The following is a 103,329-nucleotide window of genomic DNA, read 5'->3' as shown; positions in this document are numbered from 1 at the left end:
GGAGGCTACTTGGCGCGCTGGCCGCGCTCATGCTCGGTGTCGCCAGGTGGTGCGGAGGGTCTCTGCGCCATCATCGCGGCGGGCAACTCGGCCGCGAGTTCCTTGTCCTTGACAGCGCTCCGTGCGGAGTTGACGACGATCCGCATGCCGTCGGGCGACGGCCGCGCGGATGCCGGACGACGGTCCGCTGGCGAGTGCCACGCGACTGGCGCTCATCGAAGAATCGTGATGCGGGGCCCCGGACCTCGGCGGCCGGTTCGCGCCGTTTCAGGGTGTTCGCCGGACGTGCCTCCGGGGCCGCGGTTAGCGTGTGGCGCGCCGTCCGCGAAGGTGCGGGCGGTGCCTCACGACGTCATGAGGGGGTTTCTCCATGGAGTTACTGCGCAGATCGCGGGCGCGGCTGGTCATCGCGCTGCTGATGGCGGCCGGGCTGGTGCTGGCCGGTTCGGGAGCGGCGAGCGCTACGGCGCGTGCCGAGATTCCGGCGCCCGGCGGGAGCGGGATCTCGGCCACTGTGCTGTTCCACGGCCAGGTCGTCCCGCAGCCGTACCACCCGGATCCCGACGCCGCCTTCGGCGACCGCAAGTGTCGGCAGATCTACCACGACTACGACCCGACGCCCGGCTGCGGAGGGTTTAAGCTCGACTTCACCCTGCATAACGTCCGCAGCCGACCCGGCTACCAGGCGGGTCTCTACAGCACCGACTACTACTTCAACTCCTACGCCGACACCGCCCGCACCTTCGGCTGCCTGCGCCCCGACGGCACCTTCGACCACCGCACCGCCTTCGTCGTCCGAAGCGAGCATGAGCAACTGATGCGGACCTACTACTTCACCGAGGCCAACTGGGTGATATCTGACCTGCGTTCGAACCCGACTCAGGACTCGGGGCCGCAGTTCTACGTGAACTTCCCCGCGGTGCAGGTCAACTGCCCCGACGGGATGACCCCCACCCAGTTCGGGCTGAAGGTCACCAACGTCAGCCTCACCATCGCCGACGACAACGTCTTCGGCCACACCACCTGGACCACCCCCGGCCCGTTCTACGCATAGCCCGCGAGACGGTCGGCCCATGGTGCCGACGACGGCGTAATTCGCCGTCGTCGGTACCACTTCACCATCCTCCCGAACGCGCTGCTGCGGGACGACCGGCCGACGTAACTGGCGCCGGGCCTGCTGGCCGAGCCGCTGAGCCGGACGTCCGGCTGGGAGACGCACGCTGACGCGCCATCGGACCCACGCCCGCCGCCACAGCGGCAATGTATTCGGCGAAGGACGTCGCGGTATCCGCGCAGCGCTCGCGGAACTGGAACCAACGGGCAACACGATCCGGCGGAAAGAAGAGGCGGAGCGGGGCTGCTTCGTCACGGTTGGTGTTCGTCGTCGCGGTCACTCAGGTGGCCAGCCTCCTGCATGCCGACCACCGCCGGCCTGGGGGCGGGCGGGCCGCGGTGGTGCTCATCCCGATCATCTGGACATGGGGCGGCACCACGATGCACGCCAACACGCATGACCTGGAGCGGGCCTTCGAACGTCTGGGCGCGTTCGCGGTCGGGCTGTGCGGCCTGTTCATGGCGCTGGCCCTACCGTAGGCATACGGCTCTCGCGGGCTGCTGTTCGGCGCCAGCTACCGGGCGGCACACCTGGCGCTGCTCTTCCTTGCACAGCGCAGCTACCGCGCCGTCGTGTTCACCCCCTACACCGCCGGCGCCCTCATCACCGGACCCCTGCTTCTGGCCGGCTGGCTGGTCCACGGCACCGCGCGGGTCGCGTCTGTTCCGGGCTCCACCGTAGGTCCAGGTGGTCCTGGATGAAGGCGCGCAGCTGCGGGTTCTGGCCGATCCACCCGGCCTTGGGGCGGGCCGGGACGGCGTACGGACCATAGGCCCAGCGGGATGCATCTGCGCGCATCGGCAGGCCGTTGCGGCGAATCTCGCGGCAGATCGCAGAGGGGCTGCGTCACAGCTCAACGGCAATCTGCCGGATCGTGGGCTTCTCCCCCAGCGGTCGGCGATGTCGGTCCGGCGGTCTTGGCGCAGGTAACCGGGACGAACCCAACGGGGACGCCGGCCGCTGAGCCGGGCGGCGCCCCCTTGGTCCTTCGGGTGGCGACGATTCCGCCATCGCTTTCCAGTGCGGTAGTTGATCCCGACGCGTCTACACGCTTCCCGGCTGCTCAGGCCCTGATTGCCCCGGTCTTCCCGGATCCCGAAGTCCACCCCACCCCTTGAGCTGGGATGTTGCAACGGCGCCTAGAACCTGAGGGGGTGCCAGGGGCGCGCAGCCCGTGTGACGAAACCCAGACATCGTGGGTGGTGAAGTCAGCGGAGGGCGACCGTGAACACGGGGGACACCGCACCACCGCCTACCACGCGGAATTGCTTCTTGCCCTTGACGCCCAGATCATCCCGCATTGTGTATGACGTTGCGTATGAACCGTCCTGGGCGACGGCGGCAGCGGCGGGCAAGCTGACCCACTTGGCACCCTGCTTGTTCTGGAGCATCACCTTGGTGGCGGGCTTGAGGCCGGTCGACGTGCCAGTGATCCTGAACGCCTCCCTTGCCTGGACGCTGCTGACGCTGGCCTTGGCGGTCAGTGTCGCCCTTTGCGCTACGGCACTGGCCGTCTGCGTGGTGGTCAGGGGGGCTCCCACTGCGGCGGTGGCACCGTCCGTCAGGAGAATGACGCCGAGAGCGCTTGCAGCGGCAAGACGGAACGCGTGGTTCATCGTGATTTCCTATCCATTGCTTGGCGTTGAGGCTTTCCTCGATGACAACAACGCCGGGCACGGCCGGTCAGTAGCTGCGCCGTACGAATGGTTCCCACACAATGCCGTCGACGGGGCGAACGCTGCCTATCGGTGGTTTGTTGACGGCGGGTTTGTCCGGGAGTAGGCCGTGTGATGGAGGCGTCAACTACGGTCTGGGGAGCCCGAGATGACGAAGAGGCTGCCGTGCCCGCCGGCACCTGGTCTACTGGAAGCGTACGCTGTCCGGTTCGATGACCTCTTCTCCACGCTGGCTCAGCGCCGGGGGTTTCGCGAGTACCTGGCCGGGCTGCTGCTGCCGCGGGACCGGAACAAGACCCTGACCTGCCTGGCAGGTACGGAACCCGTGGTCGGCGCCCAGCATGCGGCAGTCCAGCGGCTGCAGTTCTTCCTCTCCGAGTCGACCTGGGACCAGGACGCGGTCAACGCTCGACGGCTGGAACTACTACTGGCCGACCCGGCCACTGCCCCGCACCCGGGCGGGGTGCTGGTCGTCGACGACTCCGGAGACCGCAAGGACGGCAGCGCGACCGCGCACGTGGGCAAGCAGTACCTCGGCTCGGTCGGCAAGATCGACCGCGGCGTGGTCACCGTGACCACGTGCTGGGCGGACGAGCGCGTCTACTACCCACTGCACGCCGTCCCCTACACCCCCGCCCACCACTTCCCGCACGGCAAGAGTGATCCCCAGTTCCGTACGAAGCTGCAGATCGGGGCAGTCCTGGCCCGTCAGGCTGCAGAGGCAGGGGTGTCTTTCAGGGCGGTGGCAGCCGACTGTGCCTACGGCGACCACGACAGCTTCCGCCGCGACCTGTCCGCCGCCCACCTGCCGTTCGTGATGGCTCTCAAACGAGGCCACGGCAGCTGGCAGTACCAAGACGCCTTCCGGCCGGTGGATGCGGCCCGCGAACTGGCCTGGCAGGGTCCTGAGCAGCAGTACAGGACGGTCACCTGATACCGGTCCAGGAAGTCGGCGAGCTCGGACCCGAGCCGTCCCGGTCCCGTGGGTCCTGCGACCAGGGTGGCGCCGGCCGCCCAGGTAGGCCAGATCTCCTCGATCGAGAAGTCGAAGGAGATGGTCATGCCCTGGTACACGCGGTCCGAGGGCCGGATTCCGTAGACCGGGGAGACGACGCGCACGAAGTTGCCGATGCTCGACCGGGCGACCTCCACTCCTTTGGGTCTGCCGCTGGACCCCGAGGTGTACATCACGTAGGCCAACGGGTCCGCCACTTTCCTCGGCCCTTCGTACGGACGTGTGGTGGGCAGCGTCGCGAGGTCCCGGGCCCGGAGTCCGCCTCGATGACCGCGCATGTCCTGGGCGGCATCGCCCGGACCGCGTCGGCCGTGCGGGCGGAGGCGGTGAGCAGGGCATCGGCACCGGCATCCTGAAGGATGAAGGTCACCCGGTCCGCGGGCGCAGCGGGATCGACCGGCACGAACGCCGCGCCCGCCTTGCACACGCCGAGCAGGCTCGCGTACATCTCCGCGGACCTCGGCAGGAGCAACCCGACACGGCTGTCCGGTCCGATGCCGAGACGCCGCAGCCGATGGGCGACCTGGTTGGCCCGGGCGTCCAGTTCGGCGTAGCTCAACCGCTGAGCGCCGATTTCGAGCGCCACGGCGTGCGGGGTGCTGTCACAGGCGTCCTCGAAGAACCGGTTCAGTCCGGTGACGCTCCCGACGGCCGGGGCCGTGCGGTGCCGGGCCGGGGCGACGGGCGGAGTGACGGTATCGGAAGTCATGGCGGTTCCCGTGGGATCCGACGGCGAATCGGTACGGTGGAGCCGACTGCGGCACGGGGATGCGCAGCCTCCCAGGCACCCTCCAGCCTGCACGCCATGAGCTGAGAGGACGCTGAAAGGACGCCCATGGGGCGGCTGTCGCGGGCGGTCGGCCAACGTCGGGAGGGTGGATGCCGCGGGACGGGCCCGGCGAGGGGGCTGATAGGGACTGCGGGGCAATTGCTGGCCGGCCTGTGATGCGGCGGTGTTCCTGCGGCGTCGGGCGGCCGTTGCTCGGCGCAGCGGCCCGGGTCGCCGATAGAGGCCAGCTGGAATTCGGTGGGTGGTCATGGCTCGCCTAAGGACCCCGTTGCTCTTGTTGCGTCGATATGCAAATTGAGCGTGTCGGCCTAGTGGCGGCCTGTGTCTGAGCAGCACCTAGAGCGCTTCTGACGGCTCTTGAAGCGGTCTCTTGCCCGAAACGGATGCGCCTGGCGAGGCAACCGCTGCCTCATGAGGCGCCCCACGCCAAGGCAATCGATCAGCCGGCAGCAGACCAAGAGCCGTCAGAAACGACCTAGTGGTCACGCCCAGGGCGATGGCCAGTCGTACCGCGCGGGTCTTCGCACCGCGCCTGGATCGGAAGAGGGCGGACCTGGGCAGCAGTTGCAGTCCCGGTCATAGCCCGGCTCACGCCGGGATTCTGTCCTGCTTGCCTGACCGCCGTACCCATTCCGTCGCCCGGCGCTCGGTTTACCGCGGGGGCGAGGGAGATCGCTTCCCGAGACGCCGGGCGGGCACCTTACTGTCTGACGATCTGCCTCGACTCGAAGCGTCGATCTGTGGTCATACCCGCCGCGGGTTCGCTTGCGGGTGCCGATCAGGCGGAGGTGCGCCATGACGATCACCATCACGCTGCTGTGTTGATGGCGGCGTCTCCCGAGGCTGCCGAGGCCGGGGGGCCGACGCGTGCGGAGGAACTGCGACGGGTCGTACTCGTCGCATGGCATGAGCTGCTTCAGCCGTTCCTGGGTGTCGGTGCCCGGACGGGGGTTGTGCAGGATCAGGTGGTGGCCGGGCAGCTCGGGCAGCGACAGCAAGGTGGCGTCGAAGATCAGCATACCGGCGTCGGGGTGGTCCACCGCCTTGACCGTCTGCGGGCCAGCCGGCCATACGAGTGACACAGCTGGCCATCACGTGCCGCGATCCGCCAGCGTCGCATGCCGCCTCAGGGTCTCAACCCTCTGGTCACGCTGGGGAATTTGGCATCCGCCGATGTCGAATCGCACACCGTCACGAGTTCGCATCCGATGCAATTGGCGGTGGCTGGACCATCGATACAGCCATTAACGCCAAGCACTTGATCTTGGTCTCGGAGCGGTGAGCTCTGGGGGCGGTGTCGTGTCGCTGACCAGCCGCAGAGTGGGGCGCGGTGGAGCGAGCTCGCGGAGTTCGAGTGCCGCCTCACGCCAGTTGCCGGTCAGCTGGAGCAGGCGCTCGCTGTCGTGGCGGCAGCCGGGCGGTGGGGTGTTCGGGACGGTCGGCCACAGGATGGTGACGGTGAACCGTGGTTCGGCGGCATCATGGAGTGCTGAGCCGATAGGTCCACATCTCGGCCATCTGACCGTCGAGGAGTCGAATCAGCCAGATGAGACGGCTGTCTATGGTGTCTGGGCGACTTTCGTGGCCGACACCACCGACCACAAACAGCGAGTCGTTGTTGCCGAGAATCGTGTCGATGTAGAAGCGGAGTCCTGGCCGGGTGGCATAGGTCTGTGCGACCGCGCGTTGAACGTCAGCGGGGTCATTGACCTCGGGATGTGCGTGGTCGGCCGCCGCATGCGCCGCCTGGCGTCGGAAGGCCCCGGACGGCATGCCGACCAGCTCGGTGAAGCGGGTGGTGAACGTGCCCAGCGACGCGCAGCCGACCGCGAAGCAGACCTCGGTGACGCTGAGGTCGCCCCGCCGCAGCAGCGCCGTCGCGCGCTCGATGCGACGCGTCATCAGGTACGCGTACGCGATTCACCATAGGCGGCCCGGAACCGCCGGCTGAGGTGCCCGGCGGATATGTTCACGTCGCGGGCGAGCGCCTCCACGTTCAGCGGCTGCGCGTATTCCCTGTCGATCCGGTCGCGGACGCCGCGCAGCCGTGCGAGGTCAGTCAGGCGCTGCGCCTGGGGTGCCTTGCCGAGGCAGTCACCCCAGGCGCTCGGTGGTGATGACCAGCCCCGCCGGATTCGACCAGCCGGTCCAACAACTGTCGGACAGCAGCGGGGCGGCCCGGGCCCGTGGCCGGTTCAACGAGGATCTGGACGCGACCCTGGCGGGCGGCCGGCACGGCGGGTACGTCTGCGCCGGGGCGCCGCCGCGTTCCTTGCAGGTGGTCGCGATGTCGGCCCGCGCGGCCGCATCGATACCCGCACGGCTCAGCGGACGAGTCGGGGCCCTCGGAGTGGACCTTGGACACGCTGGTCGCCGCGGCCCGGGGCCTGGGCATCGAAGTCAGCCGCTCCCAGGTGCGCCGGATTCTGCTCGCGGAAGGGTCCGCTGGCGGCGCACGCGATCCTGGACGCGCTCGAAGGATCCGGACTTCGAGGGAAGAAGGACGCGGATCGTCGAGCTCTACACCAGCCCGCCCGCCGGCGCGACGGTGGTCTGCGCCGGCGAACTCGGCCCGGTGATCCCCCGCGCTTTCCCACTGGCACCTGGCTGGTCGCCGGACAGGCACCGCATCAAGAATGCGTTCGCCTATTCCCGCGGGCCGGAGGAGACCTAGGGCTACGGCGCCTTACGCATCCGCGACGGTCAAGCAATCACGATGACCGCCGCTTCCCGCAACAGCGCCTTCTATCAGCGGTTGCTCCAGTCGGTCGAAGAAGCCAACCCCGCTGCGGACATCACGTGATCACGGACAATCTGTCCCCGCACAACAGCGTGTCCACCCGCACCTGGCTGGAGGACCACCCACGCATCAAGCACGTTTTTATCCCGGTCGGTGCCTGTTGGCTCAACCTCCAAGGAGGCTGGTGGCGCATCTTCCGCAAGACCGCCCTGGCCGTACGCTCCTTCGGCGACCCAGGCCGCATCACCCACGCCACGAGCCGCCACCGACCAGCTCAGCTCCCGCGCCCGACCCTGGATCTGGGGCAGACCCGCACCACCAACCCGCGTCCTACGGCGTCGATATGTGTACCTCGTTTGAGGAATCCAGCACTAGCCAACAGCATCTGTCACGCAGATAGGGAGGTTGAGGATGTACCCCGGAACACAGGGATCGCTGTCTGCCGGAGGTGTCGGCCTGGTCGCGACGGAAGCGCGTGCTGCGGGGGTTGCGGCGGCGACACCTCCTGCGAGAACCCCGGCGGTGATCAGCCCTGTGAGGATGATGGCGATGGGCTTGAGCATGTGCGTCCTCCATCTGTGGTCGGCAGTGATGTCGACCGTAGGCACGACGCCGCCACATCGGTGGCATTTGCTGGTGGACTGTCCGGGTGGTGATGGAAGATCTGTGTGTTGCCATTCAGCCGTCCGACCATCGACGCCCCCCAAAGGGCAGCGTCGGTCTCCAAGACCTCGGTGTGGTCTTGGAGACCGATGTCACGCTGCAACCGGGGCGATTCCTGGTGATCCGCGACCTGCTGCGTGCCGGGCCGCGGCACATACACGACCGCGAGCCTGGTCAGATGCCGGTCGCTCACCTTGCTCCCCGACCGTTCCCACGGCATCGGCGCCGTCATGACCGGTCCGCCTCACCGGTCGCCGACCGTGCAGCTGCTGCCCCCCGGCAGCGCCCTGCCCGCCAGCACCGCCGGCCATCGCACCGCCAGCAGCCGGTTCACCTCCGGCAGCCCTACTCACACTTCCTCGCCCAGGCCCTGAGCGGTCAGGCTCTGGGGCAGCCGCCCCTTGCGTCGTCCACGACGACTCGCTCTCTTCTGCACCCTGCCGAGCCCGCAGCACCTGGCGGCCACCCAGTTCGGTGACGGCGCTGGCAAGGGCCGTGCGCTGCACCGCGGTCGGGTAGCCGAGACACGTGGTGGCCTCCTCGGGGTTCAGGTCCGGTTCGTCCTGCAGCAGGTCGGCGATCCGCTCCCCGCGCAGCCGGGGCAGGGCGCGCTCGGCCGCGGCGTAGGACAGACCGACGCGCTCCTGGACAGTTGCGAGGGTCACTGCCGGGTTCTCGTCGAGCAGGCCACCGACCCAGCCAAGATCTCATCGCGAGGCACCCTGCCGTCACTGCCCTTCCGGCGCCTGGGCCGTGACATCGTGACGGTTTTCACCGGTCAGCGTGGTGGCGAGCGGGATGCCGTGCGCCTCCCCGATCACCTGGTGCTTGCTGCCGGTCCTGCCCCGGCCTTCGCGCCACCCTTCATCGCCCGCAGATGTGAGCCGTCGGCTGCGGCCTGAGAGAAGGCCAGCAGGTCAGCCGGGCATAACTCGGCAAGCAGCAGCTCGTGCAGAACCTGCCACACCCCGGCCTAATGCCAGTCCCGCAGCCTGCGCCGGCTCGTGCTCCGCGAACCGTAGCCCAGCTCTTGCGGCAGGAACTCCCGGGAGAGGTAGACGTCCACGACGCGACTGCGCTCTTCGGTGCAGGGCCGCAGCTTGTCGATGCCGTTCATCCACGCGTGCCCGCGTTCGGCGCCCAGCACTTGCCTACCTGGGTCCTTGCGGCGGTCTCGCCGGTGAAGCCGAGTTCTGCCAGGGCGGCACGGATTTTTGTCGCTGTCGTAGCCGCGGTCCAGGTCCACGTTGACTGCTCGACACCCTTGCCACGAAGAACTCTACCTATATAGAGTTTGCCCATGCCCACTCGACGTGACTCCGCGCAGACGCGGCTGGTTTTCCGGGCGCTGCGGGCTGGCGGCCAGACCTGGCGGTACGGCTACGACATCGCCCTCGAGACCGGTCTGGCGCCCGGAACCCTGTACCCGATCCTCGGCCGGTTGACAGACCGGGGGTTGTTGGAGAGCCAGTGGGAGCAGGACCCGCCCACCGGCCGACCGCGCCGACACCTGTACCGGCTCAGCACCGAAGGCGCGGTCCACGCGGCGAACCTGGCCGCCGAGCCGGTGGCGCCGCCCAAGGCGTCCGGCTACCGGAGTCGACTCGCGGACGGCCGGTCATGACTGGGGGCCGGGTGGGGCGGGCCGCCGAGGCCGGCCTGCGGTTCCTGCCGACCAGGCGGCAGGAGTTGGGGCGGGCCATGCTCGCCGAGGCCGCCGTCGCGGAGGCCGGGCCGAGGCGGCGAAAGTGGCTGCGCGCCGCGTGCTGGTTCATCGTCAAGGGCGCCGCGCCGGTGTGGCTCCGCTGGACCGCCATCGCCGTCAGCGCGCTGTTCATCTGCTGGATCGGCTACAACGGCATCGACTCCGGCTTCCATGGCACGCCGGTGGAGGTCGCGAGCTACCTGGGGCTGGTCGCGCTGCTCACCCTCAACATCGTCCTGCTCGCCCGGCGGGACAGATGAGTCGGCGCCCCTGGGCACGGCGGATCCTCAAGACCGTCGCGTTACTCGCTGCCCTGGCCGTCCTGGCGGTGGCTACTATGGTCGGCCTGCTCTGGGGGGAGCACCGCACGGCGATCACCCTGCCCGCGCCCACCGGGTCGTACCCGGTCGGGCGGACTGCGTACGACTGGGTGGACCACTCCCGCACCGATCCCCTCGCGCCCGACGGCCGGCCGCGTGAACTCCCGGTCTGGATCTGGTACCCGGCCGCGTCCACCGGCACCTCCCGCCCGGCGGACTACCTGCCCCCACCCTGGCGGGCTGCACTCGCCCGGTACCAAGGCCCGGTGATGCGCACCCTGTTCACCCGCGACCTGACGCTGGTCCATGCGCACAGCATCCAGAACGCGCCGGTCGCACCCGGCCGGTCCGCTTACCCGGTCGTGCTCATGCGGTCCGGCATCGGCGCCCTGGCCACCGACTACACCACCCCGGCCGAGGACCTGGCCAGCCATGGCCACGTCGTGGTGGGGATGGATGCGCCGTACAGCACCACCGTGGTCGTGCTCTCGGACGGCCAGGTGGTGACCAAGACGGCCGCGGGGAACCCCGGCGAGGCCCGCCTGTCGACCGCTGAACAGGACCGCCGCGCCGATAAGCTGATCGCCCTGTGGTCCGCCGACACCGCCTTCGTCCTCGACCAGCTGGCCCGGCTCGACAACGCCGTTCCCGCCGGGCTGTTCACCCACCGGCTCGACCCGAACGCGGTAGGAGTCTTCGGGCACTCCTTCGGCGGAGCGACCGCGGCGCAGTTCTGCCATGACGACACCCGCTGCCGGGCGGGCATCGACATGGACGGCACGCTCCACGGCACCGTCGTCCACGACGGCCTCGACCGGCCGTTCCTGTTCCTCACCGCCAGCGACCACGGCGATCCCGCCGACCCCGCGAACCGAGCCGCGCCGGCCGGCATCCGGTCCGTCTACCGCAGCCTTCCGCCGAACCAACGCTTCTGGCTGACCATCCGGGGCACCGGCCACTTCAACTTCAGCGACCAGTCCCTGCTCAAAGACCCCACCTTGTCCCGGCTGGCCGGAATGATCGGCCCGCTCGACCAACGCCACGCCCTCGCGGTGACGACCGACATCATCCGGCAGTTCTTCGACACCTACCTGCGCCACCAGCCCGGCCGCTTCCCCGGTGACGTGACCGCGCGCCAACCCGAAATACAGCTCCTACAGCCCTGAAAAGCCAGCAGCCCGCGAACCGCCCGTCTGGCCGCCCCGAGGGGACCCCGGTGATCCCTCCTCACATCGGGAGGAGGGACCACCCCAGGGGCGTCACCGCCACCCTCACCGCCATCCCAGCCGGACACGATCCACCGACGGCGAGCTCAACGACGAAGGCCTCGTCAACAGTGATCATCTCTCTTGAGCGCAGACCCCCTGCTTTAGCTGGGGGTTAGCTCATCTTCGTTCCGGAGCCGCGCAGCGGCGGTGCCGAGGCTGGCCGCGCGGCCCATGCTTGCCGGACGGCGCGGATTTCCTGATCGGTGGGCTGGTCTGGGCGGTTGGGTAGAGATCGGGAGGCGATGATGACCCGGCGGAGCTTGGCGATCACGCCCGCCACGGACGGGTCGGTCTAGGTGGTGTACCAGGAGGCGCGCTCGCGGCAGTCGGCGGCGTCTTGGGGTGGCCGTGCAGCGTGTACCAGATGACGGTGATGGTGTAGCAGTACACGCGGTGCGTTCGACCGCCCGGCGGGTGCGACTGTGAGCCTGCCCGGCCCGGGCAGGTGGCTGGGCCCGCGCCTCCCGGCGAGGTGCGGGCCCGGTTGATGGTCGCGCCGGGTCAGGCGTGCTTGGCCGGAGCGATGATCTGGAACTTGTAGGTGGCGGCGGTGATCGCCGTGCACTTGTTCTTGGCGTCCTGGTAGAACCCGGCGCCGAGGTCCATGGCCTTGCCGGCCGGGGCCTTCTTCGTGACGTTGATGCGCATGGGGATGTTGATGTGGTGGTGCGCGCTGATCGAGGCCCAGCCGAAGTAGCCGTCCGTGTGACCGGCGGTGTCGGTGACGTTCTCCCACCGCTTGGTTTTCGGGAAGTAGGCCTGCAGAGAGACCTGGCTGGTCGGGAAGGCCTTGAACCCTTCGGTGGTCGAGCTGACGCCGGCGAACAGGTGGATGTTGGTGACCTTGGCCTGCGACGGGTTGTCCAGGGTGAGGGTGAAGTTGCGCCAGCCGCTGCCCGCCTTGATCTCGACGGGCAGCCCGCTGATGGTGGTGCGCAGGACAGGCTTGTAGTGCGGGTTACCGGTCGTGCACAGGCCGGATGGTGCCGACGGGGTCGACGGCGCGGCGTTGGCCGAGGTGGCGGCCAGCAGCGTGGTGGAGGCGATGGCTGCGGTCGTGGCGACCGCCACCAGGGCACGGCGAAGCTTCATAGAGACCCTTTCTGGGCCAGAGTAAGGATGAGAGGCCGTCGCGGTGGTGGAGGGAAGGCTCGCGGTGCGGCAAGCGTGATCGTAAAGGTGTGTGAAGGCTGTGTAACGGGGGTTTTCGCGCCGACGGTTGTCACGGTGTGCCCACGCCGGTCCCGCGGCCCGTACGGAAATGATCAAACCCGGGCAGTTGCCCACGCCCGTCGTGTTCTTTCCGTGATCAACGTCACGGGATGCGGTGTCGGTGGATGGTGAGCAATCGGCAGCTCCTCGCGATCGACTGTCACGAACTCCCGCCACCTGACGGCAGATCAGCCACGTACGCTCATGAACACGCCTCTGAGCAGCACGAATAGCGAAGTGCAAGTGGGGTACCGGCTGTAGATCGTGATCTTCGAACCGACCTGGGGAGCAAGGTCATGACAACTGCGGGGTTGTTCAAGTTGCTTGCGCCCACAAGACCGCCCGGTGGGAACTCACACCCACCCCCGTCCCGCAGCACGAACGGTACCGGCCGATATCCCCCGAATCAGACCGCCAACGGCAGACCGACTTGCGGCTCACACCCCCGCGTCGGCGGGGAAGACGGGTGCGGACAGTGGGCGGCGCCGCTGTGGCTCTGAAGAAGTCTGGAGATCGCCGCCTGGCTCCGGGTAGCGGCCTCCTCGCAATGACGGCGGTCAGGCGATCGTGGTCTGGCCGAGCCGCTGAGCGATCCACATGGTCGTTCTGGCCCATATAGCAAGGAATGCCACGCAGACCAAGGCAGCAAGCAGGGCCGGCCACCATCCGCCTGTCAGCTGGATCGGCTCATGGAGGTGGTCGGCGCTGAACCTGACGGCCAGTTGCAGTGCGTAGGAGGACCCTGCCAGCGGGAGCAGGAGGAACAGCGGCCCCAGCAGGGAGGCCAGCAAGCCGTACCAGTCGAATCTGTCCCACCAGTCGTCACGGTCATGGCGGCGCTTCGCATCCGGAAGAGGAGGAGGTTGGTCACGTTGAAGGGCACGGTGGCAACGGCGTTGAGGATGGCGAAGGCGAGGGTGCACGAGCCGCGACGCCTGGCGGGGTCGTCGACCCGAGACACGCACGGAACTCGTAGTGGGAGCCCCCGCCCCGTGAGAGTTCCCCCGGAATGGGATCGGGCTCGCCCGCTGACCAGAGGGACTCCCACCACAAGCATCGTGCCAAAAGAATCAGCACGTTCCTCCAGGATGAGGGGCCCACGCCAGAAAATGGCGGCAACACCACAGCGTGGTCACCCCGTCGGTCGAAGCTGGCTTTCGGCGAGGCCGTCCACAACCAGCTCGCGGCCGGTGGCATCCACCGCCGGGAGCGACCACGCTTTCCATGTCCAGCGATCCGACGGAGATCAGGGCGTCTGCGAGATCGCGGGCCACTCGCTGGGCCTGCCGAGGAGTACGGGGCGGACGGGTCACTCCGGTCCCGTGGGGTTGATGGTGTAGTCGTTGCTGCTGGTGTCGGGCGAGACCGTGGTGTCGGCGATGTTGGGGACGTTGTCCAGTCCCCTGAGGACCGATGAGTGGACGTGGAAGTTGTAGTCGTAGTAGGGCCAAGGCAGTCCCACGGGAGTTGTCCTCATGTGGGCGTTGCCATCCCATACTCTGATGTCCACGCCGGATTCAGTCGCAACGGGTTGGTCGAAGGTCATGGTTGCGTCGATAAGGCCGCCTACTCCGTCGCCGGCGATCGTCGCCTTCGAATCGGCAGTGAAATGCCCCAAGTTGTCGGTGTCCCAGCAGGTGGTCACGTAGACGCGGAGGTGAGCTTGGGTGTTCCCGGTGGCGGTGTTGTCGACGTGCCAGTAGCTGGTGTCGGTACGGCAGTTGATGTCGTTGGTTGTGGCTTGAGCCGACACCGGGACGGCTAACATGGCGGCCACAGTTAGGGCTGTGGCAGCCAGGACCGGTGCCAAGCGTGAGCGAGTGTTCATTTTCCCCCATCTTCGCGGTGACCACCGGTCTCAATGTGGTCACGCCCGTGCCGGAAGGCGCTTTTTTTGCGGCTCTGCAACGCTGCCGGCCTGTCATCTCTATTGACTGCACGGTCACACGGAGGAGTTCCATCCAGCTGTGCCCGTTCAGTGACTATCCCAGCCGGAAAGGCCGACGTGGTGATGTCGATCTTCGCGGCCAGCGCACTGGCAGCCCTAGTGACCTGAGTCGGTGATGCGTCGGCAATAGCCAGCGAGGCTATCGAGGATCTGGTCGGCGGTCTTGTGCCACACGTACGGGCGGGGCTCGGCGTTCCAGTCCTTGATCCAGATGCGGATGTCGCGTTCGAGGGCGGGGACGGAGCGGTGGACGCTGCGCTGGAGTTTCTTGCAGGTGAGCTCGGCGAACCACCGCTCGACTAGGTTCAGCCAGGATGAGCCGGTCGGGGTGAAATGCAGGTGGAAGCGAGGGTGAGCCAGCAGCCACTTGCGGACCGGCTCGGTCTTGTGGGTGCCGTAGTTGTCCACGATGAGGTGGACGTCCAGGCCGGCCGGGACTTCCCGGTCGAGCTTGGCGAGGAACTTCTTGAACTCCGCGGTGCGGTGCCGGCGGTGGAGGGAGCCGATGACCTTCCCGCTTGCCGCGTCCAGCGCCGCGAACAGGGTGGTGGTGCCCGCGCGGAGGTAGTCATGGCTCTGGCGTTCGGGGACTCCGGGCATCATCGGCAGCACCGGCTGGGACCGGTCCAGCGCCTGGATCTGCGACTTCTCATCCACACACAGGACCAGGGCCCGCTCCGGTGGGTCGAGGTACAGACCCACCACATCGTGGACCTTGTCCACGAAGAGCGGGTCGGTGGACAGCTTGAACGACTCGGTGCGGTGCGGCTTGAGGCCGAAGGCCCGCCAGATCCGTGACACCGTCGACTGCGACATGCCGGCCCGCCGGGCCATCGACCGCGTCGACCAGTGGGTGGCGTTCTTCGGCTTCGTCTCCAGGGTGAGCCGCACCAGTTCGGCGACCTGCTCGTCGGTGACCGTGCACACCCGGCCGGGCCGGGGCGCATCGCCCAGCCCGTCCAGCCGGTGGGTGACGAACCGGGCCCGCCACTTGCAGACCGTCTCGGTGGTCACCCCGACCTGCCGGGCCACCGAACTGGCCGACCGCGGCAATAACCCGTCCGGCTCGAGCTAGGCACACGCCAGCACGATCCTTGCTCTCAACGCCAGGGCCTGCGGGGTGGATGGGGCTCGCACCCACCCACCGAGCACCGCGCGTTCATGCTCGGACAACACCAGCTCGGCCAACCGCGGCCCCGGACGCCCCATGCATATCAAACGACGCATCACCGACTCAGGCCACTAGCCCTCGACCGCCGCGTCGATCCCCGGGGCGCGCATAGGATCTTGGTCATCAGGGACTCCGGTTCCAGCTGTGGGGGTTGGGGGGATTTCCCCGGTTGGCCGTCTGGCTTTCCTGCATCAGCTCGAGACTTGAACCGGGTGCCGCCCGCACTCGAGTCGCAGTCTCCTGTACCTGCGGCGTAGCAGGTCGGCACCGGGCGTGGGGTGAGGGCGTGCCCTGCCCCGGACGCGCCGCCTGGGTGGGGCGGTTACGGCCAGGTGCAGGTGCCCGTGTCGGTTGGGCCGCCTTTGCCTGCGGTGGTTGCCGAGGCCGCCAAGTCGTCGCTTTTGGCGGGGAGTTGACTCTTGGGGACCTGCAGGACGTTGCCGTGCGCGGTCCAGTGGTCGCCGGTGGCCGGGTCGACGAGGCGGGTGGTGCCGGCGGCAGTCGGGCCGACGACGACGATGCCAGTAGCGGTCTTGAGGCAGCCGACGCTGGTCGCGGTCTCGGGCGTGTTGCTGTTCTCGTAGTTCGAGACGAGCGTGTTGAACACGGATGCCTTGTGGACGCCGACCTCGATCATGCCGTCACGGGTGTGGTTCAGATAGCCCTGTCCTTGGGGGTATGACACCTCCTGGTCAAGCACGGCCACCTCGTCCCCGCCTCCATCGGGGGTGCCGCGCCACAGCGGACGCCAGATGACCTCCGAGGCGGGCCTGAACCTGTCGATGCCCGGCCCGTCGCACAGCAACGCCCCGGCCATCCGGCGGATGTACTCCTGGTCCAGGGGCGCGGCGCCGTGGTACTGGTTGTGGTCGGCCAGGTAGGTCAGGCGCACGGCGTAGGGCCAGCCCGGGCGGTAGGCGAACGTTTCCGTCTCGTCGCTGCCCTCTTCGAGGGTGTTGTCGGCCCTGATCAGTGCCCCGTAGCCGCAGTCGCCCTGTGCGTCCACCAGGTCCGAGCTGCCAATGGCGGCCTTGAACTGCGGTATCGGTGCGGTGAGTCCGTCGGTGACCTTCAGTGGCCGCCAGGTGGCGTCCTTGCCGCTGATGCCCTCCACTTGCAGGTGGGTCAGCCACGGCGGTACCGCCAGCGGGAAGGGCTCGCCGGAGTCGGTGTTCCAGTTCAGCGCCAGCGGAGGAGTCTCCATGGCGACGCCATCCGCCCGGGGGGCGGGCGCGGTGTAGACGGTCTTGTCCGGCATGTTCCCCGTGGCGTAGCGCAGCAGTTGGCCCCCGCTGTCGACGAGGGTGACGCGTGGCATGCCCGGAACCGTGCCGGAGAACAGGACCTGACCCGAGGGCTCGTACACGCCATAGTACGGCGCGCTGCGGCTGTCCTGGCCGGTCGCGATGAGCCTGGAGTGCGGGCCGTAGCCGCCGGAAAGCCATATCTCCATCGCCTCATGGCCCGGTCCGCGGTCACCGGCCCGGTTGCCCAGCGTCGGCCAGACGTTGCTGTTCTTCCAGTCCCGGGCATGCGTCCCGGTGACCACGACCGGCTGCGAGGCCGGCACAGCCGGCGTGTACGTGAGGTCGGGCGGCGCGGCGAACCAACCCCCGGCAAACGCCCCGCCCAGCGCGGTCACCGCCACAGCGGCGCTCCACCGCGGATGCCGCCGCCACCACGAACCCACCACGGACAACCCGGCTCCCTTGGAGCCAGCGTCCACCGAACCGGAATTGCCGGAATCGGCTCCTTCACCCGGCTGTTCAGGCTCAGCCCCTTCACCCGACGCCGACGCTGCATCGATCCCGTTCGACGAGTGATCCATCCGCTTACCTCTCCCCGTTGCGCACACACTGCTGAAACGATGGAAGATCGTACTGATGCCCACACAGGCCTCTTTCACCCCCGGCGACAATCCGAAGAGCATTCGTTGATAGCCCGTGGAAGGGGCCGAGAGCCGTGGCGGTCAGTCAGACTCTGGGCCTGGCCGTCGACGAACTGCGCGGCGTGGGCCGTGAGGTGGATGCCGAGGTGCTCTCCCACATCTCCCCGGCCCGCAGCTCGGCGGTGAACTACTACGGCTCGATCACCGTCGACTACGAACGCGAGCTCGCCCAGCTCGACGACAAGGGCCGCCGCCCGCTGCGGACCGTGGCCATCGACGACCCGGCGGCTGGGCTGTAAACGGCCAGACCTGGCCTCGCTGAACCACCGCGAGCGGGGAAGACTGCCGATACATGCCTGGCAGAGGGGAAGGGGGCGGTGTCCGTGGTCGCGGCCGGAGTTGCGGATTCGGCACTCAAGCGGGCCAGGGTGGCGCGGAACATGACGCTGGAGGAAGCCGCCGACGCCCTGAACACGATCACCGGAGGCGCGACGGACGCCAGCCTAATGAGCGCGTGGGAGTCCGGGCGGCGCCGGACCGGCAAGCGGAACCGGGCCGGGCTGTGCCAGCTCTACCGCGAGCGCCCGGAGGTGCTGTTCGCCCATCAGGACGGCGCGGAGGCCGCCAGCGTGCTGGAGTCCTCCGGCACCGCGGTGGTGGTCAAGGTGCTCACCCGCTGGACCGACCTGGTCGAGGCGATGGTGGACGTCGCCGCCGGGGCGCGCGAGCACCTCCCGCCGCTCACGTTCACCACGCCACCGGCCCGCACGGCACGGCGGTTCTCGATGTCCGGCGAGGCGCGTGGCTGATGCTCGATCCGGACGCCTCGAAGATCTGGCACGCCATCACCATCCGCGGCGGCACCGTCGGGCTCGCCGACGAGATCGCCATCCCCACAGGCCAGAACCCGCAGGCCGTCCACGGGCAGATCGTCGCGTTCGTCGACGCCCTGGTGGCCACCGGCGTGCTCTTCAGCGCCCGGCTCCCCCACCGGGGAGAGCCATACAAGCCTCTTCCCGCTCCGGCTTGCACCGTCACAGAGCACGACTGCGCCGAGGAGGGCTGCCTTCTGTGAGCGGCGAAGGAGGCAATCACCCAGGGACGCGACGTCTACGCCGATCTTGAGAAGAGACTGATGGACGTGCGTGAACTGCTGGAGATCGCCGCTCTCATCGGACCTGCCACATACGACGTACTCGTGCCCTACCTGGACTCCCTCATGACCAAGCAGGAGCCCGAACCCGCCTCCGGGGCGCTCGCCGACGCCGCGTACCGAGCTGTGGAAGCGGCTCAGATGCTCCTGTGGGCCGCCCGTGGCCATGACATTCGCTACCTCATACGAGCCAGCAGCTACCTCAACACCTCTGCCTACGGCACCGCCCGAGTGATCGACCGTCACGTCGTCCTGGCAGGTATCGACGATCACCAGGGCCAGGAACTTTGAGAACCTGTCTCTGCTGAACTCATAAACCGCAGCGCTGCACGTAGACGCCTGCGGCACGGCCGATCCGTACCACGCCCGTTGACGGCTGCAAGGGGGACGGCTTCCAGCCTGTCACTTCCTGGATGAAGCCGCCCTTGTCGCCGGCGGTTTCGTTCCATCCGCGGCCCATGACGCAGACGCGGCCAGTTCAATGGGTCGCCGTTCTTCCTCAACCGTGCGGTCGCCGACACCTGCTTGGTCAAGTCGCCCACTCACCGGGACCGCTCCATCGCGCCCTACTCAAACTGCTTGCGGCCTTGGCGGATCCGCGGGGACGGCGCGGGGGAACTGAGGGCAGCCCCGGGCAGGCGGCCGGGGCTGCGCAACGGGCGTCAGGCTGCTGGCGCCAGACGAGTGGCAGGTGGAGCGAGGGCGGGAGCGCCGTCCGGGACGGGTACTGCGGCGAAGATCGCGTCCTGCTGGTCCTGCAGCTGCCTCTTGCGCTCGGGGCTGGTCGACGGCAGCCGCTGTTCCTCGTACAGCTTGTGCGTCACCTCCTGGGCGAACTTGCTCGCCGGGGTGTGGAACTGCACCTCGAACAGCTGCCGCGACCCGGGCGCGCGCCAGCCCGTGTTGAGTCCCTTGTAGCCCTTCTCCCGCCCCCAGGTGTTGGACCATTTCGTGGTGTCGCTGCCCCAGGCGGACAGCGAATCCGAGGCGATGGTGACACCGGTGACGTAGCGGCCGTCGGGCCATTGGAGGGTGTAGCGCACCGCGTCACTCAGGCGCGCCAGGACGTCGTCGGTGTTGCGTTCCGGATGCTCCTTGAGGTCGGTGGCGACCTTCCGCTTGAGGGAGTCGGGGGACTTCAGGCGGTAGTCGAAGCCGACGAGCTCGGCATGACTGAGGTCGGCGGCAGCCCGTACATCGCGGCTGATCGACGGCTCCGCCGCACGGGCACGGGCAAGGTACGCGTCGACCTTGCGGTTATCCGCGGCGTTCAGGCACAGTCCGTCGCGCGCCCAGCCGTCCGGGTCGTTGTCGCACTGCCCCGCACCGCCGCCGCTGCGCATGGCGGTGGTGTGCTTGCCCGTCGTGTCGGAGGGGTCGGCGGCGTACGCGGTGAGCCCGGTAGCGGCAGTGGTCAGGGCGAGAGCAGCGGCCAGTACGGCGGCCGCCCGGCCCAGGTGGTGCGTGCACATGCGGCGGGAGTGTCCCTTCTTGGCGCGTGGCACCGCCTGCACCGGATGAACGGGGCGGGCAGTGATCGTCGCCGGGGACAACGCGAGGAAGGACGGAGAAGTACCGCGAAGCAGCCCCAGATACGGGGTATTGGCGTGATGGCGCCGTCCGGCGGCGGAATCGTGCGGCGGAGCGGTGCGTTGGGTCCATGGGACGGCGAGGCGTACCGAGACGTGTCTGCGACTCTCACCCGCTCAAAAGGTGACCGGGAGTCGCTGACATGGCCAGTTCTGCTGTTCCAGCACAGCCAGTCGGGTGATGGCCCACCCATGGCCGCAACGGCGCCCTTCCACCCCGTGTCTGGTACGGAAGGCTGGACGGCATGACCGAAGACACGACAGCATTCCCGCCGCTGCACGAATACGCCCTCGCCCACCGCTGCCCCACCTGCGGTGCAGAGCCCGGCGCCCATTGCGAGGCACCCCGCAAGCAGGCCGGCATCGAGAGCCGCAACAGGATCCGAGAACGGATCGGCCAACCTCCGGTTCAAGCGAATCCACTGCACCTGATGCACGTAACCCGGGGTGACGCCGGCAACCGACACTACGGGCGCGACCTGGCCGCGGCACCGTGGCCGGAGGACCGCGAACCTGGGCGCCGTTACGACACCCTGGGGCGCGCCTGACCTCGCAGCCCGGCCCAGGACGGTGGCGCACGAGCGCCATACCCGCCTCGACTGGTCACGCAAGACTCAGGCCCTCGAGGCGGGTAGCGCCCTGCTGCGGGCGCTGAACTAAGTGGACGTTAAGTCCGTTTCTGGTAGCGGCCTCGTCCGGGTTGGGTGAGGAAGCCTTGTCGGACGAGGCGTCCGAGGCGGCTGCGGGTGACGTTGACGGTCGCCTCGTCGGTGGGCATGCCGAGGAGTTCGTGCAGCTCGCGGGCTCGGAATGCCCGGCCGGGGTGCTGGTTGAAGGCGTTCACGATGGCCTGGTAGGCGGTGTTCGTCTCGGGTGGATCGGGCTCGGTCCCGCGCGGGACGCGTTCGACGATGATCTTCCGGGTGGTCGCCAGGTCTGCGAGTCGCGCTTCGGTCTCGGCCAGGGCGGCAGTCAAGTGGTCGATCTGGTCGCGTAGTTCACCGGCCCGGGCCGTGGTTTCGTCGTGCTGGACCTGGAGGTCTGCCAGGAGCTCGCTGATGTTCACGCGGCCAGCCTGAGGGTGTCGCGCCAGGTGGGGGCGGGTGTGGTGAGGCGGCGGGCCATGTTCGCGATGGAAGCCCAGTAGACGCGCGAGGCGGAGGTGTCGGGGCGGTGGTCGTACTCGCGGGTCAGGCGGCGGTGCAGCATCAACGTGCCGTTGACCTGCTCCACGATCCACCTCTTCGGTTGCGGGACGAAGCCTTTGCCCTGGTCTTCGGGGTTGCGGCGGACGACCTCGACCTCGATGTCCAGCAGGGCGCCGTGGATGAGAACCTCGTCCTTGAGGCCCTGGTCCACCAGGGCCTTCTCCAGACGCATCCCGCACCGCTCGGCCGCCTGGTCGAGCAGGGCGGTGCCGGCAGCGTTGTCGTGGGCGGAGGCGGCCAGCACCACGACGCCGATGATCAGCCCCAGAACGTCGACGGCCAGTCCCCGCTTGCGCCCCGACACCTTCTTGTTGGCGTCCAGTCCCGTCGTGGTCTTCGGGACACCCGCGGCCGCGCGGACGGACTGGGTGTCGATGATCACCAGGGACGGGTCCTCTAATCGCCGGGCTCTCTCCCGTACCTGGCAGCGCAGGAGTTCCTGGATCCGCTGGTCGAGCCCGTCCTCGCGCCACAGGCCGAAGCAGTAGAACACCGCCGACCAGGCCGGGAAGTCATGGGGCAGATAGCGCCACTGGCAGCCCGTCCGGTTCTGATAGAAGATCGCGTTCACTACCTCCCGCAGATCGCAGGACCCGGGATCTCCGGTCGCTGACCGCGCCACCCTCTCCTGCTTCCAGGCCGTGATCATCGGCTCGATCAACGCCCGCTGTTCGTCCGCTAAGTCGCTCGGGTACGGCTCTCGCTTCACGTCCCGCATCTCGGCATGGACATGCCCAGCAGTCGGCCTGCGCGACGGTATACCACGATCGAGCGATCACAAACCGAGGAAGACCGGACTTAACGTCCACTGAGAGCTTCGTCTCCGGCTGGCCACACGGTTCTTACCGCCCTGCTGATTGCGTGGCTTCTGCGGCCCGCCGCTGAGAGATGATCTCCAGGCCCGCTCGGAGACCATGGCTCCGCTCAGAAGCCGTAGCAGACGTAGGCGCCCTCGGGCCCGCGGGCGATCCGGTCCGAGCCCCAGCAGTGGAGCATCGGCCCCACGCGGTACAGGGCGGCGCCACCGGCGAGCAGGACAAGGACGGCGAGCACGGCGGTCACGATCCGCATGACGGTCATGCGCCGTACGAGCCACCAGGCTCCGGCGATCGCAAGCGTCCCCAGCCCCAGCATGACGGCCGACATCGGGGCGGTGTTGTTCTGGATCCCAGGAAAGCGGTCCGGGTGCGCGACGTGTTGGACGGCGGCGAAGGCGAAGAAGAACAGCAGCAGCCCCAGCAGCAACAGTCCGACGGAGCCGGCTCCGCGGCCGACGGCTCGGCCACGGCTCCGAGGGTTTCCGGGCGCCTCGGCGGCGTCCGCGCGTACGAGCCGCCGGTCGAGGACCGCCCGGAGCCGGTCCACCTCCTCCGGGGCCGCCACGGCCCGCTTGGGCAGGACGGCGAAGCCGACAGAGGCCCTGTCGGCGCTGAGAAGCACGAACAGTTCCGGCGTCTCGGCATAGCGCGAGTAGAGGTGCCAGTCGTGGCTGGCCGAGCTGTGCGCGGTGGTGAGCCGGACCCCGGTGTCGTCGAACGTCCCGCGGATGTCCCCCTGTCGTTCGGCGAGCCGGTGGAGGCGGCGTGCCTGCAACCACGGCACCGCAGTCATGAAGGCGGCGGCGACCACCACCCCTGCATACAGCGGCCACGGTGTGTCCCGGTGGCCGGAGCCGACCGCCGACAGCAGGGCGCTGATAGCCGTGACCGCTACCGTCCAGATCAGCGCCCCGCGCTGAAAGCGTCCCGCGCCGGTGCTCTTCGCGCGTGCCCGCAGCGCGGACGCCAATTCGCCAGCGGTCGGCCGGTAGGCCAGCTCCACCGGTCTCTCGGCGACCGCGTCCGTTTCCCGGCCCTCGGCCATGTCCCCTCCCCGGTTCGGTGATCAACCGGATCGTAGAGGCTTTCTCAACCGCTCCGGCGACCTGGCGGTGGTCGGCGCCGTACGTCACCGATATCGGGCGGCCCCTCCCTTGTAGCCGTACGCAGGTCAGCGCGGGTCCGCCTGGGGAACCGAGCCGAGCAACTGCGAGGACACCCCGAGCACGGGGTGGGGAGGTTCAAGTTCACATAGCCCCATCAGGCCTGGGCGGAATGATCGCGGCCGGCCGTGCGCGGGAGACCTGATCCACATCAGGGGGTCGGTCATCGGGGTGTCCGCACTGCTGGCGTCGGCCGCCGGGGTGGGCCGCGCCGGCGGCGGTTCCGGCGGTTCGGGTGCGGGGCCCACCGCACTCACGCTGACGGGCGGCGGGATGATCGCCGCGGTGGGTGTGGGCGAAGCCGATGGGGCGGGCGGTCCGGCTGGACCGCGGGCCGCCCCTGCATTCCCGGACCTCGAGCGGCTACGGTCCCGCAGCCGGGGAGGCATCCACTCCGTCCTCGACATCGAGACCGCCCTGGCGGCGGCTGACACCGCGGCGAAACTCCGTGACCGGGCCGCGGCCGGCGAGAAGATCTCTGGCCCGGCTGCCCGCCGGGCACTGACCGCTGCCCCCGAGACCCCCGGTTCGAGGGCCGGATTGTCCCCAAAACGTTCGCCAAGAAGGCCGCTGCGTTTCCGGCACGGGACGGCGTCGTGCTCTATGACAACCCGGACGCGATGCTGATCTGCCCGTTCAAGCGCGACACGGCGCTCTGCGAGCCCGACCCCGGGGCGACGGCGCCGAGGCAGTACGACTGCCGGCCCGGCTGCGGCAACGCTGTCCGCACCGACACCCACGCCCGACACCTGCGCGAACGGGCAGACGAACTCGACCGGCCCGCCACCGCCGCCCCTGGTCCCGTCGGCCGGCGACTCAGCGCCAATGCAGACCGGCTCCGCGAGACGGCCGCCGCCCACGACGCCACCGCTCAACCCGCAAAGGCCATAGCATGACCGCATCGCCCCAGCCCGACGACGCACGGATGCGCATCCGCGAGGCCATGGACCGGCTCCTTGCCGGCCAGGCCACCGCCTCCAACGGGAGCCTTACCATCGTCGCGCTCGCCGCTGAGGCAGGCGTCCACCGCATGGCCCTCATGAAGCGCCATGCGCATCCAATAGCCTCAGACGGCGACATCAAGCGCGGCCGCCCGCCGCGGTTCGGCTTCCCCGACCAGGTTCTGGCGACAGTCCTCCAATCTACGGGTTTCCCTGGCCGCGGAACCCCTCGCCGTGCTGTGCGAGAGCAGCCGGACCGCCATGCTCCGCACCCTCCTGAAGGTCAGGAGACTGCTCAAGACGCACGGCATCGTCATCCCGCCGGCGATCACCCCCTGCCCTCGCAGTCCTCCAAGCTCGGGTTCTCACCCAGCGCGGCGAACCCAACAGCAAGATGAAGACGACGTGTTAATCACCGGCAAGCCCTTAGGTGAGATCACTGCCGATGCCACGCCTGAGAGACACGGGACATCGAAGGGGCCCACACCGGCCGGACGCCAAGACCGTGGCTGCAGGGATGTGGGGGCCACACAGGTCATGTCCTTGGCGAAGGTGTCGACACCAAGAACTGCGACAGCGTGTACTTCGCCGACGTTGAGCGCCACAGCTGGCGAGGTCGCCCACTCTGGCGCTCAGGAGTCGGGCCGACTGGCCAGGCTGTGGCCCCCGGTGAGGAGGCCCTGAAGACGTGGCAGCCGCCGTTATGCGACGCGGTCGGTGGCCGTGCGCCGGGCGAAGTCCATGTGCCAGTTGGTGATCCAGGTCCGCCCGTTGTCGAGGGAGAACGCCTGCTCCCAGTGGGCGCGGTCGGTGGTGATGCCGGACCAGATGAAGCGCGCCCGGACCTTGCGTCCGTCGTGTTCGTCGTCGCCGTGGAAGACGCCGGTGCCGTCCGCGCCGAAGCTGCCGGTGACGGGCGGGAAGAGGGTGCCGGTGCGCTTGCTGGCCCAGTACAGCGACCACTGTGCGGTCGCTGGGTTGAACAGCCTCAGGGTCAGCCCGGAGAAGCCCTTGGTCGGAAATTCGATCTCGTCGAAGCTGGCGGCGCCGTCGAAATGAACAAAGGCGCGGGTGATGCCGGGGAACTCCTCCCAACGGTCGTCACCCTCCGTCGGGTCGAGGAAGTCCTTGCGCCAGCGGTTGGCGACGTCGTAGGTGCCGGTGAAGAACGCAAAGTCGTTGTTCGTCATGCCGCAGACGCTAGGACCGGTCCCCTGACATCCTGTGTCAGGGGACCGGTCGTAGATTTGCGACCATGCGCGCCAGTCGACTCCTCTTGCTTCTGCTCCTGCTGCAAAACCGCGGCCGGATGACCGCCGATGAGTTGGCGGCGGCGCTGGAGGTGTCGGTGCGTACGGTGTACCGGGATGTGCAGGCGCTGATCGCGGCGGGCGTGCCGGTCTACGGCGAGGCGGGGCACGCGGGCGGCTACGCCCTGCTCGACGGCTACCGCACGCGGCTGACCGGGCTGACCGCGGCCGAGGCGCAGACCCTGTTCCTGGCCGGTCTCCCCGGGCCGGCGGCCGAACTGGGGTTGGGCTCGGTCCTGGCAGCGGCCGAGCTCAAGCTCGAGGCGGCCCTGCCGGTCGCGTTGCAGGACCAGGTCCGGCGGATCCGTGAGTGCTTCCACCTCGACGCCCCGGGCTGGTACCGGCAGGCGGATGAGGTGCCGCATCTTCCGGCGGTGGCGGCCGCGGTGTGGGAGCGGCGGGCCATCCGCGTGCGCTACCGCCGGTGGCATACCCCGCAGGTGGTTGAGCGGCGTCTGGAGCCCTACGGGATCGTGCTCAAGGCCGGACGCTGGTACACCGTCGCCCGTGCCGGCGATGACCTGCGCACCTACCGGATCGGGCAGATCCTTGGCCTGGAACTGCTGGAAGAGGTGTTCGACCCACCGGCCCGTTTCGACCTGGCTCGTCACTGGCAGGCCCATACGGCGCGGCTGCAGGAGCGGCTGTGGCAGGGCGAAGCGGAGATACGCATCTCACCGGTCGGCATCACCCGCCTCCAGGACGTCGCGGCGCAGGCGGTGCTCGATGGCGTGAACCAGGGAAAGCCGGAGCCCGGCGGCTGGCGCCGGGCTGTCATCCCCATCGAGAGCCTCGCCCATGCGGAGGCAGAGCTGCTGCGGCTGGGCCCGGAGGTGGAGGTGCTCGCACCTCCGGAGCTTCGGGAGCGCATCGCCGCATCGGCACGGACCGTGGCGACGCTCTACGACTGAAGGAGGTCTCGCCCGTACGTGCCGTCCCGACGGCCGGCGTCGGGAAACACCGGTGCCCTCCCCGAACCCGGATGAGGCGCACCGTCCTGCGCGGGTTCAGTACGTCACGCCTTCTTTCGCGTCCCCGCCGGAGCGCGTGGCCGGCGTCGGAAGGGCGGTACCCGCTCAAGCAGACCGAGAGTGGTATTCGGGGCGGTGCTGCTGCTCAGGCCGCTGCCCTTACCCGCTGCCTCTCGCTCAGTCTCGACAACTCAGGCGCTCATCCGCCAAGTGGAGTACTCAGCCCCCGGGCGCACCGTCAGCATGGGGAATCGCTCGTCCAGCAGCCAGGAGGTCAACGCGCGCTGCCGGCCGCCGCACTGGAGGTGACGGCGGCGATGAGGGCGTCGCCGGTGTAGGCGTTGCCGCCGATGCCCCAGCCTCCGTCGGGTGCGTTGAGGATGTTGACCCAGGTGTTCTCCCGGTTGTGTCCGGCGACCGTCAGTGAGTCGACGACGTCGGTGGCGGCGGTGATGAACGCCGCGCGGGCTTCCGTCGTGTTCAGGCCGATATTGGGCAGCTTCAGTTCGACCATGACGACGGGGCGGTTCACCCCGCCGGCGTAGACGTCCTGGGGCGCCAGGACGTGGACGGTGCCACCGACGATCGAGGCGAAGAAGCTGCTGCCGGTAAGTCCGCTGGCTTCGATCAGCGCTGTGGTCAACTGCGGCAGGATCTCGCGCTCTCCAGCGGCGGTGAGCACGCCACGCGGGGCGGTGACAGTGATCGGCATGGGGGAAATCCTTCCTGATCCGTAGCTAGTACGTACGTACTAGCCGTGAACTCAGCCTGCAGTAGGATGCCCGTACTAGTCAAGGTGGGAGATGCCGGTGTCGAGCGACACACGTACCCGGATGATCGAGGCGACAGTAGAGGCGTTGCGGTGCCGCGGCGTCGCCGGGATGTCGTTCACCGAGGTCCTGCGCGACAGCGGCGCCGCGCGCGGTGCCATCTACCATCACTTCCCTGGCGGCAAGGCCCAACTCGTCGCCGAAGCCGCCACACGCTACGGACACGACGTTTGTGCCCACCTCGCCGAACTGCCGGCCGAGAGCCCTCAGCACACCGTCGAAGCCTTCCTCGCGGCCGTGCGGTCCGTCGTGCAGGAGTCGGCCTGCGGCGGCGGCTGCGCCGTCGCAGCCGTCACCGTTGGCACGGACGCAGACGACGACACGCTGAGGCAGGTCGCGGCGACCGCTTTCGCCTCCTGGGCCGACCAGCTCGCCGAGCGACTCACCACCAGCGGCCTGCCACCCGGCGACGCCGCCGACCTGGCCACGACCCTGATCACCCTGCTCCAAGGTGCCCACGTACTGTGCCGAGCCGCCGGCACGATCGAGCCCTTCGACCAGGTCGCTCGCACGGCGATTGAACTCGTCCGCAGTCGGTGCCACGACTGATCAGCCGGTGCAACAGCACGTCCACACCACCGCATCGGCGCAGGCGAACAGGCCCTCCAGCGTGTGCAGCCGCACCCCAGGCCGATCGGGCACCGCAAAGCCGCGGGCCGCGAGCAGCGGCGGACCTCCCGGATCGCTCCGGACACGGTGGAGCGGTCCACTCCGTACAACTCGGCCAGCGCGGCGCGCGGCAGCCCCAACCACAGGTGCACCAGCGTGATCAGGAGCCGACCCCTGACGTGCTCCCCGGCCTAAAGTCCAGGATTTCCGGTCTGGGTCCTCTGACCCTTCCGGGGGCTTCCTGCTTCAACGCGCTGTGCGGGCACGTGTGCGACTCCATGCCGTGCGTCACCACGATCGGCCCCATCACCGCGGCCCGGCACGGCATCCGCACGGCAGACATCGGCGTCGCGGACCGCCTGGGCGACCCGGCGCTGGAGACGGCCGTACGCGAGGAAGAGGAACTCGCCGAAGAGCTGGGGCTGCGCGGCGTACCGCTGTTCATCCTGGGCGACCGGGCCATCAACGGCGCGGTCAAGGTCGAGCAACTCGTCGAAGCCCTGGAACAACAGGCCACCGCGCCCCCGGCCGGGGCCACGTGCGAAGAAGGAGTGTGCTCACTGTGACCGCACCACCCGACATCTCGACGGTCGGCATCGTTGGCGGGTCGCTCGGCGGCCTGTTCCACGCGGTCGCGCTCACCGAACTCGGACTGAACGTCCACGTCTGGGAACGCTCCACAGGCCGCCCCGACGACCGCGGCGCCGGCATCGTGCTGCAACCGAGCGTTGCCTGGTTCCTCAGCGAGTTCACCGCGTCGACCCCAACCAGGTCAGCGTTCCCGTCACCCACCGGCAGTTCTTCACCAAGGACGGGAACATCCGCGTCATGCCGATGCGGCAGCAGATGATCTCTTGGGGAACGATCTACAAGGCCCTGCGGGATGCGCTGCCCGCCGAGCGCTACCACGACGGGCAGCCGGTGACCGCGCTCACGCCCGTACCTGCCGGAGCCACCATCCACGTCGGCGATGCCGCGCACGCGGTGGGCCTGGCGGTTACGTCGCCTACCGCGGAGTCATCGACGAAGCCGACCTCCCACAGGAGTTGGCCGCGCGCTTCCGCGACCGGTTCAGCTTCTACGACGGAAACCGCACCCAGTTCCTGTGCTCCTTCATCCCAGGCGACTTCGGCACGACCACACCGGGCCGCCGCCGGATGAACTGGGTCTGGTACGTCCGGGCCGACGCACCCGAACTCGAGCGCATCACCACAGACCGAAACGGCATCGGCCACGGACTCTCGCTGCCACCAGGGCTGATCGCGCCCCAGGTCCGCACCGACCTCCTGGCTCGCGCGCACTGACCGCTGCCGCAGCCCCTGCGCGAGCTGGTCGAACACACCCGCGAGCCCTTCCTGCAAGCCATCCTCGACGGCCGCGTCATCAGGATGCGCAACGACCAGACGCTGCTGACCGGGGACGCAGCCTTCGTGGTCCGGCCCCACACCGCCGCCAGCACGGAAAAGGCGGCCGCCGACGCCATCACCCTCTTCCACGCCCTGCAGCAAGCACCGTCCGCGGACGCCGCCCTGCAAGCGTGGGAGCAACTCCGGCTCGCCGAGGGCGCCGCCATCTACAGCCAAGGAGTCAGCCTCGGGCGCAGGCTGGGCCTCAACGGAATGGAGACGAGCGTCGGAACCATCGGCCGAACCAGCTGGCGATTGGGGGCAATACCTCCCCAAGGGCGCCGACCTCCGCAGGTTCAGCCAGGCCGACCTGGACGCCATCGCTCACGAACTCAACCACCGTCCGCGCAAGACCCACGACTACCGCACTCCGGCAGAGGTCTACGCTGACCTCCTGAACAGCAGTGATGCGCTGACCGCTTGAGCTCGCCATCGTTTGTCGACACCAGCGACCCTGTCGTGACGGCGGTGCGGTGATGATCGGTCAGCCGGTCGCGGTACCGACCAGTTTGGTCGGGCTGATGCGGACGACAACGCGTAGAACCTCTGCCGGCAGGTCGAGGTACGCCTGGCCGGCGCCGGGACCTTCGTACTGTTCGGCGAGGACGACGGCGAGAGACCGGCCGGTGTCCTCGGTGATCGTGGCGAGGCCGCGTATCTCGGCGTAGCGCAGCGGGTCGGCCGGATCGTAGAGGGTCAGGCTGGCGCGGGGGTCGCGGCGCAGGTTGCGTTCCTTGCGGCGGCCGGCGGCGGTGGAGATGAGCAGGTCGTCTCCGTCGCGGCCGACCCAGACCACCGACGTCTGCGGGCTTCCGTCCGGGTTGACCGTGGCGAGGACGGCGGGGATCGGCGCGTCGAGCAGCGCCCGGATGGAATCGTTCAGGATGGCTGTCATTGGGGTGAAGCTATCTGTTGCCCGGCTTGTTTCACACGTGGATTTGGACGACTGAGCGCCGTCGGCGGCGGGCCTGGTGGGCTTTCGGGAGGCTTCGGGCCTGGTGTGCGTGCTCATCTGACGGCAGTTCCGAACCATTGGGGCAGGCGGCTGAGCAGGTCCTGCTGGTCTTCGCCGATCCATGCCGTGTGGCCGTCCGGTCGCAGCAGCACGGCGGGCACGTCGAGTTCCTCGCTGACGTCGGCGACGTGGTCGACCCGGTCTGCCCAGCCCGCTACCGAGAGGCGGCCGGTCTGGTCGAGCAGCAGCCCGCGGCCACTGTGCATCAGCTCGTAAAGGCGGCCCTGCTTCAACTGCACGTCGCGCAGCCGGCGGCCGAGCATTGGGTGGCCGTCGCCGAAGTCGTAGCGAACCCCGATCGCGGTGATCTTCTCGATCAGGTACCGGTTCACGTCCTCGAAGTCCATCAGTTCCGACACCAGGCGGCGCACGGCCTGGGGGCCGGGCTCGGGCGAGAGCAGTTCGCTGTGGGCGCGGGTGTTGTCGAGCACGTCTGCGGCTACCGGGTTCCGTTCGGCGTCGTAGCTGTCCAACAGCCCTTCGGGCGCCCAGCCGTCCACCTCGGCGGCCAGTTTCCATCCCAGGTTGAACGCGTCCTGGATGCCGAGGTTGAGGCCCTGCCCGCCCAGCGGTGGGTGGATGTGCGCCGCGTCGCCGGCCAGCAGGACCCGGCCGACCCGGTAACGCTCGGCCAGCCGGGTGGCGTCGCCGAAGCGGGACAGGAAGCGCGGCGAGTGCACCCCGAAGTCGGTTCCGGCGATCTCCCTTAGCCGCCCGGTCAACTCCTCAAGGGTCGGCGGGACGCGGCGGTCCTCAGCCAACTGCTCGGCGCGCACGACGAAGCGGTACACCCCTTCCTCGTGGGGTGCTGGGCCGAACCGCAGGTGCGCCGTGCGGAGTTCGGCCGCAACGGCATTGAGCGTCTCCTGCGGGGCGGCCACCTCCATTTCGCCCAGCAACCACTCGGTCTTGGCGGGCTCACCGGGGAAGCCGACGCCGAGCAGCTTGCGCACGGTGCTGCGGCCGCCGTCGCAGCCGACGAGGTAACGCGAGCGCAGCCGGGTGCCGTCGGCGAGCTGGGCGGTCACCCCGTGGTCGTCCTGGCTCAGCCCGACCAGTTCGCAGCCGCGCCGGATCTCGGTGCCGAGCTCGGTGGCGTGCTCGGTCAGCAGGCGCTCGGTGGCGGTCTGCGGGATGCCGAGGATGTAGGGGTGCGCGGTATCCAACTGCCGCGGCGGTGGCTTTCGGATGCCGGCGAACAGACCACCGATCGGGTACTGCTTGCCGAGTGCGAGGAACCGGTCCAGCAGACCGCGCTGGTCCATCACCTCGATGCTGCGCACGTGGAGACCGAGCGCACGGACCTGCCTGGTCGGCTCCGCGTCCCTCTCCAGCACGAGCACATGCACGCCGTGCAGCCGCAACTCGGCGGCCAGCATCAAGCCGGTCGGCCCGCCGCCGACCACGATCACGTCGATCATCAGATCCCTCATTCACCAAGACGGAAATTCGGCCCGTGAGGCTTCCCGCTCCGCGAGGCAGGGGGCTAGCGGCGCAGGGCGGTCTCCTGTTCGAGGCGCGACAGCTTCTCGGGGTTGCGGACGAAGTACAGCCCGGTGATCTGGCCGTCCTCGGTCCGCACCGCCAGGAGGCCTTCGATCTGCCCGCCGATCCGGACGATCAGTGCCGGGTGGCCGTTGACGTGCGCCAGCTGCACGGATGCGGAGCCTGCGATCCTGCCCAGTCCCGCCGTCAGCAGGCCGGCAACAAGGTCGGCGCCGACGACAGGCGAGAGCGCGGCCTGGACGAGGCCGCCGCCGTCGCTCAGGAAGACGACGTCCGGGGCGAGCAGGTCGAGCAGACTCTGCAGGTCGCCGGTTTCGACTGCCCGTCGGAACGCCAGCAGGGCCGCGCGGTTCTCGGCCTGGGAGACGGCCCCGCGTGGTCGGCGCGCGGCGACATGGTTCCGCGCTCGGTGTGCGATCTGCCGGACCGTCACCGGGTTCTTGCCGACGGCCTCGGCGATCTCGTCGTATTCGAGGCCGAACACCTCCCGCAGCACGAACACCGCGCGCTCGGTCGGCGTGAGCGTCTCCAGCACCAGCAGCATCGCCATCGAGACGCCCTCGGCCAGCTCGACGTCCTCGGCGACGTCGGGCGCGGTCAGCAGCGGCTCGGGCAGCCAAGGGCCGACGTAGGTCTCCTTGCGCCGGCGAAGCGAACGCAGCCGCATCAGCGCCTGGCGGGTGGTGATGCGGACCAGATACGCACGCGAGTCTTGCACGGCGTCCTGGCCGACCTTCACCCATCGCATCCAGGTCTCCTGCAGCACGTCCTCGGCGTCGGCGGCCGAGCCGAGCATCTCGTAGGCGACGGTGAACAACAGGTTCCGGTGGGCGACGAACGTCTCGGTGGCGCGATCCGCACTGCCGCGGTCCGTGGGCGGCTCGACGGCTTCCGCGGTTCGGTCACTGCGCTCGCTCACTCGCCGGCTCCCATCGGTTCTGGATCTTCCTAGCACCGCACACAAGATGCCGACCCCGCCAGCTTCGTGACATCCACCCTCAGTGACATGGGTCACACCGTCGCGCTGTCACGCAGCTTCAGCCACCGGCATCTCCTGTTCGACTTCGACCAACGACGACGAGCAAGGAGTACACCGTGACCGCTCGCTTGAATCTGTTCAGCAACCCGACTGCTCCCGCAGCCAAGGCCGCTACCCACTTCGGAACGGCGAGTAAGACGATCCTCCAGGAGTCCAGCCTGCCCGCTGTGATCCAGAAGCTGGTACTGCTCCGGGCCAGCCAGATCAACGGCGACGGCTACGCCACCGACGTATGGAGCAAGAACGCCGCGGCTGCCGGAGAGAGCGCCACCCGCCTCCACCTGGTCGCCGCCTGGCACGAGTCCACGGTGTTCACCGACGCCGAACGCGCGGCACTCGCGCTCACCGAGGAAGGCACCCGCATCGCCGACGCGGCCGGCGGCGTCAGCGACGAGGCATGGACGGACGCCGCCAAGCACTACGACGACGACCAACTGTCCGAGCTGGTGATGCTCATCGCCCTGATCAACGCGACCAACCGCATGAGCGTCATCGTCCGGCAGCGCGGCGGCGACTACGAGCCCGGCCGCCTCGGCTAGCCGTCAACCGTCGCCGGCGATCCGCAAGATGCCGCGCGAAGGACCCGCGCGGCACCCACACCCACGAGTTGAGGACAAACACCATGGAACCCCGATTCAACCTGCTGGCCAACGACCTCGGCGCCAAGATCGCCAAGAGGATCTACAACGTCGCCCTCGCGATCGTCGACTCGCCGCTGCCCCAGGCCACCCAGAACCTGGTGATGCTGCGCGCCAGCCAGATCAACGGCTGCGGCTTCTGCGTCGACTACCACACCAAGGACGCCACGGCCGCCGGGGAAGACCAGACCCGGCTCCACCTGGTCGCCGCCTGGCACGAGTCCACGGTGTTCACCGACGCCGAACGCGCGGCACTCGCGCTCACCGAGGAAGGCACCCGGATCGCCGACACCCGCCAGCCGGTGTCGGAGCAGACCTGGAACCGGGTGCGCGAGCACTACGACGACGCCCAGATCGCCGCGCTGGTCTCCCTGATCGCCATGATCAACGCCAACAACCGGCTCAACGTGATCGTGCGCAACCCCGGAGGCGCCTACCAGCCCGGCCAGTTCGCCGACATGGCCAACTGACTTCCAGCACGCCCACCATCGCCGGGCCCGGGATCGCCCACACCGGGCCCGGCATCAATGACCGCACCCAAGGAGACAGTCATGAACCTGTGGCTGGCGCAGGAGCCGTATTGGGCCCATCCGGCCAGTCGGAGCGTTTGACGGTCTCCCGTGAGCATCCGCACTCGACCGGGGCGGAGTCCACGACCCATACGTCGTCGCTCCATATCGAGGTGCTGATGGCCAGGATGCGGGTGATCCGGCGCATGAGGTCGGCGGCTTTGCGTAGCCGCTTGTTGTAGCCGGGCTGCTGCGGCAGGTAGGGAAAGAGGTGTCGCAGGTGGGCTCAGGCGTGGCGGAGCCACTTGGCCTCGGAGGTGAAGCCGAGCACGGCCTGCATCATCGCGAGGGTGACCAGTTCGCATGGCTCAGACGGGGAGCGATCCCGACCTGCGGACGCCGAGGCGCCAGGCCGGGATGCTCCTTCAGCAGGTCATCCGTCGTCGCGTAGAGCGCGGTCGCGAGGGTGTCTAGGTTGTTCGTCACAAAACGATCTTCGACACCCTCGCTCTCGTCTCCGAAGGCAGCCCTTGGGATAGATCATCCAGCTCGCACGACGCGTACTGGTCTGCCGTTGACCGAGCGTGCGCGGGACTCCCCCAACCATGCATGCTCGCCGGCTATCTGATCTTGATGATCACCTTTCCGAACGGGCTGGCCGATTCGTAGTACCGGTACGCTGCCATGGCTTCTTCGAACGGGAACACCTGGTCGAGGACTGGTCGGAGCTGATGCGCGGTGATGAAGTTGTTCATTGAGGTGAACTGAGCGCGACTGCCGACGGCCAACGCCCGGACCGTAGCGGCGACGCCGAACAGCAGACGAGGGTCGACCGGTGGCCAGTTGCCGGAGACGGACCCCACGAGGGCAATATGTCCGTCGACGGCGACTGACTTCAGCGACTGCTCCAGCGTTCCGGCGGTATCGACGACGCGGTCGACCCCTCGTCCGGCGGTGAGTTCGCGGGTTGCCGTGTGCCAGTTCGGGATGTTGCGGTGGTTGATGACCTCGTCGGCTCCCAGATCGCGAAGGCGCTGTTCCTTGTCCGCGCGGCTTGTCGTAGCGATTACTCTCGCGCCCAGGAGTTTGGCGAACTGCACCGTGAACAGCGACACGCCGCCGGATCCGGTGGCCAGCACGGTCTGTCCGCGCTGGATTCCGCGGCCGTCGCCGGTCAGGGCGTTCCATGCCGTGACGGCGGCGCAGGGAAGAGTTGCCGCCTCGGCGTAGGAGAGATGGTCGGGGATGGGCACGAGGGCTTCCTCGGGGAGGATGGCCAGCTCGGTCAGCATTCCGTCGAGCGAGCCACCCAGTTGCGGCAGGTATGCCGGTTCCAGCGGGCCGTCCAGCCACCGCGGGAACAGTGCGGCGGTGACGCGGTCGCCTGGGCACACCCGCCGAACATCCGGCCCGACGGCGACGACCTCGCCGGCACCGTCCGAGACCGGTATGACGCCCGGTTTGACGGGCAGCACGTACTGTCCCCGTAGTACCAGAAGCTCGCGGAAGCTGAGCGAGGTGGCGTGGACCGCGACCGCGACCTCCCCATTTCTGGGTGTGCGTGGTTCGTGCGTGCGCAGCGACAGGCCATCGATACCGCCGCCGGTGCTGACGTGGTAACTGCGCACCATCGATGGGAGCATTGCCATCATTGCCGTCATCCCTCGATGAACTGGTAGTCGCTGACGATGCGGCCGTCCGGGCCGAGCATGAGGATCTCCAGCCCGCCGCCGGCGACCTCACCACCGTCCCGGGGCGCCATCTCCCAGTTGAACTTGACGACATCGTGGAGCCGGTCGGTGTTGCCGCGCGACCGGAAGACGAAGGTGCCCGGCGCGACGAACTCCTCGTAGGCGCGCGTCACCCGGAACTCCAACGCGTGGTGCCCGCGCGCCTCCAAAACGAGACGGTCAAAGCCCAGCCCTTCAGCGGTCTGCAGGATCTCCTGGGGAGGCTGCAGCACATGGACCGCATCGACGGACCACAGCCCGCGAATCGCGGCGCGACGTCGCTCCGCATCGGGTTCGTTCCACACGGCAACGTAGCGGTCGGTGAGGTTGTGGATGTCAATGTCAGCCATGGCTGTTCCCCTCGGTTGCGAATGGTCGGCGTGCGGCAACAACCGTGCTGCGCCGGCCGTCACGCGGCAATTCCTCGCAGGGAATCGCGGATCGGCAGCCGATCGGGTTACACAAGAGAGGTGATCAGCGAATCGACCAGGGGCGGGCTCGCCGGAGCGTTGCGTGAGTGGCGCACTCGGCGGCGCGTCAGTCAACTGGAACTGGCCATGCGCGCCGGAACCACGCAGCGGCACCTCAGCTTCATCGAGAGCGGACGGTCGACCCCCGGCCGATCAATGATCATCCGGCTCGCCGAATCCCTGGAGGTGCCGATCCGCGAACGCAATGAACTCCTCCTTCAGGCCGGATTCGCACCGGTCTACCCGCAGACCCGCCTGGACGACCCCCAGCTCGAACCGATTCGCACCGCCCTCGAACAGATCCTGCACGGACACCTGCCGTACCCGGCGGTGGTCGTCGACCGGCACGGTGACCTCGTCTCGGCCAACGCCGCCTTCCACGCGCTCACCGCCGGTGTGGCTCCGCATCTGCTCGTACCGCCGGTGAGCGTTCCCCGGGTGTTGCTGCATCCGCAGGGCCTTGCGCCACGCATCGTCAACCTCGACGAGTGGGCGTGGCACATCATCGACCGCATCCAGGCCGAGAGCGTGCGCAACCCAGACGACCAACTCCAACGCCTGGCCTCCGAACTCACCGACCTGGCACCACCACGTCCGCGCGAGTCACCGCACCACCTCGGCTTCGCCGTACCGCTGCGCCTCCGGGCACATGGTCCGGCCGACGGCAGGGAACTAACGCTCATCACCACGCTCACCCATTTCGGCACCGCTATCGACGTCACCATCGCCGAACTACGACTCGAGGCATTCCTTCCGGCTGACCAAGCGACCAGTGCCATGCTGGCCGAACTCCTCAAGCCGTAACCGATCCGCCCGGCACAGCCCTGCGCAGCAACCAAAGCGCCACCCCGTCATGCGCTCGCTCACCGCAGACGACCACTGACCTCTTGGAATTGATCATCTAGTGGCGGCCCTAGTCCGTGGCATCCGGCAGGCGCTCTCCGTTGGTAGTCACGTCGGGACGGCCAAACCCTTGTCGGTCCCAGCGCCGAACGCAGTGGTCGCTGAACCCTGCGCGGCGACGCCGGCTGACGGAGCGATGGCAGGAAGCGAGACGGCGGAGGAGACCCGGTGAAGCGGCGCAAAGTCTACGGGCCCGACCGGGACCCGGTGTCCCGGCACGTCGGCGAGCCCCTGCTGGACGGCGCGCTGCGCGCACTCCTCAAGCCCGGCGAACTCGGCTGCTCTCGGCGTTTGTCCATGGACTTCACGCCGACCAGATCGCCCGGATGCACGGCCTGACGGCCTCCGTTGTGGAAGGCGCCGTGGCGGAGATCCTCCAGCGGATTAAGGAGTCCCCAGACGGCCTGGCGCTACTTGAAGATCTGCGCTCGCGCGGTGGTCCCCGCTTTTCTGCTCTGTTGTGGGAAGTCCGTTCCCAGGTACCGGCTTTGCACCGCTGCGCGAGGGAGACGTGCGGCAAGCGGTTCGAGCTGGCGAAGACCGGCCGCGCCCGCGAATTCTGCTCCACGGCCGCCAGGCCGCCTACCGAGCCCGCCTCGCGCGACCACGCCCTGTATCACCCGGAAATCGTGCCGCCCAGCCGACCGATTCGCCCCGAGGCTTCAGGCAGCGTCAGACCTCACCCGACTCCCCCGGTCCCCGCCGCGCGAAGGGTGGGTTCCGCCGGTACCTGGAGTCGTGCCTGGCCCATATCGAACAGCCACCGGCCCGCCTGATCAATCCTCCGGCCGAGGTACAGGACGCAACGACCCCATCGTGGATCGAGCCCGTATGCCGGCCCTGAGGGTGAGCCTCTTCCTGATCGACGGCGCGCACCGCGTCGCCTCCATGAACAGCCTTCTTCTCAACGCGCCTGCGAGATCTCCGCCGCGGGCCTCGGGCTACCCAGTTCGTGCTCCGGTCCGATGTGACGGTCACAAGCCCACTGCACGCCTCGCTCCCCACGCCAACGGGACGGGACGTGCCATACGACGGGGTGCCCTTCCCGGACACGGCCGCCCGGCTCAACGCGATCCTGGCCGCAAGGCCGGGAACAGGACCCGCCCGCGATCGGCTCGACGTGCGTGGCAGCTCATCCCGGCGCGATCAGCATCCCCCATACCGGAGAAGCCGACGCCGGTGCCGATCGCGGGGATGAGCTGAGTCCGCGTCCGGGGGATCCGAGGTGGCTGGGCCCCGGTCCCCTCGCGGTGCGCAGTGGCGCTTTCGCGGGTCAACTCCGACCAGGGGCCCCGTCAGTCGGCAGGAAGCTTGTCGGTATTCATGTTCCAGGTCGTGTTCATGAGCCCAGCCAGCGAGCTCCCGTGATTGGCTTTGTTCACGAGAACGGGCTCTGGTCCACTTCTTGTGGTCGCGTACGCAGTGTGACTGTTGATCTTCGTGCGATGGCGGTTGCGTTCGCCCGAAAATCGCCCGGCTGGATGGTGGTGTGGTCGACAGTCCTGCGCCGTGAACGAAGTGTTGCCGGAGCTGGACGAGCTGCTGTTCTCCTCGGTCGAGGGCGTGTTGGTGGAGTCGGTCGAGGTGACCGACGCGGTCGTCCGGGTCGGGGCCCGTACGACTGCAGGACGGGCGGCCTGTCCGGGGTGTGGATGCTGGTCGGGGCGGATACACGGCTCCTACCTGCGGTTCCCTCGTGATCTGCCGACTCGGGGAAGTTCGTCGTTGTGTGGTTGCGGGTGCGGCGCTTCGTCTGCGAGGAAGAATCCTGCGAGCGCAAGACCTTCGCCGAGCAAGTACCCGGCCTTACCCGCAGGTTCGGGCGACGGACCGAGCGGCTGCGGTCGACGCTGGTGTCGGTCGGTCTCGCGCTCGCGGGCCGGGCCGGCGCCCGGATGACGGACGCCTTCAAGGTTCCGGTCAGCCGGAACACCCTGCTGAGGCTGATTGCCTCGCTTCCGGATCCCGTCGCCACCGCGCCCCGGGTGGTCGGTGTGGACGAGTACGCCCAGCGCAAGGGCCGTGTCTACGGAGCCGTGCTCGTCGACGTCGAGACACGTCGCCCGGTCGACCTTCTTCCCGACCGGGAGGCGGACACACTCGCGGCCTGGCTCGCCGAGCGGCCCGGCATCGAGATCGTCTGCCGTGACCGGGCTCCCTTCTTCGCCGAGGGCGCCACCCGCGGAGCCCCGCAGGCTCTCCAGGTCGCTGATCGGTGGCAGTGCGCCATGAGGCGCCTTGTCGTATCCCCGATTCAGTCGGGAAGAATTTGGAGGGAGGTTCTTGGGTCTGATGGCTTACCTAATCCGGAAACGGTGACGGGGACCGCAGCATGCCAGAAAATCGACAGCCGGGCTCAGGCATTAGAGACGGGGCGTCGAGGGACCCGCGTGACACGGTGAAAGCTGGATTGTCTGAACCTCAATCTCCAGAAGACTGAAGGTCAAGTCCGTCGGAAAGATGCCTAACACCGACGCCGCATCCTGCGACGGCTTGATGCCAGTGGCCGACGCAACCTCCGGAGTGTGGAGCGATGCCCAGCGAGGGCATTCAAGGAGATGAATGAGGCACCTAAATCACGCTAGGACGTACGACAAGGACGAACATGGGATCGCCTAAGGGAGGAGATCTTCCTAAGGCGACGGAGGCTCCGTAGTAGTCGCCGGAGTCACGACTGGCCAAGGAAGACGGGAAAGCCGTCTGCATCGGGCGAAGGGGGCCAGGTGATCGGACACCACAGAGCCGGGAGGTATGCGTAATGCAGAGCGCCGAAACGGTGCTGGGTGTCCTCCGTGAACGCGGCAGGCGCGGCCTGCCGTGCAGTGAACTGTATCGACAGCTCTTCAATCCGCAGTTGTATCTGCTGGCTTACGGACGTTTGTACTCCAACAAGGGAGCGATGACGCCCGGGGTCAACGGGGAGACCGTGGACGGCATGTCGCTGGGCAAGATCGAGCACGTCATCGACGCGCTGCGCCACGAGCGTTACCGGTGGAGCCCGGCTCGCAGGGTCTACATCCCGAAGGGGCGGGGCAGTACGAAGCTGCGACCGCTGGGCCTGCCGCCCTGGAGTGACAAGCTCGTCGGTGAGGTGATTCGCCTGCTTCTTGAGGCGTATTACGAGCCGACGTTCTCCGACTCCTCGCACGGTTTCCGTCCTCGCCTGGGCTGCCACACCGCTTTGCGCGATGTGGTCAACACCTGGACCGGGACAGTCTGGTTCATCGAGGGTGACATCGCTCAGTGTTTCGACCAGCTTGACCATGAGGTCATGCTGCGGATCCTGGGCGAAAAGATCCACGACAACCGGTTCCTACGGCTGATGCGGAACATGCTCAGGGCCGGATACATGGAGGACTGGGTCTGGAACGCCACGCACAGCGGAAGTCCGCAAGGCGGAGTTTTTTCACCGATCTTGTCCAACATCTACCTGCACAAGATGGACGAGTACATCGAGAAGGTTCTTATCCCGGAGTACACCCGGGGGAAAGTCAGGAAGCCGAACCGCGCCTTTCACCGGGTGTGGGCGGCAATGGCAAGCGCCCGCAAGCGCGGCGACCACACCAAAGTGCGGGAACTGCGCAAGCAACTCCACAGCATGCCCAGCATGGATACTCAGGATCCCGGCTACCGGCGGCTGAGGTATGCGCGCTACGCCGATGACACCCTCCTCGGGTTTGCCGGACCAAAGGCGGAAGCCGAAGAAATCAAAGAGCGCCTGGCACGGTTCCTTCGGGATGATCTCAAGCTGGGACTGTCGCCGGAGAAGACCCTCATCACGCACGCCCGGACCAGGGCGGCGAGGTTTCTCGGCTACGACATCACCGTGCTTCACAACGACCGCAAGGTTTCCGGCAGACGACGCTCTGTCAATGGGACTATCGGTCTGCGTGTCCCTCGTTCGGTGGTATCCGCCAAGCAGGCCCAGTACAAGGAGCGCGGGAAACCCGCGCGTCGGCCCGAGCTGCTGAACCAGGACGACCACGTCATCATCAGCACCTACGGGTCGGAGTACCGCGGCGTCGTCCAATACTACCTGATGGCCGGCGACGTCTTCCGACTCGCCCGGCTGCAATGGGTCATGGAGACCTCGATGCTCATGACGCTTGCCAACAAGCACCGCTCGTCGGTGTCGAAGATGGCCCGCAAGTACGCGGCCACCATCGACACACCGCACGGGCCGCGCAAATGCTTCGAGGCCCGCGTCGAACGCACCGGCAGGAAACCACTGGTCGGACGGTTCGGCGGGATCCCGCTGCGACAGAACAAGAAGACGGTCATCACCGACCGTCGGCTGGCCCCGGTCAACACCAAACGCAAGGAGCTGGTTACCCGGCTCCTGGCCGGACGGTGCGAGGCATGCGGACGCGTTGACGAGGTGGAAGTCCACCACGTCGCCAAGCTCGCCGACCTCGGATGATCCGGGAACCGGCCGCCGTGGGCAGATCTCATGGCCGCACGACACCGCAAAACCCTCGTGGTCTGCGGAAGTTGTCATGCGGACATCCACGGCGCAAGACCTGTGCCAGCACTCACGGAGTAGTCACCGGAGAGCGACGTGCGGTGAAAGTCGCACGCGTCGTTCGGGCTGGGGGCCGTGGGAAAAGGGCCTGCTCAGCAGGCATCTCGCCGACGGCCCACCAGTACTCTCTGGCACAACCTGGGCGAAGCCGCCGAGAAGTGCGTCTACCGGCACCGCGGCTGCTTACGGCCCACGCCGGAGCAGCCGGAGGAACCCCAGAAGGAGCCGGAGCCGACCGCGTCATCGCCCTGGCCGACAGGGCACCGGTTCGCCGAGCGCACCCGCGCCAAGCACGCCACCATCCACGCTCTCGTCGCCGCCGGTCACAGCAAGCGGTCCGTCGTCCGGCAACTCGGGATGACCCTCAACACGATCCTGCGCTTCTCCCGCGCCACCACCCCGGAGGAGATGTTCACCAGTCAGTGGCAAAACCGTGCGACCAGCCTCGACGCCTACAAGCCCTACCTCGATCAGCGCTGGCAGGAAGGCTGCACCAACGCCTGGAAACTATGGGGGGAGATCAAGGAACAGGGCTATCCCCGCGGCTACGCCGGCGTCCGCGACTACGTCAGCAGGAATCTTCGCGGCAAGCCCCAACCGGTCGGCCCCCGCCCGCCGTCGGCCCGCGCCGTCACGCGCTGGCTGCTCACCCACCCCGATGCCCTGCCCGAAGCCGACCGGCTCCAGCTCAAAGCCGTCCTAGCCAAATGCTCCGAACTGGCGGCACTCTCCGAGCACGTGCGCTCCTTCGGCCACATGGTCGCCCACCTCCGAGGCGACCAGCTGCCGACCTGGATCGAAGCCGCCACCTCCACTACCAACCTGCCCAGCCTCCGGCACTTCGCGCAGCACCTCGAACGCGACCTCGACGCTGTCACCGCCGGCCTCACACTGCCCTGGAACTCCGGCGTCGTCGAAGGCCACGTCAACCGGATCAAGATGCTCAAGCGCCAAATGTTCGGCCGCGCCGGCTTTGCTCTCCTGCGGAAACGGGTCCTCCTCGCTCCGTGACGGCAGCGCACGATCAGACAGTGGCTTTGGCCGTAACCCGAGTGAGCAGCTTGTCACGCAAAGAGGGCCACTCGTCCGCGAGCACGCTGTAGTACAGCGAATCACGGCGCGTGCCGTCCTGGCGCACCATGTGGCTGCGCAGCGTCCCTTCATAGGCGAGACCCAACCGTGTCAGGGCCTGCTGGGACCGCACGTTGAGGTTGTCGGTGCGCAAGGCAATTCGGGCAAGGCCCAGATCGTCAAAGGCGTACCCGAAAAGCAGCAGCTTCGACTCGGCGTTATAAGGGCCGCCCCAGCAAGAACGATCGAACCAGGTCGCACCAATCTCCGCTCGGCCCTCAGCCAGGTCGAGCTCATACAGACTGGTCGAACCGATCACCGCCTCGTCCGTCAGACGCTGGACCGCGAAGCACCGCCGGGCTCGGCCCGTCAGCATCTGGCTGATCATCGCCTGCATCTCTTCCAGAGAGCCGGGCCGAGGTCGGGGCATCCACTGCCAGACCTCGGGATCCGACGCAGAGGGAAAGAGCGCTTCGGCGTGGTCGACGGACAGTGGGACGAGACGGACGGCGCGGCCGAGGAGGGAGTCATTGCTCATCACTGCACCGTAGCTTCGAGCCCACTTCCTCACGACCGACATGGAGATCATATTGCCGCCGTCACGCACAGCGACCGCGCCACACGAAGTGGGCCAGAGCCAGAACGGACAGCAGATGTTCACCACTTCGGGAGGCACCGCGGTCAGCGGCTGTTCGAGTTCTGTGACGCGACTGATAGTTGGCCATCTCGATCCGTAGTTGGCCATCGCCCCGTTTCGACTGCCCAAGACAGGCCCAAGCGCCTGTCGGAGGCTCAGCCACTCGTCTGAGTTCGGTGACCCACGTCACACCCGGCCTCTGTCAGTAATCGGGGCGCCGTCTCGTTCAAGGGGCACGTGAACGAGACAGGAGCAACGCCATGAAGCACCGCATCGTGGTACTCGGCGCTGGATACGCCGGGGCCTTCGCCGCCGGAAACCTGGCCCGCCGGCTCTCCCGCGCCGACACTGAGATCACCGTCGTCAATGCCGTGCCCGACTTCGTTGAGCGGATGCGGCTCCACCAGCTCGCGATCGGCCAGGACCTCGCGTTCCGCAAGCTCGCCGACGTATTCGCGGGCACCGGGGTGCGGCTGCGCCTGGCGCGCGTCACCGGCGTCGACCCCGAGCGCAGGACCGTCGCCGTGACCGGCGAGGACGGCGACGGCGAGCTCGTGTATGACACGCTCCTCTACGCGCTCGGCAGCTCCGTAGCTCACCATGACGTCCCCGGCGTGGCCGAGTACGCCTTCGATGTGACCGGCCTGTCCTCGGCGCTGCGTCTGCGCGAGCGCCTGGCCAACCTGCGCGAGGGTGGCACCGTGCTGGTCGTCGGTGAGGGGCTGACCGGCATCGAGACCGCCACCGAGTTCGCCGAGTCCCGGCCTGACCTCTCGGTCGTACTCGCCGCCCGCGGCGAGCTGGGCGCCTGGCTCTCCCCGAAGGCCCGCCGTCACCTGCGCCAGGCCTTCGACCGACTCGGCATCACCGTCCACGAGCACACCGGCATCGAAGCCGTCGAGCCGACACGGGCGATCGCCGCTGACGGTACGTCCATCCCGGCCGACGTGACCGTGTGGTCGGCCGGGTTCGTCGTGCACCCCATCGCGGCCGCCAGCGGCCTGGAGGTCGCCGAGACCGGCCAGATCGTCGTCGACCGCACCACGCGCTCGGTCTCGCACCCGGACGTCTACGCCGCCGGTGACTGCGCCTACGCGATCGGCGAGAACGGCCGGCCGCTGCCGATGTCCTGCGCCTCGGCCGGCTACACCAACATGCAGGCGACCGCCGCGATCATCGCACGGCTGACGGGCAGCGAGGTCCCGACCACCGGGCTGAAGTACCACGGCAATCACATCAGCCTCGGGCGGCGGGACGCGATCTTCCAGATGGTGGACGGGGACGTCCGGTCGAAGTCCTGGTACCTGGGCGGCCGCACCGCCGCGTGGCTCAAGTCGGGCATCCTCAAAGGGGCTGGGTGGAGCATCGCCCACCCGACCCTCGGCATGCCCAAGCGCAAGCGCCGCCTGGCCACCGCGCCTGACCGCACCAGTGTGAGGGTCGCCGCATAGGCTGCTCCGCGTGGACAGAGCAGCCATCGATCGCTTCGAGGCCAGCCGGGGCCGGCTGGCCTCGCTCGCGTACCGTCTGCTCGGCTCGGCCGCCGACGCCGAGGACGCCGTGCAGGACGCGTTCCTGCGCTGGCAGGCGGCGGACCGGGAACGTGTCGAGGTGCCGGAAGCGTGGCTGACCAAGGTCGTCACCAATCTCTGCCTCGACCGGATCCGCTCGGCGCAGGCGCGCCACGAGCGAGCGGCCGGTGCCTGGCTGCCCGAGCCACTGCTTGAGGGTGACCCGATGCTCGGTCCGGCCGATACCTTCGAGCAGCGCGAATCGGTGTCCTTGGCCGTCCTGACCCTCATGGAGCGCCTCTCGCCCATCGAGCGGGCCGCTTACGTCCTGCGCGAGGCCTTCTCCTACACCCACGCCGAGATCGCCAGGATCCTCGACATCACCGAGTCTGCGAGCCAGCAGCATGTCCACCGGGCCCGACGCCGGATCGCCGCCGAGCGCCGCAGCGGCGACGAGGTGGACCCCGCGTCCGCGCGCCGGATCGTCGAGGAGTTCCTCGTCGCCGCCGTGTCGGGCCGCACCGAACGGCTGGTGGCGATGCTCACCGCCGACGCGACCGCGGTCTCGGACGGCTACGGACTGGCCAGGCGGCTGCTGCGGTACAACACGCGCGAGCGCATCGCCTCCTACATGCTGGCGGGCTTCAAGCCCACGCCGGCGAAGCGGCGGCTGGCCGGCGGCTCCCCCGCGTTCCACATCGCGCTGGTCAACGGCTCCCCGGCCGTCCTCGCCGTGGTCGACGACCGGGTCGTGGGCGCCGTGGCGTTCGAAGTCAGCGACGGCAAGGTCGCGTCCCTGCGCGGCGTTGCCGCCGCGGACCGGCTCGCACGCCTCAATGAGTCCTGGCGGCAGCACGAACCCGACGTGCCGGCCATCAACGCATGGTGACCAGAGCCACCGGAATCCAGTGACCTGAGGCGGAGCGAGGACGTCCCCCCTTCGACCCCCCGCACTGCACAGCTCACAGGGGGCCGAAGCACATCGGTCTCCCGAATCAGACTCGGGGTCACCGACGAAAGTGTCCTGGCAGCACCGACGAAACGGTCGGCATCGTGATCACGATGCCGACCGTTTCGCTATGTACCGATGGCCGCGGGTTCAGGCTGTGATCAGCTTTGCGGGGGCGCCGGCAGCTACGTCTGAATGTTACTGGGCTGGCCAGAGAGGGACGTCCGGTCAGTCACGCAGGACTGCCGGTGGCTGAGCTGCCGCTGGCAGTCGTTGTTCGGGGATTTCTGATTGATACGTCGCCTGCTCGCGGAGGGCCTCGATGAACGTCGTGACGTGTGAGCGGTCGTGACGGCGTCCGATCGTGGCAACGCCGATGTGCCGGGTCGGAGTCGGCGGCTCGATCGGGACGGCCCGTAGGCCCGGCACTGTCGGAACGAGCGCGATGGAAGGGATCAGGGAGATCCCCATTCCCGCGGCGACAAGGGAACGGGCGAAGAAGTAGTCGGTGGTAGTGGCGCGAACTTCCGGTTCGAAGCCGGCGCGCTCGGCGTAGCGGCGCAGGTATGCCTCGGTCTTGAGGCAGCCGACCACCCAGGGCTCGGCTGCCAACTCGGCGATGTCGAGCAACTCGCGGTCGGCGAGCCGGTGCTCCTCGGGCATGACGACGTGCAGGGGATCTTCCAGGAGTGAGGTCCACTGCAGGCTGGCGCTCGGGCCCGGCCCAACGGGCAGCGGGCCGTCGAAGTGGTAGGCGAGAGCGAGGTCGACAGCGCCTTGACGGACAAGGGGCAAGGTGTCCTCGGGCTCGCCCTCCCTGACGTGGAGCTGGGTGCGGGGATGGATTGCCATGAGCCGAGGGAGAGCCCTGGGCAGCAGGTGCCGACCGCCGCTGGTGAAAGTGGCGACGGTGAGCTGTACGCGGCCCGTACTGAGCTGCTCGACCCGCTGCTTCGCCTGTTCGAGTTCGGCTGCGACGGACTCGGCGGCCCCGACCATGATCTGGCCGGCCTGAGTGAGAGTGACCCCGCGCGTGCTGCGAGCCACGACCTGGGCACCGAGGCTGCGTTCCAACACCGCTACGTGCTGGGAGACGGCGGAGGGGGTGAGGTGGAGAGCCGCGGCCGCCTTGCTGAAGCTGCCATGGTCCGCCACCGCCCGTAGGACTCGGAGCCGCTGCACGTCGATCAACAGTTTTCCTTAACACGCTTCCAGCAAGCCGCCACTTCTGCTGATGACATTAGGTGGCCAAGGTGGGGGCATGCAAAGAGTCTGCGTCATCGGCGGAAGCCGCTACTTCGGAAAGCTCCTGGTCGAGCGCCTGCAGGCGGCCGGTCACCAGATCACCGTGATCAACCGTGGCTCCTCTCGGCCGACCACCGGTATCGAGCACCTTCTGGTCGACCGCGACGACGAGGCCGCTCTCGTCGCCGCGCTCGGCTCTCGTACCTTCGACGTGGTGGTCGATCAAGTCTGCTACACCCCCGTACAGGCCGTGATCGCGGCCCGCGCCTTCGCCGGCCGCACCCGGCGCTACGTCATGACCTCCACGATCGAGGTTTACGACCCGGCGACCGCCGCGCTGCCGACCACGCCGACGGGCACCCCGGTGCCGGAGGAGATCGTGGACCCGGCCACCTGGCTGGTGGCCATGGACCTGCCCTGGCACGACGAGGCATACCTGGAGGACCACTACGCCGAGGGCAAGCGCCAGGCGGAGGCCGTCCTCACCCGGGACGGCAGCTTCGCGTTCGCCTCTGTGCGCAGCGCGCACGTGCTCGGCGGCGGCAGGCAGGAATTCACCGGCCGCCTCGCGTACTACACCAAGCGCATCGCGCAGGGCGACGAGATCGCCGTGCACGCCAAGCCACTATCGACGGTGTTCATCCACCACGAGGAGCTGGCGGACCTGCTGCTGTGGGCGGCCACCCGCACCGGATTCACCGGTCCGGTCAACGCCTGCTCCGACGGCCTGCTCGACGTGCGCGACCTGGCCGCGATCGTCACCGAGCAGACTGGCCGCGAGCCCGTCTACCGCACCGTCGCGGCAGGCGAGACCGCCTCACCGTTCTCCTTCGACCGCCACTACGCCATGAGCAACACCCGTGCAAAACAGCTGGGCTTCGCCTTCTCCCGTACTGCCGACTGGCTGCCCGGCGCCGTCGCCGAAGCCCTCACCGCATCCGCCGCCCCCACCGTCTGAGGAATACGAACCGCCATGCAGTACCGCACCATCGCCGACACCACCGTCAGCGCCATCGGCCTGGGCGCCATGCCGCTGTCCATCGAGGACCGCCCGGACGAGACGCGGGCCATCGCCACCGTCCACGCCGCCCTCGACGCCGGCGTCACGCTCATCGACACCGCCGACAGCTACCACTGGCACGCTGACGAGGTGGGCCACAACGAACTCCTGATCGCCCGTGCCCTGGCAAGCTACGGCGGCGACACCACCGAGGTCCTGATCGCGACCAAGGGCGGCCGCGGACGGCCCGGAGACGGCAGCTGGACCGTGACCGCCACCCCGGAACATCTCAAGCGCGCCGCCGAAGCCTCCGCCAGGCGACTGGGGGGCGAAGCCATCGGCCTGTACCAGCTGCACAAGCCGGACCCGGCAGTGCCCTGGGCGGAGTCCGTCGGCGCCCTGCGCGACCTGCTCGACGCCGGCACGATCCGTGCTGCCGGCATTTCGAACGTGACCATCAGCCAGATCCGCCTGGCGCATCAGATTCTCGGCGACAGACTCGTCTCGGTACAGAACCAGTACTCGCCCGCCATCCGGGACAGCGAACCCGAGCTGCAGCTGAGCGCACAGCTGGGCCTGGCGTTCCTGCCCTGGAGTCCCCTCGGCGGCATCTCCCCCAGTTCTCTCGACGGCCCCTCCTGCCCGACCCCTACCGGCACCGCTTTCCACCGCATCGCGGCCGAGCGTGGCGTCAGCCCGCAGCAGATCGCCCTGGCCTGGCTGCTGAGCCGCTCCCCCACGGTGATCCCAGTGCCGGGAGCCAGCCGCCCGACCTCAATCACCGACTCGGCCCAGGCCGCTGAACTCAAGCTGAGCCCAGGGGAGCTGACACAGCTTGAGAACGCAATGGGCTGAAGCAGCTCCGGGCGTCGACGCCGAGATCCTCGGTGTGGCCGGACGGGTCATCCCGGCCATGGCCGGGGCTGACAGGTGGAACACCCCTGACCACCTGCCCGCCTCCGGCCACGCCTCCTCGGCGACGGGGTTGTGTCCAGGGAAGTGGATGAGGCGCAGTGATCAGTTGCTTACGGTTAGCCGATACCGGGTGCCGAGCGACGGAACTCAGTGGGCGGGAACCGACTCGGACGACGGCCGCCACTCCCGCCTGATCAGCCCGTAGACCCACGAGTCAGAGACCTCGCCGTTGACGACGCAGTCTTCCCGCAACGTCCCTTCACGCGCGAAGCCGAGCTTCTCGAGCACGCGGGCAGATGCCACGTTGCGCGTATCGGTCTCAGCTTGGACGCGATTGAGGTCCAGCGTGTCGAATGCCCACCGCAGCAAAGCGCGCACGGCCTCGGTCGCGTAGCCGTGGCCCCACACTGCATCGTCAAAGCAGTAGCCAAGCGACGCGCTGCGGTAGTCCGGATTCCACCTGTTCAGGCTGCACCAGCCTATGAACGCCCCGTCGGAGACACGATCTACGGCCAGCCGCGCCCCGCTGCCCTCCTGTGCCATCTGCCGGCAAGCCGTGATGAAGTTCTCGGCGCGCACGCGTTCGCTCCACGGTGGGGCGTCCCAGTAGCGCAGCACGTAGGCGCTGCTGTGCAGTGCGAAAAGGTCGTTCGCATCCGCGTCTTCGAAGGCACGCAGTCGAAGGCAAGCGGTACGCAACGAGGGGGTGGGCAGCGACGTCCTCATGTTCCCTCCCCTGATCGGTGGCCGACCAATCAGACATCCGATGCGGGTCACTCGCAACGGGTTTTCTCGGCGAGCCGGCAGGACGACGTGTCCGCTCATCGGCGCGACCGAACGCCCCCAGAGGGCGGCGCTTAAGGTGATGCCCGGGTTGGCCTTTCGGTTGGCTGAGCAGGCTGGTTGCGGCCCGCCGGAGGGCTACGGCCGTGGCAGGGTGAACAGCCCCTGCTCGGTCTCGGCCAGGATCCCCCGCTCAGCGAGCCGCTTGATCTTCAGGCGGACGTTGTTGACGTCGCTGAGAGCTATCTCCAGGTCCATCGCCTCGCACACCGCCCGCGCTCGCAGCGGGGCATCGGCCGCGGCGAATACGGCCATGATCTGCTGGTAGGCCGGATGGTCCGGCAGTTTCGCGGCGGCGGCACGGGTGGTGGCGAATCGGGCAGCTCCAGCAGCGTCTTGCGAGTGATGCGGATCTCCTAGGCGGCGGTGTCGAATCCGTCCAGCAGTGCGGTCAGCTCCGCGATCTTCTCCCGGGCTGCTTCGGCCTGCGCAGCGATCTCCCGCTCCCGCTCCACCAGCCGCGTCAGCAGTGCCCCAGCGTCAGTTCCCCGGCGCTCATGCTCCGCGCCAGTCTCGCATCCACCGACACTATGTGCAGCTTATGTTTTTGTGCTGATGGCACTTCAACCGCCGGTTCGGCTTCGGTATTCAGGGTCGTCCGGCGGCGGTCCAGCAGCTGCGGGATAGCGGCCAGCGAGCCAGTACGAAAGCGTCCTTCCGCGTCCCGGCCAGGGAGGGGTGTCAGCGCGCTGAACAGGCTTTTACATAAAAATTCGATCGTGCGGTCGAAGCGGGAGTGTGCGAACTCTCGGCACGACAGTGTGCAGAGCCGTTGACCGTACAGACCCGCCGGGGCTTGTTGGCTGGATTCGGGTGCTGACCGACGGGTTGCTTTGTATTTCTGGTGCGATTTCAGGCGTAGAACTGTTGGGCCCATTGCCGATAGCGGCTGATGGGGCCGTCCCCCTCGGCCAGACGAGGCTGGGGCAGGTAGACCTTGTGGTTCCAGATCGGATAGTCGTTGACAAGATCGTGGCGCACGGTGGGGCCCAGCAGGTGGGTGAGGAGCCAGGAGAAGGCGAGGGCGGCCGTCGCTCGGCCGCCGGAGGCCTGGCGCATCGAGATGGGGCATTTCAGGCTGGCGGACACCCGGAATTCCATGGCGCGCGGGCCGGTGGGGGTGGAGAAGATGTAGGAGTCGGCCTGGCTGCGGATCTGTGGGATGTCTGCCAAGGCGCGGGTGAGTCCGACTCCGTAGCCCTGGGCGTATATGACGAACCGTAGGGCCCCCGCCAGTGGGAAGCGGCGCCTGGTCACGAGGCATGAGCGCGACCGGGGCCCGTCGAATTCGACGGCGTCCACCCGTGCTTCCTGGTAGCCGTGCAGGGTCGGGAAGTGACCCACGTCGAAGGCGTTCTCGTTGACGTCCTGCGGATAGGCCGTCAACGTACGTGTGTGCTCGATCGGCCGGGGAAAGCCAGCGATGCGCAGCTCCGGCACTTCCCACGTTGCGGCTCGCCCCTCCTTGTCCCACCACACCATGACCGCACCGTTTACCTCGCGGGCCTCAAGGGTCTTCAGTGACATCCTGGGGGTTCGCTTGCCATAGCCGGACCGTACGCACCTGCCGTCCGGGCCGAAGGCAAAGGCGTGGAAGGGGCAGACGATATCCTCCCCCTCGACCGGCCCCCGTGACCGAGGTGGGCACCCAGGTGCGGGCAGTGGGCGCCGACCGCCCGCGGTGTTCCCCTCGTGGTGCGGTAGAGCACGACGTCCTCGCCCATGAGGCGCCGACGCAGCACTTTCCGCCGCGGAAGTTCACTGCTGTAGGCCAGAGCGAACCAGCCGTTGGGATAGGGAAGTTCGGGTGCCTGTAGACCCGAGCCCATTGTCGAGTTCCTCCCACGTCACCGGGTCGGCTTGCGGCAGAGGTAAAAGTAGGAGGGGGTGAAGATGCCGGCCCTTCCGCTCTCGGCCAGGGCGTCAACCGCCCCCATGACGACCTCGGTGATCTTCGTGGTGCTCGTCGGCAGGAGCCGGGCCCGCTCCCCGGCCGCGGTCAGTCTGTCCAGGGCGAAGCGGCCGGGCTTGGAGAACAGCAGGTACCGGGGGTCGCGGTCACGGCCGGTCAACGGCAGGTACCAGGGAGTCTCCGGGTCGCACAGCTCGATGCGGTCCTGGGTCTCAAGCAGTTCGAGGCCCACCTCCTGCAGGGCCTTGTCGACGAACCTGGTGGTGGGGATGTCGGAGAGGGCGGTGCCCCGCTCGATGCCCCGCTTCATGCGCCGGTGTTCCGGGTTCCCGGGGTCGTACCGGTTGGTCATGCACCAGGCGTAGCCGCCGAACACGCCTCCGGGGCGCAGAACGCGGTGGACGTGTTCGTAGACGGCCCTGTGGTCCGGGGAGTGGATGATGGCTTCCACCTCGTATGCTGCGTCGAACTCGCCGTCGTGGAATGGAGGTTGGAGGTAGTGGCCCCAGATGATCCGGCAGTGACGGTCCATGCCGGCCTTGCGGTTCAGCCGGGTGCCCTGGGCCACCTGTTCAGGGCTGATCGTGATTCCTGTGATGGATGCATCGGAGAAGCGGGAAATGCCTCGCATCGGTCCGCCCACGCCGCACCCGAAGTCCGCGACCTTCATGCCCGGGCCCAGACCGATTCGGGAGGCCAGCCAGCACTGGTAGCGCGTAAGGGACGCCCTGAATGACTCCCCCCGGCGGCGGGGCGCGAAGTGGAAGGACTTTCCTCACATCAACTGGAAGAAGTCGGTGGCGAAGGAGTAGTAGGTCTCCACCATCCGCCCATACTCCTCCTTGCGGAGAGACTCTCCTGCCTCACTGTCCGCCTGCATTTCCAGATAGTCGTCGAACCCAGTCAACTCCGATTTCTCCTCCCGGTGGATGGTGCATCTGCGGTCCAGTCCATGAGCTGGTGGGGGACCGGTGAGCACGGGGAATCCTGCTACCTGCCGAACCGGCGGTGGCGGGAGCGGTAGGCGGCCAGCGCCTTGAGCAGGTCGTGTTCCTGGATCTCGGGCCAGGGAGTCGCAGTGAAGTACAGCTCGGCCTGCGCTCCTTGCCAGAGCAGGAAGCCGGAGGTGCGTAACTCGCCGGATGTCCTGATGAGCAGGTCCGGGTCGGGCAGCCCCGCCGTCGACAGCCGGTCGGCAAGGAGCCGCTCTACGTCGTCGATGCCGCAGTGCGCGGGTAGACCAAGGGCGAGGAGTTTATGCACGGCGGCGACGATGTCCGCGCGCCCGTCGTAGGCGATGGCGATGTTGGCGAGCAGTCCGGGCGCAGCGGCAGTGGCCTCCTCGATCTTGCGGAGCTGATCCGCCACGGCTGTAGGCAGGAGAGCTGGCCGATGGGGCGCAGCCTCCAGGGGTGCCGCGCTGCCATGTGCTACAGGCGGTCTACGATGATGTCGAGGAGCGCCGCGACTTCCTGGGGACTGCGGCGCAGGTTGTCCGTGGACAGAGCCCATAGGCTGACCACCGGAATGCGGGCGCGCTCGCACCAGGTCAGGAACTCCGGCACCTTCGCCGATCTAGGGTCCGCGGATCCGTTAGCAACGACGGACCTTCGACCTGCTGTGGTGCTGACGTACGCAGGGTGGCGGCGCGGGGCTGTCGACGGTTGATGCGCAATCGGCGGCTTGGTGACGTCTTTCGGCGTCACGCTTGGTGAGGCGCGGGTGCGGGTGCTCGGTCTTAACCAGCCTCGGGTACGCGGAGGCCGCGCGGGACGTCCCCGGGATCAGCGGCCACGAGCTGTCCGTCGCCGCGCGGAGGCACGTGACGACCGCCCGGTTGAACGGGGCGATCGGCGACGTGGTCGACCGGCACGCGCAGTTGGACCTGTCTGGCGCGTGGGGCAACGGCACCGCAGGGCGCCGTCTCCTTCGTGACGCTGCTCAAGCGCCTGCGGTCATGCCGCAAACGCTACCTGCAGCTGGCCCTTGTCCGGGCCGTCGCCCGAGGGAGTAGAAGACGACCCACTTCGCCCCGGGTTGGGGCTTGACCAGGTCAATGATGGTGCGCATCGAGACACCGCCCCATTTGGCGATGCCGGACCATCCTTGAATGCGGAAGTGCTGGGTGATCTGCTCGTGGCGGGGCATCGCCCGCAGTTGCCGCAGGTCAGTGCCGCAGCGAGTTTCCTTACGGACCAAAGGGACTACCACGATCGGTCACGTACGGAGCCCTCCCCTGGCTGCCCGGGACGGCGCAGCGAGAGGGACAGACGAATCCGTTCACGGCCTCCACCCGAAGGACGAAGGCGGGGCTGCGACGCCGGGACGTCCGGCAGGGCCAGCCCCCGGGGAAGGGATGGCGTCCCGCCTCACCCCCCGGCCCGGCAAGAATCAGGTGATCTTGTAGGGCCTTCAGCGGGCGGCCGCGGCGGTGTGGAGCGAGGCCGGAGCCGCAGCGCGGCGTGCGGCGACCCAGTCCAGAACGTACTGCAGCGCCAGGCAGCCGACGACCCAGGCGCTCATGGTGAGCAGAGCGGCCGCGAGGTGGGCGTTGTGGAAGTAGGCGGCCCCACGCAGAGCGTGGATCGCGGCCGCCGGAGCCAGGATCTGGGCCAGCGGGGAGAGCCACGTCGGCAGGAAGGTGGCGGGCAGGATGCCGCCGGAGGTGGCGTTGCCGAAGGTCAGCAGCACCACGGAGGCCACCGGCATGCCGATCGGTCCGAACAGCCGCAGCATCACCCCGGTCGCGGCGGCGGTCGCCCACGCCAGCAGTCCCACCACGACGGCGACTGTGAAGAAGGACGCCGGTAGCGCGTTCATGGCGGTGTGTGCGATGAGTGCCACCGCCGCGCCGGAGGCGGCGGAGAAGACCATCATCGACGCGACCCGGGCGGCCAGCCGCAGGCGTGGGGCGATCTGGTAGGAGGACACCGCGAAGAGGAACCCGGCGAGTACCACTCCGAACGCGGCATAGAAGGGAGACAGCCCGCGAGCGTCTCCGGCCACCAGCGGCCGCACGTCCTTGATGGGAACGGGATGACCGACCGCCTGGTTCACCGCGGCGGCCAGGCTGGAGACGGTGGAGGGGCCCTGCGCACCGGCCGCCAGCAGACGCAGATGGTGGCCGTCCGCGACGAGCGCGGCAGGGATCTTGTCATGGGCGATGGCCTGGCGCGCGGCCTCCGCGTCCGGGTAGCGGTAGAAGGTGTAGGCGCTGGGGTCTGCGGTGTTGAGGGCGAGTTCGGTACGGGCGGCCATCTGGTCGGATGCGGCGATACCCAGCGGCTGGTGATGTGCCGAGGGGGCATGGAACGCCGCGAGGTAGACGGCGACGAATATGGTGCCGATCGCCAGTGCGGTGACGACCGGCACGAGCATCGCCTTGCGGGCTGCGGCAGCGGCCGCGAGCACGGGGGCGGGGATGCCGGGCTCGGTATCGGCCAGCGCGTGCCGGGAGTGCGCGGGGTGACCGGCCGCCCGGCGCCTGCCGGGGGCGTGGAGTGCGGGGTCGGGCGGCGGGGCGGGAGGGAGTTCGGTGCTGTGCTGCATAGAGGGAGGGGCTTTCTGCGTATCCGCGGTGTGCGCGGGGGATCTCGGTCAGGGCCCGCCGTGGTCCGCGCGCTCGGTGTGCAGGCGGAAGCCGGGCGGGCCGACGGCGTGTTCTCTCCGAGGTCGTGACCGCCCACCCACCTGCTACCGCCAGGCGATCGGGGCGAGGCGGTCGTACGGTTGTCGCTGCCCCTCCTCCGCGTGGCGGCCCTTGGCGGGCTGCATCCCCCATGGGGCTGCGGAAGGACGAGCGGTGCCGGCGGATTCGATGCCCTGGGGCGGGCTAGAAGAGCCCGCCATCGAGCTGGAGGGTGCGCCCGGTCATGTAGGCCGCGTCGTCGGAGGCGAGGAAGGCGTACCCGGCGGCCACCTCGGACGGCTCCGCGAGCCGCTTGAGGGCGACCTGGGTGTTGAGCCAGTCGGTCATGGAGAGCTTGCCGATCTGCTCGGGGTGCTGATAGCTGGTTCCATGTTCTGCGGCCATGTCGGTGGCGGTGCCGCCGGGGGCGATCGCGTTGATGGTGATCTTCTTCTGCCCGAGTTCGGCGGACAGGTTCAGCACCATCGACTCCACCGCTGCCTTGCTCGCGGCGTACAGGGTATGGCCGAAGATCGCTCGCGAAGCGCTGACGGAGGACGTCAGAACGATCCGGCCGCCTTCTGGCATGTGGGCGGCGGCGTACTGGGCGGCGAACAGCTGCCCGCGGGTGTTGACGGCGAAGACGCGGTCGAAGTCGGCCGGGGTGATCTTCTCCAGGGCGTCGAAGTGCTCGATGCCGGCGCAGGAGGCGAGCACGTCCAGTCGGCCGAACTCGTCCACCGCCCGCTCCATCAGCGCGCCCGTCTGGTGCGGGTCGGCGACATCGGCCTGTACGGCGATCGCCCGTCCGCCGTTGCTTGTGAGCTCGGCGACGAGGGCGTCCGCCGCCTCCTGGTTGCCCCGGTAGCCGATCGCCACCGAGGCTCCCTCGGCGGCCAGTCGCCTTGCGACGGCCGCGCCGATACCCCGGCTGCCACCGGTGACCACTGCCGCCTTGCCTTCGAAACGCGCAATCTGCACGGATGCCACCACTTTCTTCTCTCGCGATACGCAGGGGGGAGCGCCGCGGACGACACCTGCGGCGCCCGGGCGAAGGCCGACCCGCACGGGCACGGACACCCGCATGTTCAAAGGCGTCCTCCCGCGGCGCCCCCAGGCCGGTGTCTTCACCGTAACACTAACCGCAGGAAATACTTCACTTAATCTGTCTGTGAAGCCCGCCACTGACGTAACCTCGATGCGTCCACCAGTACAGACAACGCAGGAAGAGCCCACGGTGACCCGCAACGCATCCCCAGACGGCGGCACACCGCGATTGCGGGCAGACGCCGCACGCAACCGCGCCCAGGTCCTGGCCGCTGCGCGCAGCGCCTTCCGGGAACTGGGCACCGCCGCCCCGCTCGACGAGATCGCCCGCCGCGCAGGAGTCAACATCGCCACGCTCTACCGGCGCTTCCCCGACCGCGACGCCCTCATCCGGCAGGTCGTCCTCGACGGCTTCACCCTGGTAGTCCAGACCGCCCACGACGCGCTGGAGACCGCACCCCAGGACCCACTGGCCGCCATCGAGAAGATGCTGCTGCGCCTGGTCGACGAACGGGACATGCTCGTCCTGCCCCTGATCGGCGGCCCCGTCATCGACGACACCCAAGCCCTCGAACTGCAACGCCGGACCGCAGCCACCCTGGAAGACATCCTGGCCGTCGCCCGCGCCCAGGACGCGGTCCGTCCCGACGTGACAGCGGTGGACCTGATCACCACCGGCGCACTCGCGTGCCGCCCCCTGCCCCACCTCCCCGCCGAACAGGCCACCACCCTCGCCACCCGCCACGTGCGCATCTTCCTCGACGGACTGCGCCCGGACGGCGCCCGGCCACTCCCCCCACCCCCCACCCGCGAAGACCTCACCGCCCACCTGCACACCGCCGAAGGCACAGATCGAGAACCCGGCCCCACCCAGGTCTGAACGAAGCCACGTCGCGCCCAGCCTGCCCGCGCTGCTGTCACGGAACCTCAAGCGAGCCCGAGGCCGCGTGATCCGGCCGCGGCCGGGTCGGCATCATGAGGGCCATGGACGGGTGGCGCGAGCTCGCTGAGGACGAGGTACACGACCTGCACGAACGGCGATGAGCGGGGCGTCCCTGGGTGTTGAGGTCGGCTTACGCCACGTGTACGTTCACGCGAACGCCAGCGGGTGGCTCGCTACGGCCGCGCCAGGCGTTGGACGAGGTCTTCCCAGGTAGCCTGCAGGCGGGCTGCAGGTACCGCACCTTCCTGCCGCAGGAAGTCCAACACTTCGACGCTCATAAAGCCGAGCAGTGCGTAAGCGAGCATGTCGCAGTCCCCGTCCGCGCCTGACTCCCGTAGAAGTGACGAGACATGACGGTGGAAGTCCTTCCCCGTGTCGGATGTGCAGCGAATTTCGAGGGGTAGCTGGCGACCAAGGGCGATGCCGAGGTCGGAGTCTGCTGCTGTGCGGTCGATCAGCGCATTGCCGAAGGCAGTCAGCCTGGCTGCGGCGGGTGCTCCAGGTCCCAGGGGAGGTGGGCCTGCGGTGTAGGCAGTCCGGAACCGTGTCTCGGCTTCGCCCAGCAGGACGAGGAGCAAGCCGTTGCGGTCGCCGAACCGTCTGAAGAGCGTGGCCTTCCCGACCCCGGCTTCCTCCGCGACCGCCTGCATGGTCACGTGCTCGGCTCCTCGTTCCGCGACCAATCGAGTGGCTGCTTCCAGCAGACGGGCCCGGTTTCGGGCTGCGTCGGAACGCTCGGTGGCGGGGTGTTGCATGTCGGATTTCACTTTGAGCTCCGGAGGGATCCAGGCACACGATCAGGCGATGCTCGGGCTGCCGTCAGGGGTTGAATCATGGGTGCCTGCCCGGCCCCCGGATCGCGGCCGGGCAGGCAGGGGGAATGTCCGAGGACTGCTCACCTCGCGCGCCGGTTCCCGTGGCGGCGTGGGGACCAGCTACGGCAGTCGGCCGGCTCCTTCGCTGCGTCCGGGCCCTTCCGCTCTTGCAGCGTCCTCATTCGTGGGCAGTGTTGTCCGACGTGTACGACGCCGGGGTGGTCCGGTGCGAGGGGATGTCGCCGTAGGGAGTGGTGATGAACTCGATCATGATCGTGCCTCCTGGGTCGAGTGTGTAGAGGCCGCGGCCGCCGAAGTCGTGGTTGATCTCGCCTTCGACGGACTTGGCCGGGTTGGGCCAGAAGGGAATGGAGTCCTTCTTCAGGCGCGCCAGAATGCCGTCGAACTCCTCTTCGGTCACCAGGAAGGCGAGGTGGCTTTCATTGATGTCGGCGTGGGGGACCAGGTCGTCGGCGAAGTCGATGCCGACGCCGTTCGACGTGGTGACCTGGGTGAAGCGGCTCCACTCGACCGGCGCGGAGGCGGCCATCAGGTCGGCCAGGAACGCGGCGGACTCCCGCCGGTTGCGGCAGTGGACGATGATGTGGTTCAACTCGTTGGCCATGTCGGCTCCTTACCATTTGGGAGACATAAAGGGGGAAAGAGAGCGCCGAAAATCCAGCGGCACGGGTCTGTGACTGGTCGCAGGCGCCGCATGCTCAGGCCGCAGGTCGTCCTTGGCGGCTGGGACGACCTCGGTGGCGAAGACGGCCAGTTGCTTCGCCGGCCAGGAGTCGAAGGCGTTCGGCCAGGCGTCGGCGGGTGGCGCCCGGCTCGGTCACGGCAGCAAGACGATCTTTCCGCGGTTGCTGCGGGCTTCGAGATCAGCGTGCGCTTGGGCCGCCTCGGCGAGTGGGTAGGTGCGCCAGATCGGGAGGGTGAGCTTGCCGGACGTGGCCAGGTCCGCCAGTTCCGGCAGAGCCGCATAGCTGCGGTCTGCGGGGTTGTTGCGGCTGAGCCGCACGTCGTGCACTGCGGCTGTTATGTCCGCGATGGTGATGACACGCGTCCTGTCACCGGTCAGGCCGACGGAGTGGGCGAGCACCCCGGCGCCGGCAGCGTCGAAGACGGCGTCCACGCCGTTCGGGGCGACGGTCTTGACGCGGTCCATCCAGCCGTCGCCGTAGGCCACGGGCGTCGCGCCGAGCGTGGCAAGACGTTCGTGGTCGTGCTCGCCGGCCGTTGCGATGACGGTGATACCGCGCGCGACGGCGAGCTGGACGGCGATCGTCCCGACGCTGCCGCCGGCACCGTGGATCAACAGCGTCTCGCCCGAGTGGACACCCAGCTGCTTCAGCACCCGAAACGCAGTCGTACCGACGACAGGCAGGGCTGCGGCGAGCTCCCACGACAGCCGCTCCGGTTTGGCCACCGGCTGGCCAAGGATGGCGTACTCGGCGTAGCCGCCACCGGACGCGTCACCGGAGCCACCACTGGATGCGACACCGGATACGACACCGAAGACCTCATCTCCCACCGCTGCGCTGGCGTCCGCACCGGCGGCATCCACGACGCCGGAGACGTCCAGACCCAGGAACACCGGGAACTGGGCAGGCACGATGCCCTCCATCATGCCGGAGCGGATCTTCGCGTCAATCGGGTTGACGCTCGCTGCCCGCACGCGGACCCGCACCTGGCCCGGCCCCGGCTGGGGCAGCTCGACCTGCGAGACGGTGAGGACGTCCGGGTCGCCGTAGCGCGAGAAGGTGATCGCAATGGGCATAAAGACTCCTTGGGAAAGAGATGATTCGAACGAGAGAACCGCCCCCGATCCCTGATGGATCTCGCATCTGGATGTCAGGGGTCGAGGCCACCCTCACCAGGACAGACCGCGAGACAGGGTCGGGCGGTGTGCCCTAGTGAGGCAGGCGGTGATCAGCTGCAGCGGTTCCTTGGGGTGTTCCGGCATCGCGGCTGGTGCGCTGGTGCGCGCGTGGCCCGGCGGTTCCCCGCGATCGGGCAACTGCCCGGCAGGCTGTCTACTTCCCGGGAAGGCGAAAGCGCCAGTCGGTTGGAGAGTGCGTACAACGGCACTGGGGGCGATGCCATGGCTGATCCTCGCCGTCAGTCGGTGAGTGTGGGGTAGTCGGTGTAGCCGCGTTCGTCGCCGCCGTAGTAGGTGGCCCGCTCTGGTGTGTTGAAGGGGCCGCCGACGGCGAGGCGGGCGGGCAGGTCGGGGTTGGCGATGAACTGGGCGCCGTAGGCGATCAAGTCGGCGGTGCCGTCCTCGATCAGGGCGAGTTCGGGAACGCCAGTGGGGCGCCCCGGGGTGTGGGGGTTGAGGATGAAGGTGCCGCTGAAGTGCTTGCGCAGTTGCAACGTCAGGTCCCGGATGTCGCGTTCTTCCAGGACGTGCAGGTAGGCCGGCCCTATCGGCTCGATCGCCTCCACCAGCGCCTGGTAGGTGTCGTGGTAGCCGTCCTCGGTGATGTCGTAGTTGGGGTTGTTCGGGGAGATCCGCAAGCCTGTGCGGTGTGCGCCGATGGCGTCGGCGACCGCGCGCGTGACCTCGACGGTGAACCGGATCCTGCCTTCCACCGAGCCGCCCCAGCCGTCGGTGCGCTGGTTGGCGTTGGTCGCGAGGAACTGGTGCAGCAGGTAGCCGTTGGCGCCGTGCAGTTCGACCCCGTCGAAGCCCGCCGCGATCGCGTTGCGGGCGGCGTGGGCGAAATCGGCGATGGTCTGGGCGATGTCTGCCTCGGTCATCTCCACCGGGGTGACGAGGTCCCGCAGGCCGTGCGCGGTGTAGACCTGGCCGGCAGCGGCGATGGGCGACGGCGCGAGGAAACGGAGCCCGTCGGGCAGCAGGCCGGGATCGCCGATCCGGCCGACGTGCTGCAGCTGGGCGAAGATCACCCCGCCCTCGCGGTGTACCGCCTCGGTCACCTGCAGCCAGGCCTGTACTTGCCCGGCGGAGTACAGCCCTGGGGTGTCGGGGTAGCCCCGGCCGACCAGCGACGGCTGGGTGGCCTCGCTGATGATCAGTCCGGCACCGGCGCGCTGTGCGTAATACGTCGCCATCGACGGGGTCGGACTCGCCCCAGGCCCGTAGGCGCGGCTGCGGGTCAGCGGAGCCATCGCGATGCGGTTGGCCAGCCGCAGGCCGCCCAGGTCGATCGGGTCGAATGCCGTGGTCATGCTTCTCCATTTCATCGGGGATGGGACCTGGATGCCTGCCCGGGCGGATCGAGGCCGGGCAGGCACCCAGGACGGAACTGACGGCGCATCGGCGTCTGCGGGTATCGCACGCTATGCCGCTGTGCTGTCATCACCGTGCAGTGGCGGAGGGTCTCCTCAGCCCGACTGGCTGTGCTTGGCGAGGAAGTCGGTGATCAGGCGCAGCCATTCCTCGGGGAGTTCGACCATGGGGAGGTGGCCGGTGGCGAGTTCGGCGAGTTCGGCGCCGGGGATCGTCTCGGCGATCTGCCGGTGCAGCGCGGTCGAGGTGAACCAGTCGTCGGAGGTCGATATCACCAGGGTGGGCACCGTGATGCCGGCCAGGTCCTCGCGGACGTCGGCCCGGCCGACGAGGTCGGCCTGCTCGGGGGTGCCGTCGGCGGCGGTGGCGGCGGCGAAGCCCAGGGTCTGCTGCAACTGCTCAGCAGACATCGACTCCAGCGCCTGCGTGCCCAGCGACATCATGACGAGGAACTCGGCCAGCATCTGCTGGTCGCCCGAAGCAGCGATCTTCCGCCATACGGAGGAGGCGAGGGCGAGGCGGTTGCTGCGGTGGGGGAAGGTGGCTGTCAGCACGAGCGCGGTGACGCGCTCGGGGTGCCGGGCGGCGGCGCGGATCGCGACCGGGCCGCCGAGAGAGAACCCGGACAGGGCGAAGCGGCCGAGTCCTTCGGCGTCGGCCGCGGCGACGAGCTGGTCGGCCAGGTCGTCCACCGACAGCGGCGTGGCGGAACGGGGGGTGTCGCCGCTGCCGGGGTAGTCGATGCCGACGACGGTGTGGCGGGCGGCCAGTTGGTCCAGGATGGGCCCGTAGGTGTTGGCCAGGCTGCTGCCGGCGCCGTGGGCGAGGACCAGGCCGGGGCCTGAGCCGAGGCGAGTACGGGCGAACGTGGGCTCGGGGAGGTGGCGAGTTGACATGGCGGATCGTTCCTTGAGGGTCAAGAGATGGGTGGGGTGGCGGGGATGCGCTGCTGCCACCAGGTGCGGATGTGCTCCAGGGCGGTCAGCAGGGCCCGGCCGTCGGCGGTGAGGGTGTAGGTGGCAGGACCGGGGGGCAGTTGGGCGTGGGTGACCAGCCCGGCGTCGACGAGTTCACGCAGCCTCGCGGCGAGCATCTTGGTGCTGATCGGGCGGATCGCGGTGCGCAGTTCGCCGTAGCGGGCGGGCCGGGTGGCCAGGGTGTGCAGGATGATGCCGTTCCACTTCTGGCCAAGGACCTCGAACGCGGCGGCCAGGTCCGCGTCCGCCGTCAGTGGCGGGAGGGTGGTGCAGGCTGCCATCGGCTTTCCGCTCTCGTCTCGTGGCTGACAGGTGATGTCACGGACGCTTCGGACGGGGCCGCAGCCGGTCCGGGCGTGCCCCGGCCGCGGCCCGGGGCCGCCTCACTTGCCCGCGCGAGACGGGGGCTGCAGGGTCAGGGGAGGAGGACGACCTTGCCCTCGTTTCGGCGGGCTTCGATGTCGGCGTGGGCCTGCGCGGCCTCGGCGAGCGGGTAGGCGCGCCACACCGGGACGTCGAGCTTGCCTGCGGCGATCAGGCCGGCCAGCTGCGGCAGGGCCTCGGGGAACCGGTCGGCCGGGTCCATTCCGGTGAAGCGCACCCCGTGCTGGGCGAAGGACGGGTCGGCGATGGTGATGACCCGGCCGGCGTCGCCGGCCAGGGCGACGGACTCGGCGAGCACGCCCGCGCCGGAGGCGTCGAACACGAAGTCCACCCCGCCCGCAGCCGCGGCCTTCACCCGCTCCACCCAGCCCTCGCCGTAGCGGACGGCGGTGGCGCCGAGACGGTTGACGCGCTCGACGTCCTGCTCGGCGACGGTGCCGACCACGGCGATACCGCGGGCGGCGGCCAGCTGCACCGCGATGGTGCCGACGCTGCCGCCCGCACCGTGGATCAGCAGCGTCTGACCCGCCCCGACCCCCAGGTGCTCCAGGGCCCGGTAGGCGGCTTCTCCGACGGTGATCAGGCCGGCTGCGGTCTCGAACGACAGCTCCTTCGGCTTGGCGAACGGTCGGTCCAGCAGCGCGAACTCGCTGTAGCCACCGACCGCGGCGACGCCAAAGACCTCGTCGCCGACCGTGAAGCTCGCCTCCTCGCCGGCCTTGTCGACCACACCGGCGACGTCCCAGCCCGGGATCATCGGGAACTCGACAGGGAAGACGCCCTGCATCATCCCCGCGCGGATCCGCACGTCGATCGGGTTCACGGCGGCGGCCCGCACGCGGACGCGGACCTGGCCCGGGCCCGGCTCCGGCGTCGGGACCTCCGACAGTGTCAGCACGCCGGGCGCGCCGTACTCGGAGAAAGTGATCGCAGTGGACATCAGGAACTCCCGGAAGGAAGGAAACTGCACACACCCTGAATCATTCAGTGCGTGTGATTGCTCTTCCTGTGTATCACACAGGACGTGTGATTGGTGAAGTCCGGGCGGCCGTGACCATCATCACACGCTATGTATGATTCTTAGGTAGGATGGCCTCATGTCCTCCACGCCCGTTCACCGCCGCCAGCCGACCCTCAGCAACCCGCGCGTCCAGCGCACACGCGCCCGCATCCTCACCGTCGCGCGCGAGCTGCTGCCCGAGGTCGGGCCGACCGGACTGACCTACGCCCTGCTGGCCGAGCGGGCCGACGTCACCCGCCAGACCCTCTACCGGCACTGGGCCAACCGCGCCGCCCTGCTCTTCGACCTCATCCTCGAAGGCCCCGACCTCGGCGACTACCCCGAGCCGGGCAGCGACGTGCGCGCCGTGGCCACCGCCTGGCTGAAAAGCCTGCGCAACGGCATCAGCGACCCCGCCATCCGTACCGCCGTCCTCGCCGTCACCGCGCAGGCCGACCACGACCCCGACAGCGCCCACGCCCTCGCCCGCATCGGCCAGGACCGCCACGCGGCGCTGAACAAACTGCTCGAACCCTCCGGCGTCCAGATCAACGACGACGAGTACACGATGCTCTACGGGCCCGTCCTCGCCCGGCTCTTCCTCGACCGCGGACAGGTCACCGACACCTTCATCGACGCCGTCGTCACCCAGTGGCTCACCACCCTGGAACGCTCCGGCGCGCTCCCGCAGCCGCACGCCCCGACCGGAACCTGATCGAAGACGTATGACCGGGGACCGGTCCACCGCGACGGTACGCGCTGCTTTACGGGGTCAGGTGGCTGCGGTGCGGCCGCTGCCGTTGTGCGAGATGACAGTGAAGGGGCGGGCGAACGTCGGCAGCTGGGACCAGACCGCTTCGGCGATCGCGCCGGTCGCGGCTATGTATCCGTCGGGCCGTACGAGGGTGACTCGCGCCAGGCCGGTGAGGGGTTCGGTGAGTTGGTCGTCGGGGAGGAAGACCACAGGCAGGCCGGCCCACCACGGGTCGCTGGGGTCGGAGGCTGTGCTGCCGGGGCGGCCATGCACGATCCAGGTGTGGCCCAGCGGGTTCAGCCGCTGGTGGAGGCGGCCTCCGGCGCGCAGTGCGAGGTTCGGCATCCGCAGGCCGGCTCCGGGAGACATGGGTGCCGCGTTCGCCAGGGGGCTGTTCGGGTAGCCGATGTCCAGCATGCCGACGCCACGGCCCAGGCGTGCCTGCGTGGCGGGCCGGGTGAGGAGGTGGGGGGCGAGGGTGGCGAGGAGGTGTCGGAGCGCGGGTGTGCGTGTGGTCAGCGCGCTGGTTGCGCGGGCGGTTTGGCGGACCATGGAGTGGGCGACAGGGCGCCGCTCGGCCTCGTAGCTGTCGAGGAGGCTGTCGGCCAGTCCGGGTTGCATGTGCCGCGCGGCTGCGAGTTTCCAGAGCAGGTTATGGGCGTCCTGTACGCCGGTGTTGAGCCCCTGGCCGCCGACCGGGCTGTGGATGTGGGCGGCGTCTCCGGCGAGGAAGACCCGTCCGCGGCGGTAGTGGTCGGCCAGGCCGTGGCTGAGCTGGAACTGGGAAGTCCACGTTACGTCGTGGCTGCCGAATGTGATCCCCGACCGCCGTCGGATCAGGTCGTCGAGGAAGGCTTTGCCGACGGGCAGTGACGTATCCTGCCCGGCCTGGGGGGCATGCGCGATGATGCGCCATCGGCGCGGCTCGGGCATCGGCACGATGAGCAGCATGCCTTCCGGCGCGAGGAAGACGTGCCCTTCGTCTTCGACGAGATCTGCGGTGGTCTTGACGTCGGCCAGGACGAAGTTCGCCCCGGCGTCCGAGCGCTCCAGCCGCAGGCCGGCGGCGGCCCTGACGCGGCTGCGGCCGCCGTCGCAGCCGATGAGCCAGCGTGCGCGTGTCACCTCACGTCTCCAGGTGCCGTGTTGGAGCGTGACGGTGACGTGGTTGCCGTTGCTGTGGATCTCGTCCAGCTCGACCCCCCACTCGATCCTGCCGCCTCTTTGGTTGAGGTGTGATTCGAGAACGCGTTCGGTGGCGTACTGGGGGATGGACAGCCAGAAGGGGTAGGCCGTGTCGCCCCAGGGGAGGCCGAGCAGATCCACGCGTACCGGGCGGCGGCGCCGGGTGTACACGTTGAGAGCGGTGAATCGGGCGCCTTCGGTGAGGATCTGCTCGGCCACGCCCATGGTTTCGAAGATCTCCAGGGTGCGGGCGTGGACGACCAGCGCCTTGGAGAAGGTGGAGCGGCCGGGTTTGCGGTCGACGATGCGCACGCTCAGGCCGTGGCGCAGGGCTTCGCAAGCGGCGGTCAACCCGGTGGGGCCGGCGCCGATGACCAGGACATCGACGTCGCCGCGGTGCCCGGCTCCCGATTGGATCTCCGGGCTTGGCACGTCGTACTCATGCAGGGGTCCGAAGGACAACGGTGGGTCTCCTCACACAGGGACGGTTCACAGGGGATCCGGAATGCGGGCGCCCAGCGCGCGGCAAGCCTTCACGTACGCACATGGATCGCCCGCCGTCCGGTCGGGGAGGCAAGGTCGGGTGGTAGTGCCCTCAGCCGCCGAACTGCTGGCTGAGCTTGTCTTTCACCGCCCCCGGTGCGCCGCCTGGGTAGCGCTGGTGAAGCATCCCGAGGATCTGGTCGGGCAGGCCGTCGGGCAGGCCCTGCTCCTTCGCCCAGCCCTTGAGATCCTCGCCGGTTCCGCCCAACGGGGCCGGAGGGCCGAACGGTAGGCCGCCGGCTGCCCCGGGTGGCTGGGCGCCGCCGGGGAAGCCGGCGGCGAGCTTGCCGATGTTGGACTTCATCTGTTGCGTGATCACCATCGTCGCGACTCCCACGCCGGCGAAGAAGAACAACGCCGCTGCGAGTGTGGCCCCAAGGGCGGTCACCGTCTTGCGGTGGCGTCGCGTGAATCCGGTCGCGGGCGGTTGCACGCGGCCCGTGACCGGGCGCCTTGCGCGTATGCGGGCGGGGGACGGTGTGCTGGCCATGTGCCTTTCTTTCGCTGCTGGGCGGGTGCCGGGCGGGCACGGACGTCGCGTGGCTCAGGTGAGCCGGACGATGAGCATCACCACGGCGGGTGTGTCGGCGATGAGCCGGTGGGGTTCGGGGGGTATGGGGATGAGGGTGCGCTGGTGCAGGGCCCATTCCTGCTCGGCGGTGGCCAGCCGTACCCAGCCGGTCAGGCAGCCGAGAAGGGCGGCGCCGGGTGCCTGGTGCTCGGCGAGTTCCTGCCCGGCGTGGAGTGCTATCAGGGTGGCCCGCAGGCCGGGCAGGGCGGCCACGGTCCGCCCTGCCCGGCCTGCGGTTGAGGCTTGGGCCTCGGACAGCAGCCGTTGTGCGAGGACGTCCAGGGACACGACGTCCGCGCTCTCGTCCGCGGGGCTGTGGGCTGGGGTGGTCATGCGAACTCCTGCCTGCTGGGGTCGTTCGGGTCCGTTCCGGGCGCGGTCAGGCCGCATCCGCCTGCTCTCGTCCGCTGTGCGGCACCGCTTCCGCAGGGGCGGGGCACGGCGTCTTGTCGCTCGCGGTGCGGCGCCGGCGAAGCAGGACGGCCACGGCGACGGCCGTGACGACTGCCGTGATGGCGCCACCGTGCAAGGAGGCGCGCAGCCCGGTGATGAACGCATCCTGCGCCTGGTGCATGACGCCCGGACCGGCCGCGGCGGCACCGGCCAGTGAGGACTTCGCCGCCTCGGCGACCTGGGGCGGGACCCCGGTCAGGTGTAGGTTGTTGCGGTAGCTGGCGGTCAGGATGCTGCCGAGCACCGCAATGCCCAGCGCGCCGCCGAGTTCGCGGGCCAGGTCGTTGACGGCGGAGCCGACGTTCTGCAGGCCCTTGGGCACGGCGCTGGTGATGGAGGTGGTGGCCGGCGGCATGGCCAGTCCCAGGCCGGCACCGAGCGGGATCAGGCCGGCGGCGATGTGCCAGTAGGCGCTGTTGCCGTCCAGGTGGGCCAGGACGCCCATGCCGGCGGCGAGTGCGAGCAGCCCGGCCACCCAGGGGCCGCGGTCACCGTACCGCTGGCTGAGGCGGGGGCTGAGCCGGGAGGCGGGGACCATGCCGATCGGCATGGCCAGCAGGCTGAGAGCGGCCATCAGCGCGCTGTCGCGGCGGACCAGCTGGAGGTACTGCATCATCACGAAGATGAACCCGAACAGGGCGAAGAACTGCAGTGTGATCGACAGCGAGCCTGCCGCGAAGCGCCGGTTGGTGAACAGCCGCGGGTCGAGCAGCGGGTGCCGACTGCGCAGCTCGAAGACGACGAAGCCGACCAGGATGAGCAGTCCGACCGCGATGCCGCCGAGCGTGACGGGGTCGCTCCAGCCGTTGACCGGGGCTTCGATCACCGCGTAGACGAGTGCCGCGATCCCGGCCGCCGCCAGGATCGCGCCGACCGCATCCAGCGGCACTGGGCGGGCATCGGCGGACTCCGGTACGAAGGCCAGCGTGCCGACCAGCGCTACCGCGGCCAGCACCACGTTGAACCAGAACACCGACTGCCACGACCACCACTCCAGCAACGTGCCCGAGGCCAGCAGACCGAGGACCCCGCTGGCCCCGGCGACCGCCGACCAGATGCTCACCGCCCGCGCCCGCTGCTCTCGCGGGAAGCTGCTGGTGATGGTCGACAGGGTCGCGGGCATGATCAACGCGGCCCCCACGCCCAGCAGCACGCGCAGCGCGATCAGCTGGTCCGGGCTGGTGGTGAACACCGCAAGGGCCGAACCCGCCCCGAAGACGATGAGACCGACGACCAGCGCCCGGCGCCTGCCGAACCGGTCACCGAGCGCCCCGGCGGGCAGCAGCAGGGAGGCGAAGACCAGGCTGTAGGCGTCGATGATCCACGACTGCTGGGTCTGGGTCGCGTGCGTCTGGCGCGCGATGTCGGGCAGAGCCACGTTGAGTGAAGCCATCGCGGCCATCACGGTGGCCAGCGCAAGACAGGTGATGGCCAGGACGACGCCCTGCCGCAGGGGACGGCCAGGGGTCTTAACGCCTGGAGGCGAGGGGGTGAGCACGGAGAAGTCCCTTCGGAGCGGGGGGATGGGCCCGTTCACCCTGGCCCGGGCACCGCTACAATCTCAACGGTGATGAATTCTTCCCGGGGGCGTCGGCCGGGGAAGCCCGACACCCGCGCCCAGATCCTGGATGTCGCCCGCCGGCGCTTCCTCGAAGGCGGATACCAGGACGTCACCCTGCGCTCCATCGCCGCCGAGGCCGGCGTGGATCTTGCCCTGGTCAGCTACTACTTCGGCTCCAAGAAGGGCCTGCTCAGCGCGGCCCTCGCCTTGGTCGTCAACCCCTCCGACATCCTCGGCCGCGCCGCTGAAGGCGAGCCGGCCACCTTCCCCCAGCGCGCCCTGTACGCCCTGCTCTCGCTGTGGGAAAACTCCGAAACCGGCGCACCCCTGCGCGCCCTCGTGGCCGGGGCCGCGCACGATGCCGCCTTCGCCGACCTGGTCAGGGAGATGACGGAGAAGGAACTGATCGAGAAGATCGCATCCCGGATCGGCGGCAGGGACGCCCGCAAACGCGCCGCAGCGTTCTGCGCCCAGATCGCCGGCCTGATCGTGACCCGCTACATCCTCCGCCTCGAACCGATCGCTTCCATGGCGCCTGATGAAATAATCCGGATCTACAGCCCCCCGCTACGCCTGGCCCTCGGGGCAGTCCCGCCGAGCCAGGCTTCGCGCTGCGGCTAGCTGGTTCGCCCTCCCAGGAGCGGGGCGGCCACCGAGATCCGGTCGCTCATCGGCCAGGCATCACCGTCATCCTCGGTCGTGTCACCAAGAAGATTCCGGATCTCTTGGCTGTCGCCAGCCCGCGGCTTCCTCGCCACCCTCGCCAGTTGACCGCAGCTCCTACACGCCAGGCCCGGCGGGAGTGCGACAGCCCCGCCGGTACCGGGTGGCGCGTACGATCCCAGCCGCGGGGTCGTCGGTGGCTGCGGTGCGCAGCGGTCGGCGTCCCTTCTCCTCGAGCTGGGCGAGCTCGCGTTCGTCATCCACGGTGATCTCCCTGTGGTAGTTGACCACCGAGCCGCAGTTGATTCCGGCCGTCCCCCTGCCGATGCCAGCTCAGCTGTAGGGCAGTCGGAGGACCGATTGTTCTCCGGTGGCGAGGGTGCTGGTGGCGTTGCCCAGGGCGTTCCAGATTTTCGCCTGGACGGTTCCGTCCTTCAGGTCGCACAGCGTGCCGCTTTGTGAGGCCAGTCCAGCCGTGTTGGTGTAGTGCTCCCAGCTGGGTACGGGGTCGGTGGCGAAGTAGCGGTAGGTCTCCACACGGTCCCACTTTCCGTCCCCGGTGCAGTCGTAGGACACCTGTAGCTGGACCGCGTTGCCGACCACATCCTTCGCGTCGACCGCCAGGTCGAACTGCGTCGCCCCGCCCTGGTACTTCATGTTCAGCCCGGACGCGGTGAACGTGACCGGCCGGTAGGGATCGCCGTCATGGTTCGTGCCGTCCGCCGACGCCAGCGTGACACTGCCCGTACCCCCGACCGTTCCCGTCAGCCCCCCGTCATCATGCAGGTACAGCGTCGGCGAGGAGCCACCGCCGGTGGGCGAGGGAGTGGGAGTAGGGCTGGGCCCTGTGCCGCCGGGCGCGCTGCCGCCGCTCCAGGTGTGGGCGCCGGCGGTGACCGTCTTCCCGGCGGGTACCTGCACGGTGGTTCCGTCGGAGAAGTGCACGGTGGTGTCGGTGGCGGTGGTGTTGGCGGCGACGTAGGTGCGTGCGCCGTTCTTGGTGAAGACCGCGGTCAGCGGGTTGTCGGCGGTGACGGTGGTGTCCACGGTGCCGAGGGCGGCGAGGTTGCGGATCCAGTGGAAGGTGTGGGCCTTGCTCTCGCCTTCTTCGGAGGTGAAGGAGTTGTTGGCGCGGAAGTCGGCCAGGGCCGCGTCGCCGTCGCCCAGGGCCAGGTATTCGTACCAGATGTCGGTCCAGATGCCGGGCTGGGTTTTGCCGGCCTGGTCGAGCATCTCCTGGTAGTTGGCTTTGACGTAGGTCGGGTCGTCGCCGAGATAGAGGTGTCCGCCGGTGATCGGCAGCAGGTTGATGCCCTGGATCTGTTCGGGGGCGCTGGAGAACCAGGTGGCGTAGGCGCCGCCGTTGCTCCAGACCATGCCGAGCTCCTTGTGGGGGAAGTCGCTGGGGTAGATCTGGTGGTGGGTGTCGAACCAGTAGTCGTGGATGGCGGCGGCCTGGGTGGTGTACATGTAGATTCCGGCGTCGCGGACGGCCTTGTTCCCGGTGGCGGTGCCCCACTGGATGAGCGCGTTGTCGAAGTTCATCCCCTCCGAGGAGGACTCCTGGTTGTTGCCCGCGGCGAACGAGCCGTGGCCGGAGGCCCAGTCGTGGCCGGCGTAGATGTCGAAGTCCCGCAGGTAGGGGAAGCGCTTGTCGGTGCGGTCGTAGTTGTTGGCGTCCCGGATGAGCAGGTCGACCATGCCCCCGTAGTGGTCGGCGTCGGCCCAGGTGGGATCGAACCTGGCCAGGGTCGCGGCCGCGGCGATGTAGTAGCCGTAGTGGAAGTGGTGGTCGTTCAGCTCCTGATCGGACCCATAGGAGGCCGGATAGCCGATCAGGGTGCCCCAGTTGCGGTCGTAGTAGAACAGGTGGCCCGTCTTGCCCGGCGACGCGGTGAACCAGTCCGTCAGCTTGGACTTGATCGCGGACAGGGCGGCGTCGCGCACGTCGGTGTTGCCGGTCTGGTCGGCGATCTCCGCCAGTCGTGCAGCGCGTCCCAGGCCCTTGCCGGTCCAGTAGGTGTCGTCGCTCTGCTGGCGGGTCGGGTCGGCCTTCTCCGCGTTGAGGTAGTCCTGCAGCGTCGTGGCGTCTGGGCCGGAACTGTCGGCGACGGCCGGTATCTCCGGCAGCACCCCGTGGAAGACCATCGACGTCGTGAAGGACGTGACACCGGTGAGCACCTTCAGCGGGCCGCGCGAGGAGACGTATGTCTGCTGCAGCGGGCTGCCGTCGGCCAGGTAGCGCCACTGATGGGGCAGCAAGGCCGCGACCGTGCCCGTTTCCGACCCGTCGAGCGCGGTGGTGGTGAAGTGGTACGTGGTGGTGACGGTACTGTCCGCCTCGTCGTACCGGTAGGACACGGCCGTACCGGTGACAGGGTCGTAGGCGTACTTGGCGTACTCGGCCGCGAGTCCGGCACGGTCGGACGCCGAGGTGGACGGCGTGGTGGGAAGGACGGCGACCGAGAAGTAGTCCTTGCCGGCGAGTGAGGAGGTGAAGGTGGAGCCATTGACGGTCCAGGTCGCCCCGGTGGGCGCGAAGGCGACGTAGTCGTGCCCGTTGACCGTGTACCCGAGCGTGGATTTGGAGTTGGACCACACGTCCACCGTCGCGTCGGAGGCCGCCTTGATCTGTGCGTCGCCGCCCGTCGCCCGGAAGTAGGCGAACGGCAGGCCGGAGCCGATGGTCGCCCGCAGGGTGTGCGTGCCGTCGCTCAGGTAGGGGCTGACCGTCCAGTCGCTCCAGTCGTCCACCTTCACCTCGGGAGCGGTCAGCCCCGAGACGCCGGCGACGAAGTCCTCCGCGTAGTCGAAGTGGTACTCGCCCACGCCCTTGCCGCTGCCTGAGATCGTGGGCTTGGTGCTGTAGGAGACCCCGAGCCCTCCCGGCTGTGCCTTGAAGCCCAGTGGTTGGGCGTACATCGGCTCCCCGTAGGCGCAGTTGGTGCGCTTCCACAGGATCGACGACCACCAGTCGTTGGTGGGCACTGCGTCTGACGGGGCGTTCGCCGTTACCCAGTGCCGCGGATTGGTGGACAGGTCCCCGCATCCCGACGGCAGCGGACCGGGCGCCGTGGTGGTGTAACTGCCCTGCCCCACCGTGTCGGCGCCGGCCGTCCGCGGCGTGAGCACCGCCAAGGCCGCCCCGAGAAGTGCAGCCACGGCCACAAGCACTGCCGTACGCCCCCCTTGTGTGGGCCACCAGAGGGATGCGGCGCCTTTGCCGGTCACCGAGGCGGCCGGACCACCGCCCGACGGCAGGCGTCCATCCGCCGCGCTGATTAGCTGATCGGTTGCTCTTAACATTGCGGCTCTCCCAGACGTGGGTCGTCACGCGCGGCGGCAGGCAACGCGGACAGGACTCGTGCACCTTGCGTGATCAGTGCACGCAAGGTTCGCCCGGTGCCCTCCCAGGGCAAGGGTCGAGAACAGAAATACCTTGCGATGACTGATTGAGAGCGCTCTCAAGTCGGGGAGGCTAAGAGCGACTGAGTGGGGAGTCAATACTCTGCGCCATCATGCGATGCCGAGCGGGGACAGGATGGCGGACCGCCGGCCTAGGTACTCATGGACAACTACGGTCACCACCAGCTGATCGTCCACGCATGACCCGGTGGCCACACAGGGGATGAAGGGCCGGGTTGATCTGTCCGAGTCTTGACTGCTTCACAGCATTGGCGAGAGCGCGCCGTTCGACGTGGCGACCTTCGTGAAGCGGCCCCAGTCCTGGGAGGCGGGGCAGCCATCAGACCGGCCAGGAACGCGATGCTGTCGCGCCGATTGTGGGCGTGGATGATGATGTGGTCCAACTCGGTAGCCACACTGGCTCCTTGAGCGACCAAATGCTCCACCGCTGAGCGATGAAAGTCAGGTTACGGGCTTGCGCTGCTGCCACCAGGTGCGGATGTGCTCCAGGGCGGTCAGCAGGGCTCGGCCGTCGTCGGTGAGGGTGTAGGTGGCATGGCCGGGCGGCCGCCGGTCTGGTCCTGGCGGCAGTTGATCGACGGCATCCGGTTCCGGGTCCGAACCGGGGTGCCATGGCGGGACGTGCCCGTCGAGTACGGGCCGTGGGGCCGGATCTGCGCCCTGTTTCGCCGGTGGCAGCGAGACGGCATCTGGCACCAGGTTCTCACCCGGCTCCAGGCCCTGGCTGATGCGAAGGGCGCGATCGTGTGGGACCTGAGCGTCGACCCCACCGTGTGCCGTGCCCATCAGCATGCGACCGGAGCCCGCAAGCAGGGTGACCTGCAGAAGGAACCACCGGGCGGTGTCTTCGACGAGCCCGGTGATCACGGGCTCGGTGTATTGATCACGAGCGTTGTTAACAGTGCCGAGGTCTTGATCATGACGAAGACCTCCGGTGTGGTGGAGGTGTCTAGGACTGCACCGCACGGAGGTCTTCTTGTCCCACCGTAATGCCCGGCTGACCGTTCACGGCAGGCGGCTCCTGGTCGAACGCGTCCTGTCGGGTCGTCCGGTCGCGCATGTCGCCGCGGAGATGGGCATATCGAGGCCCACGTCCCACAAGTGGGTCCGCCGCTGACATCACGGCCCGGGGAACAGGTGCAGATCGACACCACCCGCCTGGACATCATGGCCGTCCTGGAGGACGGCAGCCTGGGCCGGCCGGAGCTGACCATCGCCGTCGACGTCGCCACCCGCTCCATCCCGGCCGCCGTCCTGCGCCCGCACAGCACCAAAGCCGTCGACGCCGCCCTCCTCCTGGCCGAGATGGCTGTCCCGCAACCCGCCCGGCCCACCTGGCCCAAGTCGCTTCATCTGTCACAGGCCGAGGTTCCCTATCAGCGGATGCTGTCACTGGACGAACGGCTGGAAGGCGCGGCCGCCCGCCCGGTGATCGTGCCCGAGACGATCGTCGTCGACCGCGGCAAGATCTACCTCTCGCAGGGCTTCGTCGCCGCCTGCGAGACGCTCGGGGTGAGCGTGCAGCCCGCCCCTCCGAGGCGCCCACAGGCCAAGGCCGTGGTGGAGCGGACCTTCGGCGCGATCAACGACCTGTTCTGCCAGCACGTCGCCGGCCACACCGGCTCCAACCCCCAGCGCCGCGGCTTGGCGACGGCCGCCGAGACGCGGTGGACGATCCCGCAGCTACAGGACCTCCTCGACGAATGGATCACCTGCGGCTGGCAGAACCGGCCCCATGACGGACTGCGCCACCCCGTCCTTCCCAAAACCGCCCTCACGCCGAACCAGATGTGGGCCGCGCTCATCACCATCAGCGGCTACGTGCCCGTCCCGCTGACCGGGGCCGACTACCTCGAACTGCTGCCCGTGCGGTGGCAGCCCATCACCGAACGCGGCATCCGCCTCGACTACCGCACCTACAACCACGACATCCTGGACCCCCACCGCGGCCAGCGCTCCGGTGTCGCCAGCAAAGACGGCAAGTGGGAGGTCCACCACAACCCCCACAACCCCCACAACGCCCGCCAGATCTGGGTCCGCCTCACCGACGGAAAGCTCCACGAAATCCCGTGGATCCACCGCGACCACGTCCACCAGCCCTTCAACGACGCCATCTGGCATCACATCCAGGGGCGGGGACGACATCATCTCTTACATCTTGTCAAAGTTACCGGGGCCCAAGGAGTTCATCGCCGGGTTCTTCACCTCCTTCACGGAGGAGTTGCTGGAGAGCGACGAGGAGCCGGCGGTGATGGTAGACCGCTTCCACACCCCGGACATCCTCCAGGGCGCCGACGGACACCGGATCGACCGCACCAAACTCATCGCGCACACCCGCCCGGTCCGCTAGAACCGGCCCACCATCCGGATGGAGGTGCACGAGGCCCTCGCGGACGGCGACCGGATCGCCGCCCGTTACACCCTGCACTCCTCCCAGCGGGGCAAATGCCTCGCCACCGAGGTGCACTTCTTCGGCCACTTCACCGCCGACGGCCGCATGCGCCGAGCACACATGGCCACCCGCACCGTGCCCGCCCACAACACCGGTGAGGCAGGAACGGCGTGACCGAGACCGGCTACACCGTCGCGGGCATGGTCTGCGCACACTGCGCGGCATGCGTCACCGAGGAGATCGAGCGCATCCCCGGGGTCGCGGCCGTGGCGGTGGACGTCGACAGCGGACGGATCGCGGTGACCAGCGACCGCCCCCTGGACGTCACGGACGTACGCACCGCGATCGAGGAATCGGACTACGAGCTGGCCGAGCCGACGACCTGAGAAGCGAAGGCGTACGGCGACGCACCCGGCCGCCCCGGACAGCTAGGGCACCCGGACCCACAACGCCTTGGACGGTGTGCCCTGATCGTCCGTCACGAAGAACATGTACCAGCCGGCCGGGACCAGATCGCGATCGTCCGGGACAGTGACCTGGATGCCCCTACCGCCCTGGTCTTCTTCAGACCCAGGGCGATGGAGCGCTGCTCGACTCCGTGACATGGGTGGTGGAGCTGGGGTGGATCAGCCGGGCCGTCTTGATGGCCGAGGCGTCCGGGGTGCGGAAGGTCGCGGTCGCGCCGAGGCTGATGGTGCTGTGACCGCCGGCGAGTGCGGGCCGGGAGTTCCGGTACAGGTAGGGCGAGGTGTAGATCTCCAGGCGCTGCTCGAACCGACCGGGCCTGGACTTGGTCTTGTCGGCGAAGAGCGAGTCACCGCCGAAGGCGAGGACTCGGCCGTCGGGCAGGAGGATCGAGCCGGAGTGGTAGTTGCGGCCGACCTCGGGGTCGGCGACCCGGCGCATCCTGCCGGTTCTGACGGGCAACCACGACCACGCAGCACTTCGACAACAGGGCCTCTTGCTGCTCGCTGGATTCGACAACCGCGAGCTACCAAGAGGCCCTTCCTTCATGCCTGCACGTCGATCAACTCACCCGTTCCAGGACCCCGTTCGAACCAGATTCGAGCACACGAACGGGTAGAGAACGGTCAGTTAAACACGGCGGCAACTGCATAAGCTTGACTCTGTCGGGGATCTTGGATGGTCGAGGTCAGGTACCGCGGGTTCGCCAGGACTTCGGCAGGGGGATGTCGTTCTGATCCAGGAACGTCTGGAAGGCGGTCGACGGTCTCGGTGAGGAGGCTTCCTCGGTCAGTGACCGGCCGCTGAGGCGCTCGATGTTCACGGCGATGGCCGTGAGCACGTGTTGCAGGTGAGTCTTCGACTGTCCTCGGTAGCGGCAGCGGGGCATGCCGTGTCCGTGGGCGAACTCGTTGATGGTGCCCTCCACTCCCGAGCGGACCGCATAGCGGGCCTTCCACTCGGGTGTCTGCTGCTCGCTGCGGACACGGACTTGCAGGTCGCGGAGTTCTTGTGGAGGGAAGCCCACGTTCCGGGTGCTTTCGCGGGAGCTGGTGCACCGGGGGCGGTCCGGACACGGCTGACACTGGCTCTTGGTGAACCGCGCCACGGTCAGGGGAGCCTCGGTGGGCGAGGAGGTCGGGTAGGGGCCGTGCCAGCCCTTGCTGACCTGACCCTGAGGGCAGGTGACTTGTCAGCGGGCGAAGTCGATGTGGAAGTCGAACCGGTCGAAACCCTCGTTCCGGTGATGCTGGCGGGTGGGGTTGCCCGGCAGCGGTCCGCTGACAGTGACCTGATGTTCGCGCTCGGCTCGTTCCAGATGGACCAGGGAGGTGTAGCCGCCGTCGACCAGGTGCTCGGCAGGCAGTAGCCCGCGACGCGCCAGACGGGTGTGGATGCCGGGCAGGGCCTGGGCGTCGTTCGTGGCGGCCGAGGTGGTGGCCACATCCGTGATCACGTTGACGCTGTCGGAGGCGCACGTGTCGGTGACATGCGGGGCGAACCCCTTCCAGCTGATGATGTGACCGTGCCGGACGTAACGCGCCGTGGTGTCGTAAGGGGAGACGATTGCCGAGGAGGAGGGTGGCAGGCCACCGTCGTCGGCGGTGCGCCAGCGCAGGCGGCCCGCCTCGTCGCGGTAGTAGTTCTGCACGACGATCTGCCGTAGGGCCTCGGCCTGCGGACCGGGCCGGTAACTAGGGAGTGTTGCGAAAGTGCTGGTCACAGCCGATTGTGGATGGCTGTGACCAGCACTTTCGCGTGATTGCCCAGGTGGATAACCACCATCCCGCAGAGAGAAGTGCGCCGACGACTACTGACGGGGCGTTTCGACCGCCAGGGCGTCAAGGTGGGTGGCGACCCGCTGAAGCAGTTCCATCAATACCGTGTGCTCCTCGGACGAGAGGCACTCCATCATCCGAACCCTCAAGGCTCCGGACTGCTCGGCAACCCGCTGGTGCGCCCGTCGGCCCTCGCCGGTCAGCGCCACCGCGCCGTCGTCAGCCGTGTGTGCCCAGCCGCGCTCGACGAACCGGTCGACGTACGGGCGCATGGTTGGCTCGTCGGCGGACAGGAACGCGGCCATGGTCTCGTCGAGTTCGGCGATGGTGATCGGGTCGTACGAGATGCTGTTCAGCACCTGCCACCCTCGCCGGTTCAGGCCGTCCGTGGCGAACAGCCGGCCCAGGCTCTCCTCGATCGCCCCGTCGATGTGCTTCAACCAGTAGCCGAGCGGGCGCTGCTCGCGGACGTTGGGCAGCTGAGTCAGGTCGGTCACGACAATCCCCCAATGCATGTCTTTTGACAACTATTGTAATCTAGCATGTATGTCGAAGAGGGAACAAGACCAGGCGATCGCCGACGTCGAACGGGCCATGGTGGCGATCCGCCGCAGCCAGACCCGCCGATCGCTGGGGCGGTTGGCGCCACCCGACGGCGGCAAGCCGATCGACCCCACGCTGTTCAACGTGCTGGACGTCATCGAGGACCGCGACAAGCCGTGCTCCGTCTCGGACGTCGCCACCGCACTAGGCGTTGATCAACCCAGAGCGAGCCGACTGGTGCTCCGCACCGTCGAGGAAGGGTGGCTGGACCGCAGGACCGACCCGTCCGACGCCCGGCGCACGCTGCTCGCTCTGACCGACTCCGGGCGGGAACAGCTCGACCGCACACACCGGTTCCGGCAGGAGATCTTCGCGCGGGTGATGGCGGACTGGCCGGACGCCGACCGGTCCGAGTTCGCCCGACTCATCACCGCGTTCGTAACCTCGTTCGCCCAGGTGGTCCCCGAGACCGAATGAGCTCCTCGGCGCGTGGCGGTCACAGCCACTGGTTGATGGCAGCGACCAGCACGGTCGCCTCGAACCGCACCGCGAGCTTGTCATAGCGAGGAGCCACAGCCCGGTGGTGCTTGAGGCGATTAATCCCGCACTCCACCGCATGGCGCTCCTTGTAGTCGACCTTGTCGAACAAGGGCGGGCGCCCGCCACGCGAGCCGAGGTTCTTGCGGTTGCGGACCTGGTCGCCCTTCTCCGGGATGGTGCAACGGATGCCGCGCCGACGCAGGTAGGCGCGGTTCGCACGGGAGCCGTACGCCCTGTCCGCGCGGACCTTGTCCGGCCGGGTCCGTGGTCGGCCGGGGCCGAGCCGGGGCACCCGGATGCCTTCCAGGACCGGCTGGAACTGCGGACTGTCGTGCCGCTGACCAGCAGTGACGAGCAGGGACAGGGGCTTCTGTCCCTGCTCGACCGCAAGGTGCAGCTTGGTGGTCAGCCCGCCACGCGAGCGCCCGAGGCCGTGGTCGTCGGGCTCGCTGTCGACGCCTCCAGGAGGTTCCTTTTGGAGATCCCCCCTTTACGCGCTCCGGCAGCGTGCTGGTGAGCACGGGCGATGGTGGAGTCCACGCTCACATCCCACGCGATCAGGCCCTTTGCGTCGGCCTCGGCCTGAAGCTGTTCGAAGATCCGTTTCCAGGTGCCGTCACGCTGCCACCGCCGGAACAGGTCGTACGCCCGGTCCCACGGCCCCTATCGCTCCGGAATATGCCTCCATGGCGCACCGGCCCTCACCCGCCAGCGTATGCCATCGATCAGCTGCCGATGGACCCAGGTCCGCGGACGGCCCAGCTTCTTGCCCACCGGCAGCAGCGGTTCCAGTCGCTCCCACTGGCCATCCGTCAGATCACCTCGTCCCACGGCCGTTGATCACCGGCAACCTTGATCCACTTTCGCAACACTCCCTAGGTCGCCTCGCAAGGGACAGCGGGAAATGCGGGACGGAGCGGGAATTGGGCGAGGAAGCGAACGATGCGGTGCGGCTGCTCTGGGGGCCTCCCGCCAAGCCGTCCCGCGGGCCGAAGCCCGCGCTGAGCCTGGCGCGGATCGCTGCGGCGGGCGCCGAGATCGCGGACGCCGAGGGCTTTGGCGCCGTCTCGATGCAGAAGGTGGCCGGGTTGCTCGACTTCACCAAGATGTCGCTCTACCGCTATGTGCCCGGTAAGGCGGAGCTGGTCCCGCTCATGGTGGAGGCCGCGGTCTGCGGACCGCCGCCAGTCGTGTACGGGCTCGGGTGGCGTGAGCAACTAACGGCTTGGGCAAGACAGTTGGCGAGGTCGTTCACCGAGCACCCGTGGTTGCTCGACGCCACCGTCGGCCCGCGGGTGATGGGCCCCAAGGAACTCGGCTGGCTGGAGCGGGTGGTCGCGGCCCTGGACGGCCACGGGCTGACCTGCCCCGAGGGGATGGACGCCGCGGTGCTGCTGGCCGGGCACGTCCGGGGCATCGCCGAGCAGGCGCGCGCGGCCCGGCCGGGCGGCTCGCCCGAGACGGAACTCCTGGCCGTCCTCGGTCCCCTGGTGCACCAGCACGCCGACCGCTTCCCCGCGCTCGCCGCGGCCACGGCCTCACAGGACGGCCGGGATCAGGCGCTGGACTTCGGCCTGGAGCTCACGCTCGCCAGAGACACGGGGCACCTTCGGCAAGCTGCCGGGAAGGCCAAGCTCGGCTACCTGTTCCTGCCGGAGGCGTGGGGATGCGGATACGCCGCCGAGGCGTGCGCAGCGGCACTGGGCTGGTTCGCTGACGCGCTCCCTGGCGAACGAGTGGTACTCGCCACCCAGACCGCCGACGTCCGCTCGATGCGCCTCGCGTCAAAGCTTGGCTTCATCGAGGTAGAGCGGTTCGAGGCCTACGGCGCTGAGCAGTGGTTCGGCATGTGGTCCCCGGTCGCACTGTCCGAGTGACTGCCTGTTCCTGATGCAGCCATGACATGGTGGCGCTCGTGACGCGTTGGCGAACTGCTGGTTGTTGACGCGTGCGGTCAGTACCTCGGGAAGGACATGATGAAGCTTCTCCTCACCGACTCCGGTATCAAGAACGCGAGCATCCAGGATGCGTTGGTTGACCTCCTGGGTAAGCCGATCGCCGAGTCCAGCGCCCTGTGCATTCCCACCGCGGGGTATGGGGGCCCCGGCGCCGATCCGGGCGGGCCATGGCGATTCATCAGCGGACGATCTCCCAGCCCCATGACCGAGCTGGGGTGGAAGTCGGTGGGCGTACTGGAACTCGCCGCGCTGCCCAGCATCGAGGAAGCGCTCTGGGTCTCCTGGGTGCGGGAGGCCGACGTCCTGCTCGTCAATGGCGGTGACACGCTGTACCTGTGCCACTGGATGCGGGAGTCCGGGCTGGCTGACCTCCTGCCGTCGCTGCCCGACACGGTCTACGTGGGTCTCAGCGCCGGGAGCTGTGTGATGACCCCCCGCATCGGGGAGGAGTTCGTGGGCTGGAAGCCGCCCACCGGCGGCGACAGCGCGCTGGGTGTGGTTGATTTTTCGATCTTCCCGCACCTGGATCATCCGGCTTGTCCGGAGAACACCATGGCCGCGGCAGAGCGATGGGCGGCCCAGATCGGGGGTCCGGCGTATGCGATTGACGAGCAGACTGCCATCAAGGTGGCCGACGGCGCCGTCGAAGTAGTGTCCGAGGGCCGCTGGAAGCTGTTTTAGTGCTTTTGCCTGTCGAACAGTCGACGCCATGGGAGAGTTCTACCCGGGTCTTCGGGAGCCCTGGGTGGAGACGCTGGTCACCGTCTCCAGGAGAGCTCAGTCCCGTTGGGCTTTGCGGGAGGTCGGCTGTCCGCTTCTGCGGGATGTCCTGCGGGTGATGCGGCTGGTCATGAGCGTGATCGCGGCCCAGGTGATCAGCGATTCCGAGTGATGGATCAGCCGTTCGATTCGGAGGCGTCGCAGAGCTGTCGGCCGTACTCGAGGGTGCCCCGGTGCGGGTGTGCGATCGGCTCAGCCGGACCCGGCGCTCACTGCCGGCCCGCGCCGGGCTGCTCTGGCTCAGCCCAGCGCGTCCATCAGGGCGGTGACATAGGCATCCAGCCGCTCTTCCACAGTCCGCGTCGTCAGCTCTGTCCTGCCTGCATTCCGCCATGGCTGTGCCACCTGCTGCACTTCTTCTGAGCACGCCAGCCCATCCCGCACCCGCCAGTACAGCCGCTCGCTTGCGGCCGCGGCCAACACGCCGCCGGCCTCCTCATACGCGTCAGCGAACCGCAGACCCCACGCCGGACCGTGCAGCAGCGCGAGATTGGTCGAGCAGTGCGCCACATCGAGATCCGCCGGGCCCCAGGATGCCGCTGCCCAGTCAACGACGCCTGTGATCCGGGCATCTGCCGACCCTGGCGGCGGCACGTCGAACAGTACGTTGCCGGGTTGGAAGTCCCGGTGCAGGAATCGCCCTTCATAGGGCGGCGCAGGCTTGCGGATCACGTTGATCGCCGCGGCCCATACCGCCGCGTCGGCGCCCTTCGGAGTCACGACGGTATCGGCGGTCGTCAACACCACATACTCCCTGGGCCGCTCGACGGGTCGCACCGCATGGATTGCCAGGAGTTGACGGGCCAGCAGAGGAACGCGCGTCTCCAATCCCTCATCGTCGAAGACCGTCCGGCCCGCCAGATGCGTCATCAGGAGCGAGGGATACTCGCAGTGCGCGGCGGTCGGATCAACCGCGACCAGGCCAGGAGCCGGCACACCGGTCCCCGCCAGCAATGTCAGGGCGCCGGCCTCCCTGTTCAGCCAGTCCTCGGCGTGCCCAATGTAGAACGGGTCGACGAAACTCCGCAGCACCAGGTCACGGGTTCCTCGGTCCCCCGTGCCGATGATCAGCCTCCGCATTTCAGCAGTGATGCCACCGTGCAGCGCCTCAGTTCTGACGATCCGCTCGCCGACCTCCAGATACCGGCTCACCCAAGCCAGCGTCAACGGTCGGACAGCCGCCACCTCATCACGGTTGGTCACCGCACCACCCCATCATCCGGCGGCGGCACCCGCAAAAGCTTTCACTGGAGGCGATGGCAACACTGCTCAGTTTCAGACCGGAGGCCGTGAGGACGCATCCCGAACCCATCACAGGGGGCGGCCCCCAGCCGGCATTTCTTGTCGTCGCCGCCTCATCCACCCCTACCCCGGGCGCCCCCGGCATCGGCGACACCTACTTCCCGAACCTCGGCAACGGCGGATTCGACGCCCGCCACTACCACCAGAGTCGAAGTCAATGACAGACGCGCCAGGTTCACGCGGGACGGGACGAACTGCGCATCACCCCGCGGGGCGCGCTCGTCAAGGGCCAGGACTTCCGGGTCAGCGTCACCTACGAGCGCGTCCCCCAGCCCCTCAACGGCCCGATCGTGTTCGGCTCCGACGACGGCGTCTTCGTCGCTTGCGAGCCCAACGCCGCCTCCACCTGGTTCCCGTCCAGCGACCACCCCGCCGACAAGGCCACTTACGACATCCGGATCAAGGCTCCGCAGGGCCTGACCGCCGTCTCCAACGGCCGGCTCGTGTCGACGTATGACAAGGGCGGCTCGACCTACACCCACTGGCGAGAGTCGAAGCCCATGGCCACCTACCTCGCCACCGCCACCATCGGGAAGTTCGACCTCCGCACCGGACGCACCCCCGGCGGCCTCCCCGGCGGCATCCCGATCTACGTCGCCATCGACCCGACGCTCGCGAACAGCAACAAAGTCGACGTGTACGCCGTCACCGCCGCCACCGACTACTGGTCGAAGATCTTCGGGCCGTACCCCGTTCGAGGAGACCAGCGCGATCGTGGACAACATGCCTCAGGCCGAGTACTCGTTGGAGGTGCAGAGCAAGCCGATCTACTCGGCCGTGCGCAACGACACCACCATCGTGCACGAGCTCGCCCACCAGTGGTTCGGCGACTCGGTGAGCGTCAAGCAGTGGAAAGACATCTGGCTCAACGAGGGCTTCGCCACCTACGCCCAGTGGCTGCGGGCCGAGCACCAGGGAACCAGGTCGGCGATCCGCAGCGCGACACGATGTTGAGCTACGCGGTCTACCAGCGCGGTGCAATGGCGCTCCAGGCTCTGCGCGAACGGATCGGCGACTCCGCCTTCTTCAAGCTCCTGCCCACTTGGACGAAACTGCACCGCTACAGCAACGCAGACACCACCGACTTCATCCACCTTGCCGACAAGATCTCCGGGCAACAGCTCGGCGACCTGTTTCAGAAGTGGCTCTTCACCAGAGGCAAGCCGACTTTGTGACCCATGCATGTGAGGGGTTGCCCGGCGTCGACGACGTTGACGCGCAACTGGTCGGTCAAGAGGGCGGCTGCTCCCCTGTCGGTCGTCGCCGGCATCGGCAGGGGTCGCACCGGTCAGACAGTTCCAGCCCCGTCGGGTGCCGGTGAGCCCATACTGGTGGCTATGTCGATGCACGGCACCGCCGCCTACGGCGCCCACACCGGCTCGCTGCCACCGCTCGTCGAGCGCGCCATCTCCGCCGCCCGTCAGCATGATTTCGGGCACTCCTGCCGCCCCGAGCAGGGCAGACTGCTCCAGTTGCTGGCCGGCGGAGCCCGCAGAGCCATCGCCGAGACCGGCACGGGCTGCGGGGTGGGTCTCGCCTGGCTGGCCAGCGGGGCGGCACCGGACGTGGAACTGCTCAGCGTGGAACGGGATCCGGCACGGGCCAAGGTGGCGGCCGACGTCTTCGCCGACGTGCCGCAGGTACGGGTGGTGTGCGCGGACTGGACCGAGGTCTACGCCCACGGTCCCTACGACCTGCTCGTCCTCGACGGCGGCGGTCAAGCCAAGGGAGGCGGTGCGGCCGACCCCGAACGGCTGCTGGAGCCCGGCGGCGTGCTGGTCGTCGACGACTTCACGCCCTCGCGGACATGGCCGCCCTCCTACGCCGGCCGCACGGACACCGCCCGCCTGTTCTGGCTGCAGCATCCGGCCCTGCGCACCGTGGACCTGCCGTTGGCGATGGACCTGAGCGCGGTGGTCGCCGTCCGGCGCACCGACCTGTGAAAGAGCGAATCCGCCGGACTCCGCGACGAGTTGATCACTATGCTGATCGGCGCTCCACACATCACCGGCGCACCAGGTTCGCTGAGCAGGGGAAGCACGGTGCACACCATCTGGGGCGTCGTGAGTAAGCAGGCCGGCCGGACGCCGCAAGCGACAGCGGTCACGCAAGAACGTGCCACTCGGGCCGCCGCTCTGTCGCAGTCGATCAGCCGCCACGCACCAGCGGGCACCGCGGTCGCGATCGACACGGACAGCGCCCTCAACGCCGCCCTCGCGATCGTGGCCGCCGGCCGGTCCGGATGCACCGTGCTCCCTCTCAACCTGCAAAGCCCGCCGATGCACCGCGTCCTGGTTGACGCGCTGCCCTCGCTCGTGGTCCACGCGGACGCCGGCGGGGTCTTCTCCGTCACTCGCACCGGTCTGGGCCCGGGAGCGGGGCACCGGCTCGAGGGGATCGCGTCCGTGATGTACAACTCGGGCTCCACCGGGCGACCGAGGGGGATGCTGGTCTCCCACGATGCACTGCTCGCCCGGCTCGCCGTGCTGGCCGCGGTGCCCGGTCTGGAACCCGGGGAATCCGTCCTCGCCATGACGGCCTTGTCCTTCGACATCTCCCTGGCGGAGCTGCTGCTGCCGCTGACGGTCGGCGCAAGCTTTGTCGCCACCACCGCCGAGGTCCGAGGGGACCCGGACACCTTCACCGCCCTGGTGGCCAAGTGCCGTCCTGACGTCACCCAGGCCACCCGGAGCTTCTGGCGCCTGGCCACGGCCGGCGGCTGGCCGGGTGCTCCCGGAAGCCGGATCTGGTGCGGCGGCGAGGCCCTCACCCCTCAGACTGGCCGCCCGGCTCCTCGGCTCCTCGGCTCCTCGGCTCCTGCCGGGAGTTGTGGAATCTCTACGGCCCGACGGAGGCCACCGTCTGGGTGACGGCGACACGGATCGAATCACCGGACACGATCACGCTGGGATTCGCGCTCCCCGGATCCGGTGTGTTGCTCGCGCCGCCTGGGGGCCTGGCAGCGGAGACGGACGGGGAGCCGGATGAGGGCGAGATCCTCGAGCGGCAGGACGAGCGGGTTCACGAAGCACCCACGACCGACTCCAGCGCGGTACCGGAGCGCCCCGCCGTCACCGTGCCGAGCGTCGTCTCCCGGCGCTTGACTTCCCCGTCTGCGGAGGGATGCGGCAGGAACGGGTGGGCGTGTTGCGCAAGCCTTCGCGCCAGAACGGCAGTTCCGCCTCCAGCAGACGGGCGCCGCGGGCCCGGTCCCATCGGCTGTAGGAGTCGTAGGTGACGTGCAGGGGCCGCAGCGGCTCGCCCGTCCAGGCCCGGGCGAGATCGTCGACCAGCAAGGTCTCCGACCAGCCGTCGAAGACCAGGTGGTGCACCTGAAAAGCACAACAGATGGCGGGCGTCGGCGAGGCGGTGGATTCCGGCCCGCAGCGGGGGCTCGCTCGTCAGGTCGAAGGGACGGTCCCACCGGTCCCGCACGTTTTGCGCAGCGCAGGCCGCGACGTCGGCCGGGGCGGGCAGATCCGCCGCCGAGGGGGCGTCGTCCCAAGGCGGCACGGCCGTCGACAGCACCTGCTGCGTGGGATGGAAGTCCGTTTCGTCGAGCGGGTAGACCGTGCGCAGCACCGGGTGGTGATCGACCACGCGCTCCAGCACCGTGCGCAGCCGGTGCGAGTCCAGGTCTCCGGTCAGCAGATACGCCATCACCATGGTGCCGTCGTGGTGCCCGGGGCCGAACTGCTCGGCGAGCCAAGCCGTTCCTGCGCCTGGGACAGGCACGCCGGCTTGGTGGTGGGTGGCGGAAAGTCCGGCACGGCGGGCTGCTGAGCCGATTCCGCTGCGGACGCGGCTTTCAGCGCGAGCAGGACGGACACGGCCGGGTGCCTGGTCAGCTCGCGCAGAGGGATCCTGACACCGTTCCCTCGTCAGTTCCCGCTGGAACACGGCGAGCAGGACGGAGTTGCCTCCGGCTTCGAAGAAGCTCTCCTCGTCGCAGGCTGGATCGGCCTCCAGCACCGCTCTCCACGCCCGTACGATCCCGTCCCGCTCGGCCGTGGAGACTTTGTCCGTCCGGCTGTTCATCGTCGCGGTCCTGCCTCTCCTGCGTGAGCACCTGCCCTGCTCACGCGGAGCCCGGGGCCGCCGCCCTCCGACGTGGAAGCAGCCCTCGGGCGAGCCCGGTCGGCGGTGCCTCACGCCCCTCGTCCGTCGCCGCCTTCACGGCAGCACGTGCCGCCGCCTCCGCGCCGGGCAGTACCTCCAGCCGGCCGGTCAGTTCCCGCACGCTCGGCGCCGCCACGAAGTCGGACATGTCCAGCGGTACGCCGAGCGCTTTGCGTAGCAGCGCCAGCACCCGGGCGGCGCCAAGTGAGTCGCCGCCCTGGCCGTAGAAAGAGGTGTCGACCACCACCGGCTGCCGCAGGATCGCCTGCATGGCGAGGGTCACCGCCTGCGCAAGGGAGGAGGCCGCGACGCCGGCGCACTCCAGCGGCCGTGTCTCGATCTCAGCCGGTTCGATTCGGTGGCCGCGCAGCTTGATCTGTGCGTCCCTGCGGCCGTGCAGCCGCAGCTGCCCGTCCGCGCCCCAGCATGCGATGTCTCCCGTGCGGTACAGCCGCCGAGTGCCGTGACCGAGGTCCAGCTCCACGAAGGCGGCGGCGGTGAGCTCGTCCTGGCCGGGATATCCGCGGGCCAGTCCGGCGCCGCCGATGAGGAGTTCGCCCCGGCGGCAGCGGGCGCAGCCGTGAGTCGACGACGTACAACTCGGTGTTGGCGAGGGCGGTGCCGACCGTTACGGGGCCGGGGCCGCAACGGGCGATGGCCGACCAGACGGTGGTTTCCGTGGGCCCGTACAGGTTGTAGACCTCGTCGACCGTGGCGAGCAGCCTGTCCTTGAGGTCCTCACCTAGTGCCTCACCACCGGTCAGCGCGATGCGCGGCCGGGACCGGAGGTGGTCGAGGAGGAGCTGCCACACGCTGGGGGTGGCCTGGACGACCGTCGCCCGTGCGCCGTCGACAAGCGCGGCCAGCAGGGTGGGGTCCTCGGCCGTCCGGTCGTCGGCGACCTCCAGGACACCTCCGCAGGCAAGGGGGGAGAGGAGTTCGAGGAGGGAGATGTCGAAGGTCGTGGCGGTGGAGGCGACGACCACGTCGTCTGCGCGCAGGCCCACTCGCCGCGCCGTGTCCCGCAGGAAGTTGGTGAGGGCCCGGCGGCCCACCAGGACGCCCTTGGGCAGGCCGCTGGAGCCGGAGGTGAAGAACACGTACGCGTCGGGGTCGGCCGCCCGCGAACCCGGGGCCGGGCGCGGGTCCTGCCGGACGGAGGGGCGCAGCACGCCCCGGTCGGTGAGCAGGGCCCGGAGTCCGGCCTGTTCTTCGATCAGCCGCTGCCGCTTCTCAGGCAGCCGACCGTCCACGGGAACGTAGACGGCGTCGAGCGAGAGGATGGCCAGGAGTGCGGCAATCGTGTCAGTGCCGCGCGGGAGGCGCACCCCCACCCGGTCGCCCGCCGCGATGCCCGCAGCGGTCAGCTGCCCGGCCAGTTCGGCGACCCGGCCGAGGAGTCTGCCCGCAGTCAGCGCGGTGCCCGCGCAGCGCACCACTGTCCGGTCCGGCTGCGCGGTCAGCCGGGCCAGGATGTCACTCAGGGCGTCGCCGGGTACGTGCGCCCGCTCCCCGGCCGGCAGGTCGAGCAGGCGTGTCCCCTCTGCCGGGAGCAGCAGGGGCACCGTGCCGAGCCGGGCGGAGGGTTCGGCCGCCCAGGCGGTGGCGAAGGCCGCGAACCGTTCGGCGAGCAGCCGGCCATGCTCGGGCGTGAACAGCTCGGTGGCGTACTCGACCATCACGCCCAGACGGCCGTCGGGCCGCTGCCAGAACTCCAGGGTGAGGTCGAAGGCGGCGGCCCGGTGGTCCACGCGGTACGGCTCGGTGTCCACTCCGGCCAGGTTCAGTTCGCCCTCCAGCGTGTTCTGCAGGACGCAGAGGACCTGGAACAGCGGGGTGCGTCCGGGCACGCGCGGCGGCGCGGCCGCCCGGACGATGCCGTCGAAGGGCAGGCCGCGATGGACGCAGCCCTCGAAGAAGGAGTCCCGGGTCCGTGCGACGAGTTCACCGAGGTTGGGGTCCCCGCTCAGATTCATCCTGATCGGCAGGGTGTCGACGTGGAAACCGACGAGACCCTCGAACTCGGGGCCCGACCGGTTGGCCACCGGTACGCCGGCCACCACGTCCTCCGTGTCCGCGAGCCGGCAAAGGAACCCCGTGAGTACGGCGTACAGGGAGGTGAAGAAGGTTCCGCCTTGCTCGGCGGCAACCGTGTGCAGGGCTTCGGGCACGGCCGCGAGCAGTTCGAGCCGGGTGCGGTCGCCGTGCCGGGCCGGCCGGGACGGGCGGGCGTGGTCGTAGGGCAGGTCCAGCGCCTCGGGCGTCCCGCGCAGCGACTCGCGCCAGTACGCTTCTGCCTCGCTCTCGTCTCCGTAGTAGGCGTCGGTTGCGGCCCTCAGCGCGGCGGCGGCCTCGGCCGCGGTCAGGGGCAGCGGGTCCAGGGCGCAGGGGTCGGCCGCGGCGCCGGGTGTGTAGAGCGTGCCGAGTTCCCGGGTGAGTACGTCGAGCGACCAGCCGTCCGCGATCAGGTGGTGGACGCGGAGCAGCAGCAGCGCTGTCCGGGTGTCCTCGCGCAGCAGGTGGGCGGTGAAGAGCGGCCCCTCATGCAGTGGCATGGGCCGGTCGGCGAGTTCGGCGCAGCGTGCGGCGGCTGCCTCGGGCGAGCCCGGGGACTCGACGTGCAGGGCGGGCGCGATCGCCGGTCCCTCGAGCAGGTGCGGGCTGTCGTCGGGGGAGCACGTGGCGCGCAGGAGTTCGTGACGTTCGGTGATCACCTGCAGTGCGTCGGCGAGGGCCGCCTCGTCCACCGGTCCGGTAAGGCGCCAGGACAGGCTGAGGACGTGGGCTGCGCCGAACTCCTCGTACCGCTCCAGGTACCACAGTCGCCGCTGTTGTGGCGTCATGGGGATCGCGACGGCAGTGGGTTCCCGGTCAGTCACGGTCCGCTCCGGGCTGCCGGAGGCCGTCGATCGCGGCGGCGATGCTGCCCAGCACGGGGGCGCGCAGGATGCGTGCGGGCGGCACGGTCACACCGAGGTCCCGTTTGATGCGGCTCTGTGTCGAACTGTTCGTCCAGCCAGCGGGTGAGGGTGTCGGCGTCGGCCGGCAGCGGGCCGGCCGGGATGGCCATTGACACGCTGCAGCGCTGAACACCGCAACGAGTTCAGGTGCGTTCGCGAGAGAGAAGGGACAGTGCCCTCGCGATCGCCCCTCACCGCTGTTCAGCCTGCCGCCGACTTGTACACCTGCGTCCTTCCACCGTCAGCCGAAGCAGGTGTTACGGGGCGGCCCTCAGACGCGGCGGCAACCGCATAAGGCAGGGCGTGAGGGGCGTTCCGGCGTCCGCAACGCGCGGGATGTCAGAATCCGATGGCCTCGCGCAGCAGCAGGACGGTGCCGCGTCCTCGCTGCGGTTCGGCGTTGAGGACGAGCAGACGGTTGACCGCGCTCGGCTGCCCGTAGACCGCCTGGGCGCGCGCGGTCTCCAGAGGGAGGGCGTGCTCCTCGACCCGGCGCAGTGCGGTGCGCAGGTCGGGTACCACCTTCTGCGCCCCGACTATCCAGATCGCCTTTGCGGCGCCGCCGGCGGAGGCGGGCAGCTGGCTGCCGCTGCCCGAGGCGATGACGAGCGAACCGGTCTCGGTGACGGCCGCGACGCTGGCGACGAAGACGTCGGGGGTGGCCACGAGCCGGCGGATCTGGTCGGACTCAGTGGCGCGGTCCATCTTCAGCACGCGCGGCCGGATGGCCTGGTAGCGGTCGCCCGTCTCGATGTCCTGCGCGATGCCGGAGAGCCGAAGCGTCTCGCTGGCCCCGGTGAACACGCCCGCACCCTCCGGTATCAGTTCCTTGATGCGGGCGCGGGCCGCCGCGGCGTCGTCGAGCAGTTCGGCGGTGAAGCCGTTCGCCCGCAGCGCCGCGACCGCCCGGTCCAGCCGCTCGGCGGACGCCGGTGCGCTGAAGCCGTCGGCTGCCTGCACGGCCGACATGTCCGCCTCACCGGCACCCGGTGCCCAGCCGGCATCTCCGGCCTCACCGGAGCCGTGCGCCTGAGCGTCGGCGCCGGGCGCCGAACCCCCCAGCGGGGTGGTGTCGACGTACCTGACCTCGTAGACCCGCTCGGCGAACTTCCAACCCTCAGACGTCCGCTGGTAACTGTCATGGTAGACGGCGAAATTCAGGCCCGAACGGCCGTCGAGCACCCGCGCGAGCTCCTGCATGTAGGTGCGGCCCGTGGCCGTGTCTCCGTCGAGACGGATCGTGCCCGGGTGGCTGTTCTGCACGAAGAAGTCCCACTGGGCCTGCAGGCGTTCGCCTCCGGTCCGGATCTCCTCGCGGCCGACGAACTCGACCGGGATGTTGGGCATGCGCAGGACACCGTCGGGGGTGAACAGCGCGGCGAGGCGGGCGCGGTCGCGCATCATCGCCGCGTCGGTGAACTCGCCGCGCAGCGCCTCGATCTCGACGCGGTCTGCGATCTCCTGGAAGTCGTTCATGCTCAGTTTCCTGTCCTGTGGGTGGTGTGTTCCTCTTCACCCAGTCCGACAACGCAGCCGGGCAGATTGTGAGGCGACCCCTCGGACCTCACGTTCCGCCGCTCTGATTTGTCGTACTGGAGAGGGACCGCGAACGAGGGAGCCGGAGAGGGTATGACCACCCCGTGGGAACAGTCACAGCGGCAGGCGGACGAGCAACACGACCCGGGCCTGGGCACGATCATGAGCGAGCGGCGACAGCTGCTCAATCTCGCCTACCGGATGCTCGGGTCCCTGGCCGACGCGGAGGACGTCGTCCAGGAGACCTACACCCGCTGGTACGCGATGTCCCGGGCGGAGCAGAAGGCCGTCGAGTCACCGGGCGCCTGGCTGACGAAGGTGGCCAGCCGCATCTGCCTGAACCTGCTCGGCTCGGCGCGCTCCCGGCGGGAGACCTACGTCGGTGAATGGATCCCGGAGCCGCTGCCCGACCCGGCCGAGTGGATCGCCGGGGCATCGGGCTGCGCCGGCGTGGACCCGGCCGACCGGATCACCCTCGACGAGTCGGTGACCATGGCCTTCCTGGTCGTCTTCGAGTCGATGACCCCGGCCGAGCGCGTCGCGTTCGTTCTGCACGACGTCTTCCGCTACCCGTTCGCCGAGGTGGCCGAGATCGTCGGCCGCAGCCCGGCGGCGTGCCGTCAGCTGGCATCCTCGGCCCGCCGTCGCATCGCCGCCGCGCGGGCGGAGGCGAGCCCGGACGCGGCCCGGCAGGCGAGCGTCGTCCGGCAGTTCAAGGCGGCCTGGGAGGCGCAGGACATCGAGGCCCTGCTCAGGCTGCTGGACCCGGGCGCCACCGCGATCTCCGACGGCGGTGGCCGTGCCATCGCCCACCTGCTGCCGATCGAGGGCGCGGAGCAGATCGCCCATCTCTATCTCACGATCGCCCGGTTCGCGCCGCCCCGCACGATCCTCGAGCGTACGGTCAACGGGCTGCCGGGCCTGGTGGTCGAGTCCGAGGGCCGGATCGAGACGGTGTTCGCGTTCGAGGTCGCCGAGGACGACCGGATCATGCACATCTGGGCGGTGCGCAACCCGGACAAGCTCCGCCCATGGCAGTTGTAGTGACCGTCCTCACGGGCCGGCGGCGGCCCTGGGGGCGCGAAGCGCCCCGGAACCGAGGGGTGCCGGGGCGCTTTGTTCGCCGGGGCGGCGTCAGCTCACGGTGAGCTGCACGCTGAGTCCTGCCCGCCACTCGTGTTGACCGGTCCATCCAGCGCACCGTGAAGGGGGATCGGCGTCTTCCGTTGGCGAAGGAGGCGGAGGCGCCTGCCGTCAGCAGGGCCGCGCTGGATGGACCTCCAGCCCTGTTGCTGGACCAGCTTGAGCAGGATGCCATCAGCGCGTTGACCGCATGCTCTGCGACGCGGCGACCGGTGCTCGGATGGCTCACCGTGTCCTGATCCCGATGGCCACCGCCGCCGAGGTGCCCACTCTGGCCGAGCAGCCGGACGCTGAGATCTCCGACCTGTACCGGCAGCTTGCCGAGGCCGGACTGAGCTTGTCGCTCACCCAACGTTGCGTCCAGGACACGCAGGTCGGCCTCGCGGAAGACGCGGGGCTGAGCCGGGCGGCGGCGCGGGCCGCGGTGTCGGCGAGGGTGGCTGAGGCGAGGGCTGCGGTCACCCAGGCTGCCGGGCGACGGCGTCGTGCAGAGCGGGGCGATCGCTTCGTGGCGGCCGTAGGCGGTGGCCGCCTGCAGGATCGCGGCGATCAGACTGGTGGTCGCGGTGAGGGTCAGGGCGGACAGGGCGGCGGCCGCGGTCTGGGCGGCGAGCATGCCGGTCAGCGCGCGGCGGTCGACGTGTCAGGCCAGGTGCAGGGTGCGCGCGAGGACGGCGGGAGATGGCGAACAGGCTGAGGCTGTCGCCGCGTTGGTCTTCGGCGTACCGCATGAGCGGCGCGGGGCCGACGGCAGCGGGCAGGGGGTGTGCGGTCACGCGTCTGGTGTAGGGGGCTCGCCCGCCGCCCGCCACGCCGGTTTTTGTGCTGCCTCGCATGGAAGGCCAGGCAGATGACCGGAGACGTCGCCGCCCCCCATTCACCCTTGCGGGCGAATGGGGGGCGGCGACGGCATTGACCTTAAATGCCAGGCTCAGGCGATCTGGTAGGCCTGGTAGACGAGGTGGTCGTACTCGGAGGCCACGCCGGTGCCGATCTTGACGGTGCCGGCTGAGCACACGCGGTACACGTCGTAGAGGTAGTTGTGGGCCACATACCCGGCCGCGATCCGCCATTCCTGGTTGGGAGGGATCGAGATCGTGTAATTGGTGCCGACGGTGTCGCTTGAGGAAACGTCGAACCCGACCTGTGCGCTGACGGCCTTGGCGTCGACACCGACGGTGCTGTGGAAGGTGTTGCCGACCGTGAGGGACCTGGTGAGGCTCTCGCTGAACGGCTGCTGGTTCGAGCTGTTGACCGGTCCCCAGGCATCGAGATGCCAGTTCGGGTCGCTGGGCCAGGTCTCGGACTCGCCGGTGTCGCGGACGTTGAGGATTCGCGTAGTGCACATGCCAGGGACGGGGCCGTTGGGGTTGTCGGGCGTGTTAGCGGTCTGAGAGGTGTCGTAGCCGGCGAGGTGGACGGCGGTGGAGGTGCGGTGGCCGGCGGCGGTGGTGCGGTGGCCGGCGGTGGTGCTGGTGGCGTTGGCGCGCAGCACCAGGCCGGTGACGATGATGGCGGCAGCGGCCAGCAGCGCGGTCAGGACGCGCCAGGACGGGCGGTGCCACCGCGAGATGAGTGCGTTCACGGAACTCTCCTTGGAGTCGCGTCGGAATGCGGTGGTCCCAGTGCACGGCCCGGATTTTTGATCTACCAGGCCGTTTTGATGTCCGATTGACGACCCGGTGGTGCGCGGCGGGCATGCTGCCCGAACGCCGGTGACCAAGGGTTGACGCGGAGCGAGCCGGACCAGCCAGGGCCACCGCGGACGACGGCGCACGGGGCGGGCGACGGGACGCCGTCTGACGCCCGCCAAGCGGCCTCACGATCGTCAACTGGATGTGAAGGGGCGGTGGTTGGCGTTTGGTTGTGATTGACGGCGGGGCAGGCAGAGCGAAGAATCCCGGGTACACGCCGGTTGGGGCCCATGTCGTCGAGGGACGGGGGTAGGAGCGTGGGCAGACGGGAGTCGCCGGTCCCTGACGGTCCCCTGCACGGCTTCGCCCAGGATCTGCGTGATCTGCGAGCCGCGGCCGGGGCACCGACGTACCGGGAGCTGGCGCGGCGGGCACGTTACTCGCCGTCGGCGCTGTCGGACGCGGCGGCGGGGCGCCGACTGCCGACGCTCGATGTGACGCTGGCCCTGGCGGCCGCCTTGGGCGGAGATGTGGACGCCTGGCGTGCACGCTGGGAGGAACTCGACGCGCGCCTGCGGGCCACGCACCCCGAACTGGTCGAGGACCCCGTCGAATCTCAGGACGGTATCCCAGCCGCGCAGGCCCTGCTTGGGCACACGGCAGACCTCCCGCCCGCGATGGGCGCGGGCCCCGAGGCCGACGCCGCTGCCGAAGCTGCCCCGCGGCCGGAAGAGTCGCAGGCCGATCCGCGGCCGGCGATACGACAGTTGGTGCAGGCGGGGGAGTTTGAGCGGGCTGCCGAGGCGACTGAGACGTGGGAACAACACGCCGTCCGCACGTACGGGACGGACAGCACCGAGGCAGCGGGATGGGCCGAGATACGAGCGGACATCGCGCGTGCTGCCGGTGACATGGAGGAAGCGACGCGGTGGTGGTTGACCGCAGCGGGGCGCCGACTGGCCGTGGGGCCGGCCTACGACTCGGAAGCGGCCGATGCGGCGCGCGGCGCCCACTGGTGCTGGGAGCGGGTGGACGATCCGGCTGAGGCCCGCGCGCTCGGGGAGGCTCTGACGGCCCTGCTGCGCCAGGTTCCCGGCCTCGACCCGCGTCATCTGCCCGCCGTCCAGGAGCGGCTGGACGCCCTGGCGGACACCGGCGCCGCAGATGCCAGCGACAGCGCAGGCCCCCGCACGCCGGCGCCGCACCTACCCCACACAGACCTCGCGGCCGCCGACGGCTCCCGCCTCCATCCCAATGCCTCTGAACCCGGCGCCCGCCTTCAGCCTGGATCTCGCCCCGACCTCGCCGCCCAGCCCTCCGCTACGCCCTCCCCCATCCCCCGGCGCGACACCTCCGGCCAGCAGCCCACCGGAGCGGACTTTCCCGTCGTCGAGCCACTGCGGAAGGAAGATCCGAAGCGCATCGGGGGCTTCCGGCTGCTGGGGCGGCTGGGAACGGGAGCGATGGGGCAGGTGTTTTTTGGGGTGTCGGCGAGCGGGCGGCTGGTGGCGGTGAAGGTGATCCGGGGCGAGTTCGCCCAGGACGCGACCTTCCGGCGCCGGTTCGCCGCTGAGATCGCCACCGCACGCCGGGTCCAGGGCCCCTACACCCCGGCCGTGGTCGACGCCGACGCCGACGCGGAGCGGCCATGGCTGGCCACCACCTACATCTCCGGTCCGTCGCTGGCCGAGGCGGTGCGGGCGGACGGGCCGCTTGCACCTGCGGTCGTACGGGCGCTGGCCGCCGGCATCGCGGAGGCGCTGGTCGCCATCCATGGCGTGGGCGTCCTGCACCGCGACCTGAAGCCGTCGAACATCCTGCTCGATGGCGACGGCCCCAAGGTGATCGACTTCGGTGTGGCCCGCGCCGCCGACCACACCCAGCTCACCAGCGCGGGCGTCTGGCTGGGCACGGTCCCCTACATGTCACCCGAACAAGTCGAGGGCCGCCCGCTCGGTCCGCCGTGCGACGTGTTCTCGCTGGGCTGCCTGCTGGCCTACGCGGCAACGGGACTGACCCCGTTCGGCGAGGGCAGCGCCGGGGAGGTGGCCGCCCGGATCACGAACGACGCACCCGATCCCGCCGCGCTGGCGGTCGGCGACGACCGGCTGCGTGACCTGATCACGCGCTGCCTCGACAAGGACCCCGGCCGGCGGCCGACACCCAAGCAGATCATCGCCGCCTGCGCGGACGGCCAGCCGCACAGCGACTGGCTGCCGGCCGCCCTCGCCGCACGGATCGCACGCCGTGAGACCGGCCTGAGCGAGGTCCTGGCCCAGGCGGCACGCAAGCGCACCGTCGTCCGGCTCAAGGTCAGCACCGTCCCGCTGATCCTGGCCCTGGCCCTGGCCGTCGTCCTCGTCCTCACCACCAACCGCGGCGGCTCCACCCTCGATGCCCCGCCACCCGCCCCGAGCGTCTCCGGGACCGGGTCCGCCGGCCCGACGTCCACCTCCACGGGTTCCCCGGCGGCAAGTGCCCGGGCCTCCGCATCGGCTTCGGCTGGTGACGCGTCCGCGGGCGGGCCCGGCTACCAGACGGTGTTCGAGAACCGTCCGGTCTCGCTCAAGGACCACGACTCCTTCATCGACCTGATGACCGGCCAGGTGGTCACGGGTAGCCGCTACTGGATGCTGGGCACCGACTCGGGGGGCGACAGCAAGGGCGCCTTCGAGCTCCAGGACGCCACCGACGCCTACGTCGCGGGCTCGGGGCCCATCACCCCCGAACAGTGCGCCGCCGGAGTGGCCCACCAGCCGGCGGGGCCCGCCCTGCACTTCGCGCAGGTGCCGCTCGGCAGCTGGTTCTGCCTGCGCTGGCGGCTGACCGGCGACATCGCCGTACTGAAATTGTCCGGCACCGACACGGGCTCGTTCGGCGCCGACGTCGCCCTCACCTACTACCGCCACGCCCCGGCATCGGCCACGCCGGGAGCCATCCCAGGCCCCGCCGACCCCCATTACCGCGAGCTGTATGCGGCGCGGCCGCTCACGCAGCCCGACGCCGACACGTCGTTCGAACTGACCGGTGGACGCCTCGCGTCCGCCGGCGCATGGCTGCTGTCCACCGACGCGGGCGGCGACAGCAAGGGCGCCTTCGAGCCGCAGGGCACCAGCGACGCCTACATCAGCGGGACGGCACCCCTCACCCCGGCCCGCTGTGCCCTCGGCGTCGCCCAGCAGCCCGTCACCAAGGTGCACTTCCCCCAGGTACCGGCGGGAACCTGGTTCTGCGTCCGCAGCAAGGACACCGGGGACATCGCCGTCATCGAGGTCCTGAACACCGACGACCACGACTGGACCACCACGATCGCCATCACCGCGTACAAACCCGCAACGGGCGGCGGATCCTGACCGGTCGTATTCCCTGGACGGCTGTGGCTGGGATGACCTGCAGTCCATGCCTCAAGCTCAGTGACTGATCACGATCCGCACGACCGGCACCGCAAGCATCACCAGCCAGCCCAGGCCCGCCCCCACGGTCCACAGGCGCAGGAACCAACCGGTGGTACGGGGCCGGCTCTCCGGAGTGAGGACGCCCGGACGGCGGGCGTACGGCTCGGTGAAGCGGCGCAGCGCCCGCAGCATGCCCCGGTTCTTCCACTGCGAGACCCAGGCCGCGACCACCCCGACCCCGAAGTGGCCCCAACTGCGCGTGTAGGCCTGCGCCCTGCTGGTGACGTTCACACCGCACTGCCGGCACAGCACCTTCGTCTCGCGGTGCACCTTCGCGACCAGCAGCACACTCAGCACCCACACGGCCGTAACAGGCACCGCCGGGAAGGCGCCGCAGATCTCGCATTCGTACGGCATCCGCGGGCTGCCGGGATGGAACGAGGGCGCACTGGTCGGCACACCCGACTGGGACAGGGCGAAGGAGGTGTGGGGCCCGCTGCCGACAGTGGTGCTGTGCGTGCCGAGATCGTCCAGGTGGCGCTCCAGCCCCATCCGCAGACCAAGGATGCCGGCCACCGCACTGTAGACGGACGCGTACGCCACCTCGCACGCGGCGGCGTCCAGGCGGCCTGCGTCTACCTGCTTCTGACACGCGTGGATCTTCTTCGCGGCCGCGCGGTGCACCTCAGCGGGCGGCGCTCCCGGAGCGACACCCAAGACGGTGAAAGGACTCAAAGCGCACTCCTCAAACGTAGGCTCAGCGACCACGTCAGATCGCGGATGGCCGACCCTCAGTGAACGACCCGGCTTGATGACCTGCCAGAGCCCTTTGTTGACCATTTGTCGCCGTTGCTGCTTCGGCTCGGACGGCGATGGGCGAACCCTCCGCGCACGCACCGCGATTGACTGGTACGCGGCGGCAAGGCGTCTGCGGTCGATCGACCAGCAGCGCTGGATGCGCGCCTACGTCACCGCTCGCTACAACAGCGCCTGCGCCGCCTGGGACTTCCGGCAGACCCACCACTGGTACTGACGCCTCACCTGCCATGGCCCTCCCGACCTCACGACCCGGCCCAGGCCCGCCCCGTGCCCCCACGACCCGCACCCAACACGACCAGCCCCTACATCAATCACACGGCACCACACATCTCGGCGACGGCGTGATGACGGTGCCGCCCACGCATGGGTGGCTTGGGCCAGCGGCCAGAGCCAGTAGACGTCGAACGGAATGTTCCCTGTCGCCGATCGCGGCGAGACGAACAAAGCTTTCAAGAATGGCGGCGGTAGTCGAAATTGCCCGATTTCACCATCCTGCCGCGGTCGAGGACGATGCCCCGTTCACTGAGGTGAGCCCGCGCTGCTTCTCCAAGTTGGTGACCGCGCTGTGGCGCGAGGGAGCCGACGCGGTGCGGCGGGGCCTGCCTTGGAGCCTGCCGGTTGGAGGACCGGGTGCTGCTGATCGCGGCGTACTGGCGCACGAACTTGATGCTGCGCCAGCTCGCTCCGGCGTTTTGGTATCTCGAAGTCTGCGGCTGACCGGATCATCGACCAGCTTGGGCCCATACTTGCGTCCCAGCCGCGTAAGCGGTTCCGCAAGGACACCGTGCTCATCGTGGACGGAACCCTCGTTCCAACCCGTGATCACAATGTCGCTGAGCAGTCCAAGAAGTACTGGTATTCCACCAATCACCAGGCCGTCATCGACGCTGATACCCGACTAGGTCGTTTCTGATGGCTCTTAGAGGTCGTTTTCACCACTGAAGTCTGTTTGATTCAAATTCGTTCCAGTGTCGAAATGCGATTTCTGGGCCACTGGCGCACGGGTGTGGTCGGCGAGACTCGTCGGAAGTTGGTATTGCCCGTCTCATCCCTGTAAGCCTGTCTCATTCCAAGAGATGGTCATATCGGCTGTTCTCCTCGTCGTGCCGCACGCGAACCCGACATGCAAGAGGTATGAGTGCGACTCTGTGGCACATGTGGCGACGCAAATTAGAGAAAACGACCTCTGAGACCGCGTTTGAGATCTCTGTCGACCACGCCCGCACTCACAATGTGACGGATCGATATATCGACTGGCGATGGTCGATACGATCACGGCATGACTGCGGATGAGCGAATTGAAAAGGCTGGACTCCTCTACGAGCGTGCCGTTTTCGGCGGAGACAGCGGTGCACTGGCGGCCGCTGATCGAGACCTCGATGCGGTCGAGGCTGACCTCGCTCTGGCTCGTGGCCGTGTGATCCACGCCCGCTTCCTGGAAGAGCGGGCCGAAGACTCGCGGGAGCTGGAGCTCTTCGAGCGCGCGGCGGAGCTATATGAGGGGCTTGGCGATGTGCGAGGCCAGGGCGAGGCGGTGTTCTGGGTCGGCACCTTTCACCAGGTGGTCCGCGACGATACCGAGACCGCCCTGCCCGCTTTCAGACGCGCCCTGGACCTGGCCACCGAGGCCGGCGACCGGCTGACTATGTCCTTTGCCCTGCGACATCTCGGCTTCGCTGACCACATGGCCGGCCGCCTGGACGCGGCCCGCGTGCACTTCGAAGAGTCCACTCGCCTTCGCCGGGAGTTGGGCTTCCTACCGGGAGTGGCGGCCAACCTGATCGGGCTGGCCTACCTCACCGCCCAACAGGAGCGGCGGGACGACGCGGCCGCGCTGCTCAAGGAGGCGACAGAGCTCGCCGAAACTACCGGATCCAACGGCGTTCTGCGCTGGATAGCGGGAGCCCGCAAGGAGCTCAATCTGCTGTGAGACAGCCTGCTGAAAGTACGCGTCGCACAGCGAGCCCCCGCCGTGGCTGTCGACGGCCATGATGGCAGCACAGGCACAGGTCCCCCCAGTGATCACAGAGCGTCGCAACTCCATGATCACGGAGACCTGTGCCCGCCTCGCTGCCCGGCTACCCTGCCCCGCCTGTCTGCGCAGGCTCTAAGGTCAGGCAATGCGCCCAAGGAGATGGCCTGCTCGACGCGTCAGAACGCACTCGCAGCAGTCGAGCCCGCGCAGCCTCACATCCGGGATCTCAGCACGTCGACCTCACAGCCCGGCGCGGACGGGTCGAAACCATGCTCGACCAGCCAGCGAACCCCTAGCAAGCTTCGCAACGACCACCACGCGCGGTTCACGTCGAGGTCGACATCGGTGCCATAGCCGGCGACGACGTCGCCGAGGTGCTCCTCGTGTCCGAGCGTCAAGGTGGCGAGGTCGAACAGGGCGTCACCCTGGCCCGCCTCGGACCAGTCGATGATGCCCGTGATCTCGTCGCCGTCGACGAACACGTGAGCGATCTGCAGGTCGCCGTGCGTGAACACCGCAGTCCACGGCCGGAGCGCGGCCTCGGCGACCTGGCGGTTGCGGGTGACCAGGTCGGCGGGCAGGACGCCGTTCGTCACGAGCCGCTCGCACTCGCCGTCGAGATCCGCCGCCAACTGGTCGAGACCCCGGCCGCCCCGGCCGGTCCAGGGCGGCAACGGCGCGTCGTGCAACTTCCGGATGGCGGCACCCGCCGCGGCCCACGCCGCCGGGGACGCGGTCGACGGCTCGCCGAGCCGACCGAGCGCCGTCCCCGGGACCGCCGCGATCGCGAGCACGGGCGGCTTGCGCCACAGGACCTTCGGGGTCGGGACCGGCGCCAGGGCCATCGCCTCGACCTCGACGTCAATGCGCGCCTGATCGGCGTCCACCTTCAGGAACACGCCGCCGACGCGCAGGGTCGCGCGCTCGGAATGGGCGACCACGACTTTGACCTCATCCATGGGCGACCAGTATCCCGGGGGAGATCGTCGACGTCGCCGGGTTTATCACGTGCGATGACTCAGCGCACCGCGCCCCACCACCCGGCGGCCACGTGCACGACACCGACCACCGACCAGGCCAAGCCCACTTTTGTCAGGAGCCCTAAGGGCTGTCCGGCGGGTCATGAGCGGAGCCAGAGCCGGACCACGGCCACGGTCACCGTGCCGTGAAAGATGTAGGGGCCCGCTTGTCACAGCGGGTTGCTACGGCCAGGAAGTCCCTGAGCCGATTGATCGTACGCTCGACCTCGTTCCTGCGGGCGTAACGCGATGGGTTGAAGCCGGTGGGTCGACCTCCTTGGCTGCCGCGGTTCTGGCGGTGGCCCGCTGGTCGCGGCGCTCGGGAATGGCGTGTTTGATCTGCCGACGCCGCAGATGACGACGGTTGCGGCGGGAGTGGTACGCCTTGTCGCCACTCAGATGGTCCGGCCGCGTAGGCGGGTGCCCGCCTGCCGGGCCGGGAACGCGGATCCGGTCCAGGACCGGGATCATATGCGGGGCGTCGCCCCACTGGCCGGGCGTGACCAGCAGAGCCAGAGGCCGCAGCCCGCCTTCACCAGCCAGGTGGATCTTTGTGCTCAGCCCGCCGCGTGAGCGACCGAGGGCTTCATCGGGGCGATGCCGGGCGGGCCGGGTGGCAGTCACACGGACCCATCGGACAGGTCCTGGAAGGCGTCTGTTGCAGCCAGCCCGTGGTAGCAGACGAGGGTGCAGGCAATGCTGGTGAAGGCCAGGAAGTGGCTGGCCTTGGGTTCGTAGCGCCGGTGCAGGCGTCGGCATCCGGTGAGCCAGGCCATGGCGCGTTCGACGGTCCAGCGGTGCCGACCAGCCGCTGGCTGGAGTCTGTGCTCTTGCGGGCGATCCGGGGCGTGATTCCGCGACCGTGTAACCATCGCCGCAGGTAGTTGTGGTCATATCCCTTGTCAGCGTGGAGCTTGCCTGGCCAGAGCTGTCGGCCGCGTCGGGATCGGATCGGCGGTATGCCCTGCACCAGCGGGATGAGGGCCTGGCTGCCGTGCAGGTTGGCGCCCGAGATGCCGACGGACAGGGGCAGACCGGTCCGCTCGCTGATCAAGTGGATCTTCGAGCCGTACTTGCCCCGGTCGACAGGATTCGGGCCCGCCAACTCCCCCCTTTTCAGGGCTCGCACGTTCACGGAGTCGATCACGCGGCGGGACCGGTCCCGCTCGCCCCGGGAATCGAACTCGTCCAGGACCAGGCGGTGGAGCTTCGGCCAGACCTGGGCCTTCGACCACTCCGTGAACCGCCGGTGAGCCGTTGCTCCCGACGGCCCGAACGAGTCGGACGGCAGCTGCTGCCACGTACAACCCGACGTCGCAACGAACACGATCGCGGCCGGCACTTCCCGATCACCGTGCCGACGCCGGCCTCGGCCCTGCGGACGAGTTGGCGTCTCGGGCACCACCCGCTGCAACGACTCGCACAGTTCCTCCGGCGCCAGTCGCTCAACGATCTCCACCACAGCGAGCTGTCTGACACGCCAAATGAGATGACCTGTTGGCGCTTCCGTTGGCGAGTTGAGTCTGTGGTTGGGGAGCGAGCTGATCTCGCCCCCCGACACGCAAGTTCTCGCCGCCCGAATCGACCGAGACGCCGCAGCCCACCCCACCCGGGGTCGTGGCGTATAAGCACACAAGGCTCACATGTCGCGGTGCCGTCAAGGCCCCGCGTCAGGACGGGGCGAGGACGCAGAACTCGTGGCCCTCCGGGTCGGCCAGGCACGTCCACGGTACGTCGCCCTGGCCAACGTCGAGGTCGGTGGCGCCGAGGGCCCGCAGCCGGGCCACCTCCGCTGCTTTGTCGTCTCCGGGGTACGGCACCAGGTCAAGATGGAGGCGG

At 68.8% G+C, this 103,329-nt stretch carries 99 protein-coding genes and 22 pseudogenes; 54 read left to right on the top strand and 67 right to left on the bottom strand.

The annotated features are described in order from the left end of the window. Window positions 1-370: 370 nt before the first annotated feature. Complete coding sequence (locus M878_RS91095; RefSeq protein ID WP_023553938.1) at window positions 371-1,054, top strand: hypothetical protein; 684 nt, start codon at window positions 371-373, stop codon at window positions 1,052-1,054. Window positions 1,055-1,260: 206 nt separating this feature from the next. Next, window positions 1,261-1,593 carry a low temperature requirement protein A gene (locus M878_RS000000101260; RefSeq protein ID WP_078630557.1) on the top strand — a complete coding sequence of 111 codons (333 nt, stop codon included), beginning with the start codon at window positions 1,261-1,263 and terminating at the stop codon, window positions 1,591-1,593. A 729-nt stretch (window positions 1,594-2,322) separates the two neighbouring features. Here M878_RS000000101260 and M878_RS91085 read toward each other — a convergent pair. After that, the gene (locus tag M878_RS91085) at window positions 2,323-2,730 is read right to left on the bottom strand and encodes a hypothetical protein (protein ID WP_023553936.1); all 408 of its coding nucleotides are present in this window, start codon (window positions 2,728-2,730) and stop codon (window positions 2,323-2,325) included. A gap of 208 nt (window positions 2,731-2,938) precedes the next feature. On the opposite strand from M878_RS91085, the pseudogene M878_RS91080 reads away from it, so the two are divergent. Beyond that, window positions 2,939-3,700: pseudogene (locus M878_RS91080) on the top strand (IS701 family transposase); the annotation flags it as partial. A gap of 62 nt (window positions 3,701-3,762) precedes the next feature. On the opposite strand, the pseudogene M878_RS000000101255 reads toward M878_RS91080, so the two are convergent. Next, window positions 3,763-3,978: pseudogene (locus M878_RS000000101255) on the bottom strand (AMP-binding protein); the annotation flags it as partial. Then, window positions 3,978-4,514, bottom strand: a complete 537-nt coding sequence (locus M878_RS91075; RefSeq protein ID WP_023553933.1) for an AMP-binding protein — start codon at window positions 4,512-4,514, stop codon at window positions 3,978-3,980. The gene M878_RS91075 and the pseudogene M878_RS000000101255, both read right to left, overlap by 1 nt. A gap of 821 nt (window positions 4,515-5,335) precedes the next feature. Between M878_RS91075 and M878_RS98100 the strand changes: the two genes are divergently transcribed. Beyond that, a complete protein-coding gene (locus M878_RS98100) occupies window positions 5,336-5,674 on the top strand; it encodes a hypothetical protein (RefSeq protein ID WP_158692904.1) in 339 nt (112 codons plus the stop codon). Between the two features lie 646 nt (window positions 5,675-6,320). Here the strand turns inward: M878_RS98100 and M878_RS91065 are convergent. The 3 pseudogenes from M878_RS91065 to M878_RS97100 all read right to left on the bottom strand — a co-directional run. Next, window positions 6,321-6,640: pseudogene (locus M878_RS91065) on the bottom strand (helix-turn-helix transcriptional regulator); the annotation flags it as partial. 2,098 nt (window positions 6,641-8,738) lie between these two features. After that, window positions 8,739-8,846, bottom strand: a pseudogene (locus M878_RS000000102110) (IS5/IS1182 family transposase); the annotation flags it as partial. 203 nt (window positions 8,847-9,049) lie between these two features. Beyond that, window positions 9,050-9,250: pseudogene (locus tag M878_RS97100) on the bottom strand (IS5/IS1182 family transposase); the annotation flags it as partial. 48 nt (window positions 9,251-9,298) lie between these two features. Here M878_RS97100 and M878_RS91060 point away from each other — a divergent pair. The 3 genes from M878_RS91060 to M878_RS91050 are packed head-to-tail and all read left to right on the top strand — an operon-like array spanning window position 9,299 to window position 11,189. Continuing rightward, window positions 9,299-9,622: a PadR family transcriptional regulator gene (locus M878_RS91060; protein ID WP_023553927.1), complete on the top strand. Its 324-nt coding sequence runs from the start codon at window positions 9,299-9,301 to the stop codon at window positions 9,620-9,622. After that, the gene (locus M878_RS91055; protein ID WP_158692902.1) at window positions 9,619-9,963 is read left to right on the top strand and encodes a hypothetical protein; all 345 of its coding nucleotides are present in this window, start codon (window positions 9,619-9,621) and stop codon (window positions 9,961-9,963) included. The genes M878_RS91060 and M878_RS91055 overlap by 4 nt, the downstream gene beginning before the upstream one ends. Continuing rightward, entirely contained in the window at window positions 9,960-11,189 is a 1,230-nt protein-coding gene (locus M878_RS91050; RefSeq protein ID WP_051430165.1) for an alpha/beta hydrolase family protein, read from the top strand. The genes M878_RS91055 and M878_RS91050 overlap by 4 nt, the downstream gene beginning before the upstream one ends. 603 nt (window positions 11,190-11,792) lie before the next feature. On the opposite strand, the gene M878_RS91045 is transcribed toward M878_RS91050, so the two are convergent. From M878_RS91045 to M878_RS91025, 4 genes and pseudogenes are all read right to left on the bottom strand, one after another. Next, window positions 11,793-12,383 carry a hypothetical protein gene (locus M878_RS91045; protein ID WP_023553923.1) on the bottom strand — a complete coding sequence of 197 codons (591 nt, stop codon included), beginning with the start codon at window positions 12,381-12,383 and terminating at the stop codon, window positions 11,793-11,795. A 1,429-nt stretch (window positions 12,384-13,812) separates the two neighbouring features. Continuing rightward, window positions 13,813-14,271 (bottom strand): hypothetical protein, encoded by a 459-nt coding sequence (locus M878_RS91035; RefSeq protein ID WP_209445610.1) that lies wholly within the window; start codon window positions 14,269-14,271, stop codon window positions 13,813-13,815. 276 nt (window positions 14,272-14,547) lie between these two features. Continuing rightward, a pseudogene (locus M878_RS91030) lies at window positions 14,548-15,660 on the bottom strand (IS630 family transposase). A gap of 284 nt (window positions 15,661-15,944) precedes the next feature. Further along, window positions 15,945-17,270 (bottom strand): hypothetical protein, encoded by a 1,326-nt coding sequence (locus M878_RS91025; RefSeq protein WP_023553919.1) that lies wholly within the window; start codon window positions 17,268-17,270, stop codon window positions 15,945-15,947. A gap of 314 nt (window positions 17,271-17,584) precedes the next feature. Here M878_RS91025 and M878_RS91020 point away from each other — a divergent pair, with 314 nt between their 5' ends. From M878_RS91020 to M878_RS91005, 4 genes are all read left to right on the top strand, one after another. After that, window positions 17,585-17,809: a hypothetical protein gene (locus tag M878_RS91020; RefSeq protein ID WP_023553918.1), complete on the top strand. Its 225-nt coding sequence runs from the start codon at window positions 17,585-17,587 to the stop codon at window positions 17,807-17,809. A gap of 141 nt (window positions 17,810-17,950) precedes the next feature. Then, window positions 17,951-18,319 (top strand): hypothetical protein, encoded by a 369-nt coding sequence (locus M878_RS91015; protein WP_245238343.1) that lies wholly within the window; start codon window positions 17,951-17,953, stop codon window positions 18,317-18,319. Further along, a complete protein-coding gene (locus M878_RS91010) occupies window positions 18,319-18,585 on the top strand; it encodes a hypothetical protein (protein WP_023553915.1) in 267 nt (88 codons plus the stop codon). Before M878_RS91015 ends, M878_RS91010 begins: the two co-directional genes overlap by 1 nt. Window positions 18,586-18,645: 60 nt before the next feature. Then, a complete protein-coding gene (locus M878_RS91005) occupies window positions 18,646-18,954 on the top strand; it encodes a hypothetical protein (RefSeq protein ID WP_023553913.1) in 309 nt (102 codons plus the stop codon). 371 nt (window positions 18,955-19,325) lie between these two features. Here the strand turns inward: M878_RS91005 and M878_RS91000 are convergent, their stop codons facing one another. Further along, window positions 19,326-20,135, bottom strand: a complete 810-nt coding sequence (locus tag M878_RS91000; protein ID WP_023553911.1) for an ATP nucleotide 3'-pyrophosphokinase — start codon at window positions 20,133-20,135, stop codon at window positions 19,326-19,328. 362 nt (window positions 20,136-20,497) lie between these two features. Here M878_RS91000 and M878_RS50535 point away from each other — a divergent pair, with 362 nt between their 5' ends. Continuing rightward, window positions 20,498-20,800 (top strand): hypothetical protein, encoded by a 303-nt coding sequence (locus M878_RS50535; RefSeq protein ID WP_031227356.1) that lies wholly within the window; start codon window positions 20,498-20,500, stop codon window positions 20,798-20,800. A gap of 119 nt (window positions 20,801-20,919) precedes the next feature. Here the strand turns inward: M878_RS50535 and M878_RS90995 are convergent, their stop codons facing one another. From M878_RS90995 to M878_RS92775, 3 genes are all read right to left on the bottom strand, one after another. After that, on the bottom strand, window positions 20,920-21,318 hold the full coding sequence (locus M878_RS90995) for a hypothetical protein (protein WP_023553910.1): 399 nt from the start codon (window positions 21,316-21,318) through the stop codon (window positions 20,920-20,922). After that, window positions 21,315-22,169, bottom strand: coding sequence for an IS5 family transposase (locus M878_RS90990; RefSeq protein WP_342452745.1), 855 nt, complete (start codon window positions 22,167-22,169; stop codon window positions 21,315-21,317). Before M878_RS90990 ends, M878_RS90995 begins: the two co-directional genes overlap by 4 nt. Window positions 22,170-22,384: 215 nt before the next feature. Further along, entirely contained in the window at window positions 22,385-23,323 is a 939-nt protein-coding gene (locus M878_RS92775) for a YcxB family protein (RefSeq protein WP_023553905.1), read from the bottom strand. Window positions 23,324-24,037: 714 nt separating this feature from the next. On the opposite strand from M878_RS92775, the gene M878_RS000000100890 reads away from it, so the two are divergent. Beyond that, window positions 24,038-24,337, top strand: coding sequence for a hypothetical protein (locus M878_RS000000100890; protein WP_023553903.1), 300 nt, complete (start codon window positions 24,038-24,040; stop codon window positions 24,335-24,337). A 167-nt stretch (window positions 24,338-24,504) separates the two neighbouring features. After that, a pseudogene (locus M878_RS99160) lies at window positions 24,505-24,794 on the top strand (ISAzo13 family transposase); the annotation flags it as partial. A gap of 289 nt (window positions 24,795-25,083) precedes the next feature. Here the strand turns inward: M878_RS99160 and M878_RS90975 are convergent. Continuing rightward, on the bottom strand, window positions 25,084-25,572 hold the full coding sequence (locus M878_RS90975; protein WP_023553900.1) for a hypothetical protein: 489 nt from the start codon (window positions 25,570-25,572) through the stop codon (window positions 25,084-25,086). Between the two features lie 65 nt (window positions 25,573-25,637). Here M878_RS90975 and M878_RS90970 point away from each other — a divergent pair, with 65 nt between their 5' ends. Beyond that, window positions 25,638-26,603: a helix-turn-helix transcriptional regulator gene (locus M878_RS90970; RefSeq protein WP_023553898.1), complete on the top strand. Its 966-nt coding sequence runs from the start codon at window positions 25,638-25,640 to the stop codon at window positions 26,601-26,603. A gap of 334 nt (window positions 26,604-26,937) precedes the next feature. Here the strand turns inward: M878_RS90970 and M878_RS90965 are convergent, their stop codons facing one another. Continuing rightward, window positions 26,938-27,375: a tautomerase family protein gene (locus M878_RS90965; protein WP_023553897.1), complete on the bottom strand. Its 438-nt coding sequence runs from the start codon at window positions 27,373-27,375 to the stop codon at window positions 26,938-26,940. Window positions 27,376-27,472: 97 nt separating this feature from the next. On the opposite strand from M878_RS90965, the gene M878_RS90960 reads away from it, so the two are divergent. The 5 genes and pseudogenes from M878_RS90960 to M878_RS000000100880 all read left to right on the top strand — a co-directional run. Continuing rightward, the gene (locus M878_RS90960; RefSeq protein ID WP_031227353.1) at window positions 27,473-28,042 is read left to right on the top strand and encodes a TetR/AcrR family transcriptional regulator; all 570 of its coding nucleotides are present in this window, start codon (window positions 27,473-27,475) and stop codon (window positions 28,040-28,042) included. A gap of 332 nt (window positions 28,043-28,374) precedes the next feature. Further along, a pseudogene (locus tag M878_RS90955) lies at window positions 28,375-28,668 on the top strand (DsbA family protein); the annotation flags it as partial. Then, entirely contained in the window at window positions 28,665-28,952 is a 288-nt protein-coding gene (locus M878_RS98095; RefSeq protein ID WP_158692900.1) for a hypothetical protein, read from the top strand. The pseudogene M878_RS90955 and the gene M878_RS98095, both read left to right, overlap by 4 nt. Before the next feature lie 4 nt (window positions 28,953-28,956). Beyond that, the gene (locus M878_RS000000102105; protein ID WP_425347923.1) at window positions 28,957-29,406 is read left to right on the top strand and encodes an FAD binding domain-containing protein; all 450 of its coding nucleotides are present in this window, start codon (window positions 28,957-28,959) and stop codon (window positions 29,404-29,406) included. Between the two features lie 364 nt (window positions 29,407-29,770). Next, window positions 29,771-29,932 (top strand): annotated as a pseudogene (locus M878_RS000000100880) (IS30 family transposase); the annotation flags it as partial. A 60-nt stretch (window positions 29,933-29,992) separates the two neighbouring features. On the opposite strand, the gene M878_RS90945 reads toward M878_RS000000100880, so the two are convergent. From M878_RS90945 to M878_RS90935, 3 genes are all read right to left on the bottom strand, one after another. After that, entirely contained in the window at window positions 29,993-30,403 is a 411-nt protein-coding gene (locus tag M878_RS90945; protein ID WP_023553889.1) for a PPOX class F420-dependent oxidoreductase, read from the bottom strand. Window positions 30,404-30,516: 113 nt separating this feature from the next. Then, complete coding sequence (gene rox, locus M878_RS90940) at window positions 30,517-31,944, bottom strand: rifampin monooxygenase (protein WP_023553888.1); 1,428 nt, start codon at window positions 31,942-31,944, stop codon at window positions 30,517-30,519. 65 nt (window positions 31,945-32,009) lie between these two features. Further along, on the bottom strand, window positions 32,010-32,948 hold the full coding sequence (locus tag M878_RS90935; protein WP_023553886.1) for an RNA polymerase sigma-70 factor: 939 nt from the start codon (window positions 32,946-32,948) through the stop codon (window positions 32,010-32,012). A 176-nt stretch (window positions 32,949-33,124) separates the two neighbouring features. On the opposite strand from M878_RS90935, the gene M878_RS90930 reads away from it, so the two are divergent. Both M878_RS90930 and M878_RS90925 read left to right on the top strand, forming a co-directional pair. Next, the gene (locus M878_RS90930; RefSeq protein WP_023553884.1) at window positions 33,125-33,607 is read left to right on the top strand and encodes a carboxymuconolactone decarboxylase family protein; all 483 of its coding nucleotides are present in this window, start codon (window positions 33,125-33,127) and stop codon (window positions 33,605-33,607) included. A gap of 83 nt (window positions 33,608-33,690) precedes the next feature. Next, window positions 33,691-34,176 carry a carboxymuconolactone decarboxylase family protein gene (locus M878_RS90925; RefSeq protein WP_023553882.1) on the top strand — a complete coding sequence of 162 codons (486 nt, stop codon included), beginning with the start codon at window positions 33,691-33,693 and terminating at the stop codon, window positions 34,174-34,176. Window positions 34,177-34,265: 89 nt separating this feature from the next. Here M878_RS90925 and M878_RS000000100875 read toward each other — a convergent pair. The 3 genes and pseudogenes from M878_RS000000100875 to M878_RS90915 all read right to left on the bottom strand — a co-directional run. Next, a pseudogene (locus tag M878_RS000000100875) lies at window positions 34,266-34,701 on the bottom strand (transposase family protein); the annotation flags it as partial. Window positions 34,702-34,835: 134 nt separating this feature from the next. Further along, window positions 34,836-35,846, bottom strand: a complete 1,011-nt coding sequence (locus M878_RS90920) for a zinc-dependent alcohol dehydrogenase family protein (RefSeq protein WP_023553879.1) — start codon at window positions 35,844-35,846, stop codon at window positions 34,836-34,838. Window positions 35,847-35,872: 26 nt separating this feature from the next. Further along, window positions 35,873-36,358: a hypothetical protein gene (locus M878_RS90915; RefSeq protein ID WP_342452744.1), complete on the bottom strand. Its 486-nt coding sequence runs from the start codon at window positions 36,356-36,358 to the stop codon at window positions 35,873-35,875. Between the two features lie 57 nt (window positions 36,359-36,415). On the opposite strand from M878_RS90915, the gene M878_RS90910 reads away from it, so the two are divergent. The 5 genes and pseudogenes from M878_RS90910 to M878_RS90895 all read left to right on the top strand — a co-directional run. After that, the gene (locus M878_RS90910) at window positions 36,416-37,219 is read left to right on the top strand and encodes a helix-turn-helix domain-containing protein (RefSeq protein WP_031227351.1); all 804 of its coding nucleotides are present in this window, start codon (window positions 36,416-36,418) and stop codon (window positions 37,217-37,219) included. 267 nt (window positions 37,220-37,486) lie between these two features. Next, the gene (locus tag M878_RS98085; protein WP_023553875.1) at window positions 37,487-37,657 is read left to right on the top strand and encodes a hypothetical protein; all 171 of its coding nucleotides are present in this window, start codon (window positions 37,487-37,489) and stop codon (window positions 37,655-37,657) included. 1,400 nt (window positions 37,658-39,057) lie between these two features. Then, entirely contained in the window at window positions 39,058-39,720 is a 663-nt protein-coding gene (locus M878_RS90905) for a transposase (protein ID WP_245238456.1), read from the top strand. A 356-nt stretch (window positions 39,721-40,076) separates the two neighbouring features. After that, window positions 40,077-41,861, top strand: a pseudogene (locus tag M878_RS90900) (reverse transcriptase/maturase family protein). A 105-nt stretch (window positions 41,862-41,966) separates the two neighbouring features. Next, window positions 41,967-42,851: pseudogene (locus M878_RS90895) on the top strand (ISL3 family transposase); the annotation flags it as partial. A gap of 13 nt (window positions 42,852-42,864) precedes the next feature. Here the strand turns inward: M878_RS90895 and M878_RS90890 are convergent. Next, a complete protein-coding gene (locus tag M878_RS90890; RefSeq protein WP_023553868.1) occupies window positions 42,865-43,449 on the bottom strand; it encodes a GNAT family N-acetyltransferase in 585 nt (194 codons plus the stop codon). A gap of 359 nt (window positions 43,450-43,808) precedes the next feature. On the opposite strand from M878_RS90890, the gene M878_RS90885 reads away from it, so the two are divergent. Then, the gene (locus tag M878_RS90885) at window positions 43,809-44,999 is read left to right on the top strand and encodes an NAD(P)/FAD-dependent oxidoreductase (RefSeq protein ID WP_023553866.1); all 1,191 of its coding nucleotides are present in this window, start codon (window positions 43,809-43,811) and stop codon (window positions 44,997-44,999) included. Between the two features lie 10 nt (window positions 45,000-45,009). After that, window positions 45,010-45,948 (top strand): sigma-70 family RNA polymerase sigma factor, encoded by a 939-nt coding sequence (locus M878_RS90880; protein ID WP_023553864.1) that lies wholly within the window; start codon window positions 45,010-45,012, stop codon window positions 45,946-45,948. Between the two features lie 288 nt (window positions 45,949-46,236). Here M878_RS90880 and M878_RS90875 read toward each other — a convergent pair whose 3' ends face one another. Then, the gene (locus tag M878_RS90875; RefSeq protein WP_023553863.1) at window positions 46,237-47,199 is read right to left on the bottom strand and encodes a LysR family transcriptional regulator; all 963 of its coding nucleotides are present in this window, start codon (window positions 47,197-47,199) and stop codon (window positions 46,237-46,239) included. A gap of 70 nt (window positions 47,200-47,269) precedes the next feature. Between M878_RS90875 and M878_RS90870 the strand changes: the two genes are divergently transcribed. Next, the gene (locus tag M878_RS90870) at window positions 47,270-48,211 is read left to right on the top strand and encodes an NAD-dependent epimerase/dehydratase family protein (RefSeq protein WP_023553861.1); all 942 of its coding nucleotides are present in this window, start codon (window positions 47,270-47,272) and stop codon (window positions 48,209-48,211) included. A gap of 15 nt (window positions 48,212-48,226) precedes the next feature. After that, entirely contained in the window at window positions 48,227-49,108 is an 882-nt protein-coding gene (locus tag M878_RS90865; protein WP_023553859.1) for an aldo/keto reductase, read from the top strand. A gap of 207 nt (window positions 49,109-49,315) precedes the next feature. Here M878_RS90865 and M878_RS90860 read toward each other — a convergent pair whose 3' ends face one another. The 8 genes from M878_RS90860 to M878_RS000000101245 all read right to left on the bottom strand — a co-directional run bounded on the left by M878_RS90860 (window position 49,316) and on the right by M878_RS000000101245 (window position 53,488). Further along, the gene (locus M878_RS90860; RefSeq protein ID WP_023553857.1) at window positions 49,316-49,894 is read right to left on the bottom strand and encodes a GNAT family N-acetyltransferase; all 579 of its coding nucleotides are present in this window, start codon (window positions 49,892-49,894) and stop codon (window positions 49,316-49,318) included. Window positions 49,895-50,089: 195 nt separating this feature from the next. Continuing rightward, window positions 50,090-50,266: a hypothetical protein gene (locus M878_RS000000100865; protein ID WP_023553855.1), complete on the bottom strand. Its 177-nt coding sequence runs from the start codon at window positions 50,264-50,266 to the stop codon at window positions 50,090-50,092. Between the two features lie 597 nt (window positions 50,267-50,863). Beyond that, window positions 50,864-51,538 carry a hypothetical protein gene (locus tag M878_RS90850; RefSeq protein WP_158692897.1) on the bottom strand — a complete coding sequence of 225 codons (675 nt, stop codon included), beginning with the start codon at window positions 51,536-51,538 and terminating at the stop codon, window positions 50,864-50,866. Further along, complete coding sequence (locus tag M878_RS000000102100; RefSeq protein ID WP_078630554.1) at window positions 51,529-51,840, bottom strand: Rieske (2Fe-2S) protein; 312 nt, start codon at window positions 51,838-51,840, stop codon at window positions 51,529-51,531. The genes M878_RS90850 and M878_RS000000102100 overlap by 10 nt, the downstream gene beginning before the upstream one ends. Before the next feature lie 18 nt (window positions 51,841-51,858). After that, complete coding sequence (locus tag M878_RS92770) at window positions 51,859-52,605, bottom strand: methyltransferase domain-containing protein (RefSeq protein ID WP_280923702.1); 747 nt, start codon at window positions 52,603-52,605, stop codon at window positions 51,859-51,861. Window positions 52,606-52,698: 93 nt separating this feature from the next. Next, window positions 52,699-52,830: a hypothetical protein gene (locus tag M878_RS000000101250; protein ID WP_023553847.1), complete on the bottom strand. Its 132-nt coding sequence runs from the start codon at window positions 52,828-52,830 to the stop codon at window positions 52,699-52,701. Between the two features lie 83 nt (window positions 52,831-52,913). Continuing rightward, on the bottom strand, window positions 52,914-53,303 hold the full coding sequence (locus M878_RS92765; RefSeq protein ID WP_280923701.1) for an undecaprenyl diphosphate synthase family protein: 390 nt from the start codon (window positions 53,301-53,303) through the stop codon (window positions 52,914-52,916). Window positions 53,304-53,353: 50 nt separating this feature from the next. Continuing rightward, on the bottom strand, window positions 53,354-53,488 hold the full coding sequence (locus tag M878_RS000000101245) for an undecaprenyl diphosphate synthase family protein (protein ID WP_023553844.1): 135 nt from the start codon (window positions 53,486-53,488) through the stop codon (window positions 53,354-53,356). A gap of 146 nt (window positions 53,489-53,634) precedes the next feature. On the opposite strand from M878_RS000000101245, the gene M878_RS000000102095 reads away from it, so the two are divergent. Further along, window positions 53,635-53,937, top strand: a complete 303-nt coding sequence (locus tag M878_RS000000102095; RefSeq protein ID WP_425347942.1) for a Tn3 family transposase — start codon at window positions 53,635-53,637, stop codon at window positions 53,935-53,937. On the opposite strand, the gene M878_RS95745 is transcribed toward M878_RS000000102095, so the two are convergent. From M878_RS95745 to M878_RS90835, 3 genes are all read right to left on the bottom strand, one after another. Further along, window positions 53,865-54,134: a molybdopterin-dependent oxidoreductase gene (locus M878_RS95745; protein WP_280923678.1), complete on the bottom strand. Its 270-nt coding sequence runs from the start codon at window positions 54,132-54,134 to the stop codon at window positions 53,865-53,867. The two genes, M878_RS000000102095 and M878_RS95745, sit on opposite strands and share 73 nt — an antisense overlap. 201 nt (window positions 54,135-54,335) lie before the next feature. Then, window positions 54,336-55,472, bottom strand: a complete 1,137-nt coding sequence (locus M878_RS90840; RefSeq protein ID WP_023553842.1) for a hypothetical protein — start codon at window positions 55,470-55,472, stop codon at window positions 54,336-54,338. Window positions 55,473-55,755: 283 nt separating this feature from the next. Beyond that, the gene (locus M878_RS90835; protein ID WP_209445609.1) at window positions 55,756-56,532 is read right to left on the bottom strand and encodes an SDR family NAD(P)-dependent oxidoreductase; all 777 of its coding nucleotides are present in this window, start codon (window positions 56,530-56,532) and stop codon (window positions 55,756-55,758) included. 256 nt (window positions 56,533-56,788) lie between these two features. Between M878_RS90835 and M878_RS90830 the strand changes: the two genes are divergently transcribed. Further along, window positions 56,789-57,478, top strand: a complete 690-nt coding sequence (locus tag M878_RS90830) for a TetR/AcrR family transcriptional regulator (RefSeq protein WP_023553838.1) — start codon at window positions 56,789-56,791, stop codon at window positions 57,476-57,478. A gap of 236 nt (window positions 57,479-57,714) precedes the next feature. Here M878_RS90830 and M878_RS90825 read toward each other — a convergent pair whose 3' ends face one another. The 7 genes from M878_RS90825 to M878_RS90795 all read right to left on the bottom strand — a co-directional run bounded on the left by M878_RS90825 (window position 57,715) and on the right by M878_RS90795 (window position 63,916). After that, window positions 57,715-58,296 (bottom strand): TetR/AcrR family transcriptional regulator, encoded by a 582-nt coding sequence (locus M878_RS90825; protein ID WP_031227342.1) that lies wholly within the window; start codon window positions 58,294-58,296, stop codon window positions 57,715-57,717. Between the two features lie 238 nt (window positions 58,297-58,534). After that, window positions 58,535-58,981, bottom strand: a complete 447-nt coding sequence (locus M878_RS90820; RefSeq protein WP_023553834.1) for a VOC family protein — start codon at window positions 58,979-58,981, stop codon at window positions 58,535-58,537. Between the two features lie 213 nt (window positions 58,982-59,194). Continuing rightward, the gene (locus M878_RS90815; RefSeq protein WP_023553832.1) at window positions 59,195-60,139 is read right to left on the bottom strand and encodes an NADP-dependent oxidoreductase; all 945 of its coding nucleotides are present in this window, start codon (window positions 60,137-60,139) and stop codon (window positions 59,195-59,197) included. A 341-nt stretch (window positions 60,140-60,480) separates the two neighbouring features. After that, on the bottom strand, window positions 60,481-61,554 hold the full coding sequence (locus M878_RS90810; protein ID WP_023553830.1) for an alkene reductase: 1,074 nt from the start codon (window positions 61,552-61,554) through the stop codon (window positions 60,481-60,483). Between the two features lie 156 nt (window positions 61,555-61,710). Beyond that, a complete protein-coding gene (locus tag M878_RS90805; RefSeq protein ID WP_023553828.1) occupies window positions 61,711-62,511 on the bottom strand; it encodes an alpha/beta fold hydrolase in 801 nt (266 codons plus the stop codon). Between the two features lie 20 nt (window positions 62,512-62,531). Continuing rightward, window positions 62,532-62,873 carry a winged helix-turn-helix transcriptional regulator gene (locus M878_RS90800; protein WP_023553827.1) on the bottom strand — a complete coding sequence of 114 codons (342 nt, stop codon included), beginning with the start codon at window positions 62,871-62,873 and terminating at the stop codon, window positions 62,532-62,534. Window positions 62,874-63,007: 134 nt separating this feature from the next. Beyond that, a complete protein-coding gene (locus M878_RS90795; RefSeq protein WP_031227341.1) occupies window positions 63,008-63,916 on the bottom strand; it encodes an NADP-dependent oxidoreductase in 909 nt (302 codons plus the stop codon). A gap of 157 nt (window positions 63,917-64,073) precedes the next feature. Between M878_RS90795 and M878_RS90790 the strand changes: the two genes are divergently transcribed. Beyond that, complete coding sequence (locus M878_RS90790; protein WP_023553823.1) at window positions 64,074-64,691, top strand: TetR/AcrR family transcriptional regulator; 618 nt, start codon at window positions 64,074-64,076, stop codon at window positions 64,689-64,691. 57 nt (window positions 64,692-64,748) lie between these two features. On the opposite strand, the gene M878_RS50500 is transcribed toward M878_RS90790, so the two are convergent. The 4 genes from M878_RS50500 to M878_RS90775 all read right to left on the bottom strand — a co-directional run bounded on the left by M878_RS50500 (window position 64,749) and on the right by M878_RS90775 (window position 68,875). Next, window positions 64,749-66,377: an FAD-dependent monooxygenase gene (locus M878_RS50500; protein ID WP_023553821.1), complete on the bottom strand. Its 1,629-nt coding sequence runs from the start codon at window positions 66,375-66,377 to the stop codon at window positions 64,749-64,751. Window positions 66,378-66,510: 133 nt separating this feature from the next. Next, window positions 66,511-66,948 (bottom strand): hypothetical protein, encoded by a 438-nt coding sequence (locus tag M878_RS90785; protein ID WP_209445608.1) that lies wholly within the window; start codon window positions 66,946-66,948, stop codon window positions 66,511-66,513. Between the two features lie 54 nt (window positions 66,949-67,002). Next, window positions 67,003-67,362: a cupin domain-containing protein gene (locus M878_RS90780; RefSeq protein WP_023553817.1), complete on the bottom strand. Its 360-nt coding sequence runs from the start codon at window positions 67,360-67,362 to the stop codon at window positions 67,003-67,005. 46 nt (window positions 67,363-67,408) lie between these two features. Next, window positions 67,409-68,875, bottom strand: coding sequence for an MFS transporter (locus M878_RS90775; RefSeq protein WP_023553815.1), 1,467 nt, complete (start codon window positions 68,873-68,875; stop codon window positions 67,409-67,411). A 177-nt stretch (window positions 68,876-69,052) separates the two neighbouring features. Between M878_RS90775 and M878_RS90770 the strand changes: the two genes are divergently transcribed. Continuing rightward, window positions 69,053-69,664 (top strand): TetR/AcrR family transcriptional regulator, encoded by a 612-nt coding sequence (locus M878_RS90770; protein ID WP_023553813.1) that lies wholly within the window; start codon window positions 69,053-69,055, stop codon window positions 69,662-69,664. A gap of 375 nt (window positions 69,665-70,039) precedes the next feature. Here M878_RS90770 and M878_RS90765 read toward each other — a convergent pair whose 3' ends face one another. Continuing rightward, the gene (locus M878_RS90765) at window positions 70,040-72,868 is read right to left on the bottom strand and encodes a glycosyl hydrolase (protein WP_245238340.1); all 2,829 of its coding nucleotides are present in this window, start codon (window positions 72,866-72,868) and stop codon (window positions 70,040-70,042) included. 798 nt (window positions 72,869-73,666) lie between these two features. On the opposite strand from M878_RS90765, the gene M878_RS95740 reads away from it, so the two are divergent. Together M878_RS95740 and M878_RS95735 are read left to right on the top strand one after the other, a co-directional pair. Beyond that, window positions 73,667-74,122 carry a transposase gene (locus tag M878_RS95740; RefSeq protein ID WP_245238339.1) on the top strand — a complete coding sequence of 152 codons (456 nt, stop codon included), beginning with the start codon at window positions 73,667-73,669 and terminating at the stop codon, window positions 74,120-74,122. Next, window positions 74,109-74,246 (top strand): annotated as a pseudogene (locus M878_RS95735) (leucine zipper domain-containing protein); the annotation flags it as partial. The gene M878_RS95740 and the pseudogene M878_RS95735, both read left to right, overlap by 14 nt. A 5-nt stretch (window positions 74,247-74,251) precedes the next feature. Here the strand turns inward: M878_RS95735 and M878_RS000000102090 are convergent. From M878_RS000000102090 to M878_RS000000102080, 3 genes are all read right to left on the bottom strand, one after another. Further along, entirely contained in the window at window positions 74,252-74,452 is a 201-nt protein-coding gene (locus tag M878_RS000000102090; RefSeq protein WP_023553805.1) for a hypothetical protein, read from the bottom strand. 69 nt (window positions 74,453-74,521) lie between these two features. Then, window positions 74,522-74,749 (bottom strand): hypothetical protein, encoded by a 228-nt coding sequence (locus tag M878_RS000000102085; protein ID WP_023553804.1) that lies wholly within the window; start codon window positions 74,747-74,749, stop codon window positions 74,522-74,524. Between the two features lie 66 nt (window positions 74,750-74,815). Then, entirely contained in the window at window positions 74,816-75,280 is a 465-nt protein-coding gene (locus tag M878_RS000000102080; RefSeq protein WP_023553802.1) for a hypothetical protein, read from the bottom strand. Between the two features lie 10 nt (window positions 75,281-75,290). Between M878_RS000000102080 and M878_RS000000101615 the strand changes: the two genes are divergently transcribed. The 3 genes from M878_RS000000101615 to M878_RS90745 are packed head-to-tail and all read left to right on the top strand — an operon-like array spanning window position 75,291 to window position 75,910. Continuing rightward, window positions 75,291-75,482, top strand: coding sequence for a hypothetical protein (locus M878_RS000000101615; RefSeq protein WP_023553801.1), 192 nt, complete (start codon window positions 75,291-75,293; stop codon window positions 75,480-75,482). Window positions 75,483-75,506: 24 nt separating this feature from the next. Beyond that, window positions 75,507-75,698, top strand: a complete 192-nt coding sequence (locus M878_RS000000101610) for a hypothetical protein (RefSeq protein ID WP_342452764.1) — start codon at window positions 75,507-75,509, stop codon at window positions 75,696-75,698. Beyond that, window positions 75,695-75,910 carry a heavy-metal-associated domain-containing protein gene (locus tag M878_RS90745; RefSeq protein ID WP_023553795.1) on the top strand — a complete coding sequence of 72 codons (216 nt, stop codon included), beginning with the start codon at window positions 75,695-75,697 and terminating at the stop codon, window positions 75,908-75,910. Before M878_RS000000101610 ends, M878_RS90745 begins: the two co-directional genes overlap by 4 nt. Window positions 75,911-75,952: 42 nt before the next feature. Here M878_RS90745 and M878_RS90740 read toward each other — a convergent pair. The 4 genes and pseudogenes from M878_RS90740 to M878_RS90730 all read right to left on the bottom strand — a co-directional run. Continuing rightward, window positions 75,953-76,442: pseudogene (locus tag M878_RS90740) on the bottom strand (galactose oxidase early set domain-containing protein); the annotation flags it as partial. Window positions 76,443-76,677: 235 nt separating this feature from the next. After that, window positions 76,678-77,163, bottom strand: a pseudogene (locus M878_RS000000100860) (transposase); the annotation flags it as partial. 18 nt (window positions 77,164-77,181) lie between these two features. Beyond that, a complete protein-coding gene (locus tag M878_RS000000100855; protein WP_245238338.1) occupies window positions 77,182-77,712 on the bottom strand; it encodes a hypothetical protein in 531 nt (176 codons plus the stop codon). 87 nt (window positions 77,713-77,799) lie between these two features. Next, window positions 77,800-78,264 carry a MarR family winged helix-turn-helix transcriptional regulator gene (locus M878_RS90730; RefSeq protein ID WP_023553789.1) on the bottom strand — a complete coding sequence of 155 codons (465 nt, stop codon included), beginning with the start codon at window positions 78,262-78,264 and terminating at the stop codon, window positions 77,800-77,802. Between the two features lie 49 nt (window positions 78,265-78,313). Between M878_RS90730 and M878_RS90725 the strand changes: the two genes are divergently transcribed. Then, window positions 78,314-78,787: a MarR family winged helix-turn-helix transcriptional regulator gene (locus M878_RS90725; protein ID WP_023553787.1), complete on the top strand. Its 474-nt coding sequence runs from the start codon at window positions 78,314-78,316 to the stop codon at window positions 78,785-78,787. A gap of 19 nt (window positions 78,788-78,806) precedes the next feature. Here the strand turns inward: M878_RS90725 and M878_RS95725 are convergent. Beyond that, window positions 78,807-79,681, bottom strand: a pseudogene (locus M878_RS95725) (IS5 family transposase). A 239-nt stretch (window positions 79,682-79,920) separates the two neighbouring features. Between M878_RS95725 and M878_RS000000100850 the strand changes: the two are divergent. The 4 genes and pseudogenes from M878_RS000000100850 to M878_RS98075 all read left to right on the top strand — a co-directional run. Beyond that, window positions 79,921-80,427 (top strand): annotated as a pseudogene (locus M878_RS000000100850) (TetR/AcrR family transcriptional regulator C-terminal domain-containing protein); the annotation flags it as partial. Window positions 80,428-80,439: 12 nt separating this feature from the next. Next, window positions 80,440-80,727, top strand: a pseudogene (locus M878_RS000000100845) (GNAT family N-acetyltransferase); the annotation flags it as partial. Window positions 80,728-80,826: 99 nt separating this feature from the next. Then, window positions 80,827-81,489: a Type 1 glutamine amidotransferase-like domain-containing protein gene (locus tag M878_RS90710; protein WP_031227332.1), complete on the top strand. Its 663-nt coding sequence runs from the start codon at window positions 80,827-80,829 to the stop codon at window positions 81,487-81,489. Between the two features lie 28 nt (window positions 81,490-81,517). Continuing rightward, window positions 81,518-81,700, top strand: a complete 183-nt coding sequence (locus M878_RS98075) for a hypothetical protein (protein ID WP_158692895.1) — start codon at window positions 81,518-81,520, stop codon at window positions 81,698-81,700. Window positions 81,701-81,828: 128 nt separating this feature from the next. Here the strand turns inward: M878_RS98075 and M878_RS90705 are convergent, their stop codons facing one another. After that, window positions 81,829-82,791 (bottom strand): phosphotransferase family protein, encoded by a 963-nt coding sequence (locus M878_RS90705; protein ID WP_023553778.1) that lies wholly within the window; start codon window positions 82,789-82,791, stop codon window positions 81,829-81,831. Between the two features lie 53 nt (window positions 82,792-82,844). Here M878_RS90705 and M878_RS90700 point away from each other — a divergent pair. The 3 genes and pseudogenes from M878_RS90700 to M878_RS90690 all read left to right on the top strand — a co-directional run bounded on the left by M878_RS90700 (window position 82,845) and on the right by M878_RS90690 (window position 85,760). Then, window positions 82,845-84,065, top strand: a pseudogene (locus M878_RS90700) (M1 family metallopeptidase). A 162-nt stretch (window positions 84,066-84,227) separates the two neighbouring features. After that, the gene (locus M878_RS90695) at window positions 84,228-84,833 is read left to right on the top strand and encodes an O-methyltransferase (protein ID WP_023553770.1); all 606 of its coding nucleotides are present in this window, start codon (window positions 84,228-84,230) and stop codon (window positions 84,831-84,833) included. A 120-nt stretch (window positions 84,834-84,953) separates the two neighbouring features. Then, complete coding sequence (locus M878_RS90690; protein WP_158692894.1) at window positions 84,954-85,760, top strand: AMP-binding protein; 807 nt, start codon at window positions 84,954-84,956, stop codon at window positions 85,758-85,760. Window positions 85,761-85,961: 201 nt separating this feature from the next. Here M878_RS90690 and M878_RS000000101240 read toward each other — a convergent pair whose 3' ends face one another. From M878_RS000000101240 to M878_RS95705, 5 genes and pseudogenes are all read right to left on the bottom strand, one after another. Then, window positions 85,962-86,240, bottom strand: coding sequence for a condensation domain-containing protein (locus M878_RS000000101240; RefSeq protein WP_280923700.1), 279 nt, complete (start codon window positions 86,238-86,240; stop codon window positions 85,962-85,964). A gap of 58 nt (window positions 86,241-86,298) precedes the next feature. Further along, window positions 86,299-86,550 (bottom strand): annotated as a pseudogene (locus tag M878_RS000000102075) (hypothetical protein); the annotation flags it as partial. A gap of 418 nt (window positions 86,551-86,968) precedes the next feature. Further along, the gene (locus M878_RS98070; RefSeq protein WP_158692892.1) at window positions 86,969-87,280 is read right to left on the bottom strand and encodes an acyl carrier protein; all 312 of its coding nucleotides are present in this window, start codon (window positions 87,278-87,280) and stop codon (window positions 86,969-86,971) included. A 70-nt stretch (window positions 87,281-87,350) separates the two neighbouring features. Next, entirely contained in the window at window positions 87,351-89,888 is a 2,538-nt protein-coding gene (locus M878_RS90685) for a condensation domain-containing protein (RefSeq protein WP_158692891.1), read from the bottom strand. Between the two features lie 420 nt (window positions 89,889-90,308). Next, the gene (locus M878_RS95705; protein WP_023553759.1) at window positions 90,309-91,445 is read right to left on the bottom strand and encodes an LUD domain-containing protein; all 1,137 of its coding nucleotides are present in this window, start codon (window positions 91,443-91,445) and stop codon (window positions 90,309-90,311) included. 153 nt (window positions 91,446-91,598) lie between these two features. Between M878_RS95705 and sigJ the strand changes: the two genes are divergently transcribed. Together sigJ and M878_RS90675 are read left to right on the top strand one after the other, a co-directional pair. Continuing rightward, window positions 91,599-92,549: an RNA polymerase sigma factor SigJ gene (gene sigJ, locus M878_RS90680; protein WP_023553757.1), complete on the top strand. Its 951-nt coding sequence runs from the start codon at window positions 91,599-91,601 to the stop codon at window positions 92,547-92,549. A 343-nt stretch (window positions 92,550-92,892) separates the two neighbouring features. Beyond that, a complete protein-coding gene (locus tag M878_RS90675; protein ID WP_158692890.1) occupies window positions 92,893-93,345 on the top strand; it encodes a hypothetical protein in 453 nt (150 codons plus the stop codon). 234 nt (window positions 93,346-93,579) lie between these two features. Here M878_RS90675 and M878_RS90670 read toward each other — a convergent pair whose 3' ends face one another. Further along, entirely contained in the window at window positions 93,580-94,233 is a 654-nt protein-coding gene (locus M878_RS90670) for a hypothetical protein (RefSeq protein WP_023553754.1), read from the bottom strand. Window positions 94,234-94,599: 366 nt separating this feature from the next. On the opposite strand from M878_RS90670, the gene M878_RS90665 reads away from it, so the two are divergent. Further along, window positions 94,600-97,635: a protein kinase domain-containing protein gene (locus M878_RS90665; RefSeq protein WP_023553753.1), complete on the top strand. Its 3,036-nt coding sequence runs from the start codon at window positions 94,600-94,602 to the stop codon at window positions 97,633-97,635. A 57-nt stretch (window positions 97,636-97,692) separates the two neighbouring features. On the opposite strand, the gene M878_RS90660 is transcribed toward M878_RS90665, so the two are convergent. Then, window positions 97,693-98,412, bottom strand: a complete 720-nt coding sequence (locus M878_RS90660) for a hypothetical protein (protein WP_158692889.1) — start codon at window positions 98,410-98,412, stop codon at window positions 97,693-97,695. A 97-nt stretch (window positions 98,413-98,509) separates the two neighbouring features. Here M878_RS90660 and M878_RS90655 point away from each other — a divergent pair, with 97 nt between their 5' ends. The 3 genes and pseudogenes from M878_RS90655 to M878_RS50445 all read left to right on the top strand — a co-directional run bounded on the left by M878_RS90655 (window position 98,510) and on the right by M878_RS50445 (window position 100,426). Further along, window positions 98,510-98,710 (top strand): hypothetical protein, encoded by a 201-nt coding sequence (locus tag M878_RS90655; RefSeq protein ID WP_158692888.1) that lies wholly within the window; start codon window positions 98,510-98,512, stop codon window positions 98,708-98,710. A 241-nt stretch (window positions 98,711-98,951) separates the two neighbouring features. Next, window positions 98,952-99,397, top strand: a pseudogene (locus M878_RS90650) (transposase family protein); the annotation flags it as partial. Window positions 99,398-99,775: 378 nt separating this feature from the next. Then, window positions 99,776-100,426: a tetratricopeptide repeat protein gene (locus tag M878_RS50445; RefSeq protein WP_031227329.1), complete on the top strand. Its 651-nt coding sequence runs from the start codon at window positions 99,776-99,778 to the stop codon at window positions 100,424-100,426. A 257-nt stretch (window positions 100,427-100,683) separates the two neighbouring features. Here the strand turns inward: M878_RS50445 and M878_RS90645 are convergent, their stop codons facing one another. From M878_RS90645 to M878_RS95690, 4 genes and pseudogenes are all read right to left on the bottom strand, one after another. Beyond that, window positions 100,684-101,430, bottom strand: coding sequence for a phosphotransferase family protein (locus tag M878_RS90645; protein WP_023553748.1), 747 nt, complete (start codon window positions 101,428-101,430; stop codon window positions 100,684-100,686). A gap of 161 nt (window positions 101,431-101,591) precedes the next feature. Continuing rightward, a pseudogene (locus M878_RS95700) lies at window positions 101,592-102,195 on the bottom strand (IS5 family transposase); the annotation flags it as partial. Next, a protein-coding gene (locus M878_RS95695; protein WP_209445606.1) for an IS5 family transposase occupies window positions 102,111-102,952 on the bottom strand; the annotation gives its coding sequence in 2 pieces (ribosomal slippage) (window positions 102,111-102,298 and window positions 102,298-102,952; 843 coding nt in all). The pseudogene M878_RS95700 and the gene M878_RS95695, both read right to left, overlap by 85 nt. A gap of 208 nt (window positions 102,953-103,160) precedes the next feature. Beyond that, on the bottom strand, window positions 103,161-103,329 hold a 169-nt coding region (locus M878_RS95690; RefSeq protein WP_280923699.1), incomplete at its 5' end, for a VOC family protein.

Origin of the sequence: Streptomyces roseochromogenus subsp. oscitans DS 12.976 (assembly GCF_000497445.1) — a bacterium.
GTDB lineage: Bacteria > Actinomycetota > Actinomycetes > Streptomycetales > Streptomycetaceae > Streptomyces > Streptomyces oscitans.
Note: the sequence above shows the minus strand (reverse complement) of the source record. Positions and strands in the feature narration are given on the sequence as shown.

Coding starts and splice junctions, on each gene's coding strand:
- M878_RS91095 (WP_023553938.1), top strand. CDS start 371: ATGGAGTTACTGCGCAGATCGCGGGCGCGGCTGGTCATCGCGCTGCTG.
- M878_RS000000101260 (WP_078630557.1), top strand. CDS start 1,261: ATGTATTCGGCGAAGGACGTCGCGGTATCCGCGCAGCGCTCGCGGAAC.
- M878_RS91085 (WP_023553936.1), bottom strand. CDS start 2,730: ATGAACCACGCGTTCCGTCTTGCCGCTGCAAGCGCTCTCGGCGTCATT.
- M878_RS91075 (WP_023553933.1), bottom strand. CDS start 4,514: ATGACTTCCGATACCGTCACTCCGCCCGTCGCCCCGGCCCGGCACCGC.
- M878_RS91060 (WP_023553927.1), top strand. CDS start 9,299: ATGCCCACTCGACGTGACTCCGCGCAGACGCGGCTGGTTTTCCGGGCG.
- M878_RS91055 (WP_158692902.1), top strand. CDS start 9,619: ATGACTGGGGGCCGGGTGGGGCGGGCCGCCGAGGCCGGCCTGCGGTTC.
- M878_RS91050 (WP_051430165.1), top strand. CDS start 9,960: ATGAGTCGGCGCCCCTGGGCACGGCGGATCCTCAAGACCGTCGCGTTA.
- M878_RS91045 (WP_023553923.1), bottom strand. CDS start 12,383: ATGAAGCTTCGCCGTGCCCTGGTGGCGGTCGCCACGACCGCAGCCATC.
- M878_RS91035 (WP_209445610.1), bottom strand. CDS start 14,271: ATGTTAGCCGTCCCGGTGTCGGCTCAAGCCACAACCAACGACATCAAC.
- M878_RS91015 (WP_245238343.1), top strand. CDS start 17,951: ATGACGCTGGAGGAAGCCGCCGACGCCCTGAACACGATCACCGGAGGC.
- M878_RS91010 (WP_023553915.1), top strand. CDS start 18,319: ATGCTCGATCCGGACGCCTCGAAGATCTGGCACGCCATCACCATCCGC.
- M878_RS91005 (WP_023553913.1), top strand. CDS start 18,646: ATGGACGTGCGTGAACTGCTGGAGATCGCCGCTCTCATCGGACCTGCC.
- M878_RS91000 (WP_023553911.1), bottom strand. CDS start 20,135: ATGTGCACGCACCACCTGGGCCGGGCGGCCGCCGTACTGGCCGCTGCT.
- M878_RS50535 (WP_031227356.1), top strand. CDS start 20,498: ATGACCGAAGACACGACAGCATTCCCGCCGCTGCACGAATACGCCCTC.
- M878_RS92775 (WP_023553905.1), bottom strand. CDS start 23,323: ATGGCCGAGGGCCGGGAAACGGACGCGGTCGCCGAGAGACCGGTGGAG.
- M878_RS90975 (WP_023553900.1), bottom strand. CDS start 25,572: ATGACGAACAACGACTTTGCGTTCTTCACCGGCACCTACGACGTCGCC.
- M878_RS90970 (WP_023553898.1), top strand. CDS start 25,638: ATGCGCGCCAGTCGACTCCTCTTGCTTCTGCTCCTGCTGCAAAACCGC.
- M878_RS90965 (WP_023553897.1), bottom strand. CDS start 27,375: ATGCCGATCACTGTCACCGCCCCGCGTGGCGTGCTCACCGCCGCTGGA.
- M878_RS90945 (WP_023553889.1), bottom strand. CDS start 30,403: ATGACAGCCATCCTGAACGATTCCATCCGGGCGCTGCTCGACGCGCCG.
- rox (WP_023553888.1), bottom strand. CDS start 31,944: ATGATCGACGTGATCGTGGTCGGCGGCGGGCCGACCGGCTTGATGCTG.
- M878_RS90925 (WP_023553882.1), top strand. CDS start 33,691: ATGGAACCCCGATTCAACCTGCTGGCCAACGACCTCGGCGCCAAGATC.
- M878_RS90920 (WP_023553879.1), bottom strand. CDS start 35,846: ATGGTGCGCAGTTACCACGTCAGCACCGGCGGCGGTATCGATGGCCTG.
- M878_RS90890 (WP_023553868.1), bottom strand. CDS start 43,449: ATGAGCAATGACTCCCTCCTCGGCCGCGCCGTCCGTCTCGTCCCACTG.
- M878_RS90885 (WP_023553866.1), top strand. CDS start 43,809: ATGAAGCACCGCATCGTGGTACTCGGCGCTGGATACGCCGGGGCCTTC.
- M878_RS90870 (WP_023553861.1), top strand. CDS start 47,270: ATGCAAAGAGTCTGCGTCATCGGCGGAAGCCGCTACTTCGGAAAGCTC.
- M878_RS90865 (WP_023553859.1), top strand. CDS start 48,227: ATGCAGTACCGCACCATCGCCGACACCACCGTCAGCGCCATCGGCCTG.
- M878_RS90860 (WP_023553857.1), bottom strand. CDS start 49,894: ATGAGGACGTCGCTGCCCACCCCCTCGTTGCGTACCGCTTGCCTTCGA.
- M878_RS000000100865 (WP_023553855.1), bottom strand. CDS start 50,266: ATGGCCGTATTCGCCGCGGCCGATGCCCCGCTGCGAGCGCGGGCGGTG.
- M878_RS90850 (WP_158692897.1), bottom strand. CDS start 51,538: ATGTCACTGAAGACCCTTGAGGCCCGCGAGGTAAACGGTGCGGTCATG.
- M878_RS000000102100 (WP_078630554.1), bottom strand. CDS start 51,840: ATGGGCTCGGGTCTACAGGCACCCGAACTTCCCTATCCCAACGGCTGG.
- M878_RS90840 (WP_023553842.1), bottom strand. CDS start 55,472: ATGCAGCACAGCACCGAACTCCCTCCCGCCCCGCCGCCCGACCCCGCA.
- M878_RS90825 (WP_031227342.1), bottom strand. CDS start 58,296: ATGCAACACCCCGCCACCGAGCGTTCCGACGCAGCCCGAAACCGGGCC.
- M878_RS90820 (WP_023553834.1), bottom strand. CDS start 58,981: ATGGCCAACGAGTTGAACCACATCATCGTCCACTGCCGCAACCGGCGG.
- M878_RS90815 (WP_023553832.1), bottom strand. CDS start 60,139: ATGCCCATTGCGATCACCTTCTCGCGCTACGGCGACCCGGACGTCCTC.
- M878_RS90810 (WP_023553830.1), bottom strand. CDS start 61,554: ATGACCACGGCATTCGACCCGATCGACCTGGGCGGCCTGCGGCTGGCC.
- M878_RS90805 (WP_023553828.1), bottom strand. CDS start 62,511: ATGTCAACTCGCCACCTCCCCGAGCCCACGTTCGCCCGTACTCGCCTC.
- M878_RS90800 (WP_023553827.1), bottom strand. CDS start 62,873: ATGGCAGCCTGCACCACCCTCCCGCCACTGACGGCGGACGCGGACCTG.
- M878_RS90795 (WP_031227341.1), bottom strand. CDS start 63,916: ATGTCCACTGCGATCACTTTCTCCGAGTACGGCGCGCCCGGCGTGCTG.
- M878_RS90790 (WP_023553823.1), top strand. CDS start 64,074: ATGTCCTCCACGCCCGTTCACCGCCGCCAGCCGACCCTCAGCAACCCG.
- M878_RS90785 (WP_209445608.1), bottom strand. CDS start 66,948: ATGGCCAGCACACCGTCCCCCGCCCGCATACGCGCAAGGCGCCCGGTC.
- M878_RS90780 (WP_023553817.1), bottom strand. CDS start 67,362: ATGACCACCCCAGCCCACAGCCCCGCGGACGAGAGCGCGGACGTCGTG.
- M878_RS90775 (WP_023553815.1), bottom strand. CDS start 68,875: ATGGCTTCACTCAACGTGGCTCTGCCCGACATCGCGCGCCAGACGCAC.
- M878_RS90770 (WP_023553813.1), top strand. CDS start 69,053: ATGAATTCTTCCCGGGGGCGTCGGCCGGGGAAGCCCGACACCCGCGCC.
- M878_RS95740 (WP_245238339.1), top strand. CDS start 73,667: ATGGCCGGGCGGCCGCCGGTCTGGTCCTGGCGGCAGTTGATCGACGGC.
- M878_RS000000102080 (WP_023553802.1), bottom strand. CDS start 75,280: ATGATGTCGTCCCCGCCCCTGGATGTGATGCCAGATGGCGTCGTTGAA.
- M878_RS90725 (WP_023553787.1), top strand. CDS start 78,314: ATGTCGAAGAGGGAACAAGACCAGGCGATCGCCGACGTCGAACGGGCC.
- M878_RS90710 (WP_031227332.1), top strand. CDS start 80,827: ATGAAGCTTCTCCTCACCGACTCCGGTATCAAGAACGCGAGCATCCAG.
- M878_RS98075 (WP_158692895.1), top strand. CDS start 81,518: ATGGGAGAGTTCTACCCGGGTCTTCGGGAGCCCTGGGTGGAGACGCTG.
- M878_RS90695 (WP_023553770.1), top strand. CDS start 84,228: ATGTCGATGCACGGCACCGCCGCCTACGGCGCCCACACCGGCTCGCTG.
- M878_RS98070 (WP_158692892.1), bottom strand. CDS start 87,280: ATGCAGGCGATCCTGCGGCAGCCGGTGGTGGTCGACACCTCTTTCTAC.
- M878_RS95705 (WP_023553759.1), bottom strand. CDS start 91,445: ATGAACGACTTCCAGGAGATCGCAGACCGCGTCGAGATCGAGGCGCTG.
- sigJ (WP_023553757.1), top strand. CDS start 91,599: ATGACCACCCCGTGGGAACAGTCACAGCGGCAGGCGGACGAGCAACAC.
- M878_RS90675 (WP_158692890.1), top strand. CDS start 92,893: ATGGCCACCGCCGCCGAGGTGCCCACTCTGGCCGAGCAGCCGGACGCT.
- M878_RS50445 (WP_031227329.1), top strand. CDS start 99,776: ATGACTGCGGATGAGCGAATTGAAAAGGCTGGACTCCTCTACGAGCGT.
- M878_RS90645 (WP_023553748.1), bottom strand. CDS start 101,430: ATGGATGAGGTCAAAGTCGTGGTCGCCCATTCCGAGCGCGCGACCCTG.